Origin of the sequence: Chitinophaga horti, assembly GCF_022867795.2 — a bacterium.
GTDB lineage: Bacteria > Bacteroidota > Bacteroidia > Chitinophagales > Chitinophagaceae > Chitinophaga > Chitinophaga horti.
The window spans coordinates 6,112,371-6,227,500 of record NZ_CP107006.1; the positions used below are offsets into that span (position 1 = coordinate 6,112,371).

General features: G+C 49.9%; 99 protein-coding genes and 2 tRNA genes (2 of these 101 cut by a window edge). 55 read left to right on the forward strand and 46 right to left on the reverse strand.

The genetic code is table 11. From position 1 onward, the window contains the following. From MKQ68_RS24950 to MKQ68_RS24970, 5 genes are all read left to right on the forward strand, one after another. Positions 1-1,128: the 3' portion of a SusC/RagA family TonB-linked outer membrane protein gene (locus tag MKQ68_RS24950; protein ID WP_264281434.1), read on the forward strand. 1,818 nt of this gene lie to the left of the window's left edge; 1,128 of the gene's 2,946 nt are visible here — the last part of the coding sequence; its start codon lies beyond the left edge, outside the window; it ends in the stop codon at positions 1,126-1,128. Between the two features lie 24 nt (positions 1,129-1,152). Next, a complete protein-coding gene (locus MKQ68_RS24955) occupies positions 1,153-2,766 on the forward strand; it encodes a RagB/SusD family nutrient uptake outer membrane protein (protein ID WP_264281435.1) in 1,614 nt (537 codons plus the stop codon). A 99-nt stretch (positions 2,767-2,865) separates the two neighbouring features. Further along, on the forward strand, positions 2,866-5,166 hold the full coding sequence (locus MKQ68_RS24960; RefSeq protein WP_264281436.1) for a GH92 family glycosyl hydrolase: 2,301 nt from the start codon (positions 2,866-2,868) through the stop codon (positions 5,164-5,166). Positions 5,167-5,515: 349 nt separating this feature from the next. Further along, positions 5,516-6,865 (forward strand): hypothetical protein, encoded by a 1,350-nt coding sequence (locus tag MKQ68_RS24965; protein WP_264281437.1) that lies wholly within the window; start codon positions 5,516-5,518, stop codon positions 6,863-6,865. A 5-nt stretch (positions 6,866-6,870) separates the two neighbouring features. Then, the gene (locus tag MKQ68_RS24970; protein WP_244841196.1) at positions 6,871-7,857 is read left to right on the forward strand and encodes an SPFH domain-containing protein; all 987 of its coding nucleotides are present in this window, start codon (positions 6,871-6,873) and stop codon (positions 7,855-7,857) included. 114 nt (positions 7,858-7,971) lie between these two features. Here the strand turns inward: MKQ68_RS24970 and MKQ68_RS24975 are convergent, their stop codons facing one another. The 7 genes from MKQ68_RS24975 to MKQ68_RS25005 form a co-directional block, all read right to left on the reverse strand. Further along, the gene (locus MKQ68_RS24975) at positions 7,972-10,281 is read right to left on the reverse strand and encodes a GH92 family glycosyl hydrolase (RefSeq protein WP_264281438.1); all 2,310 of its coding nucleotides are present in this window, start codon (positions 10,279-10,281) and stop codon (positions 7,972-7,974) included. 248 nt (positions 10,282-10,529) lie between these two features. Continuing rightward, the gene (locus MKQ68_RS24980) at positions 10,530-10,691 is read right to left on the reverse strand and encodes a hypothetical protein (RefSeq protein WP_244841194.1); all 162 of its coding nucleotides are present in this window, start codon (positions 10,689-10,691) and stop codon (positions 10,530-10,532) included. 556 nt (positions 10,692-11,247) lie between these two features. Then, on the reverse strand, positions 11,248-11,667 hold the full coding sequence (locus tag MKQ68_RS24985) for a response regulator (RefSeq protein WP_264281439.1): 420 nt from the start codon (positions 11,665-11,667) through the stop codon (positions 11,248-11,250). Further along, positions 11,651-12,748 (reverse strand): sensor histidine kinase, encoded by a 1,098-nt coding sequence (locus MKQ68_RS24990; RefSeq protein ID WP_264281440.1) that lies wholly within the window; start codon positions 12,746-12,748, stop codon positions 11,651-11,653. Before MKQ68_RS24990 ends, MKQ68_RS24985 begins: the two co-directional genes overlap by 17 nt. Further along, on the reverse strand, positions 12,748-14,922 hold the full coding sequence (locus tag MKQ68_RS24995; protein WP_264281441.1) for a sensor histidine kinase: 2,175 nt from the start codon (positions 14,920-14,922) through the stop codon (positions 12,748-12,750). Before MKQ68_RS24995 ends, MKQ68_RS24990 begins: the two co-directional genes overlap by 1 nt. 106 nt (positions 14,923-15,028) lie before the next feature. After that, complete coding sequence (locus MKQ68_RS25000; protein WP_264281442.1) at positions 15,029-15,778, reverse strand: hypothetical protein; 750 nt, start codon at positions 15,776-15,778, stop codon at positions 15,029-15,031. A 33-nt stretch (positions 15,779-15,811) separates the two neighbouring features. After that, positions 15,812-16,909 (reverse strand): Rv1355c family protein, encoded by a 1,098-nt coding sequence (locus MKQ68_RS25005; protein WP_264281443.1) that lies wholly within the window; start codon positions 16,907-16,909, stop codon positions 15,812-15,814. Between the two features lie 772 nt (positions 16,910-17,681). Here MKQ68_RS25005 and MKQ68_RS25010 point away from each other — a divergent pair. Further along, positions 17,682-18,407 (forward strand): superoxide dismutase, encoded by a 726-nt coding sequence (locus MKQ68_RS25010; protein ID WP_264281444.1) that lies wholly within the window; start codon positions 17,682-17,684, stop codon positions 18,405-18,407. 60 nt (positions 18,408-18,467) lie between these two features. Here MKQ68_RS25010 and MKQ68_RS25015 read toward each other — a convergent pair whose 3' ends face one another. The 3 genes from MKQ68_RS25015 to MKQ68_RS25025 form a co-directional block, all read right to left on the reverse strand. After that, the gene (locus tag MKQ68_RS25015) at positions 18,468-20,093 is read right to left on the reverse strand and encodes an ArnT family glycosyltransferase (RefSeq protein ID WP_264281445.1); all 1,626 of its coding nucleotides are present in this window, start codon (positions 20,091-20,093) and stop codon (positions 18,468-18,470) included. A gap of 21 nt (positions 20,094-20,114) precedes the next feature. Further along, a complete protein-coding gene (locus MKQ68_RS25020; protein WP_264281446.1) occupies positions 20,115-20,714 on the reverse strand; it encodes a phosphatase PAP2 family protein in 600 nt (199 codons plus the stop codon). 166 nt (positions 20,715-20,880) lie between these two features. Continuing rightward, positions 20,881-22,323, reverse strand: a complete 1,443-nt coding sequence (locus tag MKQ68_RS25025; RefSeq protein ID WP_264281447.1) for an LptF/LptG family permease — start codon at positions 22,321-22,323, stop codon at positions 20,881-20,883. Positions 22,324-22,465: 142 nt separating this feature from the next. Between MKQ68_RS25025 and MKQ68_RS25030 the strand changes: the two genes are divergently transcribed. Beyond that, positions 22,466-22,870, forward strand: a complete 405-nt coding sequence (locus tag MKQ68_RS25030) for a hypothetical protein (protein ID WP_264281448.1) — start codon at positions 22,466-22,468, stop codon at positions 22,868-22,870. A gap of 211 nt (positions 22,871-23,081) precedes the next feature. Here the strand turns inward: MKQ68_RS25030 and MKQ68_RS25035 are convergent, their stop codons facing one another. Continuing rightward, positions 23,082-23,462 (reverse strand): START-like domain-containing protein, encoded by a 381-nt coding sequence (locus tag MKQ68_RS25035; RefSeq protein ID WP_244841176.1) that lies wholly within the window; start codon positions 23,460-23,462, stop codon positions 23,082-23,084. 426 nt (positions 23,463-23,888) lie between these two features. Here MKQ68_RS25035 and MKQ68_RS25040 point away from each other — a divergent pair, with 426 nt between their 5' ends. The 9 genes from MKQ68_RS25040 (at position 23,889) to MKQ68_RS25080 (ending at position 31,810) form a co-directional block, all read left to right on the forward strand. Then, positions 23,889-24,758 (forward strand): sigma-70 family RNA polymerase sigma factor, encoded by an 870-nt coding sequence (locus MKQ68_RS25040; RefSeq protein ID WP_248078705.1) that lies wholly within the window; start codon positions 23,889-23,891, stop codon positions 24,756-24,758. 141 nt (positions 24,759-24,899) lie between these two features. Beyond that, complete coding sequence (ffh, locus tag MKQ68_RS25045) at positions 24,900-26,231, forward strand: signal recognition particle protein (RefSeq protein ID WP_264281449.1); 1,332 nt, start codon at positions 24,900-24,902, stop codon at positions 26,229-26,231. 138 nt (positions 26,232-26,369) lie between these two features. After that, positions 26,370-26,825: a 30S ribosomal protein S16 gene (gene rpsP / locus MKQ68_RS25850; RefSeq protein ID WP_349773799.1), complete on the forward strand. Its 456-nt coding sequence runs from the start codon at positions 26,370-26,372 to the stop codon at positions 26,823-26,825. Between the two features lie 89 nt (positions 26,826-26,914). Beyond that, positions 26,915-27,433, forward strand: a complete 519-nt coding sequence (gene rimM / locus MKQ68_RS25055; protein ID WP_244841171.1) for a ribosome maturation factor RimM — start codon at positions 26,915-26,917, stop codon at positions 27,431-27,433. A gap of 5 nt (positions 27,434-27,438) precedes the next feature. After that, positions 27,439-28,119, forward strand: coding sequence for a tRNA (guanosine(37)-N1)-methyltransferase TrmD (gene trmD / locus MKQ68_RS25060; RefSeq protein ID WP_264281450.1), 681 nt, complete (start codon positions 27,439-27,441; stop codon positions 28,117-28,119). Positions 28,120-28,237: 118 nt separating this feature from the next. Further along, the gene (gene rplS, locus MKQ68_RS25065; protein WP_264281451.1) at positions 28,238-28,585 is read left to right on the forward strand and encodes a 50S ribosomal protein L19; all 348 of its coding nucleotides are present in this window, start codon (positions 28,238-28,240) and stop codon (positions 28,583-28,585) included. Between the two features lie 179 nt (positions 28,586-28,764). After that, on the forward strand, positions 28,765-28,998 hold the full coding sequence (locus MKQ68_RS25070; RefSeq protein WP_264281452.1) for a Sec-independent protein translocase subunit TatA/TatB: 234 nt from the start codon (positions 28,765-28,767) through the stop codon (positions 28,996-28,998). Between the two features lie 86 nt (positions 28,999-29,084). After that, positions 29,085-30,509, forward strand: a complete 1,425-nt coding sequence (gene gatA, locus MKQ68_RS25075) for an Asp-tRNA(Asn)/Glu-tRNA(Gln) amidotransferase subunit GatA (RefSeq protein WP_264281453.1) — start codon at positions 29,085-29,087, stop codon at positions 30,507-30,509. A gap of 35 nt (positions 30,510-30,544) precedes the next feature. Continuing rightward, entirely contained in the window at positions 30,545-31,810 is a 1,266-nt protein-coding gene (locus MKQ68_RS25080; protein WP_264281454.1) for a lytic transglycosylase domain-containing protein, read from the forward strand. Positions 31,811-32,238: 428 nt separating this feature from the next. Here MKQ68_RS25080 and MKQ68_RS25085 read toward each other — a convergent pair whose 3' ends face one another. Further along, entirely contained in the window at positions 32,239-33,660 is a 1,422-nt protein-coding gene (locus MKQ68_RS25085) for a cation:proton antiporter domain-containing protein (protein WP_264281455.1), read from the reverse strand. Between the two features lie 116 nt (positions 33,661-33,776). On the opposite strand from MKQ68_RS25085, the gene MKQ68_RS25090 reads away from it, so the two are divergent. The 4 genes from MKQ68_RS25090 to MKQ68_RS25105 all read left to right on the forward strand — a co-directional run bounded on the left by MKQ68_RS25090 (position 33,777) and on the right by MKQ68_RS25105 (position 38,553). Beyond that, entirely contained in the window at positions 33,777-34,172 is a 396-nt protein-coding gene (locus MKQ68_RS25090; protein WP_264281456.1) for an RNA-binding S4 domain-containing protein, read from the forward strand. 53 nt (positions 34,173-34,225) lie between these two features. Next, a complete protein-coding gene (gene lysA / locus MKQ68_RS25095) occupies positions 34,226-35,455 on the forward strand; it encodes a diaminopimelate decarboxylase (RefSeq protein ID WP_264281457.1) in 1,230 nt (409 codons plus the stop codon). Further along, the gene (locus MKQ68_RS25100) at positions 35,456-36,097 is read left to right on the forward strand and encodes a DUF3267 domain-containing protein (protein ID WP_264281458.1); all 642 of its coding nucleotides are present in this window, start codon (positions 35,456-35,458) and stop codon (positions 36,095-36,097) included. A gap of 125 nt (positions 36,098-36,222) precedes the next feature. Beyond that, positions 36,223-38,553, forward strand: coding sequence for a hypothetical protein (locus MKQ68_RS25105; RefSeq protein WP_264281459.1), 2,331 nt, complete (start codon positions 36,223-36,225; stop codon positions 38,551-38,553). Between the two features lie 72 nt (positions 38,554-38,625). Here the strand turns inward: MKQ68_RS25105 and MKQ68_RS25110 are convergent, their stop codons facing one another. Then, the gene (locus tag MKQ68_RS25110; RefSeq protein ID WP_264281460.1) at positions 38,626-42,279 is read right to left on the reverse strand and encodes a BamA/TamA family outer membrane protein; all 3,654 of its coding nucleotides are present in this window, start codon (positions 42,277-42,279) and stop codon (positions 38,626-38,628) included. Position 42,280: 1 nt separating this feature from the next. Continuing rightward, complete coding sequence (locus MKQ68_RS25115) at positions 42,281-43,141, reverse strand: hypothetical protein (RefSeq protein WP_264281461.1); 861 nt, start codon at positions 43,139-43,141, stop codon at positions 42,281-42,283. 82 nt (positions 43,142-43,223) lie between these two features. On the opposite strand from MKQ68_RS25115, the gene MKQ68_RS25120 reads away from it, so the two are divergent. Genes MKQ68_RS25120 through MKQ68_RS25140 form a run of 5 tightly spaced genes read left to right on the forward strand, consistent with a single transcriptional unit; the run spans position 43,224 to position 49,006 of the window. Then, positions 43,224-44,507 carry a Pycsar system effector family protein gene (locus tag MKQ68_RS25120; protein ID WP_264281462.1) on the forward strand — a complete coding sequence of 428 codons (1,284 nt, stop codon included), beginning with the start codon at positions 43,224-43,226 and terminating at the stop codon, positions 44,505-44,507. A gap of 6 nt (positions 44,508-44,513) precedes the next feature. Continuing rightward, a complete protein-coding gene (gene ppk1 / locus MKQ68_RS25125; RefSeq protein ID WP_264281463.1) occupies positions 44,514-46,604 on the forward strand; it encodes a polyphosphate kinase 1 in 2,091 nt (696 codons plus the stop codon). After that, complete coding sequence (locus MKQ68_RS25130) at positions 46,597-47,118, forward strand: thioredoxin fold domain-containing protein (protein WP_264281464.1); 522 nt, start codon at positions 46,597-46,599, stop codon at positions 47,116-47,118. The genes ppk1 and MKQ68_RS25130 overlap by 8 nt, the downstream gene beginning before the upstream one ends. After that, the gene (locus MKQ68_RS25135; protein ID WP_264281465.1) at positions 47,118-47,609 is read left to right on the forward strand and encodes a DUF4442 domain-containing protein; all 492 of its coding nucleotides are present in this window, start codon (positions 47,118-47,120) and stop codon (positions 47,607-47,609) included. The genes MKQ68_RS25130 and MKQ68_RS25135 overlap by 1 nt, the downstream gene beginning before the upstream one ends. Further along, the gene (locus tag MKQ68_RS25140; protein WP_264281466.1) at positions 47,606-49,006 is read left to right on the forward strand and encodes an MBL fold metallo-hydrolase RNA specificity domain-containing protein; all 1,401 of its coding nucleotides are present in this window, start codon (positions 47,606-47,608) and stop codon (positions 49,004-49,006) included. Before MKQ68_RS25135 ends, MKQ68_RS25140 begins: the two co-directional genes overlap by 4 nt. Before the next feature lie 61 nt (positions 49,007-49,067). Here MKQ68_RS25140 and MKQ68_RS25145 read toward each other — a convergent pair whose 3' ends face one another. Together MKQ68_RS25145 and MKQ68_RS25150 are read right to left on the reverse strand one after the other, a co-directional pair. Continuing rightward, positions 49,068-52,232: a ligand-binding sensor domain-containing protein gene (locus MKQ68_RS25145; RefSeq protein WP_264281467.1), complete on the reverse strand. Its 3,165-nt coding sequence runs from the start codon at positions 52,230-52,232 to the stop codon at positions 49,068-49,070. Between the two features lie 6 nt (positions 52,233-52,238). After that, the gene (locus MKQ68_RS25150; protein ID WP_264281468.1) at positions 52,239-53,519 is read right to left on the reverse strand and encodes a dicarboxylate/amino acid:cation symporter; all 1,281 of its coding nucleotides are present in this window, start codon (positions 53,517-53,519) and stop codon (positions 52,239-52,241) included. Between the two features lie 191 nt (positions 53,520-53,710). Between MKQ68_RS25150 and MKQ68_RS25155 the strand changes: the two genes are divergently transcribed. Then, entirely contained in the window at positions 53,711-54,622 is a 912-nt protein-coding gene (locus tag MKQ68_RS25155; protein WP_264281469.1) for an acyl-CoA desaturase, read from the forward strand. Between the two features lie 52 nt (positions 54,623-54,674). Here MKQ68_RS25155 and MKQ68_RS25160 read toward each other — a convergent pair whose 3' ends face one another. Both MKQ68_RS25160 and cobA read right to left on the reverse strand, forming a co-directional pair. Further along, complete coding sequence (locus MKQ68_RS25160) at positions 54,675-55,373, reverse strand: Crp/Fnr family transcriptional regulator (RefSeq protein WP_264281470.1); 699 nt, start codon at positions 55,371-55,373, stop codon at positions 54,675-54,677. 2 nt (positions 55,374-55,375) lie between these two features. Continuing rightward, complete coding sequence (cobA, locus tag MKQ68_RS25165; protein WP_264281471.1) at positions 55,376-56,155, reverse strand: uroporphyrinogen-III C-methyltransferase; 780 nt, start codon at positions 56,153-56,155, stop codon at positions 55,376-55,378. Between the two features lie 195 nt (positions 56,156-56,350). On the opposite strand from cobA, the gene nirB reads away from it, so the two are divergent. The 4 genes from nirB to MKQ68_RS25185 all read left to right on the forward strand — a co-directional run bounded on the left by nirB (position 56,351) and on the right by MKQ68_RS25185 (position 61,152). After that, complete coding sequence (nirB, locus tag MKQ68_RS25170; protein ID WP_264281472.1) at positions 56,351-58,891, forward strand: nitrite reductase large subunit NirB; 2,541 nt, start codon at positions 56,351-56,353, stop codon at positions 58,889-58,891. Continuing rightward, positions 58,879-59,262 (forward strand): nitrite reductase small subunit NirD, encoded by a 384-nt coding sequence (gene nirD, locus MKQ68_RS25175; protein WP_244841141.1) that lies wholly within the window; start codon positions 58,879-58,881, stop codon positions 59,260-59,262. Before nirB ends, nirD begins: the two co-directional genes overlap by 13 nt. Before the next feature lie 26 nt (positions 59,263-59,288). After that, on the forward strand, positions 59,289-60,632 hold the full coding sequence (locus tag MKQ68_RS25180) for an alginate export family protein (RefSeq protein WP_264281473.1): 1,344 nt from the start codon (positions 59,289-59,291) through the stop codon (positions 60,630-60,632). Positions 60,633-60,738: 106 nt separating this feature from the next. Next, positions 60,739-61,152, forward strand: coding sequence for a GNAT family N-acetyltransferase (locus tag MKQ68_RS25185; RefSeq protein ID WP_244841137.1), 414 nt, complete (start codon positions 60,739-60,741; stop codon positions 61,150-61,152). Here the strand turns inward: MKQ68_RS25185 and MKQ68_RS25190 are convergent, their stop codons facing one another. Then, complete coding sequence (locus tag MKQ68_RS25190; protein WP_244841136.1) at positions 61,153-61,590, reverse strand: DinB family protein; 438 nt, start codon at positions 61,588-61,590, stop codon at positions 61,153-61,155. Positions 61,591-61,817: 227 nt separating this feature from the next. Between MKQ68_RS25190 and MKQ68_RS25195 the strand changes: the two genes are divergently transcribed. Together MKQ68_RS25195 and MKQ68_RS25200 are read left to right on the forward strand one after the other, a co-directional pair. Then, complete coding sequence (locus MKQ68_RS25195) at positions 61,818-63,044, forward strand: multidrug effflux MFS transporter (protein WP_244841135.1); 1,227 nt, start codon at positions 61,818-61,820, stop codon at positions 63,042-63,044. Positions 63,045-63,643: 599 nt separating this feature from the next. Continuing rightward, a complete protein-coding gene (locus MKQ68_RS25200; protein ID WP_264281474.1) occupies positions 63,644-64,027 on the forward strand; it encodes a hypothetical protein in 384 nt (127 codons plus the stop codon). A 112-nt stretch (positions 64,028-64,139) separates the two neighbouring features. Here MKQ68_RS25200 and MKQ68_RS25205 read toward each other — a convergent pair whose 3' ends face one another. From MKQ68_RS25205 to MKQ68_RS25215, 3 genes are all read right to left on the reverse strand, one after another. Further along, entirely contained in the window at positions 64,140-64,289 is a 150-nt protein-coding gene (locus MKQ68_RS25205; protein ID WP_264281475.1) for a hypothetical protein, read from the reverse strand. A gap of 250 nt (positions 64,290-64,539) precedes the next feature. Continuing rightward, the gene (locus MKQ68_RS25210) at positions 64,540-66,039 is read right to left on the reverse strand and encodes a PepSY-associated TM helix domain-containing protein (protein ID WP_264281476.1); all 1,500 of its coding nucleotides are present in this window, start codon (positions 66,037-66,039) and stop codon (positions 64,540-64,542) included. 172 nt (positions 66,040-66,211) lie between these two features. Continuing rightward, positions 66,212-66,991, reverse strand: a complete 780-nt coding sequence (locus MKQ68_RS25215) for an Fpg/Nei family DNA glycosylase (protein ID WP_264281477.1) — start codon at positions 66,989-66,991, stop codon at positions 66,212-66,214. 222 nt (positions 66,992-67,213) lie between these two features. Here MKQ68_RS25215 and MKQ68_RS25220 point away from each other — a divergent pair, with 222 nt between their 5' ends. After that, a complete protein-coding gene (locus MKQ68_RS25220; protein ID WP_349773800.1) occupies positions 67,214-68,251 on the forward strand; it encodes a sigma-54-dependent transcriptional regulator in 1,038 nt (345 codons plus the stop codon). Then, positions 68,212-68,571 carry an AAA-type ATPase lid domain-containing protein gene (locus tag MKQ68_RS25855; protein WP_349773801.1) on the forward strand — a complete coding sequence of 120 codons (360 nt, stop codon included), beginning with the start codon at positions 68,212-68,214 and terminating at the stop codon, positions 68,569-68,571. The genes MKQ68_RS25220 and MKQ68_RS25855 overlap by 40 nt, the downstream gene beginning before the upstream one ends. A gap of 1 nt (position 68,572) precedes the next feature. On the opposite strand, the gene MKQ68_RS25225 is transcribed toward MKQ68_RS25855, so the two are convergent. Continuing rightward, complete coding sequence (locus MKQ68_RS25225) at positions 68,573-69,136, reverse strand: Crp/Fnr family transcriptional regulator (protein ID WP_244841127.1); 564 nt, start codon at positions 69,134-69,136, stop codon at positions 68,573-68,575. A gap of 101 nt (positions 69,137-69,237) precedes the next feature. Between MKQ68_RS25225 and MKQ68_RS25230 the strand changes: the two genes are divergently transcribed. The 3 genes from MKQ68_RS25230 (at position 69,238) to MKQ68_RS25240 (ending at position 74,151) form a co-directional block, all read left to right on the forward strand. After that, entirely contained in the window at positions 69,238-69,981 is a 744-nt protein-coding gene (locus MKQ68_RS25230) for a type 1 glutamine amidotransferase domain-containing protein (RefSeq protein WP_264281478.1), read from the forward strand. Between the two features lie 158 nt (positions 69,982-70,139). Continuing rightward, positions 70,140-71,354 (forward strand): 6-bladed beta-propeller, encoded by a 1,215-nt coding sequence (locus MKQ68_RS25235; RefSeq protein ID WP_264281479.1) that lies wholly within the window; start codon positions 70,140-70,142, stop codon positions 71,352-71,354. 4 nt (positions 71,355-71,358) lie between these two features. Beyond that, the gene (locus MKQ68_RS25240; RefSeq protein WP_264281480.1) at positions 71,359-74,151 is read left to right on the forward strand and encodes a porin family protein; all 2,793 of its coding nucleotides are present in this window, start codon (positions 71,359-71,361) and stop codon (positions 74,149-74,151) included. A 73-nt stretch (positions 74,152-74,224) separates the two neighbouring features. Here the strand turns inward: MKQ68_RS25240 and MKQ68_RS25245 are convergent. From MKQ68_RS25245 to MKQ68_RS25255, 3 genes are all read right to left on the reverse strand, one after another. After that, a tRNA-Glu gene (locus MKQ68_RS25245) sits at positions 74,225-74,296 on the reverse strand. A gap of 131 nt (positions 74,297-74,427) precedes the next feature. Beyond that, positions 74,428-77,097 carry a T9SS type B sorting domain-containing protein gene (locus MKQ68_RS25250; RefSeq protein WP_264281481.1) on the reverse strand — a complete coding sequence of 890 codons (2,670 nt, stop codon included), beginning with the start codon at positions 77,095-77,097 and terminating at the stop codon, positions 74,428-74,430. Positions 77,098-77,226: 129 nt separating this feature from the next. After that, positions 77,227-78,267 carry a LacI family DNA-binding transcriptional regulator gene (locus MKQ68_RS25255; RefSeq protein WP_264281482.1) on the reverse strand — a complete coding sequence of 347 codons (1,041 nt, stop codon included), beginning with the start codon at positions 78,265-78,267 and terminating at the stop codon, positions 77,227-77,229. 143 nt (positions 78,268-78,410) lie between these two features. Here MKQ68_RS25255 and MKQ68_RS25260 point away from each other — a divergent pair, with 143 nt between their 5' ends. From MKQ68_RS25260 to MKQ68_RS25275, 4 genes are read left to right on the forward strand one after another with little or no spacing between them, the layout of a single operon-like run. Further along, positions 78,411-79,427 (forward strand): LacI family DNA-binding transcriptional regulator, encoded by a 1,017-nt coding sequence (locus tag MKQ68_RS25260; RefSeq protein WP_264281483.1) that lies wholly within the window; start codon positions 78,411-78,413, stop codon positions 79,425-79,427. A 17-nt stretch (positions 79,428-79,444) separates the two neighbouring features. Next, positions 79,445-80,323, forward strand: a complete 879-nt coding sequence (locus tag MKQ68_RS25265) for an ROK family protein (protein WP_244841110.1) — start codon at positions 79,445-79,447, stop codon at positions 80,321-80,323. Between the two features lie 30 nt (positions 80,324-80,353). After that, entirely contained in the window at positions 80,354-80,776 is a 423-nt protein-coding gene (locus tag MKQ68_RS25270) for a VOC family protein (RefSeq protein WP_244841109.1), read from the forward strand. After that, positions 80,763-81,350 carry an alpha-ketoglutarate-dependent dioxygenase AlkB family protein gene (locus tag MKQ68_RS25275; RefSeq protein ID WP_244841108.1) on the forward strand — a complete coding sequence of 196 codons (588 nt, stop codon included), beginning with the start codon at positions 80,763-80,765 and terminating at the stop codon, positions 81,348-81,350. The genes MKQ68_RS25270 and MKQ68_RS25275 overlap by 14 nt, the downstream gene beginning before the upstream one ends. On the opposite strand, the gene MKQ68_RS25280 is transcribed toward MKQ68_RS25275, so the two are convergent. The 12 genes from MKQ68_RS25280 to MKQ68_RS25335 all read right to left on the reverse strand — a co-directional run bounded on the left by MKQ68_RS25280 (position 81,342) and on the right by MKQ68_RS25335 (position 93,371). Further along, positions 81,342-82,340, reverse strand: a complete 999-nt coding sequence (locus MKQ68_RS25280; RefSeq protein ID WP_264281484.1) for a 2-hydroxyacid dehydrogenase — start codon at positions 82,338-82,340, stop codon at positions 81,342-81,344. The two genes, MKQ68_RS25275 and MKQ68_RS25280, sit on opposite strands and share 9 nt — an antisense overlap. A 45-nt stretch (positions 82,341-82,385) precedes the next feature. Beyond that, entirely contained in the window at positions 82,386-83,372 is a 987-nt protein-coding gene (egtD, locus tag MKQ68_RS25285) for an L-histidine N(alpha)-methyltransferase (protein WP_264281485.1), read from the reverse strand. Positions 83,373-83,387: 15 nt separating this feature from the next. After that, positions 83,388-84,536: an ergothioneine biosynthesis protein EgtB gene (gene egtB, locus MKQ68_RS25290; RefSeq protein WP_264281486.1), complete on the reverse strand. Its 1,149-nt coding sequence runs from the start codon at positions 84,534-84,536 to the stop codon at positions 83,388-83,390. Further along, entirely contained in the window at positions 84,533-86,098 is a 1,566-nt protein-coding gene (locus MKQ68_RS25295; RefSeq protein WP_264281487.1) for an ABC transporter permease/substrate-binding protein, read from the reverse strand. Before MKQ68_RS25295 ends, egtB begins: the two co-directional genes overlap by 4 nt. A 7-nt stretch (positions 86,099-86,105) precedes the next feature. Next, positions 86,106-86,831, reverse strand: coding sequence for an ABC transporter ATP-binding protein (locus MKQ68_RS25300; protein ID WP_264281488.1), 726 nt, complete (start codon positions 86,829-86,831; stop codon positions 86,106-86,108). Further along, positions 86,828-88,231: a mercuric reductase gene (locus MKQ68_RS25305; RefSeq protein WP_264281489.1), complete on the reverse strand. Its 1,404-nt coding sequence runs from the start codon at positions 88,229-88,231 to the stop codon at positions 86,828-86,830. Before MKQ68_RS25305 ends, MKQ68_RS25300 begins: the two co-directional genes overlap by 4 nt. A 272-nt stretch (positions 88,232-88,503) precedes the next feature. Further along, positions 88,504-89,337, reverse strand: coding sequence for a reverse transcriptase family protein (locus MKQ68_RS25310; RefSeq protein ID WP_244841103.1), 834 nt, complete (start codon positions 89,335-89,337; stop codon positions 88,504-88,506). A gap of 715 nt (positions 89,338-90,052) precedes the next feature. Then, positions 90,053-90,223 (reverse strand): hypothetical protein, encoded by a 171-nt coding sequence (locus tag MKQ68_RS25315; RefSeq protein ID WP_244841102.1) that lies wholly within the window; start codon positions 90,221-90,223, stop codon positions 90,053-90,055. Between the two features lie 35 nt (positions 90,224-90,258). After that, complete coding sequence (locus MKQ68_RS25320) at positions 90,259-90,690, reverse strand: nucleoside deaminase (protein WP_264281490.1); 432 nt, start codon at positions 90,688-90,690, stop codon at positions 90,259-90,261. 18 nt (positions 90,691-90,708) lie between these two features. After that, positions 90,709-91,107 carry a hypothetical protein gene (locus MKQ68_RS25325; protein WP_244841100.1) on the reverse strand — a complete coding sequence of 133 codons (399 nt, stop codon included), beginning with the start codon at positions 91,105-91,107 and terminating at the stop codon, positions 90,709-90,711. 274 nt (positions 91,108-91,381) lie between these two features. Continuing rightward, the gene (locus MKQ68_RS25330; protein ID WP_264281491.1) at positions 91,382-92,311 is read right to left on the reverse strand and encodes a DUF6268 family outer membrane beta-barrel protein; all 930 of its coding nucleotides are present in this window, start codon (positions 92,309-92,311) and stop codon (positions 91,382-91,384) included. A gap of 82 nt (positions 92,312-92,393) precedes the next feature. Continuing rightward, positions 92,394-93,371: a helix-turn-helix transcriptional regulator gene (locus tag MKQ68_RS25335; RefSeq protein WP_264281492.1), complete on the reverse strand. Its 978-nt coding sequence runs from the start codon at positions 93,369-93,371 to the stop codon at positions 92,394-92,396. A gap of 101 nt (positions 93,372-93,472) precedes the next feature. On the opposite strand from MKQ68_RS25335, the gene MKQ68_RS25340 reads away from it, so the two are divergent. From MKQ68_RS25340 to MKQ68_RS25350, 3 genes are read left to right on the forward strand one after another with little or no spacing between them, the layout of a single operon-like run. Next, entirely contained in the window at positions 93,473-94,315 is an 843-nt protein-coding gene (locus MKQ68_RS25340; RefSeq protein WP_244841097.1) for a helix-turn-helix domain-containing protein, read from the forward strand. Between the two features lie 56 nt (positions 94,316-94,371). Then, positions 94,372-95,586, forward strand: coding sequence for an alpha/beta hydrolase-fold protein (locus MKQ68_RS25345; RefSeq protein WP_264281493.1), 1,215 nt, complete (start codon positions 94,372-94,374; stop codon positions 95,584-95,586). Positions 95,587-95,646: 60 nt separating this feature from the next. Beyond that, complete coding sequence (locus MKQ68_RS25350; protein ID WP_244841095.1) at positions 95,647-95,856, forward strand: hypothetical protein; 210 nt, start codon at positions 95,647-95,649, stop codon at positions 95,854-95,856. Between the two features lie 123 nt (positions 95,857-95,979). On the opposite strand, the gene MKQ68_RS25355 is transcribed toward MKQ68_RS25350, so the two are convergent. From MKQ68_RS25355 to MKQ68_RS25365, 3 genes are all read right to left on the reverse strand, one after another. Continuing rightward, positions 95,980-98,040, reverse strand: a complete 2,061-nt coding sequence (locus MKQ68_RS25355) for a tetratricopeptide repeat protein (protein WP_264281494.1) — start codon at positions 98,038-98,040, stop codon at positions 95,980-95,982. Between the two features lie 156 nt (positions 98,041-98,196). Beyond that, a complete protein-coding gene (locus MKQ68_RS25360) occupies positions 98,197-99,129 on the reverse strand; it encodes a hypothetical protein (protein ID WP_264281495.1) in 933 nt (310 codons plus the stop codon). A 48-nt stretch (positions 99,130-99,177) separates the two neighbouring features. After that, complete coding sequence (locus tag MKQ68_RS25365; protein WP_264281496.1) at positions 99,178-99,468, reverse strand: hypothetical protein; 291 nt, start codon at positions 99,466-99,468, stop codon at positions 99,178-99,180. 437 nt (positions 99,469-99,905) lie between these two features. Here MKQ68_RS25365 and MKQ68_RS25370 point away from each other — a divergent pair, with 437 nt between their 5' ends. Next, positions 99,906-100,532, forward strand: a complete 627-nt coding sequence (locus MKQ68_RS25370) for a hypothetical protein (RefSeq protein WP_264281497.1) — start codon at positions 99,906-99,908, stop codon at positions 100,530-100,532. A gap of 69 nt (positions 100,533-100,601) precedes the next feature. Here the strand turns inward: MKQ68_RS25370 and MKQ68_RS25375 are convergent. Next, positions 100,602-100,673 (reverse strand) — tRNA-Glu (locus MKQ68_RS25375). A 145-nt stretch (positions 100,674-100,818) separates the two neighbouring features. On the opposite strand from MKQ68_RS25375, the gene gap reads away from it, so the two are divergent. Together gap and MKQ68_RS25385 are read left to right on the forward strand one after the other, a co-directional pair. Continuing rightward, complete coding sequence (gene gap, locus MKQ68_RS25380; RefSeq protein WP_264281498.1) at positions 100,819-101,835, forward strand: type I glyceraldehyde-3-phosphate dehydrogenase; 1,017 nt, start codon at positions 100,819-100,821, stop codon at positions 101,833-101,835. Between the two features lie 99 nt (positions 101,836-101,934). Continuing rightward, complete coding sequence (locus MKQ68_RS25385) at positions 101,935-103,128, forward strand: phosphoglycerate kinase (RefSeq protein WP_264281499.1); 1,194 nt, start codon at positions 101,935-101,937, stop codon at positions 103,126-103,128. Between the two features lie 67 nt (positions 103,129-103,195). Here MKQ68_RS25385 and MKQ68_RS25390 read toward each other — a convergent pair whose 3' ends face one another. Continuing rightward, positions 103,196-104,569, reverse strand: coding sequence for a dipeptidase (locus tag MKQ68_RS25390; RefSeq protein WP_264281500.1), 1,374 nt, complete (start codon positions 104,567-104,569; stop codon positions 103,196-103,198). Positions 104,570-104,910: 341 nt separating this feature from the next. Between MKQ68_RS25390 and MKQ68_RS25395 the strand changes: the two genes are divergently transcribed. After that, a complete protein-coding gene (locus MKQ68_RS25395; protein ID WP_244841088.1) occupies positions 104,911-105,564 on the forward strand; it encodes a hypothetical protein in 654 nt (217 codons plus the stop codon). Between the two features lie 81 nt (positions 105,565-105,645). Here MKQ68_RS25395 and MKQ68_RS25400 read toward each other — a convergent pair whose 3' ends face one another. Beyond that, positions 105,646-106,110, reverse strand: a complete 465-nt coding sequence (locus MKQ68_RS25400; RefSeq protein ID WP_244841087.1) for a response regulator — start codon at positions 106,108-106,110, stop codon at positions 105,646-105,648. A 345-nt stretch (positions 106,111-106,455) separates the two neighbouring features. Here MKQ68_RS25400 and MKQ68_RS25405 point away from each other — a divergent pair, with 345 nt between their 5' ends. The 5 genes from MKQ68_RS25405 to MKQ68_RS25425 all read left to right on the forward strand — a co-directional run bounded on the left by MKQ68_RS25405 (position 106,456) and on the right by MKQ68_RS25425 (position 110,039). Continuing rightward, on the forward strand, positions 106,456-107,049 hold the full coding sequence (locus tag MKQ68_RS25405) for a LemA family protein (protein ID WP_264281501.1): 594 nt from the start codon (positions 106,456-106,458) through the stop codon (positions 107,047-107,049). A gap of 65 nt (positions 107,050-107,114) precedes the next feature. Further along, positions 107,115-107,564 (forward strand): TPM domain-containing protein, encoded by a 450-nt coding sequence (locus MKQ68_RS25410; protein ID WP_264281502.1) that lies wholly within the window; start codon positions 107,115-107,117, stop codon positions 107,562-107,564. A 15-nt stretch (positions 107,565-107,579) separates the two neighbouring features. Next, positions 107,580-108,359 carry a TPM domain-containing protein gene (locus tag MKQ68_RS25415; protein WP_244841082.1) on the forward strand — a complete coding sequence of 260 codons (780 nt, stop codon included), beginning with the start codon at positions 107,580-107,582 and terminating at the stop codon, positions 108,357-108,359. Positions 108,360-108,422: 63 nt separating this feature from the next. Then, a complete protein-coding gene (locus tag MKQ68_RS25420; protein ID WP_264281503.1) occupies positions 108,423-109,364 on the forward strand; it encodes a DUF1835 domain-containing protein in 942 nt (313 codons plus the stop codon). Between the two features lie 99 nt (positions 109,365-109,463). Next, positions 109,464-110,039, forward strand: coding sequence for a hypothetical protein (locus MKQ68_RS25425; protein ID WP_264281504.1), 576 nt, complete (start codon positions 109,464-109,466; stop codon positions 110,037-110,039). Here the strand turns inward: MKQ68_RS25425 and MKQ68_RS25430 are convergent. Together MKQ68_RS25430 and MKQ68_RS25435 are read right to left on the reverse strand one after the other, a co-directional pair. After that, positions 110,036-111,367, reverse strand: a complete 1,332-nt coding sequence (locus MKQ68_RS25430) for a gluconate:H+ symporter (RefSeq protein WP_264281505.1) — start codon at positions 111,365-111,367, stop codon at positions 110,036-110,038. The two genes, MKQ68_RS25425 and MKQ68_RS25430, sit on opposite strands and share 4 nt — an antisense overlap. 97 nt (positions 111,368-111,464) lie before the next feature. Next, the gene (locus MKQ68_RS25435; protein WP_264281506.1) at positions 111,465-114,017 is read right to left on the reverse strand and encodes a M1 family metallopeptidase; all 2,553 of its coding nucleotides are present in this window, start codon (positions 114,015-114,017) and stop codon (positions 111,465-111,467) included. Positions 114,018-114,117: 100 nt separating this feature from the next. On the opposite strand from MKQ68_RS25435, the gene MKQ68_RS25440 reads away from it, so the two are divergent. Both MKQ68_RS25440 and MKQ68_RS25445 read left to right on the forward strand, forming a co-directional pair. Further along, positions 114,118-114,642 carry an acyl-CoA carboxylase biotin carboxyl carrier protein subunit gene (locus MKQ68_RS25440; protein WP_264281507.1) on the forward strand — a complete coding sequence of 175 codons (525 nt, stop codon included), beginning with the start codon at positions 114,118-114,120 and terminating at the stop codon, positions 114,640-114,642. Between the two features lie 33 nt (positions 114,643-114,675). Then, positions 114,676-115,130 carry the 5' portion of a hypothetical protein gene (locus MKQ68_RS25445; protein ID WP_264281508.1) on the forward strand. Its footprint extends 217 nt past the window's final position, so 455 of the gene's 672 nt are visible here — the first part of the coding sequence; it begins with the start codon at positions 114,676-114,678; its stop codon lies beyond the right edge, outside the window.

Sequence of the window (115,130 nt, forward strand, 5' to 3'; positions counted from 1 at the left end):
GCCATCAACCAGTTAAAACTGCGTTTAGGTTATGGCGTTACCGGCCGTCAGGATGGTGTAGCCAACTACGGTTCGCTCGTTACGCTCAGCACTGGCGGTCAGTACCTGCAAAACGGTACCTGGTCACAAACCTACGGCCCTTCCGTAAACCCCAATCCCAACTTAAAATGGGAACAGAAAAGAGAGTGGAACTTCGGTATCGACTACGGTTTCCTCAATTACAGGATCAGCGGTTCGATCGATTTGTATCAACGTAATACCGTCGACCTGCTTGCACAATACAGAGCCCAGCAGCCGCCTTACATCCATGACCAGTTATTTACCAACGTAGGTGAAATTTCCAATAAAGGTATTGAGCTGATCGTAAGCGCAACACCGGTATCTACCAAAGACTTCACCTGGAACACAGACGTAACGTTCACGTACCAGCACAACAAACTGGAATCACTGTCCAACGACTTGTTTAAAGCTACTTACTTCGAGTACGGCTCACTGCCTTCTCCAGGCGCGCTTGGTAACGCGATCCGTGTGCAGGAAGGTCAGCCGCTCGGTAACTTCTACGGCAAACGTTTCGCCGGTTTCGATACTGACAGCACCTGGTTGTTCTACAACGCAAAAGGCGAAAGGGTAGGGGCCGACCAGATTACTGCCAACGACTATACGGTAATTGGTAATGGTATTCCTAAATTCCTGGCATCCTGGAGCAACACGCTGAAGTACAAAAATTTTGACCTCACGGTATTCTTCCGCGGTAAGTTTAAGTACGACATCCTCAACCTGCAGGATCTGTATTTCGGTAACGCGAAATGGCTGCCAAACAACGTACTGCGCAGCGCCATCACTAAAAACGCCCGCCTGAAAGATGATCCGCAGTACTCCGATTACTACCTGGAGAAAGGTGGTTTCGTAAAACTGGATAACATCACGCTGGGCTACAACTTCAAACTGAATACGAAGTACATCAGTAACCTGCGCGTATATGCATCAGGCCGTAACCTGGTTACTATGACGCAATACAGCGGCCTTGACCCCGAGCTGGAAGATAACGGTCTTACGACGAGCATCGACAACCGTGGATTTTATCCGCGTACACAGTCGTACACAATCGGGTTGAATGTTGGTTTCTAATGAGGATTTAAAACAAAGCATCGTATGAAAAAGCTTATGATATTACTGACTGCTGTAACCGGACTGGCCGCTTGTACGGACCTGGACGAAAACGTGTACAGCAGGATCAATGCAGATAATTTTTATCACAACAAAGGCGAAGTGCTGGCAGCAGTTACACGCCCTTACACCCACGCCAACGCCTGGGCTGCACCAACCGGACAAAATGGTTACTGGCGCTTAAGTGAGCTGTCGGCCGACCAGCTGGCATGGCCGCAGAAGGGCCGCCATGGCTACGATGGTGGCGACTGGATACGGTTGCACTATCACACCTGGGTGCCGCTGGAAGGTACGATCGAAAACGCCTGGAGGCTCATGTTCTCCGGTATGGGTTTTTGTAACAATACACTCAAAGACTTAGCCGCCGTGGATTTCGCGCAGATCGGCATGACGGAGCAGGAAAAAGGAGAGCTGCTCGCGGAAACGCGTGTACTGCGCGCCTGGCATTATCTCAAACTGATGGACCTGTTCGGCAAACTGCCCATCGCCACCGTTCCCGGCGAAGGCTTTAACCCCGAAACCAAGGAACGTCCGGAAGTGTTTGCATGGATCGAAAAGGAAATCCTCGACAACATGGATTCCCTGCCTGTACTCACTACCGCTTTAGCAGGCCGCGTAACCAAGGCGGCTGCGCTCAGCATGCTGGCAGAATTGTACATTAACGCTGAAGTGTGGACGGGTACACCGCGTTACGCCGATTGTATCGCTGTGTGTAACCGCATTATTGCGGGCGAAGGTGGTGCCCTTACAGGCAGCGCTCCGGTGCTGGAAAATGATATCTACAAGGCGTTTAACAATACCAATCACCTTTCCACCGAAAACCTGTTCCAGATCGCGTACGACCTTCGGCAGGGCGACTTCAACTTTGGCTGGAACGGTGACTTCTGGCATTACAGGCAGCGTGAAATTTACAACGTAGACCGCGACGGTAACAATGGTATCGTAGTAATCCCGTCTGCATACGACGCGTTCGAGGACAACGATCTGCGTAAAACAGGCTGGATGCTCATCGGTCCGCAGGTGAAAAAGACCAATGGTCAACCTGTGTTGGGCACCGAAGAATATAGCGGCAAACCGCTGGTGTTCGTAAAAGAGATCCGCCGTAACTCCGAAGGTGAAACCGGCGAGGGTGGTATGACCCGCGGTGAAGAGAACAGCGGTGCGCGTTTTGCAAAATATGTACCCGGTGAATTGACAGATGAGGTGAACTATTGGGGTAACGACTTCGTGCTGTACCGTCTCACCGAAATCTATCTGTGGAAAGCAGAGGCCATCATGCGTGGCAATGGCAAAGTGGCTAACGCAGAGGCAGTAACGCTGGTGAACGATGTGCGTAAACGTGCATTCACTGCACAGGACTGGGTAAACGAAGCCTACACCGCGGCAACGCTTACTTTGGACGAGCTATTGGCAGAACGGGGAAGAGAGTTTATCTTTGAAGGCAAACGCCGCCAGGACCTTATCCGGTTCGGTAAGTTTACCACCGCTACCTGGTGGGACCACCCGGCATCCGGTCAGGCTAAATGGAACGTGTTCCCGATCCCGCAAAATCAACGGGCGCTGAACCCGAACCTCGGCCAGAACACCGGGTACGAATAACGAAGTGAATCAATGAAGATAAAAAAACACCGTGCATTGAGGCTTTCCGCCTCGGGCACGGTGTTATCGTTTATAACCTTAAAGAGAAACTAATCAAGCATGAAAAAATTCGGATGGCTGCTCTTATCAATGGGTGTGTTCAGCGCAAAAGCGCAGATCGTTACCAAGGTAACCGACCCCGTGGAGTGGATAAACCCAATGATGGGAACAGATTCCAAAGTATCCCTCTCCAATGGTAATACTTATCCCGTAATCGCATTGCCCTGGGGCATGAACTTCTGGACGCCCCAAACCAATACTATGGGTAATGGGTGGACGTACCAATACTCCGCCGACAAGATCCGCGGCCTGAAACAAACGCATCAGCCTTCCCCATGGATGAACGACTACGGCCAGTTCTCGATCATGCCGGTTACAGGCAGCATGAAGTTCGACGAAGATAGCCGTGCCAGCTGGTTCTCGCACAAAGCAGAAACCGCAAAGCCTTACTACTACAGCGTGTATCTCGCCGATGCAGATGTGACCGCGGAGATCGCGCCTACGGAAAGGGCTGCCCGCTTCCGTTTCACGTATCCGGCTACCGATAGCGCTTTTATCGTGGTGGATGCGTTTGACAGAGGTTCTTACATTAAAGTAATTCCATCAGAAAATAAGATCATTGGCTATACCACCCGCAACAGCGGCGGCGTACCGAAGAATTTTAAAAACTTCTTCGTCATCTATGCCGACAAACCTTTTACCGTATCCAAAGCCTGGAATGGTAAAAACAAGGCGCTCGCCGGCGATACGCTGGAACTGACGACCAACCACGCCGGTGCGATCGTAGGTTTCAAAACAGCGAAAGGCGAACAGGTAAACCTGAAAGTAGCATCTTCGTTTATCAGCTTTGAGCAAGCCGAGTTAAACCTGAAACAGGAACTGGGAAAAGATGATTTCGAAACCATCAAACAGAAAGGTAAAGCCGCCTGGAACAAGGAGCTGAGCCGTCTGGACGTAGAAGGCGGTACCATCGACCAGGTGCGCACGTTCTACTCCTGCCTCTATCGCACGTTACAGTTCCCGCGCAAGTTTTACGAGTTCGATGCAAGTGGTAAGGTAATGCACTACAGTCCATACAACGGTGAAGTGCTGCCCGGCTACATGTTTACCGATACCGGCTTCTGGGACACGTTCCGCGCGCTGTTCCCGTTCCTCACACTTATGTATCCTGACCTTAACAGCCACATGATGGAAGGCCTGGCCAATGCCTACAAAGAAGGTGGCTGGCTGCCGGAATGGGGTAGCCCCGGTTTGCGTAACGTGATGATCGGCTCTAACAGCGCCGCCGTTATCGCCGACTCTTACCTCAAAGGTATTCGTGGTTATGACATTAACACCCTGTATGAGGCGATCCTCAAAAACAGCGAAAACGAAGGCCCTATGACGGCTGTAGGCCGCAAAGGTGTGAAGTATTACAACGAACTGGGTTATGTGCCGTATGACGTTAAAATCAACGAAAACGCGGCCCGTACGCTCGAATATGCGTTCGACGATTTCACCATTCACCAGCTGGCGATTGCGCTGAAACGTCCGCAGGAAGAAATTGCCCGCTTCGAAAAACGTAGCCAGAACTGGAAAAACCTGTTCGATCCGGAAACGAAACTGATGCGCGGTAAAAACCAGGACGGTACTTTCCAAACGCCTTTCAACCCGTTCAAATGGGGGGATGCGTTTACCGAAGGTAACAGCTGGCACTACACCTGGAGCGTGTTCCAGGACATTGCCGGCCTGGCCGAAAAAATGGGTGGCAGAACGGCTTTCGCGCAAATGCTGGACTCTGTATTCAAAATGCCTCCGGTATTCGACGAAAGCTATTATGGTGGCGTGATTCACGAGATCCGTGAGATGCAGATCATGAACATGGGCCAATATGCACACGGCAACCAGCCTATCCAGCACATGTTGTACCTGTACAACTATGCCGGCCAGCCCTGGAAGTCGCAGTACTGGATCCGCGAAACGATGAATAAACTGTACCACGCTACACCTGATGGCTATTGCGGCGACGAAGATAACGGTCAAACCTCCGCCTGGTACGTGTTTGGCGCGATGGGTTTTTACCCGGTAACGCCTGGCACGCAGCAATATGTGATAGGTACGCCATTGTTCAAGAAGCTGACGGTGACCCTGCAGGATGGTAAGAAGTTCATTATCAATGCTCCCAACAACAGCGACGCGAACTTTTACATTCAGTCAGCTACGTTAAACGGTAAAGCATACGATAAAAACTGGCTTACCCATACCGACATTCAGAAAGGTGGTACACTCGACCTGAAAATGGGCGCTACGCCCAATAAACAAAAAGGAACGACTGAGGCGGCTTTCCCGTATTCTTTTTCTACCTTTACGACTCGAAAGTAAAAACTAATTATAGTCCCGGCTGCTGCCGGAACGCAAACTTGTTCTTCTTGGAACATAGATCACAATAAACATTCTGAGGCCTCCTGTCTAGGAGGCCTCGTTGTTTTTAAGCGTAAATTTTTCAGGTAACCATCTTTCACTCCTCCCATCGGCCCCCGTTGTGTCACTCACTGCAACCGCATCACGCTTATCGGCTCAACGGTATTAGGCCATTCTGGCGAATTATCTTATTTTGTCATGCAAATAACCGACCCGGGTACCCGCCTGCTGAAGACTGACACTTGTGAATGCCGATAGGCATGATGTTAGCATTAACCCGGGGCAGCAACATTAAATCCCGATATACGGAATGCCAAAAGAAATCAAGGCCATCAAATGCCCACACTGCGGTAGCGTAAAACATACCGCTATTAAACCTGACCAATACCGCTGCGAAAGCTGCCACACACAGTATTTTATTGACAGCGACGATGTACATGTGTATCACACCGTCACGCATCGCACGGAAGGTGGTTACCAGTATAAAGCGCCGCAAATCCCTAAAAAGATGATCGTGTTCGGCGCTATCGTCAGCGCTGCTATGTTTTTCGTCGCCATCTTCTTTTTTATCGGCAACGACAGCAGCGCGGGAAGTACTTATTCCGTTTCCGAAGCCAGTGCCCCTAAAGAAACCTATACAACCTGGAGTGGAGGCACCGCGCCGGTATTGAGCAGTGCCGGGGAACCACTGCTCTTCTCACTGGCAGGCCGCATGTACCGGGGCACCGCCGGCAGCGATGATAAAAACGGTTTGTACGCCGCCTTCTTCGATCCAATCAAAAAGGAAGAAGTAAGCGCTAAAAAACTCGATCTTCCCAACGCGGGTACCACTGCCGACGTAAAGCTGCGCCAGTTCACCAACGGTGACATGTATGCGATCATCAACAAATCGAAAATATTCAAAATAGATCCTGCGGCGCAATCGGCTACGGATGTAAGCAGCTCGCTCTATAAAGATCAGCCGTTACTGCAATCGGGCATCGCCACGGTGGAATTTATGTACGACAGCTATGGCGACGGGCTCACCGTAATGACCAACGACGGTAAAAGCCTGTTTTACTACCCGCTGGTGAACAAGGTGTACACTAAAACTGAATTGGATAAGGCGCAGGAGGGTTTCTCCACCTTGTTGCCGGGCGCTACGGACCGAACCTACTTTACGTTTACCCGCAAGGGGCACGAGTTCCCCGATGAAAAAACGCAACTGCTGCAAATCGTGCACAAACATAATAGCGGCGGGCCACGCTGGTTAGTAACGGGGCCTAGCTGGGGTAAGGACTACCAGGTGCCTTCGGGTATTTATTCTGGCAACATCCCCTATAAAAAGGTGCTGCTCTCCAAACGGGAAATGGAACGTGGTCGCATCGTGTCTTACAAAGACATTACGCCCGACCGCCTGTACTTCTCCCCCGAAGTACTTTTCTCGGATGATAAGGACCTGGTGATCCTCTTCCGCGCCAATGCTTCGCCGGAAACACCGTTCACTTTACAGTGCCTCGATCCAAACACCGGCACCATCAAATGGACAACACCGCTGGAGGCTAAGCAGGATATTGATGAAATGATCCGTTGCAAAGAGGGCTTCCTGGGCACCAGCTACCGCGACGGACTTGTGTTTAACGCCAGCGGCAAGCTGGTAAGTCATCACGAAATAAAATAACGATCATGGGCTTAAAAGACTTCTTTAAAAAACAATTAGCCACCGTTATAGACTGGGAAAACCAGCAGCCGGGCGTACTGTTTCACAAATATCACTTCACCAGCGACGAGATCAAGAACCGTAGTAAACTGATCGTAGGGCCGGGGCAGGGTTGCATACTGGTGTATGAAGGCCAGATGACGGAAGTGATTACGGAAGAAGGCACCTTCGATCTCAGTACGGACAACCACCCGTTCATCACCACGCTGCTGAAGTTGCGCCAGTTATTCGAGAGCGAACATAAAATGCGTATCTACTTTTATCGCAGGGCAGAATGTGTGAACCAGCACTGGGGCACGTCTACACCGGTTAAATATGTAGATCCGATCTATAACTTCCCGGTGGAGCTGGGCCTGCACGGCAATTACTCGTTTAAAGTAACTGACCCCGGCGCATTCTTTCAGAATGTTGTTGGCTCCCGCGACGAGTACAAAACAGAAGAGGCCCGCGAGTTGCTGCAATCCCGCATACCACAAACGTTAGCGGCACACCTGGCTGCCGCCGGCTTAGGCTACCAGCAAATTGATGCCCAACTGGAAAATATATCTGCCCAGCTAAGCGCGAAGCTGAATGAAACCTTTACGGAGATTGGTTTTGAGCTGACCGACTTCCGCATCAACGGCACCCTGTTCGATAAAGATACCCAGGCCCGCATCCGTAAGATAGCAGATGTAACCGCCGATAATCTTGCCGCAGCGCAAGGGGGCTTAAATTACGTAGACATGGAAAAGCTGAAAGCCCTCCGCGATGCCGCCGCCAACGAAGGTGGTATGGCTGGTGCCGGCCTGCAGTTCGGTGCCGGGTTGGAATTAGGTAAAACGATGCTCGGTAATAAAGATGCAGATGTAGATCCTGTGCAACAGTTGCAGAAGCTGAAACTGTTGCTGAACGAAGGCATCATCACCCAGGAGGAGTTTGATGCGAAGAAGAAAGAGTGGTTGAGTAAGATGTAGTGACAATGAGCCTACCGGTGCTACTCGCGCTTAGTTGTATACACCAACGAATTTATATCATTAAAAAAGCCCGCATCCTCATGGATGCGGGCTTTGCATTTATTCTTTTAATGGTCAAAGGTACAGTTTCTTGTTTGGCTTAGCACCCATGTAAAACGTGAGTTTACCACCGTTCATAATGTCCGTATGCGTAATCACGCTTTTAGTGAGCGGTTTGCCATTCAGTTCCACTTTCTGCACATATACATTCTTGTCGCTTTGGTTCTTTGCTTCCATGGCAAAGGTTTTACCATTCTCCAGCTGGATAGTGGCCGCGTCAACCGCAGGGCTGCCCAGTGAATATTCTACGGAGCCGGGAGCAACCGGGTAAAAGCCCATCGTGGTGAAGATGTACCATGCGCTCATTTGTCCGCAGTCGTCGTTACCACCTAGACCGTCCGGTGTTGGGCGATACATCTTCTTCAGGATCATACGCACGCGCTCCTGTGTTTTCCAGGGCTGGTCGGTCCAGTTATAGAGGTAAGCTGTATGGTGACTGGGTTCGTTACCGTGCACATAGTTACCGATGATGCCGTCACGGGTAATGTCCTCTGTTTCGGCAAAAAATTCGTCGGGCAGGTGCATGGTGAACAGCGAGTCCAGGTGCGTGGCGAACTGTTTCTTACCACCCATCAGCGCGATCATTTCGGCCGGGTATTGTGGTACGTACAGGCTGTAGTTCCATGCGTTACCTTCGATAAAGCCCTGACCGTGTGTTTTTAGCGCATCAAACTCCTTGCGGAACGAGCCGTCGCTCATACGCGGACGCATAAAGCCTGTGCTGGCGTCGTATACATTGCGCCAGTAGGCGGAGCGTTTAATGAACTCGTCGTAAATATCCTTGCGCCCCAGCTTCTGCGCCATTTGTGCAATTGCCCAGTCGTCGTACGCATACTCCAGTGTTTTGGATACGGAGGAGCTGTTTTTATCTTCCGGCACATAACCCATGGCCATGTAGTATTCCAGTCCGTCGTACTTTTTATAACGAGCCGTGGCCACACAGGCGTCCAGTGCTTTATTCGCATCGAACGGCGCGTTGCCTTTCACTACCGCGTCTGCAATCACCGATACGCTGTGATAACCGATCATACACCAGTTTTCATTCGCATAGTGTGACCATACCGGTAACATCTTTTGCACGCTCTGATCGTAGTGCGCCATCATGGATTGTACCATGTCGGCGTTACGTTTCGGCTGCACCACGTTAAAGAATGGGTGCAGGGCGCGGTAAGTATCCCAGAGGGAGAAAGTAGTATAGTTCGTAAAGCCGTTCGCCTTATGCACGTTCATGTCCAGGCCGCGGTAGCTGCCATCGGTGTCCATGTAAGTGGTAGGGCCGAGGAAAGTATGGTACACTGCGGTGTAGAAGTTCTGTTTTTCCTCTTTGCTGTTCGTTTTAATTGCGATCTTGTTCAGTTCTTTTTCCCACAATGACTGTGCATCTGCTTTGGCCTGGTTAAAGTTCCAGTGCGGAATTTCGGCGCGCATGTTGGCGAGCGCACCTTCCTGGCTAACAGGAGAAATCGCGAATTTGATCTTGATCTGTTCTCCTTCTTCCGTATCGAAATCGAACCACGCCCTTAACTGGCGGCCCGCCATTTCAGGGAAGTTCTGTGTAACATCGAACTTACGCCAGAAGCCGCGGTACACATCGCTGGTGTAGCTGCGGTGACCATATTGTTTGATCGGCTTGGAGAACGTCATTGCAAAATACACCGTACGGGTACGCGCCCAACCGTTGGTTTGGCGATAACCGGTGATCAGCGTATCGTTTACGACACGAACGAACGTCCACACGTTTTTGTTATCGTAGTTGTAAATGCCCGACATCAGGTCGAGGATGATGTGTGCGTTTTGTGTTTTGTGAAAAGTGTACTGATGAAACCCTACGCGGTTGCTCGCGGTGAGCTCGGCTGTAATGTCGTGATCGTCCAGCTTTACCTTATAGTAGCCTGGTTCCGCCACTTCATTGGCGTGGGAAAACGCAGAGCGGTAACCGCTTTTAGGATCGTTCGCCGTACCCGGGTTGAGCTGAAGCGCGCCGGTAGTCGGCATGATCAGGAAGTCGCCGAGGTCGGAGTGGCCTGTACCGCTGAAATGCGTGTGGCTGAAGCCCGTAATCGTTTTATCGTCGTACTGGTAGCCTGCGCAGTAGCGGTATACGTCGGGATTGTACTTCCCATTCATCTCGTACGGGATCGTATCGGTGTCCGGACTAAGCTGTACAGCACCGAAGGGAACTGTGGCGCCCGGGTATACGTGTCCCATTTTTTGGGTACCGATGATCGGATTTACGTATGAAACCAGCTTTTCGCCCGTTTGTGCTAGCGCCGGGTAGGCGGCCGCCTGTGCGATCAGCAGGATGGTAAAAAGTTGTTTTCTCATGCTGGCAGTGGATTTTGAACTGAAAAAGTCTTCATTAAGTGGTTGATTTTTGTGCTCGTGGCTGCACTAAGTTAAACCGGTTTAGCATCAATAGCAACAAGGGTTTCCATTTTTTTTATTTTGGGGGATGGGGACGCGATGTAAATGCAGTGAAGTTATCTTGTAATATCCGGCTGACTGCCTGAAAAAGAAACATCCTGCCCGGCAGAAGCCCCGGCAGGATGTTACGTATAATGGGTGGTTATGACCTAGATAGAAGCGGCCGTTTGTGCCTTGGACACATCGTTCTTACTGAAACCTTTCGCCTGTTTACGCATCGTCAGCGACAAAATCAGCAATCCCAGTACGAGCAGCACGATGATGGACGGGCCATGTTGCGTTAAGTTCTGTTGAATGTTGCGAATGTTCATACGGCACAATTTGTACAGCAAATATAAGGAATTACTATTTAATCTATAATATTAGTAGGGTTTTGTTTTTTAATGGGTTTTACAGGATACGGTGTCTCAAGGGAACAATCAGCTCATTACCCGCCTTAGTTTATAAATGGACTAACTGGCTACTATCTGGCTACTAACTGGCTACTTACAGTAGGGCAACTGGGCGCTTTTCCCGCATAAACGGTCGACTGGTACCAGTCTCGGCTATATTAACAAAGGAAGGGATTTATTGCACATCCTGGCAGGATCATTAGTGGCCGGACGGCGCAGTTTCGTGGACCAAGGCGCATTTTAACTTGCGCCGGAGGAACCAGCGGATTTCACTAAGAGGGTGGCAACCGGCGAAGGGGCCGCTTCATACAATTGCAGGGGCAATCGGGGTAAGGTGATCAATAGGTGGGCACGTAACCTGTTTGAAACCAGGACGAACGATCATCAACAATATGACAAATAGCAGCACTGCCGCTGAAGTGAGTGACACAACGGCGGCTGGGGGAGAGGGAATAGCTGGTTCCCGGAAGAAAATTTAATAGTTGTCTCTGAAAATACCTTCGATCACGTCTTTCAGTTCCCTGGCCTGCAGGGGCTTTTTGAGGAGCCTGACTACGAGGGGATTGGCGTTGGTACGGCTAATATCGCCGAAATCGAGCGAAGACGATACCATGATGATAGAGCATTGTGACTTAATTTTTTGGGGGTAGGTGTCGAACGAGCGCAGGAACTCAAACCCGTCCATTTCAGGCATCTGGATGTCGAGCAGGATCACCGTGGGGGGAATATGTGGCAGGGTGATATTAGACGACAGAAATTCCAGCGCCTTGTTCGCATTGGTGAACGAGAGCACAGTCCTGCTGATTTGCTGCAACGAAATCAACTTTTCGTGCAGCAGCAAATCGATATCGTTATCATCGATGAGGATGACGCGGAGGTCAGGAATCGAATTCATTTCTGTTCGGAATGGTTATTTCAAATTGAGTACCTTCTCCATACCTGGAATCCACGGTAATGGTACCGCCAATCTTCGTAAGGGCTTCTTTTACAATATACAAACCGATACCGCTACCGGGTTTATTGTTGTTTTTGGAACGGAAGAACATCTTAAAGATGTTGTTCAGGTGTTCGCTCAAAATACCGATGCCATTGTCTTCTATACGGATAGATGCCTTGTGGGGCTCCACTTTTACAATGAGGTTGACAGTAGGGTTTTCTTCCTCCGGCTTCTGGTATTTTACAGCGTTGGATATCAGGTTATTTAAAATAACACTGATCCTGAACGTATCGCCCTTAAACTCCACCGGCTGGTCTACTTCCACATTAAAGTTGATAGCGGTGTTCTGGTGTTTAAAGGTATCCGTACAATCTTTTATCAGGTTGTTGAAGTCGATTCTTTCAAACTCGAGTTCCAGCCTGGAATTGCGGTAATATTCGATAATCTTTTGAATGAACCCGTCCAGCCTGGTCACACACATCTCGATCATGTTCATGTAGCCGTTGGGGTCGGTTACGCTGTTATCGAGGCGGGAGAGGTTGATAATGCCTAATACCGACATCAATGGCGAACGAAGGTCGTGCGACGTGGAATAGATGAACCGGTTTAACTCGTCGTTCGTTTTTTCCAGCTCCACGATCTTTTCTTTCAGCTGCTTGCGCGCGGAATAGATCTCGTAGGCATTGTTGATGGTCCGGTGCAGTTCCTGCTCATCCCAGGGCTTTTTGATGTAAGAATAAATGTGGCCTTTGTTGATGGCGTCAATTATATCCTCCACATCGGTGTAACCGGTGAGCAATATGCGGATGGGGTCGGGCAGTACGTTCTTGATCTCGTTGAAAAATTCCACACCCGTGGTGGTGGGCATCTTCTGGTCTGCGATAATAATATGAACGTCTATCCCTTTCAACACCTGTTTCCCTTCCTGCGCAGAATTAGCGATGTAGATCTCATAATTCCTGCGGAAGCTCGCCATAAAGGCGTTCAGGTTATGAACCTCATCGTCAATATACAGTATTCTGATACGGTTATTTTTCATCAAAGGGTTTGTTGAGACGAATGGTTCGAGATATTTAAAGGTAAATATATAATAAATTCTGCTCCTTTACCAGGTTGAGACTCTACTAAAATTCTTCCCTGGTGCTTCTCTATGATGCTAAATACGATGGACAGGCCCAACCCGGTGCCTTCGCCCACGTCTTTGGTGGTGAAGAAGGGGTCGAATATCTTTTCTTTTACCTTCTCGGTCATGCCTATACCGGAATCCTTTATGCTGATGCTAACCTGGTTGGAGTCCACGTGGTGCCGTGTACGGATGGTAACCGACTCTTCTCCCTGCTCAGGCTTCATTTTAATGGCGTTAAGCGCGTTATTGATGATGTTGAGGAACACCTGGTTCAATTTGCCCGCGTAACACTCGATCTTTGGCAGTTCCCCATAGTCCCGCACGACGGTAACGTGCTGGGGTATGGTGTTGCGGAGTAGTACCAGTGTGGAGTTGAGGCCTTCGTGCACGTCTACGGTCTTAAGATCGCTCTCGTCCAGGCGGCTGAAGGTGCGTAACCCACGTACGATCTCGGCGGTACGGGCGGCGCCGTCCTCAATACCGGTAATAAGGGTATCGATCTCATTATGCACATAGTCGATATCTATTTCCTGCTTGAAGCGTTGTATCTCCTGTATCTGCTTCGGGATGGTATCCGCCGGGGCCGATTCCATTTCCTCGTACTTACGTAACAGCGAGCGGAGGTCGGCGAAGTCGAGCTTCAGCGGTTTGATATTAGAAGTAACGAAGTTGATCGGGTTGTTGATCTCGTGGGCGATACCGGCCGTCAGCTGACCAAGGGATGCCATTTTTTCGGCCTCCACCAGCTGTGTTTGGGCTGATTTAAGGTTACTGAGGGCTTTGTTCAGTTCTTTATTGGAGGATTGCAGCTCCTCCGTACGTTCCTGCACCTTCGCCTCGAGGACGGCGTTTTGTTCTCTTACCAGCTGCTCGTTCTCCTGCGATACCTGCAGGGCGAGGGCGGCGGATTCTTCTTTTTCCTTCCGGTAGATGTTGATCTTGTTGGCGAGGGCGAACGACAGCAGGGTTACTTCTGCTGCGGAGCCCACCTGCAGTGCGTAATAGGTGAAGTCGTTGTACGGCAACAGGTTAAAGTTGCGCATCACAAATATCACCACGCTGGTAAGGAATATACCCCAGGCGATCAGGAAGTACCTGGCGGGTTTAAAGCCCGTGCGGTGCACCACCACGCCCGCGAAGATCGCGATCAGCGATCCGCTCATGGCCACTATCTGCACCCATACCTGTGCCACCATGTAAGCGTCAAAGAACATGGGGATAAAGCAGAGTACGTAGAAGAGTGTAACGCCGTGCAGCAATTTATGGCCGAGCGGGTAACGCTCTTTCGTATGCAGGAACGACTGTATGAACAAGGCCGCCGTTATCCCGTTCAGGATCGGGATAAATACGGTGTCGTGCCGCACCAGCCAAACGTTGTTAGGGTACAGGAACCGGAACGTATAGCCCTGCTGCGACGCCTGCGTAAGGCCTACGCAAACGATATAGGCTACGTAAATAAGGTAGCTGGAATCGCGGGTGGTTAGGTAAATAAACAGGTTATAGAGGGCCATTACCAGGATGATACCGATGTATATCCCGAAAATGAAGTTACGTTGTGTGTTCTTTTCGTTGATGGCTGTTTCGGTAGAAAGGTATATCGGCAACTGCGCCTGCTCATCGGCGCGTATGGCCAGGTAGTAGTGGCGGGTTTCACCGGTATTTACCTGCAACTTAAAGATGTAGTTCTGGTGATCGTAGGAACGTTCGCGGTAGGGCTTCATGGTGCCCAGCTCTGTTTTAATAAAGCCGCCGCCGTGTTGCTGCTCGTACAGGCATATATCATCGAGCGTAGGGTACTCCAGCTCCAGCAGCAGCACGTCGCTGCCCGATCTGTTTTCCACCGAAAAGCGCGCCCAGTGGGTGTAGGGAGTGATCATCAGGTTGGGCACGTCCTGGTCAGAGGCCCTGAACACTTTTTCCTGCACCTGCTCGATGGTGAGTTTGTTGGTTTTATCGACGTACAGCTCCAGCGACTTACCGATTTTCATCAGTTTCTTACTGTCCGTAACGACAATGGGGCCTGCTGCCTTACTGGCGTTGGCGGCGAAAAGGACTAATAGCAGTAAATAGATGAGGCGTTTTAACATCATTATAAGGATAGGAACGAATTTAAGACGCTGTAAATTATGGATTTCTGCCAGCATTGCGAACAATATTGGCAGGGTTACCGGGATATTAGTAAGCGGACCGGGTTCAGGAGTCCTTCTTTTCGATCACTTCGTTCTGCACATCAACGGCGGTTTCATCTTCGGGAGTGTAGTCTACTTCAAGCTGGTAGGCTACTTCAAATATTCCCTTAGGCCCTGTTTCCGTCCTGGTTTGATTGGGTTGCCTGCGCAGTTCGCGTATCAATGTTTTTTCTGACTCGTCGGCTGTTTGCAGTACGTGAAGGTCGTTAATGACCATGGCGGTGGCAATAAAGTCATCCTTAGGATAGTAAAAGGTGCCTTCGTTGCCAAGCGACGTATCGATTACGGCGCCTACTCTGCGTGCCATACGCGTAGTGATTGGCGCACACAGTACGTGTACCCTGTCTACCGGCAGCTGCGTCATCAATGCTACGCATACGCGGGAGAGAATAAGGCTCCCGATGCCCATGCCGGCTACCTCTTTGGAGTTCCACATGCCGCAGATCTCCGCGCTGCCTTTACGAACGTCGGTATATATTTTAGGATCGTACTTACCGATCGCTGTTTCTATAGGAAGGGGTATTACACCGTCTGCCAGCTGCACGCGGGCGCCGCCGTAAGTTTTTTCGCCGGTTTCATCTTCTACGATCACTACGATCGTGTTCCTGTGCTGCAACCAGTCTACATTGCCAGAGGTAATTTTGGCAATGCCGAAATGTATTTCCAGTAGTTTGCTGTGCCCCTCGTAAAAGCGCATACACGCTTCCGGGTCTTCTGGCGCAATAAAAGCTCTTACCTTGATCGTAATACTCATTGGTTTGCTCGTTTAGTTATTAATGCGCGAGATTTATTTAATGATCTGTTCAAAATCCACATAGTACCTGCCGGATGCAGTGAGTTGCCCGAGGAGGATGCGGCGCACGGTGTCGGCGACCATTGCCCCTCCTAAAACGACAGAAGAGGCCAGCTGGGGCCATGTCGTAATAGATTTTCCTATTTCAGCCAGGGATTGTTTCATCCTGGGAGACATATTATGCATGTCAACCATCGGGCCGAGAATGGGCACTTTTTCTTCGTTTGTCAGGTTTTTCAATGTGTTTATGTCAATATCCGGAATAAGTCCGTGCATCATCGGGTAATCGGGCTGCAAATCGTAACGTTCAATATCCAGCATGCCCCGGTCGTTCATTTCCATCACCACTGGTATTTGTAAAGCTTTGGCCTTAATACGGCTGATGATCTTGATGTCGATTCCGTCGCATTCTTCTATCAGCAGGTCTAATTTACCGTCGCCGGTTAAGAAGTCGCTGAGGTTGTCGTCAGTAGCGCCATCCGCGTAACATTTCACTTTGATAAAGGGATCCAGTTCCGCTATTTCCCTGGCTGCGATCACTACCTTCGGTACATTCAGGTTATAAATCCCCGTGCGTATGCGGTTCATGTTAGATAACTCCAGCGCATCGAAGTCGGCCAGGCGTAACTCTCCGCACAGGCGTTCCATCACCAGCGTTAGTGCGATCGATTGCCCTACAGATAAACCGATGATACCCAGCTTGCGGGTGGCGAGCTGATCGCGCTCTTCGCGGGTGATCTTCTGCATGTTACGGGCGGTGCGAAGTTCAATAAACTCCTGTTCGTCAACGATGTGTACTACACGGCGTGCCCAGGGAAAGTACACCCAAACGCCGTATTCTTCTGCCGGCGTGTTGCCAAGACGGGCGGCTGCCAGTTCGGTTATTTCTTCAGTCGTTAACTTCCTGGTAGGGTGTTGGATCTTCATCAGCTCTCTCAGCTGTATATCCAGTTCATCAAATACCTGTATATCCTCCTGCTGCTCGAGCAATTGGATCAAAGCCTGTTTCTGCACGGCATCCCCCAACCGGTAAAATGCCGGGGTATATTCAAGCTGTTCTCTTTTGTCTCTGTTGACGCGGTTCTGGATCATCTTTCTGCCTTGCGGCGCTTTTATCTATTTAATAGGTTATGCTCACGGTTTAACTAAATTGGGCGGGTTCATTGCTCCCCGGATTACTTTCAAAACTATTATTCTTTTCGATTTATCTCAGCTTCAAGGTGTACCATTTATAATAAAGATATAAATGATTGCAAAACATCATGTGTTTAGTCGGCGCTCAAAGTACTGGATTTCAGTATAATACCAGCATTATCCCGCTCTGCATGGAGGATGTTGCTGAAAACGTCGATGCCGTTAACTGCCGCGCGGTTAATGGCTATTTGTTGTTGTTTAAATTAATAAGAGCAAATCAATGTCTTGCCAATCACAAGATGAGTGAACAAACGCCAGGTTGCTGAATGGCCCGGGGAAAGTGATTATCAGGTTTCAACCCCTTAGAATGACCGATGACTCTCGTCGCCTGCTGCACAGGCAAGAAATGGTTAAAACAGTTGAAACGACTAACAGGTGTACTGCTACCAAGGGTTAGGTAGCATGCTTCACCAGGGACAAATAGCTTCATTGCTAAAATTCGATTAAATACTTAACTGCTACACAAGAATGAAAAGTAAAATAGCAATTTATTTGAAATTAAACTATAATCTTCTATTATAAATCTACTAATTGTAATTATTAAAGCAGGTTGGGAGATATTTCTTAGCGCAGCAGCTTATTAATTTATGATGGGTGGGGAAGGATTGGTGTAAAATTTGTGCAAAGTAGCACCTGATCAGTTAGATTTGTAATATCAACATGCTTTAATATGGACAAAAGAGAATTTCTCAAGATCGCCGGTATTGCAGGAGCAGCCGCCATGGTAAGCCCCAAAGGTTTATTTGCACAGTCGGCCGCTACGCCGGGTATCCTGGACCAGAAAGCGCCCTTTACCCTGCCGGAGCTTCCATACGCCTATGGCGCTTTGGAACCCAGCATCGATAAAATGACGATGGAGATCCACCACGATAAGCACCATGCAGCTTATGTGAAGAACCTGAACGATGCCTTGCCTGGTACGGCTTATGCATCGCTGAGCCTGGAGCAGATCATGGCTAAGGTGACAGAAAAAGACAAAGCGATCCGCAATAACGGTGGCGGCCACTATAACCACAGCCTGTTCTGGACGATCCTCGGCAAAGGAGGCGGAAAGCCTTCCGCAAAACTGGCTAAAGCCATCGAAAAGGCTTTTGGCTCAATGGAGCAGTTCCAGACTAAATTCAATGATGCTGCAAAGACACAGTTCGGTTCCGGCTGGGCATGGCTCATCGTGAAGAAGGATGAATCGCTGGCCGTAGCCGCTACACCTAACCAGGACAATCCCCTGATGACGCAGATCGTGAAGGAAACAGGTACACCTATCCTGGGCCTTGATGTGTGGGAACATGCGTATTACCTGAAATACCAGAACAAACGCCCCGACTACATTTCCGCTTTCTGGAATGTGATTAACTGGGCCGAAGTAGAAAAACGGTATGAGGCTGCACTGAAATAGTGGGCACCGTATCCAGATAAAAAAAGCCCCTTGTTGCATATGCAGCAGGGGGCTTCTTCATTATTTTCTTCGGAAAAAGACGAAACCGTTCTTTTCGCCTGTCAGTTCCAGGTTAGGGTGATGAATATATTTGTCTTTGTGATTGATGCGGCAGATGAAATACACGGGTTTGTCCACCGCCCCGTTTAACAGCCACTCTTTATCGTACTGGCCTACATTTGGTGCCGGTTGTTTTTGTGCGTAAAACAGGTGGGCGTAGCTATGATAATTCAACGGGTACACGTACACGTCTTTACCGGCAAACTGTTTAAAGTATTCGATAGCGGCGTTTTGTGAGTACAGTTCCACCTTCGGCACGAAGTGCGCCATGGTTACCTGTATCAAAAACATCGAACTAAAAAACAGGGTGAGCAGCCCATTGCGCACTTTGCCCCTTAGCAATAAAACGCCACCAATGATCACAGCCAGTACGTAGAACAGGCCAAAACCGGTTTCGGCAAAGTGCCAGGGAACAACGGCTTCCAGGTTAGCACGGGCGAATTTGTCGCCGATATGCGGGATTAATTCTTTGGCATATAAACCTACCAGCGGCAGGGCGGCGATCAGGATGCCCAGCAGGCAACCGATGCCGATGAGCAGCCCTACATGCCATTTGCGGAGCGAAAACTTGCCTTCTGCCAGGCGGTATACATACAGCGCTGCCAGGAAGCTAAGCGGGAAGTAACACAGCGACGAATAGTGCACGATCTTCGTTTCCACGATAGAAAACAGGATCAACACCACCCAAAACAGCACCCACATCCAGCGTTTTAGGTCCTTCAGCTCCATATTTTCGCCGGTGTAAACCGACTGTCCGCCCTTACGGCCGCGAAAGGCCGCCACCAGGAAGATGCTGGCAGGGAAACAACCTATGAGCAGCACGATCCAGTGGTAAAAGAAAGACCCTCCGTGACCGGCGTCCGGCGTGCTGAACAGGCGCACCTGGTAAACAAGGAACTCATTTACAAACCACCAGCCATGGGAAATGATCTCGTACCCGAACCACGACAGTGGTATAATGGCTGCAAAAGCGGAGATCAACAGGAGGTGTACCACTTTAATACCGATGCGGAACTTATTCCAGATCCAGTAGGCAAGTAAACACAATACGCAAATGATGACTGCAGCCGGACCTTTCGTAAGTACGGCGAGTCCCAGCATAGCGCCACTCAACATGGCCATACGCATCGGTTTGGTGCCCCAGTTAATGCGGTAGGCAAAATAGATGGAAAGGAAGATAAAGAGATTGAACGTCGGGTCAATGATGCCTGACTTAAAATAGAAGTGCGGCAACCAGGAGCCTGCGTACACGAGCGTCCACCACCAGGCGAACTTTTCGTCTACCAGCTTTTTGCCGATGGCAAAGAAGCTTACCAGTGTGGCGATACCGATAATCGCGTTAGGAAAGCGGGCGGCAAATTCATTGATGCCGAATATTTTCATGCTCAGTACCTGTAGCCATATAAACAGCGGCGGCTTTTCCCAGAAAGCGCGGAAATCGATCTGTACCTGTGTGTAATTACCGGAAACGATCATTTCGCGCGCAGCTTCGGCAAAATTGACCTCGTCCCAGTCAAATAGGTGTACGGCTCCAATAAAAGGAATGAAAAGCAAAGCGGCCGCTAAGGCAATAAACAGGTACTTCATGCAGGATGCTAGTTTTTAAAATTATGCCATGGCACCGATGCCCTGGGCAGGTATGGCGGGTTCCGTTTCGCGCAGGCGGCCGGAACGCGGCGTTCTTCCTTTCATCAGGTGGAAGGCGAATAATACCAGCATGCAGCTAAAGGTGCCGATCATACTCCCGATATACACGTCTTCGAAAAAGTGCTGCGCCAGGTAGATGCGTGACCAGCCGGCCACTAAAGCTACTACAAACAAGCAAAGCGACGCGGTTTTATTCCGCAATGTCATGGCGAGGAAGCAGCACATGGCAAATGCCGTGGCCGTATGTCCGGAAGGGAAGCTGAGTGATTTGTGCACCCTTACCCATTCTACGGTGTGAATAATGCTCGTGTCCGTGAAGTAGGCCATTGGTCTCGGTGCGCCCAGCTTGTGTTTGAGTACTTGTACAAACAGTGCTACCAGTAACAGCGTAATGCCGCCCATCAGGAACAGCCGGTACTTACGCATAGCCAGCAGAACGGCGAGCATAACACCGAATGCCCAACCATCTCCCAGCCAGGTAATCCACGAAAAAAAGTGGTCGGCAAAGGGAGCGTGCACCTGGTTGATGCCGATAAACAGTTCTTCTTTTGTAAAGAACACAAATTGTAGGGTGGCGCCTATGGCAAGCCATGCGAAAAAGGGAAGGAAGAAATATGAATTTCCCCTCACCATTGTTGACAGTGTTTTCAAGGTAAGAGCGTTTGTAAAGTTGTAGGTCTGTAGGTTTTCTTGCTCGAACTCCGCTATTTCAATTTCTAAAGTTGCTTTATTTAGTTGTAAGCTGTTGTTTTCTGTTGTTTATCAATTTCTTAATTTTTTGCCATGAACGGAAATAGAACTCTTTATTAAAGAGCTGTGAATCGTTCATCGCTTTATACACAAGGAATGCGGCGATGGGCATCAATACGATATTGGACAGCCACATACCACTCCAGGTTTGCATTACTCCACCACGCGCCATTTTCTCCCCAATCATAAAGAAAATGTTGAATATTACAAAGAATATCACCGCAAAAACGAGTGGCGTACCCAAACCGCCCTTCCGGATGATGGAGCCAAGCGGTGCACCAATCAGGAATAGTACGATACACGCGAAAGCCAGGGTGAATTTACGTTGCCATTCTACTTTAAACAATAGCACTTCGCTGTGCCTTTGTTTAAATTCGGTAGCCAGCGAGCCGATGTTCGTTTGTGCTTCGCGGATAGTTTGTTCGGTTCTCTCCAATACATAACGCCGATCTTTGTCGGGTATGATCTGCATGAAGCTGTCGACTTTCAAAGCGGGCGCTTTGGCCATCCAGCCTGTGTCTTTCCATTTATAGAATCCGTAACGGGAGCTTACATAGGCGTTCACCCGTTGCTGATAGGTTTTTTCTTCTTTCTGCAGGGAGTCGATCGCCACGTCGAGCTGCCGCACGTTCAGCATTTGCTGATTGTCTTTAAAACGGTCTTCGTCCGTTTGGTTGAGTCCGAACTGGGTAAGGTCAAACGCTTTTTTATACCGTTTAAAACCCTGGCGCACCAGCTGGTTCTTTTCCAGGTTGTTTGCCGGGCCGCGCTCTTCATACCGCCATCCATTCTCGAGGATGAAATACAGGAAACGTTTGTCTTCCGATACCTGCATTTTACCTTTTTCGGCAATGGTGAGGTTGTCGAAACCACCGGCGCCGTTGCGATCATAGATCATTACCTGGTGGATCGTTTGGTTGTCGGCATCCTTTTTCGCTACTTTGATGGTATAGTTCTGGATCTCTGTATAAAACACGCCTGGCTTAATATTGAAAGCCGGTTTCGAGTTGGTGATGCGCCAGAGCAGTGACTTCGACTTGAGGTTCGCTACCGGTATCACGTAATTCGAAAACAGGAATGCAAATATGGCGATGCCCACACACACGAGGAGCAGGGGACGAATAAAGCGAAGCAGGGAAATGCCGGCAGATTTGATGGCTACCAGTTCAAAGCTTTCACCAAGGTTGCCGAACGTCATGATAGACGACAGCAGTACGGCGAGGGGAAGGGCGAGCGGCACCAGGCTGGTGGTGGTGTACAGGAGCAGTTCGAGTATCGTTCCGGTATCCAGTCCCTTACCCACCAGGTCATCGATGTATTTCCAGAGAAATTGCATGATCAGCACGAACAGCGTTACGAAAAACGTAGCGATGAACGGGCCCAGGAAGGCTTTTATAATGAGTTTATCGAGTTTCTTCACCGGTGATTTTATGTTTAATCGCGAGCAGTACGGGCGAAACGGGCCACAAATAAGCTATTTTTGCGATGCACAAAGTTAACACGATTCCTTCAAGGAGCGTGAGGTGAAAGCTAAAATACAGTTAAATTATTTTCAGGCAGCTATGGAACAATTCGGACTAACACCGCAGGAGCGGGCGATCGTAACAGATGCATCTTGGATTTTTCACAAGTTGAACATCACGCAAAAGGTGTACGAACTGTTCGGCAGGCTGCATGAAGTGCTGGCGGCGCATCCGCTCACAGCCCGCTTTCCGCTGCCGGAAGGCTGCCTGTCACACGGCGCTAAAATATCTAAAGGCGAACGCTATCGCGACCTGCCTTATGTGATATTGGATTACCCTCGCTATTTTAAAGGCAATAATATCTTCGCCATCCGCACGCTGTTCTGGTGGGGACGTTGCTTCAGCCTTACACTGCATTTATCAGGGGATGAAAAGAGTAGGTTTGAAAAAAAATTGCTCGCAGCCAGGGAATTACTGCAGCTAATGGCTTTTACATTTGCGTAAACGAAGATCCGTGGGAGCACCATTTCGAAGAAGATAATTACCGCCCTGCTGCCGAATTTACCGAACAGGTATGGAAAAATAACATTCTCGGGCGGCCTTTTGTGAAGTTCGCTAAACGTTATGAACTGGATGTTTGGGAAAACGTAGTATCAGACGCAGAGAAGGATTATACAACACTACTGGGTCTGCTGGATGAGCATGGAAGCAGACATTAATTTCCGATACGGTGGAAAAGGTCTTTGATCTGGTAATCCCAAAGTTGGCTCTGGTCAGCCACTTCTTTCTTTTCTGCAAAATCTTTAATGATCAGGATAGTCTGGTTGGTTACATCAGATATGCGGATGCGGAACTCAAAAAATTCATCTTTAGGCGCATGCAGCCAGTGTAAACGGATGAATTCTTCTTCCTCTTGTTCCAATACCTCCGCTTCTTCTGCAGAGCCGTTCCAGGAAAAGGAAAACACGTTATCCCTGAAATCTACTTTGTCTGCAAACCATTCCTGTAATCCGGCGGGAGTAGACAAAAACTCATATAAGATACCTGGAGAGCACCGTACCGGATATTCTAACTCATATTGCACTTTCTTTGACATTGCTCGGTTTTATTAAAAAAAATCAAATCATCTATGCTGCAATTATAGAAAAATATTTAGTCTATCAAAATTATTTCTGCGTTTTTTTTAGCGGAATAAGTTGTTCATTTTCACAGCTAAAGATTCTCTTGCATATTATCGATTTTGTTTATAACTAAAGATATTCTAAAGACGATAAACGGACGATATACACTTAATCCGTAAATTGCAGGTACTGAGCAATGTTGACCATTCCCCGTTTTTCCTTTCCTGTAACGAGTTCTGCCACTACGATTATGGGAAATATCGGTTTCAATCGATTTTGATTGAAAAAGGTCTAACAGGTAATAATTTTTTTTGGGTGACGTCTAAAAAAAGTTATTTTTGTTCAGCATTCTTCTAAAGTTAACATTTCATTAACCTGTAACTGTTCCGATTGCTATGTCAATGCGCCAACTAAAAATCACCAAATCTATCACGAACCGGGAGTCTCAGTCTCTCGAGAAGTATTTGCAGGAGATCGGCAAAGTAGATCTGATTACGCCTGAAGAAGAGGTGAACCTGGCCATCCGCATTAAACAGGGCGACCAGCGCGCTTTGGAGAAACTCACCAAAGCTAACCTGCGTTTCGTGGTATCTGTTGCCAAACAGTATCAGAACCAGGGCTTGTCACTCAGTGATCTGATCAATGAAGGTAACCTCGGTCTCATCAAAGCTGCACAGCGTTTCGATGAAACCCGCGGTTTCAAATTCATTTCCTACGCTGTTTGGTGGATTCGCCAGTCAATTCTGCAGGCTTTGGCCGAACAGTCGCGCATTGTACGTTTGCCGCTGAACAAAGTTGGCTTGTCTAACAAGATCAGTAAAGCATATTCCCAGCTGGAACAGGAGTTTGAAAGGGAGCCGTCTCCTGACGAACTGGCTACCATCCTGGAAATCAATACAGAAGAAGTAGAGGCTACGCTGGGCGTTGCTGCCCGTCACGTATCGATGGATGCACCTTTTATCGACGGGGAAGATAACTCCCTGCTGGACGTGCTCGAAAATCCGAACGCATCCAGTGCGGACGAGGAGCTGGATCACCATGACTCCCTGCGCCGCGAGATCGAGCGCTCACTTTCTACCCTTACAGACAGGCAGAAAGATGTAATTATCCTGTATTTCGGTATCGCAGTTGAACATCCGATGTCACTGGAAGATATCGGCGAAAAGTTTGGTTTAACCCGTGAAAGGGTGCGCCAGATCAAGGATAAGGCGATCACGAAACTGCGTACCACCTCCCGTAGCAAACTGCTGAGAAACTATCTCGGTAGCTGATAAGCGGTCCCGTTTTGCATTTTCTTTTCGAAAAAACATATTTTTGCAGACCTTATAATGGTGAATATCCTGATATTCACCATTTTTTATTAATACTTGTAGCCACCGCCACAACGGTGGTAACCATAAAACTCACCAACAATGTTCGAATCACTATCGGAGAGGCTGGATTCAGCGTTTAAGCAGCTTAAAGGCGAGGGACGCATTTCCGAGATCAACGTAGCAACCACTGTGAAAGAGATCCGCCGCGCGCTGGTGGATGCGGATGTGAACTTTAAAATAGCCAAGGACTTTACCGACAGGGTAAAAGAAAAAGCCATGGGCGAAAAGGTAATTACTGCCATTTCTCCCGGCCAGCTGATGGTGAAAATCGTGAAAGATGAACTGGTGGAGCTGATGGGCAACACCGAAGTGGAGCTGGACCTGAAAAATAACCCTACCGTGATCCTCATCGCAGGTTTGCAGGGTTCGGGTAAAACAACCTTTTCCGGTAAACTGGCCAACTTCCTCAAAACAAAGAAAAATAAGAAACCGTTACTGGTAGCGGCCGACATTTACCGTCCGGCGGCGATCGATCAGCTGAAAGTGCTGGGCGGCCAGATCGGGGTGGAAGTATATTCCGAGCCTGAAAATAAGAACGCGGTACAGATCGCAGAAAATGCGATCAAAGAGGCGAAAGCGAAAGGCAATAACGTAGTGATCATCGATACCGCCGGCCGTTTGGCTGTAGATGAGGTGATGATGACCGAGGTGGCCAATGTAAAGGCGGCCGTTAACCCGCAGGAAATCCTGTTCGTTGTGGACTCGATGACTGGTCAGGATGCCGTGAACACCGCCAAGGCGTTCAACGAAAGACTGGACTTCTCCGGTGTGGTACTGACTAAACTCGATGGCGATACCCGCGGTGGTGCGGCGCTCACGATCAAGTATACCGTGCAGAAGCCGATCAAGTTCGTGAGCATGGGGGAAAAGCTGGATACACTGGATGTATTTTATCCGGAACGTATGGCGCAGCGTATTCTCGGCATGGGTGATATTACCACCCTCGTAGAACGTGCGCAGGCACAGTTCGACGAAGAACAGGCCAAAAAGCTGGAGAAAAAGATCCGCCAGAACAAATTTGACTTCGACGACTTCAAAGAACAGCTTTCCCAGATCAAAAAAATGGGTAGCCTGAAAGACCTGCTGGGTATGATCCCGGGTGTAGGTAAAGCGGTGAAGGACCTGGACATCAGCGACGACGCCTTCAAAGGTATTGAAGCGATGATCAACTCTATGACCCCGGCCGAACGGGCTAATCCCGACCTGATCGAAGGCAGCCGTCGTAAACGTATTGCGAAAGGCGCTGGTAAAGACATTCAGGACGTAAATCAGTTCATGAAGCAGTTCGAGCAGATGCGCCAGATGATGAAGATGATGAACAAGATGCCCGGCGGCGGAAAAGGCCTGAAAGGAATGAGAATGGGCCGCTAGTAATGGTGTGAACAGGAATGAACAGGATAATTTTGTAAAAATGGCAAATGACTTTTGGGAAATATTAATTTTCAATGTACATTTGCTGCCCGATAGAAACAATATTTAATCACTCGCAAAAAATAATTCGACTTATTTATGCCAGTAAAGATCCGTTTACAGAGACATGGCGCAAAAAAGAGACCTTTTTACTTCATCGTAGTAGCCGATGCGCGTGCGCCACGCGATGGTAAGTTCATCCAAAAGATCGGAACTTACAACCCGCTGACTGTTCCTGCTTCCATCAACATCGACACAGAGAAAGCGCTGCGTTGGTTGCAGAAAGGTGCTCAACCTACAGATACCGTTAGAAGGATCCTGTCTTTCAAAGGTGTGCTGTACCTGAAACACCTCCTGCGTGGTGTGAAACTGGGCCTGTTCGACGAGCCTACAGCTTACAAAAAATTCGAACAATGGCAGGCTGATCACGAGCAGAAAGTTTCTGCCCGTCGCGAAAGCCAGAAGAAAGCAAGAGTTGCTGCACCAGTAGTAAGGAAAGTAGAAGAAGCTCCGGCTCCTGCTGAACCAGCTGCTGAAGGCGAAGCTGAAGCTTAATTCTTACAGATTAACATATTCAGAAAGGGAGGTTTGCTCGCAAACTTTCCCTTTTTGCTTTTTGGCCCTCACCAGCCGCACGGTGGTTTATGACAAATTATTTCAGCATAGGTAAAATATCGGCCATTTTCGGCCTGGAAGGAGAGGTAGTGGTCAAGCACAGTCTTGGTAAACGTACCTCGCTTAAAGGTGTGGAAGTACTTTTCCTGGAAGAGCGGAAAGATAGTTTCATTCCCTATTTCATGGAGCGGGCAAAGCCGAAAGACCACGAGCATGTGTACGTAAAGCTGGAAGGGGTGTCGACTCCCGAACAGGCCCGTAAGCTGTTGCAGCGGGGAATTTACCTGGCCGAAACTGATTTTAAACAACAGGCCGCGTCATCTGCGCCACTGTCGTTACTGGGCTTCCAGGTGCAGGATAAGCACGAAGGTAGCCTGGGGGTAGTGGAAGAGGTGATAGAAATGCCGATGCAGGTGTTGATAAAGGTAACATTGGACGGAAAGGAGATGTTACTGCCTATCAACGATCAAACCCTGCAGAAGGTCGACAAGAAGCAACAAACCGTTCACCTCGACCTGCCAGAGGGCTTGCTGGACATTTATAAATAGGGATTATGCGAATAGATATCATCAGCGTGCTGCCCGAATTGCTGGAAAGCCCGTTTTCCCATTCCATTCTGAAAAGAGCGAAAGCAAAAGGACTGCTGGAAATCAACGTGCACCATCTGAGGCAATACTCTACCTTCAAACACCAGCAGGTGGACGACTACCAGTTTGGTGGCGGCGCCGGTATGGTCATGATGATGGAGCCGCTGGTAAATGCTATCGAAGACCTGCAGAAGCAGGTAGCCTATGATGAAGTGATTTATCTTACCCCCGACGGTAAAACGCTGGACCAGCGGATGGCAAACGGTTTATCGCTGAAAGGCAACCTGCTGATGATCTGCGGTCACTACAAAGGCATTGACGAGCGCTTCCGGGAGCATTTTGTGACCATGGAGATATCGATCGGTGATTTTGTATTGTCGGGTGGAGAATTAGCAGCGGCTGTACTGGTAGATTCTATTGGCCGCCTGTTACCGGGTGTGCTGAATGACGAAACATCGGCCCTGTTCGACTCATTCCAGGACAATTTGCTGGCTCCGCCGGTGTATACACGTCCGGAAGACTTCCGGGGCTGGAAGGTGCCTGAGATCCTGTTAAGCGGCGACCACCGTAAAATTGACGAATGGCGGCACGACGAAGCGATGAAACGCACGAAAGATCGCCGGCCGGACTTACTTAAGAAACAATAAACCAATAACTTACGCGCGGGGTTTGAATGACATGTTGTGTTTTTCAACATTTTCTCACAAAAAATCTAACACTTGTGAATATTCTTTCTTACCTTTGCCGTCCTTAAATAATTGAAAGATGAACGCAATTTCTTTTGTTCACGAGCAGCTGACTGCCAAGAAACAGTTTCCTAAATTCAAAGCAGGTGACAACGTTACCGTTAACTATAAAATCGTAGAAGGTAACAAGGAACGTATCCAGTCATTCAAAGGAGACGTAGTGAAGATCCAGGGTACAGGCTTTACAGCTTCTTTTACCGTAAGAAAGATTTCTGATGGTATCGGTGTTGAAAGAACTTTGCCTTTATATTCTCCCAACATTGATTCTATCGTACTGAACAAAGTAGGTAAAGTTAGAAGGGCTCGCCTGTTCTACCTCCGTGAGCGCGCAGGTAAAGCAGCACGTATCAAAGAGAAAAGGGTTTAGTTTATATACAGGGAAAATTTGTGATAACGGGTGCCCGTTGGGTACCCGTTCTTTTTATGCCCGGTAGTGCGGTAATGCCGCATTGAGCAATTCTTAAATTAGACTTAAAGTGCCTGCATTAACTCGGAAAACCCGATTTAATCTCTATCTTTGTTAGCTAAACGTTTAAAACTGAGAAAATGACTTCAATAATCGCAAAAACGCCGCTTTTACTGTTCCAGGACCTGGGTATGACTGAGATTCTGTTGATTGCCCTGGTAGTGTTGCTGCTGTTTGGTGGTAAGAAAATTCCTGAGCTGATGCGTGGTCTGGGTAAAGGTATCCGTGAGTTTAACGACGCTAAGAATAACGTACGCCAGGAGATCCAGGACGGTATGAAAGACCAGCCGACTTCAACTACAGAGCAGAAGTAATTAGTTTAATTACTGAGCGTAATATTCTCTCCCCGGAGTTTTTCTTTTTTGCAAATCTCCCATTGTAGATTTTAACTGGTTTAGATTTGTCTGAATACAGCAGCATATCGTCTTTTCATGAAGCGCTCTATGCCGGAAATACTACCTGTGAAAATGCCGTGCGCCAATATTTGGAGCGGATCGATCAGTTCCGTCATTTAAATGCGTTTGTAGAAGTATTCGCCGAAGAGGCACTGGAACGGGCACGGTCGTTGGACGAACGTGTACGTAGCGGTGCCCGGCTTGGCCCCCTGGGTGGCGTGGTAACAGGCATCAAAGATGTTATTTGTTATAAAGGTCACCAGGTTAGTGCTTCCTCCAATATCCTGAAAGGATTTACTTCACTTTATTCCGCTACGGCAGTCGAGAGGCTGTTGGAAGCGGATGCTGTTATTATAGGCAACCTGAACTGTGATGAGTTTGCGATGGGGTCTAGCAACGAAAACTCCGCACATGGTAAAGTGCTGAATGCACTGGATACCTCCCGGGTGCCGGGAGGTTCGTCCGGAGGTTCGGCAGTGGCCGTTCAGGCCGATCTTTGCCTGGTAAGCCTGGGAAGCGACACCGGCGGCTCCGTTCGGCAGCCGGCTGATTTTTGCGGCATTATCGGTTTAAAACCAACCTACGGACGTATCTCACGCCACGGGTTAATTGCCTATGCTTCTTCATTTGACCAAATTGGCATCTTTGGCAAGGATATTGCTGATGTAGCCGCGGTTCTACAAGTGATCGCAGGTCCGGATACTTATGATAGCACCGCCTCTCAAAAAGAGGTGCCTGATTATCAGTCGTGTTTGAAAGACAATAAATCCTACAAAATCGCGTATTTAAGGGATGCATTGCACCACGAAGGTTTGGATGCTGAGATGCGAACTGGCTATGAGCAATTCTTTGACAATCTGAAAGCAACTGGTCACACCGTGGAAGCGGTTGATTTCGAATACCTTGACTATGTAGTTGCCGCTTATTATGTGCTGACGACAGCCGAAGCGAGCTCCAACTTGTCGCGGTTCGACGGTGTAAAGTACGGTTATCGTACCCCCACCGGCGGACTTGAACTGAACGATTTTTACAAAAAAAGCCGGTCAGAAGGGTTCGGGAAAGAAGTAAAAAGGCGTATATTGCTTGGGACTTTCGTTCTAAGCGCCGGTTATTACGACGCCTACTTCACGAAAGCGCAGCAAGTGCGCCGCCTCGTGGTAGAAAAGATGAACGGGATTTTGTCGGATTATGATGCTATCCTATTGCCAACCGTTCCGACCACTGCTTTTAAGATCGGAGAAAAAATGGAAGACCCGATTGCCATGTACCTTGCCGACATTTATACGGTACTTGCCAATCTCACAGGGGTTCCTGCAATATCTATACCTCTACAAAGGCATTCAAATGGGATGCCATATGGGATTCAGATCATAGCGAAGCAATTTGACGAAGGTCACTTGTTACAGATAGCCAAGAATCTGTTGCAATAAAGCAACAAGTAACTATAGTTTAAAATATAACTCGTATGACGAAAGTCTTTTTACTCATGCTATTACCGGTGATGGGCGCCGTTGCGTCTGTCTCTGCAAAGGATGGGGTAAATGAGATCGCGCCTCAGACAACTGTCGCCGCCGCCGATACAGCTGTATTGCTTAAAAAAGGTCATTTACCCAAGGACACTGTGCGTCCGCAATTTGTTACAACTCCGTTGAAACAAGCGGCTGCATCGTTGCCATCCACCATTCGTAGCCCGAAGGTGTACGAACAGATGAACAACCATTACGTGAGTGGTTACATCAACGACTTCGCTACCCGCTACAGCAATCACTTACAAGTGATGGTTACCAAAAGTGAGCCATATTTTGTGATGATTGAGAAGATTTTTAAGGAACATGGTATTCCAGAAGAAATGAAATACCTGGCCCTTATAGAATCTGGCTTTAACACCAGCGCACGCTCCCGCGTAGGCGCCGTTGGAGCCTGGCAGTTTATGAGCAGCACCGCCCGTATTTTCGGTTTGAGTGTTGGCAAAAAGGTAGATGAGCGTAAAGATTTCTACAAATCCACCGTGGCTGCCGCCAAATTCCTGAATGAACTGAACGGTCAGTTTGACGACTGGTTACTCGTAGTAGCTGCTTACAATTGTGGTCCGGGTGGCGTAACCCGTGCGCAGAAAATGAGTGGCAGACAGGATTTCTGGGGTATCCAGTACTTCCTGCCGGCAGAATCCCGCAACCACGTGTACAAGTTCATTGCCACCGGTTACATCCTCGACAGGTTTAACGCCTTCTTCGGTGTAGGTGACGAAGGGAAACCAAAACAAGTAGCTATCGCAATGCCCGCCCTGCCAGCAAAACCGCTGACAGATGAGGAGCTCTACAATACAGTGGTGTTTACCGTTACCGGTAAATACAGGCTGGAAGCGATCGCTAAAAGGCTGCAGATCGAAAACGACGACCTGCAACGCCTGAACCCAAACTTCTATGAAGGCATGGCCGGCGCTGACAACAGCTACGAGCTGCGCATTCCGAAAGATAAAATGAAAGAGTTCCAGGCTGAAAAAGAAGAGATCCTGAAAGAATCGCTTCAGATCGCACTTGATGACAAAGCTTCTAATGTAGACCGCAGCAAGTTTCCGCCACCGGTGCCGAAAGCGGATGTAAAGGCGCCTGCCGCTACAAAAGCAACCGTGGCCAAGAAACCAGCTGCTACTAAGAAAGCGGTGGCTAAAAAGAAGCCTGTTGCTAAGAAGAAAACAGGAGCTAGCGTAAGCAATACCAAACTGAAATAACGCTTGTTGAAATATATTGAAGAGGTCACCGGAAGCGGTGGCCTCTTTTGTTTTTATGGGTAGTTATAATGTGCGTAAAAAGATGACCGTAGGAGGCATAGTGTGCAAGGGAGTGACTTTCAGGTTTGTTTGATGAGGCGAATCCACGAAGTGGATGAACAACTTTCATCGTCATCGCGACTGGAAGGAAGCGAACTTACGCTTTAGTCTTCGCGGCAGTAGGGTTGGCAGCCATGAACTACTTGTGCGAAGATCGCATATGAAGAAGGCTTCAGTTTGTGGCCACGAAAGAAAAGCGGAGCCGCTTCGCCGAAAAGCGAAACTGCCGTACAAGTGAGTGACACAACGGCGGCTGGGGAGGGAGTTGAAGGAGAAAAAAAGCTCCATGCAACGCGGGTCACATGGAGCTTTAAGAAGAAGATCAATATTTATACTGCTACTGCGGCTTTGCGGCGGGCAGCGTAATTGATAGCGTCGAGGATCGGGCCGGTCATGAAGGTGGTGGCGAGGGCCATGAGCACCATCATCGCGAAGATTTGCGGGGTGAGGATGCCGAGGTCGTACCCGATATTCAGCACGACGAGTTCCATTAATCCCCGGGTATTCATGAGGGCACCGATGGAAATGGCATCGCTCCAGGGCTGGCCCACGAGGCGGGCGGAAAGGGTGCTGCCTCCGAATTTGCCGCCTACTGCTACCAGCATAATGAAGCCGAACACCACCCACAGGTGACCTTCGTTCAACAGGCCGATTTGCGTACGTAAACCGGTGAAGGCGAAAAAAATTGGTAGGAGGATCAGGATGCTTACATCCTCCAGTTTATCCGTCAGTAATTGTTTAATATTCATTTCAGAAGGCATGATCACACCGGCGAGGAAAGCGCCAAAAAGCATATGAATGCCGATGATTTCTGCGATATACCCCGCGATAAGTAAAGTGAAGAACGCGAGCGCTACATGCCTTTGACTCATCTTTTCACCGTATTCAGGTTGTTTTACCATCCGTTTCCTGAGCCAGGGTTTGATGATATACAGCATACCAACCACGAAAATGGCGGACAGTCCGATCGTTACCAGCGCGCCCAGTATAGAACCCGCCTGCGCGATCGCTACGACGGCCGCCAGGATACACCAGGCCGTTACATCGTCGGCCGCGGCGCAGGTAATGGCTAATGTGCCGAGCGGCGTGCCGGTTAATTTACGTTCCTGCACAATGCGCGCCAGCACCGGGAAGGCGGTAATGCTCATCGCGATACCCATAAAAAGCGAGAACGCCAGGAAGCCGACATTGGCCGGAGCGTAGTGCTGGTAGATGAAATAGGCGAGTGTTACTCCTAAAAAGAAGGGCACCACGATGCTCGCATGGCTGATCATCACAGCGTCGTGGGCTTTGTTGCGGATTTTCTCTACGTCCAGCTCCATGCCTACGATGAACATAAAAAACGCGAGGCCTATCTGGCTAAGAAATTGAAGGCTACTAAGGCTGGATTTGGGAAATATCGCATTCATGCCTTCGGGCCATATCATGCCGAACAGCGATGGGCCAAGCAGGATGCCGGCCAGGATTTCGCCTACTACGGCAGGTTGTTTGATTTTGCGTGCAAGTGCGCCGAACAGGCGGGACACGCCCAGGATCAGTACGATCTGGACGAGCAGCATGCTGAGCGGCAATCGCATATGGCTGGTAAGTTCCTGCAGGATGCCGGGTTCATTGGCCGCCGGGACCATGTTCTCAGACACTTGCGTCGCCACATTTTCGGGCACGAGCTTCTCGCCCTGCGCGATTACAAACCAGATCATCAGTCCAAAAATGCCGATGATCACCGGGTAGAACAAATAATTTCTCTTCATTGTCAATAAATCCAGGTACGAAAGGTACGCAATATCCCGCCGGGATGAAAGCACAGGCGTAAATTTCACCCGATGGTAACCTTCGCTGCATGAAGGATTTGTAATAAATTCGTGGTATGAGTAACGAGAAACTGAGAGTGGATAAATACCTATGGTCTATCCGCATATTTAAAACCCGCACGATGGCTGCCGCCGCCTGCGACAGCGGCAAGGTGAAGCTGAACGGGACTGCCGTAAAAGCGGCCAAACAGGTGTCGCTGGGCGATCAGTACGAAATAAAAACGGAAGCGCGAAAATGGAAGATAGAGGTAACGGGCCTGCTGCACAACCGTGTGCAATACTCGGAGGCGGTGAAATATTATGTAGATATCACTCCGGAGGAAGACCAGCAGCAGAACCAGCGCATGGCATCCAGCTTCAATACCGGTAAGCGGCCAAGTAAGATCGGGCGGCCTACTAAGAAGGAGCGCCGCGACCTGGACGGCTTCATGGTGAACGAAGAGGAAGAATAATCCTGTGTTTCTTCGCCTTTTCTCTTAATTTCGCACATTCAATCATTAAATCGATGCCAAAAACGCAAAGCGATGTTTTGTCTGCCAGCACCCTGGTGAAAGTGGCGGAAGAATTTGGTACCCCCGTGTACATCTATCATGCTGAGAAAATTAAAACCCAGTATACCAAGCTGAAACAGGCGTTCGCGAAGTCGGACACCCGCTTCTTCTATGCCTGTAAGGCACTTACCAACATCAACATCCTGCGCTATATGAACTCGCTGGGCTGCGGTCTGGACACAGTTTCTATCCAGGAAGTGGAATTGGGCCTGCGTGCGGGTTTTGATCCGAAGAATATCATTTTTACGCCTAACTGTGTGGACCTGCAGGAGATTATTGCAGCCAAGGAGCTGGGTGTAAACATCAATATCGATAATATTTCGATCCTGGAGCAATTCGGGAACACGTTCGGTGGCAGCTATCCAATCTGCATCCGCCTGAACCCGCACATCATGGCGGGCGGGAACTTCAAGATCTCTACCGGCCACGTGGACAGCAAATTCGGTATTTCCATTCACCAGATCCGCCACATCGAGCGCATCGTGAAATCGACCAAACTGAAAGTAACCGGTTTGCATATGCACACAGGTTCCGAGATCAAGGACGTGGATGTGTTTTTGCGTGGTGTGGAGATCATGTTTGAAATGACCGAACATTTTCCGGACCTGGAAAGCATTGACCTGGGCAGCGGCTTTAAAGTAGCTTACCAGCCTGGTGATCCTGAAACAGACATCGACTTGCTGGGCGAAAAACTCACTGAGGCGTTCAATAAATTTTCTGCGAAATACAAACGTCCGCTGCAATTGTGGTTCGAACCAGGAAAGTACCTGGTAAGCCAGTGCGGTTACTTTGTAGTGAAAGCTAACGTGATCAAACAAACGACGGCAACTGTATTTGTTGGGGTGAACTCCGGTTTTAACCACCTGATACGCCCGATGTTTTACGATAGCTTCCACCTGATCCGCAACATTTCCAACCCGCAGGGTACCGAACGCATTTATACCGTAGTGGGGAATATTTGCGAAACCGACACCTTCGGCTGGGATCGTAAGATTACCGAAGTGCGCGAAGGCGATTTCCTGGTGTTCTATAACGCCGGCGCCTATGGATTTGAAATGTCATCTAACTTCAACTCCCGCCTGAAACCGGCGGAAGTGATGATCAAAGATGGCAAACCGCACCTGATCCGCAAACGCGATACGATCGACGACCTGCTGAAAAACCAGGTAGAAATCGCTTTGTAAATGGGCACACCGGAGCGGGTACACGAAGAACTGAGATCGCAGGGATATGCACTGGCAGACAGCTTTAGTTTTCGTGAGATGTTACAGCCGGTACGGGAAGGCTTTGGAGCGAACAATGCGTTCGTTCGTGCATTCAAGCTGATCACAATTTTATTCTTTTTGATAACAACTGCTTCAGTCGCCAGGTGCCTGGTACTGAAGCAGTTGTCGTTTTGGGCGGCAGTGGGTTACGTTGTCCTGGGCGTGTTACTCACTGCCGTACTTATTCCCTTACACGAATGGATACACGGGCTGGCGTTTAAGTATTATGGTGCAAAGGATGTGCGCTATGGCGTCATCTGGCGCTACCTCGTTTTTTACGCCGTTGCTCATCTACAGGTACTGGGGGCGCGGCAATATTACCGGATCGGACTGGCACCTTTCGTCGCAATTTCTTTAACCGGGTTGATGGTGATCCCCTGGTGTGCGCCTGCCTGGCAGTTGGCACTCATGGGAACTTTATGTTTTCATACTCTGTGTTGTGTAGGCGACTTCGGGTTATGTGCTTACTTCCTCAAACATGTTGATAGCGAGCCGCTTACGTTCGATGATGCCGTTGCGGGCAGGAGTTATATCTATTTGAAAAAAAGCGCGGAATCGTAATTTTGTGTACCTTTGTCCCCACACACTTCACTGTTTAACAGATCTGATTAGTTTTCCTACCGGCTGCTACTTGTAATGCTTTAGAGGGGTATTGAATAATACCTGGCATTTATTACATTTTTTATATGAAAACGTTGACTGCACATCCCACGCTTTTCAAAGATGATCTGTTAGTTGATACGCAGGTTTCTTTCGGCCCATTCCTTCGGTTTCTGAAGGATAAGGTAGTTAGTTCCTCGGGTGCGACCGCCTCTTTCTATCAACTCATTATCGATAAGTTTGAGAGTAATCCCGCCCTGTCCGGACCGATCGACATTAAAGCCGAGTCCGAGAAATACAGGGACTATTTCGACCTGGTGATATCGACAGTGTTTCCCATTACCAATAACGAAAAGAAAGACATTTACGCGATCGGTATGCCGTACCGGTTTATGCTGTTTCACTATAGCCAGATGTTTCATGACACCTTCTCCGTAAAGGGCGAAGAGCTAAGGGCCGTGCCGGCAGGCATGTCGCTGGACAAGGTGAAGAAAGACAAGCTGGTATGGCTTTACAAGCTGATACTGGAACGCCTGTACGATTTCCCTGTGAAGCAGGAAAATGAAATGGTGCATGCGATTGTAAACCCGGAAACGGGCGTGAAGCGTTACGTGAAGGTATTTATCGACTCGCGTTTTGTAGATATTAAGGTGAAAGGCGAGCTGCCTGTATTCGACTGCGGCGAGGCCTGCAAAATGGCCATCAAACAACGCAGCATCAGCCGTCTGCAGGAACTGTTACCGCTGGAATTGTTCCAGCTGGAAGGTTTTGTCGTATGGTCAGTGCAAGACATTACGGAGCAGGAAGTAATGGCCGGCATTAAAAATATGGTGCTGGACCTTCGCGCCGGTAATGAAGAAGAAAATTACCTTCAGCTGCAGGACTACCTGCAATCGCTGCTCAGCATCAAGGACGTAAACGTAAATGTGATACCGTTCCTAAAGGTGAATAACAAATGGGTGGTAGAGGAATGCTCCTGCAATTCGAGCATCCTGATGGGCAATGCGCGCAACGAGTCGGAGCGACAGAGCCTGTATCTCCAGCTGCTGGAACATCTTACCCAAAATAAAGAACCGCTGGTACTGTCGAAAGTTACCCGCGATGTGGCGCAGGTGTACGGGTTCATGAAATACTTGCCGTTGAATGGCATCAACAGTTATATACTGCTGCCTGTTCACCACGAAAACGATATGCTCGGCGTGCTGGAAATTTCTTCCGCTACACCAGAAGTATTGGATTATGACGTGATGATGCAACTAACGCCGGTGTATCCAAGCATTGCCTTGTTATTGCGCCGCTCGCGCCAGATCGCGAATGAGCGTATAGGGGAAGTGATCAAGGAGAAGTTTACAGCCCTGCAACCTGCGGTGGAATGGAAATTTACGGAGGCTGCCTGGGATTACCTGGCCAATGATGCCAAAGAGATCGGTAACATTCGTTTCGAAGGTGTACAGCCTTTATACGGCGCAATCGACATCCGTAATTCAAGCATCGAACGTGGTACGGCCATCCGCGAGGACTTGCGGGAACAACTGCAACTGATCGCACAGACGTTCGTTGACATTAACGGACAAATAAAACTGCCTTTGCTCGAGGAGTTGCAGTATAAAAATAATGTGCTGCTCAACAGCATCGGCGATACCTTGTTCGCTGAAGATGAAGTGCGCATCAACGACTTCCTGGACCAGGAGATTGCACCTACATTGCAGCACCTGTACGAGGGCTATCCGACTCTAAAAGAGGTGCTGGAGAGTTATTTTAGCAAAGTCGACAAAGAAAGCGGTCACGTTTTTCACCATCGCCGGGAGTACGAAGATAGCCTGGGACAGATCAATACTGTCGTTAATGCTTACCTCGAAAACGAGCGCGAGGCGGTACAGGAATCCTTCCCATGTTACTTCGAAAAATATCGTACGGACGGCGTGGAATACAATATTTATATCGGACAATCTATTGCGCCGGATAAAAAATTCGACTTGTTGTACCTGCGCAACCTGCGCCTGTGGCAGCTTACATCGATGGCGGCCATTGCGCGCGAAACGCATAAATTATCGCCGACGTTAAAGGTGCCGTTGCAGACGACACAGCTCATTCTCGTACACAGTAACCCGATCGAGATCAGCTTCCGAAAGGACGAGCGCCGGTTTGATGTGGAAGGTGCCTACAATATCCGTTACGAGATCATGAAGAAGCGTATTGACAAAGTACGCATTCGCGAAACGAAACAAAGGCTTACGCAGCCGGGTACTATCGCTCTAGTGTATTCCTACGCGAGAGAGGCGGATGAATATCGTAAGTACATCGAATTCCTTCAAAATAAAAACATACTGAAACCTGGTATTGAAATGCTGGAACTGGAAGAACTGCAGGGCATCAGTGGTTTGAAAGCGATGAGGGTAGAAATTAATTTTGAGTAAGTAGAGAATAAAATAAAAATCCCCTGGCGTGTAATGTGCCAGGGGATTTTTTTATGCACATACGTTGACCTGTTAAAACTTAAATCCGAGCGAGAAGTAAGGCAGCAAGCCTTCTTTGGAGTGCGCCAGTTCTGCCGTAATAATGAACATATTAATCGGTGAGAGATAGAAGCCACCGCCGTAGCCATCGTGCCAGGAGCTTGACTTTTCATCGGGCACCCATACCCGGCCTACGTCGTTGAAGCCGATGAGGCCGACCGTGGCGGGCAGCACCCGCGTGCTGAACTGGAACAACTTTAACCTGAACTCCGTATTGTTATACGCCATCGTACGACCGGCAAAACGGTTATTGCGGAAGCCCCGCAGGTTGCTGTTGCTACCCAGCGATAGCGCCTGGAAGTATTCATAACTTCCCCAGGTGTGGCCGGCACCGAATCTTGTTACGACTACGAAGTTCGCCGGTTCGCGGAAGGACAGGTACAAGCTCAGGTCCGACTTCAGCTGCGAATAATTACGGCTGAAGTCATTGAGTCCGACGTTGCCTGTAAGCGTCGTGGTCCAGTGAATGCCGCGCGATGGGATCAACGTATTGTTACGTGTGTCTATCTCCAGCCGCAACTTGCCGCCCGCGTGGTATTTATGCTGGTTAATGCTGAACGAATCAAGTTTGTTATCATCGAAGTTGTTGATGTAACGATCGTCATTGTCCTGCCTGTCGAATGAATATACATTTACGGTCGGGCCATATGCGACGTTGATTTTGTTGCCAAGTTTGGTGCTCAGCAACACATCGGCGGTGTAGTAATTAAAGCGCGTACGGTAGTATTGAATCGGCTTTTCCGTTACCTCTTTATCGAACTTTGTATCGTTACCCAGCCCGAAGAAGTTGATCGTATTATGTGGTGCGCGTGCGCGGCCATCCACCAGCAGGTCGGTGCGGCCAATTACATCGGTGAAATGCCCGTTGTAATGGAAGTTATAAGCCTGCGTAGCGATGGCATGGCTGAAAGTGAGCGTTTGCTTCGACTTGAACGGCAGTTTGCGAAATCCGTGATTTGTGTATTGCACACCAGCGCCGAGTGATATACCATCATCGAGGTTGTAGGCGGCGAAAACTAAGGGCACCACTTTATCATACAAAAATGCTTTACGGTTGTATTCAATAATTGCCGGGTCCGACGACAAGCGCAGGCGTGCGTTGCGATGCGCCATGTTGAACGAGTCGCTGCCATTATTAAGGTCGTAAATCTGTACGCGTTTACCGAAGTGGCCGTTAGTACTGTCGATATACGTATCAGCATCTTTACCACCGATCATACGGATGCGGATGGGGGAGCGGTGGTCTCCATATAATTCGAACCGGTCTTTACCACCGAGGCTGAACAGTCGTATTTCTTTGGTCACCTTGGGGTCGAAGGTGCGTTTATAAAGCGTCTGCTCCACATCACCGCTTTTGGCAATCTTCGAAACCTTCACCTTCACCTTGCCGTCATCCAGCCTTTCCACCTGGAACAGTTCATGCTTTTCGCTGCCTGTCACATCAACACCTTTCGAAATAAAGCGATAATGCTTCAGCGCCTGTTCCTCAAGGATGGCTCTGCGGGCTTTCAGCACGTCGTACGTGCGCGCGGTAGCCGGCAGGTGTTCAATACTGTCCGGAAAATAGCCGACTGCGTTTTTCAATACCTCGTCGTTCATGGTGGCCACAAACTTTTGTGTTTGTTTGTGCCAGTCGCTTTCATCTAGTTCGTTCAGGAACGAGCGATCGAAGTAACGCGGATTGAAGTTGAAGCCCTGGATGTAGGGGATTTTTTCGCGGAAGCCCTGTACGAATGGCAGCAGGAAGCGCCAGCTCAACATACGTGTGATGACGCCCTCGTTTACATAAAATGCCTGGTCGCGGTCGCGCGGTACTGGATAAAAACTATACCGCCCTTTTTTCTCTTTCGCCATTCCCCAGCGCCACTGGTCGTCGTGACGGTCCCAGTCGGCCATGAGCATATCCAGTAGCCTGGCTTGCAGCGCGGCGTGCTGGTCAACCTCGTTATCGTTGTCACCGTGCAGCTTTTCGAGCATCTTCTCGGTGTTGTAAGTCTTTTTCTCGCTGCCGGGTTCGCGCTCCTCGAACAGGTATACCTGGTCGCCGAAGTCGTTGCGGTAAATGCCAAGCGAAGTGTCTTTCGGCAGATATACCAGTTTTGGATTGGCATGTGGAATGCCCGCGGCGGTGGCCAGTGGAGCCACGACGAGCGGCGCATAAGGATTGGCGCCGGATATCTGGTCCTGCACAAGATCTACTGCAAACGTTTCGCGTAAAGGCACTGGTACGGCAACGATCGGGTTTTTACGAAGGGAGCGTAATACCCATTCATTGCCGGCACTATCTTCCAGCCGCAGCGAGCTGGTTTGTTTACCGCCGCCACGTTGTAATATTTTCAATCCGCCTTTTTCACGTTGCAGGTCCATCACCGGGAAACTCATTGGCTGCGCCCATTCCGCGCGATAGTTGTCGCCTAACAGTTTGCGATGGATAACCCCGGCCTTGTTGTATGCAGGATCTATGGCAACCACCACCGTATCACCTATCTTTTTACCAGATACCGGCGCGGTTTGCTGCAGCTTTTGGGACGTCAGTTTCATGACCGTGGTGGTAAATAGCGGCGTGGCAGATTCGTCATTATAAAAATTCACACGCAGCGTGCTATCCGCCAGCATTTCCAGCACAGTGTAACCATTTTCGCAGGTGGCAAATTCCGAACCTTTGCCTTTTCGTACACGGTTATCTTTCGCACCGGCACCGCTTACGATGTACGGGAAACGTTTGTCCCGGATAAACTGCAGCGTGTGATCATGCCCGGAAACGAATACGGTAGGCTGGTCGGCCGGTATTGCTGCCTCCACGCTTTTGATCATGCGCTGGTATTGCGGATGCGGAATATCTTCCGGCGTGCCGAATACGCCACGGGTAATAGGGTAGATGGAACCGATGACAGGTAGCGGAATGTACAGCGAGCGATTCAGGTCTGTAAAAGGGAAGATGTGTTGTTTTAAGGTGTAGTAACCGCCGTGAGGGCCGTAACTGCGGAACGGATGATGCGTAGCGAATACCACCAGTTTACCCGGATTACGAAGGATGAGGTCCGTAATGGCCGTTGTCACTTCGTCCTCATTCTTACAATCGCAGGACGAAGTGAGCCCTGGTTTTTCATATTGATGCAGCCACCATTCGCTATCCATCATAATGAGCAGGATGCTGTTGCCGATTGGCACGCCTACCGGTCCGGGGCACCCATCTTTGGGAAAGAATTGCACATTAGGGAGGTACTGCGAATCGATGTACCGTTGCTGGTTACGTACTGTTTCCCAGCCACCGGGACCTTGTTTTTTCCAGTCGTGGTTGCCCGGAATAATATACCCGTTGGCGGTAGTTCCTCTTACCAGGCCGATCTGGTAATCGATGATTGCCTTTGCGGCCGGGTAAGTTTTCGCGGCTTCGGACGGTAATCCCTTCGGATAGATGTTGTCTCCCAGGAAAAGTATGGTATTGTTTCCTTTGTTCAGGTCGATGCGTTGCCTTACCGCATCGATCACCGCATTTTTGCCCTGGTGCAGTTCGCCCGCATCGCCGATGAGGATGATGCGTTGCAATACATCCTGGGCTTTTACGGCCTGCTGCGTCATTATTGCGATGGCAACGAGTGCCGCCAATCTTCTGAAAGCTTGCATATTACCTGCTTGGTTGATAAGTGAATTTCAGGATGTTGGCCGTGCCTTCTCCTGCTTCGTTTGATATATACATGTCGCCGTTAGGTGCAAACGTAATCCCTTCCGGCTGCCTGAAGCGTTTATGCGGCAAGTCGAACACCTCTTCCACGCCACCTTTGAGGCTGGTGATGACGAGCAGGTGGTTTACCGACGAAACGATGTAAAGCCGCTTCTGTAAGGGGTGAATTGCTGCTGCAGAAGGCTGAAAGGCTTTTAGTTTGTCTTTCTTTTCCTTTACCCGCTTCGATATCTCTTCGACATTTATCTGGAAATAAGGTTCATTATCGAATGTTTTTGTGTTGATATCGAACCGGTAAGCGCTGGTGCGGCCCATCTTTTTATCGACCTCACAGCTTTTACAGATGATGATCACGCCCTTGGCCGCCTTGTCGTAGTATGCCGTTTCAAACTCGCGTTTCCCTTTTACCGGCGCCTCGTACGAAAGCGATGAAACGCTGTCAGTAAACATATTCTCGACCCAGTAAAGCATACCATTACTCTTCAGCACCAGGTAGTCCTCCCCGGTGAAGGCGAGGTCTTCGTAGTCTGTATTCTTGCCGAACTTCCAGTTCTCATAAGGCTCGTCTACGGTAACGTCCATCTTGAAGATGCGCCCTTCTTCATCGTTGATGGCCATAAACATGCCGTCCCGTTCATGATGGATAATTCCGGAAATCTCTTGCATAGATTCTCGGACATGTAGCTTTTGCGGAGTGTTAAGATCGTACCCTGCAGGAGAGGCGTATTTGCTGCCCTGGCCGTCGGTGAGGCCATTGCAGGAGAGTAATGCAAGCAGCAAAGCAAAGCATGGATACAGTTTCATACTCAATGTTTGAGTCGTAAAATTAACGCAAAAAATGCTGTAAATTGCTCTCATTCAAGTGCTGCTTTTAACTCTTAATCATATGGAAACAGGCCTTCTCATTGAAGCTGCAGAAGCATACGTTACGCAACAATTCGAACAAAACGCCAACCCCGTGCTGGTGTATCACAACCTTGGACATACGCGCCAGGTGGTGAAGGCTGTTACCCAGATCAGTGCGTTTTATCGCCTGCGCGACGATGATCTTACGATCGTCATGATTGCCGGCTGGTTCCATGACATGGGTTACGTACTCGGCGTGCGCAAAGGTCACGAAGAGCGCGGTGCCGAAGAAGCACGTATTTTCCTTCAGCAACACAATGCCCCGGAATCGATCATTGCCGGCGTTAGCGCCTGTATACTCGCTACCCGTCTGCCACAAACACCCGATACCCTGCTGGAACAAATTGTTTGTGATGCCGACCTGTTTCACCTGGGCTCCAAAGACTACCGCGACACCGACAAAAGGTTGCGCAGCGAAGTAGAACTGGTGGCCGGCGAAAAAATACCATCGGAACAATGGACGATGGGTTCCATCGCTTTTCTTGAATCGCATCACTACCACACTTCTTATTGCCAGACGTTGCTAAAATCGCAGAAGGAAGAAAACCTGGAAAGGCTTCGTACTAAACTGGAGAAGAAGCAACGGGAGGCGCTGCTCGCCGCCGATAAAGCTACTAAACAAAGCGCGGCTAAACCTACGCCGGGCGCTATCGGTGCAACAGATGCCATGAATCATACAATTAAGCTGGAAGAGCATAAGGAAAAAGATAAAGACAAGAAAGTGAGAAAACCCGACAGGGGCATTGAAACGATGTTCCGCACCACATCCACCAACCATATACACCTGAGCCAGATGGCCGATACAAAGGCGAATATTATGATCTCGGTGAACTCGATCATTATTTCCATCATGGTGTCGGTGATGTTCAGGCGGCTGGAAGATTATCCGAGCTACATTCTGCCTTCGATTATTTTTATTACTACCAGCGTTAGTACGATCATATTTGCCGTGCTGGCCACCCGCCCAAATGTGAGCAGTGGCCGGTTTACGGATGCGGATATCCGCGATAAGAAAGCCAACCTGTTGTTCTTTGGTAATTTTCATCAGATGCAGTACCTCGATTACGAGCGTGGCATGGAAACGATCATGAGCAACTCCGAATACCTGTACGGTAACATGATCCAGGATATTTATCACCTGGGTGTGGTGTTGGGACGCAAGTATAAATTGCTCCGCATTTCCTATAATGTATTTATGTTCGGTATCATCGCCTCTGTACTGGCGTTTGTGATAGCGGCTGTTTTTTTCCCTGTAGCGAGATAATTTAAGATGATACCTTCCGCAGAAAATCATACCGCCAACGCGCCGCTGTTCGACAGGGACCTTAGCTGGCTTTCGTTTAACTACCGCGTGCTGCTGATGGCGGCGGAGGAGCGGGTGCCGCTATATGAGCGCATCAACTTCCTTTCTATTTTTTCTTCTAACCTGGATGAGTTTTTTCGTGTGCGCATGCCTGCTATCCTGGCCATGAGCCAGGTGGGACCGGCCAAGCGATTGAAAGATGGCGACGCCCCGGATACGGCCATCCTGGAAAAGGTGCGCCAGAAAGTAAGGCTACAGCAGGAAACTTACGGGCAGATCCTCACGAAAAATATTCTGCCCGGCCTGCGCGAAAAAGGCATCCACTTGTACTACGGCGAACCACTACATCCTGAACATGCTGAAACGGTAACGGATTACTTTCTCACCAAAGTATTGTCGTACCTGCAGGTGCTGTGGATCAATTTTGATAAACCTGGAAAAGTTTTCCTGGAAAATAACGCGCTGTATTTTGCGGTAAGTGTAACATCAGATGGTGCCGATACACCGCGGTATGTGATCGTCAATATTCCTACCGGCGACCTGCCGCGCTTCCTGGCTTTGCCGGGGCAGTCGCCTGCATATATCGCCTGGCTCGACGATGTGATCCGCGAACACCTGCCTTACATTTTTCCCCATCATACCATAAATGGTTGCTACAGCGTAAAGATCACCCGCGACGCAGAAATGGACCTGGATGAACTGAGCAGCGACATGCTGGCCCAGGTGGAAAAGATGATCCTCCATCGGGAAATAGGTTTGCCTACCCGTTTCCTGTACGACCCGTCTATGCCGGCAGATATGCTGGAATTGCTGGCCGCCTATTTTGAAGTGTTGCCGGAGGAGCGCGTGGCTGGCGGTCGTTATCACAACCTGAAGGATTTTAATTCGCTGCCCATGCCGGTAAGCGGCCCGGGTTTAAAATATCCCTCGTTCCCACCTGCCAATGTGCCCGGGCTGGACCATGCGCCTATCCTGGACAAAGTGCTGCAGCAGGACGTGTTATTGCATCTGCCTTACCAACGCTACCATTATATTCTGCGCTTCTTCAATGAAGCGGCCATCGATCCCGATGTAAAAGAAATTTACGTTACGCTGTACCGCGTCGCCTCCGGCTCGCAAATCGTGAACGCTTTGATCAGCGCCGCCCGCAACGGTAAAAAGGTAACCGTGCTGGTGGAGCTGAAAGCCCGTTTCGATGAGGCCAATAATATTCATTGGGCCAAACGGATGAAGGATGCGGGCGTTAAGATCATCTACAGTATTCCGGGTTTAAAGGTGCATGCGAAAATAGCCCTGGTAAAGCGTAAACGTGGCTTAACCTGGGATCACGTGGGGCTGATGGCGACAGGCAACTTTAATGAAAGTACCGCCCGTTTTTATACAGACCATGTGTTGCTCACTGCCAGCCAGACCATGACGCAGGAAATGGAATTGCTGTTCCTGTACCTTCAAACACGCCAGCAACCGCAGGCTTACGGTTTTATTCCGTTCAAGGAATTACTGGTAGCCCAGTTTAACCTGGTAGACCGTTTCCGCGACATGATAGACCGCGAAATACGCCATGCGCAGGCAGGTAAGCCGGCTGCTATCACTATCAAACTGAATAATTTGCAGGAAAGGGCGATGATCGAAAAGTTGTACGAGGCCGGCAGGGCAGGTGTTCTGGTTGAGCTGATCGTTCGTGGTATTTGCTGCCTGGTACCCGGTTACGCGCCAAATATTACCCTGCGCCGCATTGTAGACCGCTACCTGGAACATGCACGCATCTTCGTTTTTCACAATGATGGGGCAGAGGAGATTTACCTTGGCTCCGCCGATTGGATGAACCGTAACCTGCATCGCCGCATAGAGGTGTGTTTTCCCATTTACGGCGATGCGCTGAAGCAGCAGGTAAAAACAATCCTGGCGTTGCAGCTCGCAGATAACACGAATGCCGTAATATTGGATAACGAAATGAACAATATGCCGGTCACGCCGGCGCCTGGCGAGCCTGAAGTGAACGCACAATCAGGTATTTATAATTATGTGAAGAACTTGCAAACCATACAATATGCTTAAAAAACTAATTCAACTTTGCCTTGTTATGCTGATGGTGCTGCCCGTCTTCGCACAGCAGCCCGTAAAACAAAAGCCAAGTCACCTCGACAGCATTTACAACCCGAACGCCAACGCCGAGGCCGAACTGGCCACCGCTATTAAAAAGGCGTCCGTGGAAAAGAAGCATGTATTGGTGCAGGTGGGCGGCAACTGGTGCATCTGGTGCAAACGCCTTTACAAGTATGTGGAAGACAGCACCGCGCTGCGCGATTATCGCGACAAGAACTACGTGGTATACCATCTGAACTATAGCAAAGAAAACCAGAACCTCGCGCTGCTCGCCAAATATGGCTACCCGCAGCGTTTTGGCTTCCCGGTGTTGCTGGTATTGGATGCCAATGGAAAATTATTACACATACAGGATACCGGTCAGCTGGAATCGGCCGACAGCTACGATAAACGCAAACTGATGTCCTTCTTCAAAAACTGGTCGCCCGCGGCGCTGAAACCCGACCAATACAAGCCTAAGTCCTGATGGATAAGGCCATAGATACATTTCTCAAGCAGATGAACGGCTTTAAATTTAAGCTCTTCATCCTCGCGAAGTTACCGATCGCGTTTATCAGCGGCGTACGTATTACCAGTCTTAACAGGCACGCCTGTACGGCCAGCGTCCCTTTCAAATGGTTGTCGCAAAATCCTTTTCGCTCTACTTACTTCGCCTGCCTGTCTATGGCGGCGGAAATGAGTACCGGCGCCCTGGCCATGATGTATGTACGGGCTGCCAGCCGGCCTGTATCGATGCTGGTAACCGGTATGGAAGCGGATTTTACGAAGAAGGCAAAAGGTATTACATGGTTCACCTGCAATGCGGGTGCTGCGATGGCAGAAGCCGTTTCTCAAACCATCGCCACGGGTGAGCCGGTCACACTGCAAGTAGTTAGCACAGGTATTGATAAAGAGGGACAAGTGATCGCCATTTTTCGCATCACCTGGTCTTTTAAAGCAAATCAGCACAGATCATGAAAATTGCATTCCACGGCGCAGCGCGCACAGTTACAGGTTCCAAGCATATTATTACGTTGAAGAACGGGAAGAAAATTCTGCTCGACTGCGGCCTGTTCCAGGGTATGGGGCCTGATACCGATGCCTTGAACCGCGATTTTGGATTCGAGCCAAAGGATATTACTTATATGATCCTTTCCCACGCCCACATCGACCACTCGGGATTGATCCCGCGCCTGTCAAAACTGGGTTACCGGGGAAAGATCTATTGTACGCACGCGACGAAAGATCTTACAGAGATACTGCTCATGGACTCCGCCGAAATTCAGGAGGATGATGTGAAGTTTACCAATAAACGCCTCGCCCGCGAAGGTCGTGGTTACCTGCAGCCGCTGTATACGATAGAAGATGCCAGGCGCTCGCTGGAGCAGTTGCGTCCGATCATGTACCGCCAATGGTTTAGCATCGATGATGATATCGAAGTGATGTTTACAGATGCCGGTCATATTATCGGCAGTGCTGCTGTGCACGTTCGCATCACTGAAAATGGTAAAACAGAACAAATCACATTCAGCGGCGATATCGGCCGCTACCGCGATGTAATCCTGAAGTCGCCGGAGGAGTTTCCGCAAGCAGATGTGATTATCATGGAGTCGACTTACGGCGATTCGCTGCATACAGATGTGGCGCCTGCGGACGAGGAGCTGCTGAAATATATTCATGAAACCTGCGTGAAGAAACGCGGCAAGCTGATCATACCGGCTTTTAGTGTTGGGCGTACGCAGGAATTGCTGTTCGCGTTGAATAATGCGCAACTGAATGGGATTTTGCCGCCGGTGGATATTTTTGTGGATAGTCCGCTTTCGATGGAGGCGACCGACGTGACCCGCAAACACCCCGAATGCTTTAATCGCACGGTGCAAAAGATGCTGGAAAAGGACGAAGATCCATTCGACTTCCCAGGTCTTCGCTATATTAAATCTGTTTCGGAATCCAAGCTGCTCAACTTCCGCAAGGACCCGTGCGTGATCATTTCTGCCTCAGGGATGGCAGAAGCGGGCAGGGTGAAGCACCATATTGCCAACGGCATCGACGAATGGAAAAATACCATTTTGTTAGTGGGGTACTGTGAGCCGCAATCGCTCGGTGGCCGGCTGATGCGCGGTGCCAAAGAAGTGTCGATCTACGGTACTAAATACGAAGTGAAGGCAGAAGTAGGTATCATTCGTTCCCTCAGCGCCCATGGCGATTATGAAGATCTCAGCCAGTGGCTGGCCTGCCAGCATCCATCTGATGTAAAGAAATTATTCCTCGTGCATGGTGAGTACGAAGTACAAACACACTTCCGTGACTGGCTGCACAAGAAAGGTTATAAAGATATAACGATACCAGAAAGGCACTATGAAGTAGGCATATAACCTTTGGAGGATATTGGAAGCCGCAATCTTAGGGTTGCGGCTTTTTTATTTCAGGCCTTTATCAATCTTCGATCAGCGGGAACCACAGGTTCACTCTTGTGCCAATCGGATTGCCTTCTGCATCTTTCAGGTCTTCAATATCAAAGGACGCATTCATGCCGAACCGGCTGTTGTAAAGGGACAGGCGGTCGCGGGTAATTTGCAGGCCTTTGGAAATATGTTTTTGACTGGCCGCCTGTTTAATCGCGGTCGCCGCATCACGGCCAACGCCATTGTCCTCCACGGTACAAAGTATACGGTCGTTCACGATCTGGAAACTGAGGATGACCAAACCTTTGCCGGTCTTGTGCAATAGTCCGTGCCAGATGGCATTCTCCAGGAAAGGCTGAATGATCATAGATGGTATTTCTGTATAATCGATATCCAGGTCCGGATCGATCACGATCTGATAATCGAATTGTGCCGCAAGGCGCAGCCGTTCCAGCTCCAGGTAGTTTTCCAGCATCTCCAGCTCTTTGGCAATGGTGATGTTGTTCAGCTGTGAGTGGTCCAGCACATTCCTGATCAACCGGGCGAAGCGGCTCAGGTAGGAGAGTGCCTGTTCCGTTTCATTCTTCAACATGAACGTTTGTATAGAGTTCAGCGAATTGAAAATAAAGTGAGGATTCATCTGCGCCCGCAGCGCCTTCATTTCCAACTGATCGATCTGCTGCTGAAATGCCGCACGTCTTTTTTCATCGCGTTTTACAAGGTAAAGCCGCGCCTGGAAGTAGCCGTACACCAGGCTTAATCCAAATAATATCAACAACAACCGGAACCACCAGGTTTGCCAAAATGCTGGTTTTACCACGATGCTGAGCGTCGTCATATTTTCTGACACGATGCCCGCGGTGTTAACGCTTTGTACCCGGAACGTATAGTTACCCGGAGCGAGGTTCGTGTAACGTGCTGTGAGTAATCCCTGGGCGTTCACCCAACGTTCGTCCACGCCATCCATCTTAAAGAAATATCGAAGCCGTTCCTGGTGGTATTGCAGACTTTTAAATTCAATACTGATAAAGTTTTGGCGGTAAGTAAGTGTTACCGGCTGGTCGTTGCTGATCAGCGAATCGATGATCATGGCATGGTCGAGCACGCGGAAGCCTGTAATCGTAACATCCGGTGGTGGCGGCGATGTAACGAGTCGCAGCGGGTCAAATGCCAGTACGTGATCTGAAGCGCCGGTGAGCAGGCGGCCGTCGTTCATCAGCGCGATGCGCCGTCGTACTTTACGGTTGTTGTCGATGATGTCGTCGTTTTGTACGAACGATACTAACGCCTGGTGACGTGGATCATACTGGTAAAACCCGTATTGTGTGGTAAGCCAGATGCCGTTGTTGGGCGTGCCTTTAAGACTCAATACCCATTCGTCGAAAAACGAATCATTTACTTTTAAAGGTTGATACTTGCCGTTGCGGGCGTTATAAATAAACAGTCCATGATCGGTGCCGGCCAGTATGGTGGAGTCGTTGAGCAGGTACAGGCAGCTGATGTTGCGGATCGTATCCAGGCCGTGTTGCCAGAACAGAACGCGTTCGGTAACACGTTGCTTTTCTTTATTATAGACAAGTATGCCGCCTGTGCTGGTGGCGAGCCATAACAGCGAGTCTCCCTGAGCTACAATGTCCATCACAGAGGTGCTGCGGTGAATATGCTGCAACACATCTTCACAAAGCGCGGCCTTACCGGTTAGCGGGTTCCACTTCGCCAGGCCACGTTTGTACAATCCTACCCATAAAGTGGAATCGTTCTCCGGCAGCATAGCCAGTACGGTTTGGTCGGCAAATACTTCGGGGTGGTGATGTGTAAGTTTTTGCTGCCTGGTGTCCAGTACGGACAGTAATCCATTCTCCTGCCCGATCGCGATGTTGCCGTTCTTTAACGCGGTGATGCTCCAAACAAGGCTATGTTCTTCCGGCAGGCTGTTCGCCGGATCTTTCTCATTGTAACGGAACAATTTTTTCAGGCGGAACTGGCTGTCCATCCAGGCAAGTCCTTCTCCCCAGTAGCCAAGAAATACATCACCCTGGGGGCTTTGGTAGATGTCTGTTACTTCAGAGCGGGGCAATCGTGTGCCGGAGGCGGATACGTTACTGCGATGGTCCAACCGCGTGAAAGACTGGCTGTGCAGGCTCAGGATGTTTACGCCCACGTCGGTGCCTATCCACAAGTGGCCATCACGATCGTTGAGGAAACAGTTCACTTCATAGTCGTAATGCAGCCCCAGTTCATCTTTATTATTTCCCGAGATGTGTTCGTTGAAGCTGTCGCTGATGCTGTCGTAGCGAAAAATCCCGCTATGCTCTGTTGCCACCCAGATGTGGCGGTTCATATCCAGCGCGATGTCGTAAGCGCGAACGCTGGCCGTCTTGTCGGGGTGAGGAAACGTGTATTCTTTCAGCTGATTATTTGCCGCGTCGTAGCGGTACAGCACGCTGTTGCGGCCCGCGATCCACAGGTGGCCGCGATGATCGGGAAATATTTTTTTTGCGCTGGCAGGTATATTCAGTGCCGCGAGGCGATCCGGATTAAATGTTTGTGAGTAAAGTGTTTTGCGGTCCTTACTAAAAATGTAAAGCGATTGTTTGCCGCTAAGCCAAAGGTTACCATGCCGGTCTTCCCCAACAGCACTGGTCATCTGTTTGCTGATGCTGTCGGGAATACCGGGTGGCCGGCGGAACAGCCGCTTTGCATCGTCATACCACAAAAGGCCCGCACGGGTCGTTACCCAAATTTGCCCCTCATGATCTTCCAGCATGTTGTAGCAGGAAATGCTCTGTTGCGGGATCTCGATACTGTCATGCACGCGCATCAACGTTTCGCGCGCCGTTACCGGGTCGTACATTCTAATATTATCCGGCGTGCCTGCCCAAATGCGACCTTTCCGATCTTCCATAAGGCAGATATCTTCATAATAGATATTACCCGGCACCCGGTTGTAATCCGCTATCGTTATGAAGTTGGTACCGTCGTACCGCTGCAGGGCGGTGCTGGCGATCCAGATAAATCCTTTGCGGTCCTGTATTATAGCGGAAACGTGATTGCTGGCCAGGCCTTCTTGTATACTGAGGTGCTTGAACGTATAGGCATTGGGCGACTGCTGCGCACGGGCGACCAGGCAGCTGCATATGATCAGGCACCATGCTAGTGCCGTAACGACTCGTAACCGTTGTAACAAAAAGGCCATTAATGATTATTCACTCCGAAAATACTGTTTTTCAGTTGGATGCGGCTGCCCGGAGATAGCGGCTTTATATTTTTCTTCGTCAAATTCTTTTTCATGTTTAGCAATTACCATCGTAGCAACACCATTTCCGATCAGGTTGGTGATGGCACGTGCTTCGGACATAAAGCGGTCTACCCCCACTAGTATTGCCAGTCCCTCCATGGGTATCACCTTCAATATAGCCAACGTAGAGGCCAGTACGATAAACCCGCTGCCCGTAATACCAGCCGCCCCCTTCGAGGTAATCATCAGGATAAAAATGATAGACGCCTGTTGCCCAATAGTAAGCGGAACATTAAATACCTGCGCCATAAAAATGACAGACATCGACAGGTAAATGCTCGTCCCATCCAGGTTGAACGAATACCCGGCAGGAATTACCAGTCCCACCACGGGTCGCGAGCAGCCGAGTTGCTCCAGTCGCTCCATGATGCCGGGCAGCGCAGATTCGGAGGAGGAAGTGCCCAGCACGATCAGCAGCTCGTTCCGGATAAATTTCAGGTATTTCCACAAGCTGATCTTATAATACGTGCAAATCAGCCCGAGTACAACAAACACAAAAAGAAACATGGTCAGGTACACGCTGACCATCAGTTTACCCAGCGGGACCAGCGCCAGCAGCCCAAACTCGCCGATTGTATAGGCCATACCGCCAAATGCACCGAGCGGCGCCAGTCTCATGACGAATTTGAGAATGTTGAAGAAGATTTGTGAGATCTTTTCGAATGTGTTGATTACCGTTTCGCCGGTGCTGCCCATCTTGGAAAGGCCCCAGCCGAACAGTACGGAAAATACCAGCACCTGCAATACATCGCCCTTCGCAAACGCGTCAACTACATTGGAGGGGATGATGTGTCGGAAAAATTCGGTCCAGTCTACTCCGGCTGCCTGTTGTTCATAGGCTGCCACCTTAGACGTATCCACGTTTTTAAATGCAATGCCCTTACCCGGCTGCATAAAGTTCGCAACCACCAGCCCGATAAAAATGGCCAATGTGGTCACGATCTCGAAGTACAGCAGCGCTTTGCCGCCCACGCGGCCCACTTTTTTCATGTCGCCCATCTTCGCAATGCCCAAAACAATGGTGAAAAAGATGATCGGGGCGATCAACATGCGGATGAGATTGATAAACATGTCGCTGATCAGCTTAGCGACGTGTGAGAATTTTGGAAAGTATAGTCCTACTAAAATACCGACGATAATAGCAATAATCACCTGGAAATAGAGATGCCCAAACAGTTTTTTCATGACGTAGCGAACGATTTAAAGCCTTAAGATAATGTTAAAAAACTTTCTGATTTGAATAACTTAATCAGCGGATAGTCATTATCTATTAGACACGTCAGGAAGTAGCCGTATATTTGTAGAATCATCCGGACTTTTCAGGTTCGCTGATCAAAATCATTATTTTGGAATCGCAGGGATTTTAATTTCGCAACATGAGTACAACACCACAAAGAGGACAAATTAACTGGCTGCACGAGCTGGACTTTATAGGCATTCACTTCGTTCCGTTACTGGCGTTCTTTACGCACGTAACAGCGTTCGACTGGATTTTATGCGCCGCGTTATACGTAGCGCGCATGTTTTTCGTAACAGGTGGTTACCACCGTTATTTTTCGCACAGGTCGTATAAAACTTCACGCTGGTTCCAGTTTATCCTGGCAGGTGGCGCGCAGAGCAGCCTGCAGAAGGGTGCGCTCTGGTGGGCGGCTAATCACCGTGTACACCACAAACACAGCGATACCGAGGAAGATCCGCATTCTGCAAAACTGTACGGTTTCTGGTATTCACACATCGGTTGGATTATGACAAAAGATCATAAGGAAACCCGTTACGACCTGATCAAAGACTGGAAAGATCACAAAGAACTGCATTGGCTGAACAAGTACCACTGGGTGCCTGCCGTAATTCTCGCTGTAGCCGTGTATTTCGTAGGTAATAAAGTGAACGGTACCGGCTGGTTCGACTGGAGCGCCGGTATTTCTACCCTGCTGATCGGCTTCTTCCTGAGCACTGTGCTGTTGTTCCATGGCACCTTTACCATCAACTCACTGATGCACAAAATTGGTAAAAAACGCTACCGTACCGGTGACGAATCACGCAACAGCCTGGTGCTGGCGCTGGTTACACTGGGCGAAGGCTGGCATAATAACCACCACTATTACCAGAGCGCAACCCGTCAGGGCTTCTTCTGGTGGGAAGTGGATATTACCTTCTACATTATTCGTGCACTGGGCGCGTTGGGTATAGTTTGGGATATCCGCGGCGTACCGGAGAAAGTGAAGGCGAGCAACCGTGTAGATGTGGTGAACTCCGAGCCGGTGAAAATCGAAGAGCCGGTACACTAACAACAAAGCATATATTATTATAAAGAAAGGCTTTCCGCAAGGGAGGCCTTTTTTATTCCTCCATGTGCTCCTGGCTTAGCTTATGTAGTTTTTCCTGGTTGATGATGCGGATGTTTTTGCCGGATACTTCTACGGCGTTATCGTTGATGAGTTCATTCATCATGCGGAAAGCGGTTTCGTACGTGGTGCCCGTGTAAGACGCAAGGTCCTGGCGGCTGAGCTGGAGGTTGATATGGCCTTCTTTGTTGGTGCCGAACTTCTCTTGAAGCATGGAAAGGGCAGTGGCGATGCGGCCTTTTACGGACATATGCGCCAGGTTGCGCATTTTTTTCTCCGACTCCTGCAGCTCGCGGGCGTAAAACATCATGAGCTCGTACAGTAGTTCGTTATTTACTTTGAGGGTCGATTTAAAGAAGGATAGCTCCACGTAACAAACAGTCGTCGGCTCCAGTGCCGTGGCTGAAACCGGGTACACTAATTCTGTACCAATGCCGCGGTGGCCTACGATGTCGCCGCTTTTGGCAAAACGTACGATCAGTTCCTTATCCTTACTCCAGTGCTTGTGCACCTTCATTTTACCGGAGTAGATGAAGTAAATGCCTGTCACCGCATCATGCTCGGAGAACAGCAGCTGCCCTTTGTTGAGAACATAGTTGGTGCGATGCGCTTCAATGGCCGGCAGCCAATCTTTCAAACAAAGCCTGCACATCAGGCAGGTATTAAGGTCGCAGCCATGCTTATCTTTCTTCATCTTCAGGTTTTACTGTTAACGGCCCGTGTGCCGGCTTCCAAATTAACATATTCTTTTATTAAAGATGGATGCAGATTTACCACTTCGCCTACCATAATGATGGCTGGATTACCCATTTCTTCGTATTGCGCACGATAAACGATGTCTTTTACCTTGCCGATCACGATTTTTTCGCGGGATGTGGTACCGTCCTGGATAATGGCTACGGGCGTTTCGGCTTTGCCGTAGGAAGCAAATATCTCCATGATCGTTTCCAGTTTACTCATGGCCATCAGCAGGATTACCGTGGCTGACGATTGGGCGGCCAGCCGTATATCCTCAGAAATGTCGCCGCTGCGGGTGGTGCCGGTCGTTACCCAAAAACTTTCGTTCACGCCGCGGCAGGTGAGGGGTATCATCTGCGAAGCTGGTACCGCCAATGCACTGGAAATGCCCGGAATCACCTGAACCGCAATGCCATGTGCCCGCGCAGCGTCTATTTCTTCGCCGGCGCGGCCAAATACGAAGGGGTCACCACCTTTTAGCCTGACCACTTGGCCGTGGGAGAAGGCGTAACTTATAATAAGATCATTTATTTCCTGCTGCGAGAGGGCATGGCAGCCGAAACGTTTGCCCACGAACTGTTTTACCGCATCCGGACGGGCATACTGCAGCAAGTCTTCATTGGCCAGTGCATCATATAATATCACATCCGCCGCGCCGATCGTACGGATAGCTTTCAGGGTAATTAATTCGGGATCTCCGGGGCCGGCGCCTACTAAACTTAAAGATGGAATTGACATATTAAAATACATTATGTTTTAAAATATCTGACTTATTTCTAGTAATTCATTATAAAAATAGTCAAATAACTCCTAATTTCATGACACAAATCATAGTAATTATATAATTATTTGGATAGTTTGGAAGGGAAAGTGATATATAGAAATAATTGTAATTAAATAAGAGGTCAAATTATTTACCCAAAAACACGCTCCATGAAAATTGTTATTGTAGGCAACGGTATGGTCGGCTATAAATGCTGCGAGAAATTGGTCGCCCGCGCCATACCCGGAATCAGCATCGTTGTATTTGGGGAGGAGCCCCGTCCGGCATACGACCGCGTTCACCTGAGCAGCTACTTTGACGGTAAGACCGAAGCAGACCTGCAAATGGCCGCCCCGGACTGGTATACCACTAATAATATCCGCCTTCACCTGGGCGATCCTGTGCAACATATTGACACGCAGGCTAAAACAGTACTCACACATACCGGGCTGGTAGAACACTACGACTATCTGATCATGGCCACCGGCTCGTCTGCCTTTGTACCCGATATTCCGGGGGTAGATAAGAACGGCGTATTTGTCTACCGCACGATCGAAGACCTGGAGATGATGCAGGCTTACGCGCCCAAAGCAAAACGCGCCGCCGTGATCGGTGGCGGCCTGCTCGGCCTGGAAGCTGCCAAAGCGCTCATCGACCTCGGCATCGCCGATACACATATTATCGAATTCTCGCCCCGGCTCATGCCCCGGCAGATCGATCAAAACGGCTCCCGCATCCTTCAACATAAACTGGAATCGCTCGGACTGAAGATTCATACGGCTAAAAACACCACCGAAATTACCGGCGACGATGTAATTACAGGTATGCAGTTCGCTGACGATACATCCATCCAGGTAGATATGCTGGTGATATCCGCAGGGATTAAACCACGCGATGAACTGGCGACGCTCGCAGGACTGGAAACCGGCCGCCGTGGCGGTATTGTGGTGAACGATCGTATGCAGACTTCTGATCCAAGTATATATGCGGTAGGCGAGTGCGCCTTGTTCGATGGCATGATATACGGCCTGGTAGCACCAGGTTACGAAATGGCAGAAGTGGCGCTGGATCACATCTTCGGAGGAGAGAAGAGATTCTCGGCCTTCGATATGAGCACCAAGCTGAAACTGATCGGCGTAGATGTGGCCAGCTTCGGCGATCCTTTCACACCCGAAGGCGAATGTCGCGCGATTGTGTTTGAAGATCACGTTAAAGGGGTATACAAGCGCATCAACGTAAGTAATGATGGTCAGTATTTGTTAGGCGGTATTTTAATTGGTGACGCCGCTGCCTATAACATGCTGCTGCAAACTGCTAAGAACAAAATCAAATTACCGGAGAATCCTGAAGATGTGCTGCTCGGCTCCCGCGGCGGCAGCAGCGACACAGGCGCAGGTGTACAAGGCTTACCCGATGAGGCGGTGATCTGCAGCTGCGAAGGCATTACGAAAGGTGCCATCTGCAAAGCGGTGGAAGATGGTAACGAAACCTTCAATGATATTAAGAAGTGCACGAAGGCGGCGACCTGCTGCGGTGGCTGCACGCCAATGGTGAAAGACCTCATCACCTACACGCTCAAATCCCAGGGTAAATACATCCGCAACGTACTTTGCGAGCACTTCCAGTACTCCCGCCAGGAGATGTTCGATCTCATCAAAATAAAAGAACTGAAATCTTTCGACGCTGTGCTGGATGCTTACGGCCATGGCGACGGCTGTGAGGTGTGTAAACCCGTTGTCGTGTCTATCATCGCCAGCTTATGGAATGAAATGGTACTCGTGAAAGGCAATGATACTGCGCAGGATTCCAACGACCGCTTCCTCGCGAACATCCAGAAGGGAGGCACATATTCAGTGGTGCCGCGCATCCCCGGAGGCGAGATCACTCCGCAAAAATTAATGGTGATCGGTCGTGTGGCAGATAAGTACGGGCTGTACACAAAAATCACAGGCGGCCAGCGAATCGATATGTTCGGCGCGCATGTAAGCGACTTGCCCAACATCTGGGAGGAGCTGATCAACGAAGGATTTGAAAGTGGCCATGCGTACGGTAAAGCGTTACGTACAGTAAAAAGCTGCGTAGGTTCTACCTGGTGCCGCTTCGGTTTGCATGATAGTGTGAGTTTCGCTATCAGGGTGGAGGAGCGTTACCGTGGCCTGCGTGCGCCGCACAAACTAAAGTCGGCCGTATCAGGTTGCATTCGGGAATGTGCCGAAGCGCAGTCGAAAGACTTTGGCATTATTGCTACTGAAAGGGGCTGGAACCTGTACGTCTGCGGCAACGGCGGCTCCAAACCGCAGCACGCATTGCTGCTCGCCACCGATGTGGACAGCGAAACCTGCATTCGCCTGATCGACCGGTTCCTGATGTTTTATATCAAAACGGCTGATCCACTCACCCGCACTGCCACCTGGCTCAACAAAATGGAAGGCGGCATCGAATACCTGAAAAATGTAGTATTGAATGATAGCCTGGGTATTGCCGATGAACTCGAAAAAGAAATGCAATACCTGGTGGATAATTACAAATGCGAGTGGCGCGAAGTGGTGGAAAACCCGGAGCTGCGTAAACGTTTTAACCACTTCGTAAACGCCCCCGGCGAAAAAGATCCGAACATCAAGTTTGATACGCTGCGCGACCAGAAGAAAGCAGCCGAATGGAATAACGAAACGTATTGTCAAACAGAAAAGATAGTATCATGTCAATCCTGAACACAGAAGTTATTACCTGGTTTTTTGCCTGTAAAGTGGAAGATGTGCCGGCTAACGGCGGTGTTTGTGTAAAATACAATGACGAGCAGATCGCGCTGTTCAACTTTGCGCGACGTGGTGAATGGTATGCGTCCCAGAACCTTTGTCCGCACCGGATGCAGATGGCGCTAAGCCGCGGTATGACCGGCACACAGCAGGGCGAGCCCAAAGTGGCCTGTCCGTTCCATAAAAAAACATTCTCGCTGGAAGATGGCCGTTGCCTGTCCGACGAGCACGAATGTTCTATCACCGTTTATCCCGTTCGTGTTGAAGACGATCGTGTGTATATCGGCATTAATAACGGGAAAGAGGAAGCAGTGGTGATGGCGTAAAATTTCGCTCACTTAAATCAACCAAAATGTTCTGCAAAAAATTGTTCCGTACCGGCGCATGCATTGTGCTGGTAACGATCGGCTGTTACGCCCCGCTCAAAGCCCAGTTGACCCTCGATGCGCAACTTCGTACCCGAACGGAGTACCGCGACGGACAGGGCGCTCCGCTTCCTAAAACAGCTAATCCCGCATTGTTCACGTCTCAGCGCACGCGAATGGCGGCGGGCTGGTCGGGGTACCGGTTAAAGTTTGGTCTCACGGTGCAGGATGTACGCGTTTGGGGGCAGGATGTATCGACGATCAACAGAACAACTACGCAGGATAATAATGGACTGATGTTACATGAAGCCTGGGGCGAAGTTTTTCTTACAGATACAATCGTGAAAAACCGCAGCCTCAGCCTGAAAATAGGTCGGCAGGAACTGAATTACGACGATGGCCGCCTGCTCGGTAACCTCGACTGGCTGCAGCAGGCGCGAAGGCACGACGGGGCTGTGTTAAAATATGAAACCGGGCCGTGGATGCTGCATGCCGGTGGCGCTTTCAATCAAAATAAAGAAAACGCAGCAGGCACATTGTATAACGGAACGCCGCCCGGAGCTTACCCTGCCAATACCAATGGCGGCGCCATGTACAAGGGAATGGAGTTTATTTACGCTGGTCGCAAACTGAAAAAAGGAAATGTATCCCTGCTCCTGTTTGCCGATCAGTTCTCGCGCTACCACAACGACTCTGTCGATAACAAACCCGTGAAAACCTGGGATGCCGGCGCTTATCACCGCTTTACCGGCGGTGTGTACTTCACCAATACATTCCACGATCTCACGGTCACGTCCTCAGCCTACTACCAGACCGGCAAAACGGCCGACGGCGTAAAGCTCGATGCAGCGCTGTTCTCCGCCGCTTTCCAATATGCATTGAGCAAAAAAGTAAGTGTAGGAATAGGTGGTGATTATACGACAGGCGGCGGTGCGGGCAAGGCCTTCGATCCGCTGTACGGCACGCCGCATAAGTTCTGGGGATACATGGATTACTTCTATGTGGCATCCGGCTTTGGTGCGCGCGGCTTGCAGGATTATTACCTGCGCCTGAAAACAAAACCGGGCGAAAGGTGGATGCTGAATGCCGATGTACACCAGTTTTACAGCGCCAGCGATATTGTTGGCCATAACCGCAACTTCGGCCAGGAGCTGGATCTGACAGCCAACTTCGCGCTTACGAAAGTGATTGGTTTTGAAGCCGGGTATAGTTTTTTTAATAGTCAGCCCAACCTTACGTCGCCGGGTGTGAAGAACGTTGCCAATGCACAAAGCGCCAATCACTGGGCGTATCTCATGATCAATATAAAACCATCTTTATTGTTTAAATAGCCGTTCGCTTTTATAAATTCCCATTTCAGCGATGAATAACTACATAGCAAATAGGGCTGTCCCCGCTACGGGGCGGCCTTGTTATTTTAATTGCTATCTTTAAATTATGGCCGACAATCAATACTATGTATCCACGGAAAAAGAGCGGCTGGATGTGGAGGTGATTACCGAGTTCCTGAGCCGCAGGTCTTACTGGGCAAGGGGTAGAAGCCGCGAAGAAGTGGAACGCTCGATCAAACATTCGCTTTGTTTTGGTGTATATACCGAAGCGGGCACGCAGGTCGCTTTTGGCCGCGTCGTTACAGATTATACCGTATTTGCCTGGGTGATGGACGTGTTTGTACTCGAACCTTATCGCGGGCAGGGCATCAGTAAACTACTCATGGAAAACATGCTGGCACACCCCGAACTGCAAACCCTGAAACGCTGGGGACTTGGTACCAGCGATGCCCACCGGCTTTACGAGCAGTTCGGCTTCCGCGGCCTGTCGCATCCCGAAAAGATGATGGAACGTTTGTAGCTACCGTTTAATATCCGTATCCACCGGAATATGGCCCCAGTGGCGGCTGATGGACAGTATCTGCCCTTTGTGATGAAATTCGTGCGTGATCACGTGCGTAAAAAGTTCCAGCGCCGTACTGTCCCCGATGCGCGCCTGCGGGTCGGGATAACGCGCGAAGAAATCTGCCAGCAGCAGGTTGATCTCCGCAAACAATTGCCGCGCATCGTCGATGTTTTGCACCTGCTCGTACGGCGTAAACGGCAACTCCTGTTGCAGTGCATCCTGGCCGATCCAGCCCTGGTAAGTGTTACAGATATGCACGAGCAGGTTACGGATACTACCACCGCGCCCAAATCCTTCGCAGGGCTGTAGGAAATGCGCATCGCTCAGCGTGGCGCAATAGTCGAGCAGCACTTGCCGCGAACCCTTTACCATATCGTATTGCAGTTGCATCATGATAATAAAGTTAACAACTTTGGTACCAGCTGAGGGGACTTTTCTCAGCCGCCGTTGTGTCACTCACTTGTACCCCGGCACTTTTTTCATCATTTCAAAAAAGTGACTACCTTTACGCCCTCAACCTGCAACAACCTCACTTAAAACAATCATCCAGCATTACTGCAAATACCTCTGCCCAGGACCACCGGTCTTCGGGAAGCTGTATTGGCGTCTAAAATAAAAACATGAACAGAAAAACATTTGTATCACTTGTATTAATCCTCGGGTCCCTCACCGCATTGGGCCCCTTCTCCATAGATATGTACCTGCCAGGCTTTCCGGCGATCGCGAAGTCGTTGAACACAACGGTGTCGCATGTATCATTGTCGCTCGCCAGTTATTTTATCGGCATCTCTGCCGGACAGTTATTGTACGGCCCTTTGCTCGATCGTTTCGGCCGTAAGCCGCCGTTGTTCATCGGGTTGGGTGTATATATACTCGCTTCCATCGGCTGCTCGTTCGCTGCGGGCATCGATCAGTTAGTAGCGCTTCGTTTCATCCAGGCGATCGGCAGCTGCGCTGCGGCTGTGGCGTCTATCGCTATGGTGCGTGACCTGTTCCCGGTGGAAGAAAATGCAAAAGTATTTGCCCTGCTGTTTCTCGTGGTAGGTGCTTCGCCGATGATCGCGCCGGCAGTAGGTAGTTATGTAACGGCCGCCTGGGGCTGGTCGTCCGTGTTTTGGGTGTTAGGAGGAATGGGATTGGTGCTGCTGCTAGTGTGCGTATACTTCCTACCCGATAGTTACAAGCCCGACACTACGCTGTCGCTCAAACCAGGCCCCATCATCTCCAGCTTTTTATCCGTGATACGGGAGCCGCAGTTTTACACCTACGCCCTCGCCGGCTCCTTCGCTTTTTCCGGCTTGTTCGCCTACGTAGCCGGCTCGCCATTACTGTTCATGAAAGTGTTCGGCCTCAGCGAAAAGATGTACGGATGGCTTTTTGCAGGCCTTTCTGTAGGATTTATCGGATCTAACCAATTGAATACACTCGTACTTCGCAAATATCGGAGTGAGCAGATAGTGCCCGTTGCGCTTGCCTGCCAGGCCATTACCAGTGTGATATTTGTGCTGGGCGTGTATAACGGCTGGTTTGGATTGGGTGCTACATTGTTCCTGCTGTTTATCTTTTTAAGTTGCCTCGGCTTCACGAATCCGAATACATCTGCTTTATCACTTGCTCCATTCACCCGTAATGCCGGTACCGCTTCTGCTTTAATGGGTGCGATGCAACTCGGCATCGGTACACTGGCTTCCGTAGGCATCAGCCTGTTCGATGAGAAAGCGGGCGCGCTGCCAATGGTCGGTATTATGGCTTTTTCGAGCATCGCCGCGCTGGTGTTGTTACTGGTAGGGCGCCGTAATATCGGGCAGCTGGCTACCGGTAGTGGGGCGGGAATGATGGCGCACTAGGTGCATGCGGTTCGGAACCGCGACGTAGCAGTAAAAAATAGCATGCGTAGGGTCTGGAACTGCGACGTAGCGGTAAAAAACATCATGCGTGGGGTCTGTGACTGCGACGTAGCGGTAAAATACCGCGTGGAGCATCGTCTGGGGCGCGCGTCACCCCAGCCGTCATCGCGAGCGCGCGAAGCGAACCTCCGCTCTAGTCTTCGCTGCAGTCAAATCGGGTACCCGTGAACCACTGGCGCGGAGACTACACACGATGATTGCTTCACTTCGTTCGCAAAGACGTTGGGTGGTGCAACGTCCTCCTTTCGCTTCCCCGCCTTTGCTTTCCTTAGCCTTGTGTTCCCTCCGCCTTTTGCTTCCCTCTGCCTTCGCTTCCTCCCTTTTCGCCTCTTTTCCCCTTCGCCACCACTTCTCCTTCTCGCTTGCTCCATCCTCCCCCAACCCCATGAACCCCTTGCACACCGCCTTATACAAATGGTAATATATTCTATGTGAGGGTTTTCAAAATTAATTGGTAATCAGTGCGTTTTTAGCTAAATTCGATGTCCCGCAGAGAAACAGAAAACTCAATTTGCATCACACTAATCTATCGTCGCGTTATGGCCCCATTAAATAATTACAACCCTCCCGTTTCGCGGGATCTCAATTACAAAACGCTCATCTGCCAACTATCCACTGCACTCAAGGTTCCTGAGGCACTTGTTACCTATGTACTGCTGGAAAAACTGTACAGCGAAAAGCCACTAGAGTGCAAACGGTTCCTGCCGCAGAGTGCACTGCATCATAGTGTTACTTTATCAAAGGGAACATACCAGCTGATCACGCTGTACGATCGGATGTTTTTGCGCTTTGCAGATGGGACAACTATTTCGGCCTGCCATGCGGATATGACATGGGCAGAGTTTTTTCGGGAGAAGTGTATCGGTCGTCCGCAACAAATATTTACCACGCTCCTGGAGGTAATGAGAAAGCGGGGACTTTAGGTTTTCAGCTTAATTGATCGATAATTTCCTGCCAGATGATCCGCGCCACCTGTTCGCGCTCTACAACTCTTAATCTGTCTGGCAAAGGGGCCAGGTCTGTAGCGGCAACTTCCTATACTTCATTATTGGCTTCTGCAATACTGTTGAACTGCTCGCCTGGGGCTAGTACCTGGTAAGTTGTTGTTCCTTCTTCGGCATTTACATCAATGTAAAAGTTGTAAGGCCTGTGATCAATGTACACCGTTATAATTGAAGCATCCATGGTGGAAGATTTTGATCTGCAATTCGTACATAAAATTCCGTACCAGAAATACCACTAACCTTCATATATCCAACAAAATAGCTACTGTGGACACGATATCGGCAATGTGCCGTGAGGCTACTGTCCCGTTGGCAGCCATACCAGTGCAGTGTGGAACAAATCCCTCAGGTGCGGTGTCGTGCGTTGGCAGCCAGCCGCAAAAAAAGGCTGACCGCAACGGCCAGCCTCAATAAAGATTCAGTAAGGATTCCTAAAAGATCTTCAAGCCGGTCGCCGTCAGCAACCAATACACGCCCACAAACACTGCCGCGAACGAAAGCGACAACGCAAAGTAACGCGTCACGGCCCGCCGGGCACGTTTAAACGGAATGGCCACCAGGAACACTGGTAGCGCCACCGCGAAGTTGATCACGACCAGTACGGTTGTGAACAGCAAAGTGAACACGGCAGGTTGTATGACGATGCCGCGTATCAACCCATATAATGCACCCATGAGCGCGCCGACTACCACAAAGCAGGCAGCGTACTGCATGCCCTTCTTGATGTTAAACACAAAGTATAACCAGCCCGAAAGACTTGCCTGTTGCAGCACCGGCACTTTTTCCTGGCGTGGCCGTTCGCCGTTTTTGCGTTGCTTTTTATAACGCGGCCACCAGATGATGAAGCCGGTAACGAACAACACCAGCGGCATTAAGCCTCCGATGATAGCGAGTATTTGTGTGGGTAGTCCCCCGAAAGAACCGTAATGGATGGGCGTTAGCCAGCTGAGGTAAGCATTTCCCACATCGGGGAAGTCGGCCCGGCTGCTTAAAAGAATTTTGCCGCTGTACTGATCGATCATGATCATTTCGCGGTTGCCTTCCACCGGCAAACGTGTGCCCAGCATATCGATGCGCCAGTTCGACACGCTATCGTGCGGCAGCGAGATGCCTGCGGCACGGCTGCCCGGCATATGTTGTTCCGCAATCCGTACGATCTCTGCCGGCGACAAAGGCTGTGCGCCCGCCACGTAAATGCTTTGTACGCTGAGCAGTTTCGCTACGCCCTGCGGGGGCTGGCCGCTCAGGATAAACAGCAGCGGCACCACCAGCATGGAAAAGGTGATGCACACACCGGTAAGGGATAATAAACTCACCACCGGTGCAGAGTAAAAGCCCAGCACGTTATGCCAGTCATAGTTCTGCCGCTTGAAGCTGGCTTTGAAATTAACGGTAAGTACAGATTTTAGCTGTTTCCATTTATCGGGTATCCATAAACGCAGGCCGCTGATCGTGAGTATCAACAGGCAGAGTGTGGCCAGGCCTACGATATATTGCCCTGCTACCGGCACGAGCAGGCTGGTATGCAGGTCGGTTACTACATGAATGAAGCTGGTTTCGTATATACGTTTGCCGGAGAGGTCGCCGGTGTATGGATTGAAAAAGAATTGCTCCTCTGTATCGAAATTATACCCATGGTACGCGTCGTTAGGTTTGTCGCCCAGGTTCTGGATATAATCGAGATGAATGGTCGGGTGTTTTTGTCCGATCACCGTAATGGCTTCACCCAGGGGGATCTTTTGCTGTTGGGCCAATACGTCGAACAGTTCGCGGTTGAGTGCGCGATCTATTTCATCATCAAAAACCAATATGCTGCCTGTAAGACCGGTAAATGCGACAATCGCACCGGCAATGATGCCAAGGTAAAGGTGCCACTTGCCGAACCAGCGTGACTGATGTTTCGCCCAACGGAGGCGTTTTTGTTGCTTCATGGAGTTGACCGTTTCGCGGAGTTGTTCGTAACTAGTTGTCGGGTACACTCCCGCTACGTACGGAAACGATAACGGGAATGTCCCTTGCTTTCACAGCTGACGCAAAAATAGCTGAGCAACACTGCCGCTGAAAGACGGATCGGGAAAATATATTACGGAAAAGGGAAAACGATTATTCAAACAGGGTCTGTTCTTCGGTATAATAAGTCTTTCGGCCACCTTTGGTTTTTTGCAGGATGGGGTAACCGCCGGGACTTTCCGCGTTTTTATGCTGATGGATTTTTAAAAAGTCGCGCACCTCGCCCGCAATGATGCCCGGCTCTTTCTGCCTGATCTGTTCCATCGCCTCCTTCAAAACGCTTTTGATCGCCTTCAGCAACTTATCGATCATTTCTGCCGGAATGGCCTTTGCGACTGAAAACGGGGAAATGCCTGCCTCCCAGAGTATCTCATCCGCATAAGCATTACCGATGCCGCGAACAACGTGCTGGTCGAGCAACAGGTTTTTTACCGCTGCACGCGACCCCTCGAACCGGCTGGACAGGTATTTGGCCGTCAGTTCCGGCGACAGTGCATCGGGTGCTGTAGCCGCTTCCGGATCGAGGGACACGTTGGCGATGCCCTGGTAATCGGTAAGTGAAAGGGTGCTGCCGTCGTGAAAGTGAAGGCCGAACAGGGTGTTCTTTTGTTCCGCGTTGGTATCAACATATATCAGTTTGCCGTGCAGCATCAGGTGCATACCTAACACATGGTCGTTATCAAAAGCAAAGCGCAGCTCTTTGCCTTCCCGGTATACCTTATGCACCTTGCTGCCTTCCAGTGCTTTACGCAGGCTGGCTGCCGTAGTGTTACTTTTTGCGCCGGTTTTGAGTTGAACTTTGCTCACGGTTTTGCCTTTCAGCATCTTTTGCAGATTGGCGCCAAATACTTGCAGGTCGGGTAATTCAGGCATACAATGGTTTAAAGAGTACGCGCACAATTCATGCCACCGGTAACATTCCGTTTACAATTACTTAATGCACAGATGTTGTTTTCCTGCGATAAATTTGACACATCATCCAATAAAAATATTCAAACTCGCGTAAACGCAGGTCTCACTGCATAGTTTGGGCCGGCCTCCTCAAGGGGCCGGCTTTTTATTGAGGGCCGGATTCGTTACCTTGCAACCGGTTTTATGAGCGAAAAAATACTGATTGTCGAGGATAACTTTATAGAGGCCAACAACCTGCAAATGTTGCTGGAGCGGGCCGGTTATACCGTTAGCGGTATAGCCCCCAGCGTGGATAACGCGCTGTCCTTAATAGAGCGGGAGAAACCTGATTTTGTACTGCTCGACATCTTCTTACGCGGCAAAGCCACCGGCATCGACCTGGCCCGGGAGCTACGTACACGTAACATCGCCTTCATTTATCTTTCCGCCAACTCCGACAAAACCACGCTCGAAGCGGCCAAGGCTACCGTTCCTTACGGTTTCCTGGTTAAACCTTTCCGGGAGAAGGATGTACTTATCAGTCTTGAAATTGCCCGTTACCTTCACCTTCACAACCTTGATGCACTCACCCGCCAGCAACCCGCTACGCCGCTGCCAACACCACCTACGCCACACGGCATCGTGGGCGACAGTCCGCAACTGCAGGAAGTGCTGAAGCATTTACGTATTGTTGCACCGGTAGAAACGGCCGTGCTGCTCACCGGCGAAAGTGGTACCGGTAAGGAAGTGATGGCCCGCTATGTACATGAAATGTCGAACCGGCGCCGTAAGCCCATGGTCATGGTGAATTGCGCGGCATTACCGGCTACACTGATCGAATCTATCTTATTCGGATATGAAAGAGGTGCCTTTACCGGCGCGCGCGATAAAAGCATTGGTAAGTTCGAACAGGCCGATGGCGGCACTATCTTCCTGGATGAAATAGCGGAGATCCCGCTGGAGCTGCAATCAAAGCTGCTGCGCGTGTTGCAGGAAAAAGAAGTGGAGCGTATCGGCAGCACCTCCACCAAAAAAATAGACGTACGCATTATTGCCGCCACCAACCGCAATCTCGAAAAAGAAGTAGCCGAAGGACGTTTCCGGATGGATTTGTATTATCGCATCAACGTATTCCCCGTACACCTGCCGCCACTGCGCGAAAGGAGGGGGACGTGCCTTTGCTGGCCGCCCACTTCCTGGAAATGTATGGCGCTAAAACCGGCAAAGGTAAGGTGCAACTGAGCCGGCAGGCATTGGATACGCTGATGGCGCACCACTGGCCGGGCAACATCCGCGAGCTGGAACATACGCTGGAACGTGCAGTGCTGCTGAGTGAAAATAATGTCATTTCCCGCATCCTGTTACCGGCTGCACCTGCCGATAAAGTGCCGGCCGGACTCAAAACCTTTGAAGAGAACGAGCGCGAACACATCATCGCCGTGCTCCGCCAATGTAACGGAAAGATTTACGGTCCGGGTGGCGCCGCTGAAATCCTCGATATGAATGTGTCTACCCTTAACTCCCGCATTAAAAAACTGGGGATCGATAAAGACAGCCTGTAAATTATACGTGAAGTCTGCTCAACGTTTCGCGCGATACGCCGATGTAGGCGGCGATCAGCGACTTCGGCACGCGCTGGAACAGCGAAGGATATTGTTCCAGTAACTGTCGGTACCTCGACTGCGCATCATTACTCAATAACGCCATCACCCGCCGCTGTAAATGCAAAAAGCCGGAAGTGACTTTCAACCGGGAAAAGTGTTCGAACTTGTGTATTTCAGCACAAAGTTTATGACGATCCCGGGCCGATAGGTAGAGCAGCTCTACATCTTCCAGGCATTGCGTAGTGGAGGTAGCCCTGCCGCCCGTCATGAAAGCCTGGTAGTCGGACACCCACCAGTTCTCCATCGAAAATTGCAGGATGTGCTCTTTACCATCATCATCCGTAGCAGATGTTTTTAGTAAACCTTTCAGGACGAAGTATTCATGCGTCACCAGCTCGCCCGGTTGTATAAGGATGGCGTGCTTCTTAAACCGCTTCAACTGAAAGTGACTGGCGATGTACTCGAACTCGGCGTCCGTCAGTTCAATCAGTTCTTCGAGGTGTTTTCTTAAGAGGGTGTGCATAAGACAAAAGTACGTGATCTATGTCACACCAAAACTGTGAGTTATGTCCTTTACCAGGGTGCGCGATGGCCGTAGCTTTGTGTAAAATTAAAACACACGATATGACATTCTTATTCGCACTCCTGGGCCTTCTTGCACCAAATGCAGACGCCCCGGTGAAAGCAAAAAAAGTACTGTTTGTAGTTACCTCTTTCGGAGAAGTAAAAGGCGCCGGTAAAACCGGTCTTTGGCTCGAAGAATTTTCAACGCCATACTACCTGCTAACGGAAAAAGGTGTGGAAATTACCATCGCTTCCCCTAAAGGTGGTCCGTCACCGATCGACCCGAAAAGCACAGGCGAAAGTTTCCTGACGCCGTCCGCTAAAAAGTTCCTGGCCGATCCGGCGGCGCAGCAACGACTGAATACAACGATCCCGCTCAGCGATATTAACCCGGCTGACTACGACGCCATATTTTATCCCGGCGGCCACGGCCCCATGTGGGACCTTACCGATCATGCGAAGTCAATCGCGTTGATCAGCGGCTTTTATGAACAGGGTAAACCCGTAGCATTGGTATGTCACGCGCCGGCGGTGTTAAAAAATGTAAAGTTGAAAAGCGGTGAATACCTGGTAAAAGGCAAAACAGTGGCTGGCTTTACGAACAGCGAGGAAAAGACAGGCGGTTCACTTGCGATGACACCTTTCTCCCTGGAAGATATGTTGAAAGAGCGTGGCGCAAAATATGAACGCGGTGCAGACTGGGGGCCTTTCGCTGTGGAAGATGGCAACCTGGTGACCGGTCAGAACCCGGCTTCGGCGGAAGTGGTAGCTGGTAAATTACTGGCAGCGCTGGGCGTGAAGTAACTTAGCTTGTTTATGAGATGCGAGCGGCTGTCCGTACGGGCGGCCGCTTTTTTGTTTATCACTTCCTTAACAATATGTTTTATACTTTAACTGCCATAAACCCATCATCGTGTAGCCCGGACCTGTGAATGTAGTTAACCAATATCAACGTGCAGTTAATGAAAATATCCACTTGCCTGTTAATAATCATTATTTGTTGTATTCAACCCGCTAGGGCGCAACAGGCGCCTGTCGAAATTCGTATCGATCCCGATCAGCCGATGGGATCGGCCGTCAGTAAGCTATTTCGATCCGTACAATACATCCCGCTGGAAACGAATAAGGATAACCTGTTCGGGCAGGTAGATAAGTTGTATGTGCTGGATTCGGTTTTTATCGTGGTCGATTATGCCACAAACGCGGTGTACGTTTTTCAGAAAGATGGGCGCTTTCGTACGAAGGTGCTGCTTCCTCCTAAAACAGATGCTTTCTGGGGCGTGCGTTACCTGAATGTAGACTACGGCAGGCAGGCCTTCTCTTTTAAAAGTCCATCCGATGAAATTAAAACCTACGACATTAACGGCCGGCTCTTAGCAACGGAAAAAGATGTAAATGCTGTAGCACACTTTCAAACGCTGGATGGTGTGCGCGTGTACCTTGAGTGCAACTATAATTACAAGCGGCCTAAAACCGATACGCTCGATCATGAATTGAAGTGGCGCTCAGATGAAACGTTACTGAAGGCAGCCTGGCCTTACCAGCCATTTAATAAGGTGATCAATAATGATGACAGGCTGGGTAATTTTGAAGGTGTGTTTTTTTCCTCCGGAGATGCGGTACACCTGCTGCGGCCATATGATCCGCTGGTGTATAAAATTTCTTCCGACACGGTCATGGCAGCCTTCCGTTTCGTGTTCCCACTGGCGTTAACATTGCCGGCCGACTTTATGACCAGCCCTGCCTACTTCGGAAAACGAATCAATTACGTCCGGTTTACGGCGCCCAAAGCCATCTATGGAACGGCTTGTTTTTACCAGGTGAAGAATTGGGTATTCTTTAAACTATTGTCCGGTGGCGGATTAGAGCATAGCTCGTTCCTATATAACCTTGCCAATGGCGGTTTTTACAGTGTAAGCCACCTCGCGCCGGATGCGTCTAATTATTGGCTGCCTATCGGCATGGTTAACGCGTTCGCTACGGGCAATTTTATTACGCATTCCTTCCTGGCGGCAGATCATCAGGCCGTATATGCTGCCATTTCTTCCAGGGAGATGTTTACGGGCAGGGAGGCGGCCAAACAAAAGAACGCTACCTACAATGCTGTGCTGGACGAATATTTCGCGCACAGCGATAAAAAAAGTAATCCTGTAATTATTCAAATGATACCTCGTTAGACGCATGCGTGGCTTTCTTTTCCTGGTGATTTTTTACGGCTGCTGGTCGCAGGCATGGGCTATGCCGGCGGATACGAGTCATACGGGCGTCGTAAAGGGACAGCTGCGCGATACGGCTAATGATATTGATTTATTGTCGGCCACCGTAGCGATCTATCATGCGCAGGATTCCACGCTCATCGGTTATCAGCTGGCAGATGGTTTTGGTGAGTTTCTCTTTCCTAAAGTGCCGGCTGGCGTACGTTTGAAGCTTGTTGCCAGCTACATGGGGTATGAGTCGTCGTCGGTTTTATTCATGGTGGACGGCGAGGTTAATTTGGGAGTGATCGCGTTACAAATACAAAGCCGCCAGTTGCAGGGCGTGTCTGTGATCACGCCGCCACCGGTGCGGGTTAATGGTGATACGCTGGAGTTTTTTGCAGATGCCTTTAGTGTGTATAAAAATGCAGTGGTGGAAGATTTGCTCGTCCGCCTGCCCGGCGTCACCGTTTGGGGCGACGGACAAATTACCGTGAACGGCCGTAAGGTAAGCCAGGTGCTGGTAAATGGAAAGCCCTTCTTCGGCGGTAATACGAATATCGCCATCAAAAATATCCCTAAAGATGCGGTGGAGAGAGTACAGGTGTATACAGATGCGGCAACATCGGGCCGGCAGGAAGATTCTACGACGAATGTGAACATCCAGTTGAAAGCTGATAAGAGCACGGGCACTTTCGGCAAAGTGTCGGCGGGTTATGGTACTGATAACCGGTACGACGCCGATGCCAGCCTGAATATGTTCAATCGCCGCTCCGAGCTGTTGCTGGTGGCGGGCGCCAACAACGTAAACAAAGTGGCGGATCACATTGATGATTTGCAGGAGAATAGTGTGTACAGCAGTAATGGGGTATCCATGAACTACCAGCCGAATTTCAGTATGCCCGGCGCTAATCGCCCGATCGCCGGTGGTGCGCTGTTCACGCATGACTTTATTTCGAATCCAGGCAAAAACAATGTGGACCGCATAAAGGGGACTTACTTCATCCGTGATAACGAACAAATAAACCTGCGCGATGTGCAGACCGTGTTGCTTTCCGGCAGCGACAGTCTGCAACAGGAACGGCGCCGGTCGGAACTGTTTACTTCCGGCACGGTGCAGGATGCGCATGTTCGATATGATAAGAAAAAGAATTTCTACCAATACTATCTCTCTGCCGGACTGCATACAGATAAAAACAGCAGCAGCGAATGGGAGCAGTTGCGACGTACGTTCAATGACAAGTTGTTAAGTACCGGCTCGCAGCACGAACGCATTCATAACGATGATCGAAGGTGGCAGCTGGAGGCTGGTTTTACAAGCAATAAACCATCACTTCGCCCGGCTGAAGTGGAGGTGCGGTACACCCTGTCGTTCGACGATCGCCACGCCATCCGTAATGTGGCGAATACTTTTTCTTTATCATCTGATACCGGGTATATCCGGGATTTGCATCGCCATTATACGACCAGGAGGAGAGAGGCGACGCACCAGTTAAATGCCAGCTTCGGTGACCTGGTGAAATGGTGGCCGGCGGAGAAGCGCCCGGTATCGGGCCTTTCGGCGAAAATCACGAATGCTTTGCAGCTGGTAAGGCGCGATGAGTCGCAGTTGACGAGGGATGAAAGTTTTATCACGGGAGAGCGGGTGGTTAATCCGCGTTTGACGAACGACATGCAGGCGGTGGTGGTGGACGAGCGGCCGGCATTATCCGTCGAAAAAACAATTTCCCGCCACCTGCCGGACAGGTATGCGAAGGATTGGGGGATCAGTTTACAATTACAGGGGCAATATTATTTTCAGCAGACTAAATCATCCCTGGCATATCAAAACATCAGTAGGAGTTATGTAAAACCAACACCCAACGTGGCTTTTACGTACAATAACTTCCAAGTGGGAGGGTATCATCGTCGCTTAAAATTTGCATTAGCCTTATCGTCGGAATATCCTACGATTGGGCAGCTCGTCGGGCTGGTAGACAGTATCGATCCGTTTTTTATCCGCCAGTCGAACGCCGGCCTGCGCGAATCGGATAAGCGGGAATTGCGGTTCAGTTTTCAACACAGCAGCCTGCACCCGCAAAAAGTATTCAGCTTTAATATTGATGCGAGTGCCGGTACGATCGACAATGCCATTTCCGACAGCATTCATATCGACGATTCCGGTCGCAGCGTTTACGGCTATGCTAATATGGACGGCCGCCTGTACGCCAATGTAACCGGCAAACTTTCCACCGCCGTAAAGTGGGATCAACACCAGTTTCATTTAACTTTTAACACCGGGTTAAACCTTTTTCGTACACCTTCTTTTGTGAATGGTGATAAGATCTGGTCAGATGGGTATGCGGCGTCGTTAGGCACCACCATTCATTATGATTTCCTGGAGCATTGGTCTGCCTATTGGGAAAATGGGGTGCGTTTCTACGCTGCCAACCAGCAAGCGAGTCAGTTCCGCAACAGCACCGGCTTTTCAAAACTCGCCCTCAGCACCGACATCACCCGTAAGTTATCACTCGGCAGTAACATCACCGTTAACCGCGCCACCACATCTGGTTTCAGCCCCAATACTTTTTCGATCTGGAACGCCAGCGTCGCCTACCGTTTCCTGGAGGGCGATAACCTCGAGATTCGCTGCAGTGCGCTCGACCTGCTGCGGCAGAACAGGAGCATTGTGAACGAGGCGTCTCTCACCATGCTCACGCGCGGGACGAGCAACGTGTTGCAGCAATACTTTATGATTTCATTGTCGTGGTTCCCGCGGAAGTTTGGGAAGGAGGAGTAGTAAGGGAAGCAGTGCACCCTGCTCCCACTTGTACATAAAAAAAAGAGACGACCAATATTGATCGTCTCTTTCGTACCGCGTACGGGATTCGAACCCGTGATTCCTCCGTGAAAGGGAGGCGTCTTAACCCCTTGACCAACGCGGCGCTTTGTTCCCTGTATTTTGGGAACGCAAAGATAGGAAACAGCTTGAAATCGCCAAATAAAAGTTTGGAAATAAATGAGCGATGCCTGCAAAGCGACAACAGTAGCGGCTTTTGGAAGTATATTTTATTTTTTAACGAATGAGTGTAACCGTTCCGCTCTGCGAAAAGTCGCCCCCCAGATAGTCTTTCGCCTTCACCATCCAAACATATACGCCCACACCTTGCGGCTTACCATTGATGGTGCCATCCCACCCTTTGCCTGCAACGTTCCCACTGTATACCATTTCACCCCAGCGGTTAAAAATGCGGAAGTATTCGATCGAGGCAATGCCTGCAGATATCGGCCGCACCCAGTCGTTCACACCATCGTTGTTCGGCGTAAAACCGGTAGGCACAAACACGGCCGGTAAGGTAGAATATACTTTCACGCGCAGGGTGGAGGAGTCCACGCATCCCGCTTCATTCAGCACATACACTTTATAGTTGATGCCATTCGACGGTGTAAAAAACGTACCCATCGGGTTAGCGATCGTGCTGGACGATAAGTTGGCTGCCGGCGTCCACTCGTATTGTACGCCGCCGCTCGCGCTGAATTGCAGGGGCTGGCCGATAACTACAGCGGTGTCATTACCGCTGAGCGCCTGTATCTCAGGCAGCATCGTCACCCGCACGGTGTCGGAGCCAGGCTTCGGGCAACCCTGCACGTCGTAGGCGTACAGGATGTAATCTGTAACCGCCGCCGTTGGTTTCGACACCGGGTCCAGTGTGCCCGCATCCGTGAGTGTGCCAGTGTTTGTCCAAACGTAGGAGCTGCCCACGATGGTGCCGTGCAACTGGGCAGTGGCATCGTAACAGATCAGCATATCGCGGCCGGCATTGGCAGCGGGGTAGGGCACGGTGCGTACCGTTACCTGGTCGGTGGCGGTACAACCGCTGATCGTGGCGGTGACGGAGTAGGTCGTTGTTGTTCGCGTAAAGGCGATCGGGCTGCGCACGCTGGCATCGTTCACCTGCTCGTCCGGTGACCATGTATAACGCAGTCCATTAGAAACGGTATTGAGCATGATGGGATCGCCTGCGCAAATAGTCGTGTCGGCCGGTGCGCGTAAGCTCACGAAAGGCACGGTGCGGATGGTTACGGAGTCGGTGTTGATACAGCCGTCGTTATCCAGCGTCACAAAGTATTTAGTCGTAGCCGTTGGTGCTACGGTGGGCGTGGCGGTGTTGCTGGCAGTCATGCCTGGCGTGGGCGTCCAGTTGAAAATACCATTGCCGGAGGCGAGCAGCTGCAGCTGGTCGGGCGGACAAATCAACGTATCCCTGTAAGCAAGGTGGATCGTGGGTTTGTCCAGCATGTCGAACGGCGCATCGAGGGTGTCCAGGCAGCCAACGGTGTTTCCTACGATCAGGCGCACTGATTTTGCCCCGATGCTGGGATAGGTGTAGCTGGCGTTTTGCGTGGTGGCCACATCGTTAAAGAAAAAGTTTTCGCCAAAATCCCAGTTCCAGGAATTAACGCTGCCATACACGGTGGTGGTACGATCGGTAAAACTCGTCGCCTTGTTAAAGCAACTGCCGTCCACCGTGAAGTCAGGCACAAAGCCCGGGTATACCCGGGCTGTGGCGGTGGTGCTGTCCGGACAAGTTTGTCCGCGATTGATCACCAGTTTTATCGTATAGGTACCGGCGTTAGGAAAGGTGTATTGCGCCACCGGATCGGTGCTGCTATAAACAGTGTTGGACAGTGCATCAGTAAACTCCCAGTTGTAAGTGCTGATGAGCGGACTGGTGGAGCGATTGTCCACCGCTATACTTTGTGTATTGCCGCACAACATATACTCCGGCAACAGCGAGGCGGCTGCGATCGTGCAGGAGGTAATGTTGATCTGTAAGTCTTTTCGCTGCGTGGCAATCGTGACGCCGTTGCGTATTTCCTGCACGCATACCGTCACTACGTAAATGCCTACATCCGGCGCTATGCCGGTTATTAAGCCTGTATTAGGATCTATTCTTACATTGGAACCTAACGGCAGCGAGCCACTGAATTCCCCGCCATAAGGCACGCCATCGTACGGAGGATCTTTAGCGGGTTGCGAGTTGTTACCGCCTCCACCGCCGCCTCCACCGCCACCACCTCCTCCGCCACCACCACCGCCGCCGGTAAGGCCGGTCGTTTGGTAAGCATCGCAAAAGGAATAGCGGAGTTGATCATTATCTGCATCAGAAGCGGCAAAACTGTAGTTGAAAGAGTTGTTCGCACACACCACTACCAGGTCGCTGCCAATGAATTTCGCACTGTTGTTTTCCGGGTTGCTGGGCGCATTTAACGTACCGGGAATTTCGGCGGTATAGGTAGCGCCTATCTGGCTGTAACCGCCGGTCAGGTTATTGATGCCCGCAATACGAAACGTCACCTGCGAAGCTAACAGGTAACCTTCCACATTACCGGGAAGTGTGATTTCAAATTCATAATAACCTACGGTGTAACAAATGAGTGGCGGATTGGTGATACACGGGTCGTTGCTGAGATAACTTAAGCCCTCGTCCCGGTTTTTGTTCACCTGCAGGTCGCGGACGCGCATGTTCGTGGCGCGGTTAAAAACGCTCACATACATCGGGTCCGGGAAGTTACGCACCGGATCACCGCAACGTTTGAATAATTTGATGGTAACACCGTAAGTATAGTTTCCATTGGCAAAGCCTCTCAGGGTATAAAACATCTCCCCGCCGGTAATATGGTCGGCGTATACAATGTTTATGCTGCTGACAAACAGGAGTACAAGGAATAAAAGTCGCTTCATGCTAATGGTTGAACTACACAGATCATCGGCTGTGTCAATTATGCTGTCCTATCCGCTCTCTCTATAAATATAAGATAGATTAACGACAAGTTAAGCGCATGGGTTGCCTCTGCGAAAACAATACGTTGCTTACAGCAATGCGAGGGCGGCAGAGGAGTCGCGCACGCAGAGTTCTGCTGGCAACACCATCGTCCGGAATTGCGTGACGGGTCGTTTGCTTTCAATCAGTTCTATCATCAGCCGTGCAGCAGCGGCACCCATTTCAAAGGCGGATTGTTTTACCGTAGTAAGCGGTGGATCAATGAGTTCCGGCGAAGCGAAATTAGAAAAGCCGGCCAGCGCCACCTGTTCCGGTATCGGGATGTGCCGCTTGCGCAGCAGGGTACAGGCGTGCATGGTAATACGGTCGGAGCCGGCAAAGATGGCATCCGGCGGGGCAGGTAAACACATCAGTTCGTCCAGGGCCTGCTCCACTTCTTCGGTATGCATGCCGCTGTGCCCGCAATATTTAACGTAAGTTTCATCTACCGGCAGGCCGTTTTGCTCCAGCGCGGCCTTGTAACCCTCCAGCCTTTCGCGGGTGACGGAAAGGCAAGGGGCGCTGGTCACGTAAGCGATGCGGCGGCGACCGTTTTGTATGAGGTGATTAACGGCTTCAAAGGCGCCGCCAAAATTATCTGTGGTGATTTTATGCGCCTGCATGTCTGCGGGCACCCGGTCGAAAAATACCATCGGCAACCCCTGTTCCTGCATCTTTTTAAAGTGAGATACGTCCTGCGTTTCGGCAGATAATGACACCAGTAGTCCGTCGATCGAGCGCCAGGTAAGGTTTTCGAGGTTTTTCAGTTCCTTACCGTAGGATTCGAAGTTCTGCGTAACGATGACCAGGTAGTCGCGCTCGTTCGCTACGGCTTCGATGCCGCTGATCACTTCCGCATAAAAACTGTTGGGGATAGCGCACAGGGCAACGCCAATACAGCGGCTGTTCTTATTTTTCAGGCTTTGCGCCATCAGGTTAGGCCGATAGTGATGCTCGGCCGCATAGTCCTTCACGAGCTGCTGCGTGGCCTCACTGATCTTGTAACTGCTCTTCAATGCCCGCGACACGGTGGACAAAGAAAGATTCAACGCCTTAGCGATATCTTTTATCGTGATGTTTGCTGTTTTCATAACGGGACCCTGGCTGGGGAATATGAATGTACGGATTTTCGCCTTTTTGTGCAAACGTTTGCCCAAATAAATACCCGCCACAGTAAACGGTTTCAGAATTTTAAGACTTAAATTAACAACACGGCCTGACCGTATGTAAACAAGTGAAGAAAAAGATCTCCATATACGATATTGCGCGTGAGATGAATGTGTCGTCCGCCACGGTGTCTTACGTGTTAAACGGTAAGGCCGCACAGAAACGCATCAGCGCATCGCTGGCGCAGCGTATCATCACGCATGCCCGCGAAGTTGGGTACCGCCCTAACATGATCGCGAAAAGCCTGCGTACGGGCAAAACGCGTACGATCGGTATGCTGGTGGAAGACATTGCTGATCCGTTCTTCGGCACCGCCGCCCGTATCATGGAAGGCATCGCCCGGCAAAGGGGGTATCACTTGTTTTATGCCAGCACGGCCAATGATGCCGAAGTGGCAAAGGGCTTGCTGGACGTGTTCCGCAGCGCGCAGGCCGACGGTTACATCATTGCACCGCCACCAGGTTTAGTGGCAGAAATACAGGCTTTACAGGAAGATGGGCTGCCCGTTGTACTGTTCGACCGGTATTGCCCCGGACTACCGAGCGCCAACGTGGTCGCCGACAATTTCGGCGGCGCGTACAAAGCCACCCGTCACCTGCTGCAAAACGGCTTCCGCCGAATTGGCCTGGTAACCTCTGATTCGTCGCAGGTGCAGATGACCGACCGGCTACGAGGTTACGCGCAAGCCATAGAAGAAGCCGACTGTCCGCCATTGATCCTACAAACCTCGGCAGCTGCCAAACAGGATATCATCGATTTTCTCGAACGACATACGGAATTGGACGCGTTGTTATTTACCACCGGCTACCTCACCATGAGCGGCCTGGAAGCCCTGGCGCACCTGCAACTCCGCGCCCCGGAAGATATTGCAGTAGTCAGCTTCGACGATCATCCGCATTTTTCGCTGTTCAGTCCGGCCGTTACAGCAGTTGCCCAGCCGGTACAAACGATCGCCGAAACGGTAATCGGCCGACTGATCGACAGTCTCGAATCCAATACACCGCTGGCATTACAAACAGATATCCTGCCCATCTCGCTTATCATTCGCGATTCGTCGGCGCGTGTAGCGGTGCAGCATCGCTAATTCCCGTATATTGGGAGATGCAAACAACCGATCAACACGTTTTAGGCATCGACATCGGCGGCTCGCATATTACTGCGGGGCTCGTCAATATCAAAGCTTTCACTTTGGATGATAACACTGTAGTGCGGCTGCGGGTAGACAGTCACGCGCCCGCTCGAGACATCATACACAACTGGTCGGAGGCCATTAATTCCGTATGGGAAAAGGCCGGCACCGGTCCTACACGTATTGGCATCGCCATGCCCGGGCCTTTTGATTACGCCAACGGCATCAGCCTGATCGATAAACAGTTTCATAAGTACGAGGCTTTGTTCAGGCTCAATGTGCGCAACATGCTGGCCGAAAGTGCCGGCATCCCGTCTTCCCATGTTTTAATGCGAAATGATGCAGAAGCCTTCCTGGAAGGCGAAGTGCTGGGCGGCGCTGCACGGGGTTTCGATCCGGCGATTGGTATTACGTTGGGTACGGGCATTGGTTCTGCGCGCAGTCACAAAGGCATCACTACGGATGCGGAATTGAGTGTAACACCTTACCTGGATGGGATGGCAGAAGATTATACCGCCATCCGTTTCTTCCTGAGAAGATACCAGGAATTAAGCGGCCAGCCGGCTAAAGATGTTCGCGCTATTGCAGAAGCCGTGCCCACCGATCCGATTGCAGCACAGGTGTTCCGGGAGTTTAGCGTACACCTGGGCGTATTCCTGCGTCATTTCATCAAACTGGATCAACCCCAAGTGCTGGTGATCGGCGGCAATATCGCAAATGCCTGGCCTATCTTCGAAGCAGACCTGCGTAAAGAAGTTGGTGAATTGTTCGACGGGGTAGAAGTGCGCATTGCTGCCCTGGGCGAAGCTGCCGCGCTTATCGGCGGTGCCTGCTGCTGGCAATACGCGTAGTGTTTAGTAACTTGTCTTAAATTATTTTTTATGGCCACTCAGCAAATCATTCCCTACATCAGCTTCAATGGTACTTGCGAAGAGGCGCTGGCATTCTATAAAGATGTTTTCGGCGGCAAAGTGGAAATCGTGACTCGTTATGACAATCCCGCTATGAATGCACCGGAAGCCTATCGTAATAAAATCTTGCACGCACGGTTTTATGCTGATGGTATTACCATTTTTGCCAGTGATGTAATGCCCGGCAAAACCGCCAAAGGCACCAGCGGTGACGTGGCGCTTTCCATCGCTTACGAAACCGCCGAAGAAGGCAAGCAAGTATTCGACGGATTGTCGGCCGGAGGCGATGTACACATCCCTTTCAAGAAACAGTTCTGGGGCGACTACCACGGCAATTTTACAGATAAATACGGCATCCGCTGGATGGTGAATACAGGTAATGACGGAAAATAACTTACTACCATTCGACGGCGAAGCTTACCTGTTCCCGCAGCTTTTTACAGCGGCGGAAAGCGATACCTTTTTCCGCCGCCTGCAGCAGGAAACCGCCTGGAAGCAGGAGCCTATCAAAATGTTCGGCAAAGAAGTAATGCAGCCTCGCCTCACCGCCTGGTACGGCGATGCGGATAAAAGTTATACTTATTCCGGCATCACGATGCAGCCTCGGGCCTGGAACGAGGTGTTAACTACCATTAAAACAAAAGTGGAAAGCGCAGCACAGCAAGTGTTTTCCAGCGCCCTGCTGAATTACTACCGGAACGGGCAGGATAGTATGGGCTGGCATCGCGATAACGAAAAGCAACTCGGCATTAACCCGGTTATCGCTTCTGTCAGTTTTGGCGCTGCCCGCACTTTTAAGCTGCGTCATTATGAAAAGAAGGCACCTGTCGTGTCGCTGGAACTCACGCATGGCAGCCTGTTATTGATGGCGGGCACTACCCAACACCATTGGGAACACGCCCTCCCCAAAACCACGAAGGTGCAGGAAGGGCGTATCAATATTACTTTCAGGAAGATTTTATACTAAGGATGCTGCCTTATTCACGGCCTCACCTGTCTCGGTTATACTTTTGATGTTACCCAGCGTCGTCTCCGCAATCTGCACCAGCGCTTCGTGGGTAAAGAAGGCCTGGTGCGCCGTTACGAGTACATTCGGAAAACTCATCAACCGCTGGATCATATCGTCCTGTATGATGTTGGCCGACAGGTCGCGGAAAAACAACTTTTCCTCCTGCTCATACACATCGATGCCCAAATAGCCGATCGTGCCGGACTTCAGTGCGTCGATCACATCCTGGGTACAAACAAGTCCGCCACGGCTGGTATTGATCAGCATCACGCCTTTCTTCACACCTTCCAGTGTTTTTTTATTGATAAGATGCCGGGTTTGATCGTTCAGCGGGCAGTGGAGAGAAATGATGTCCGACTGCGCCAGCAGCGTTTCCAACGGGGCATACTGTACGCCCGATCTTACGAGCGATTCATCTGCCACAATATCATAAGCAATCACTTTACAATTAAAGCCATGCAGCAGGCGGGCAAATGCCTTACCAATGTTGCCCGTACCCACAACACCCACCGTTTTACCATGGATGTCGAAGCCGAGTAACCCATTCAGCGAAAAGTTTTGTTCACGCACCCGGTTATACGCCTTGTGTGTTTTACGGTTCAGCGTGAGTATCATCGCCAGTGCATGTTCAGCCACAGCTTCCGGGGAGTAGGCGGGTACGCGGCAAACGCGGAGGCCATGCTTCTTAGCGGCTTCCAGGTCAACGTTATTAAAGCCGGCACAGCGAAGGGCGATGATCTTTGTGCCACCCGCTGCCAATGCGGCAATCACTGGTTCATCAACTTTGTCGTTCACGAACACGCAAACGGCTTCACTGCCTTCCGCAAGTGAAACGGTTTGCCTGTTCAGCTGTGTGTCCTGGTATTCCAGGGTGTAGCCGTAAGCGTGATTGTGTTCGTCGAAAAATGTTTTGTCGTAGGGCTGGGTGGAAAAGAAAGTGATCTTCATAGTATCAAAATAATAAATAATCGACTACTTCTACAATGACCTTCATCAGCAACTTTGCCACATCGCATCCACAAACCAGTCGCGCCTGTCAGTAAACTGCCGCACGCTCCGGAAGCCGGCTTCCCGCGCCAGGCGGTCGATGTCGGCCAGACTGTATTTCTGCGATATCTCCATATAGATCGCTTCGTCCTTCGCAAAGTGAATGCAGGCATCTTCGAGATGCACTTCCTGCTCTTGGGTGCTGATCAGGTAACTTTTACAGCTACCTGTACCGGGGTCGTAAATAGGGTAGTGCTCGAACTTCGTCGTATCGAAATTTGCTCCTAACTCACGGTTGATGCGGCGTAGCAGGTTCAGGTTGAACTCACGGGTAATACCCGCAGCATCATTGTACGCGGCCAGTATCGTAGCAGGATCTTTCTTCAGATCGAAGCCGGTGATGAGGATGTCGCCCGGGCGTAATTGCTCCCGTATCTTCTTTAAAAACACCGCTGCTTCCTGCGGCGGTACATTGCCAATGCTGGCGCCCATGAACAACACGGCGCGTTTTTTAGCGGTGAGTGAGGCACTGGCTTTCAGCATCTCGATATATTCACCGTTCAGGCCGTGCACCTTTAAGCCGGGCAGTTGCCGTGGCAATGTTTTTTCCAGGTAGCCGATCATGCTACCGGATATATCGATGGGAAAGTAAGTATAATCCAGTCCCATGTCCAGTATCTGTTTCAGCAGGATGCTCGTCTTACTCGCGTCCCCTGCACCAAGTTCCACCACGTCGAAAGTAGAGCACAGCGCACAAAGCGTGAGTGCGATGTCGCGGCTTTGTTGTTCCAGTATTTCCAACTCACAGCCCGTGAGATAATACTCGGGGCATCGCATAATGTCCTGGAACAGCTTGTCGCCGGCCGCATCGTAAAAATATTTGGAGTCGAGGTACTTGTTATCGGCGCTCAGTCCTTTAAGTACATCGGTATAAAACTGACCAGGGGTTTTGCGGATAACAGGCGGCTGTTGTAGTAAAGCAAGTGTTTTCATAATGCAACAATTTGTTTAGCGTGCCAGCCGGATGCCCGTAAGCTGCCAGCGTACATGTGCGTGAAAAAAGTTTCGGTATGTAGCGCGACTGTGACCGGGTGGGGTAAAGGCAGATGCGCCGCGCAGCACTTTCTGGTTCACCATAAATTTACCATTGTATTCTCCCACGGGGCCGGGTACACGTTGAAAACCGGGGTAAGGCAGGTAGGCGCTTTCCGTCCATTCCCAACGCTGTCCCCATTCAAATTGCCCGGAAGCTGCTTCCCATTCGAACTCCGTGGGCAGGCGGTAACCTTTCCAGGCGGCGAAGGCAGCAGCTTCGTAGTAGCTGACGTGCGCTACGGGCTCATCGAGTTCCAGCCGTTTGAGGCCGTGCAGGGTGTAATGCTGCCACTGCCCATCCACTTGCAGCCAGTAGAGCGGAGCCTTTATGTCATTGTTTTGTACCCAGTCCCAACCCTCGGAATGCCAGTGCTGGAATTGTTTGTAGCCGCCGATGTTGATGAACTCCAGGTACTCGCGGTTCGTTACCAGTTGATTGGCGATCTCGGCTTCCTGCAGATAAACGGTATGCGGGTTCAATTCATTATCATAACAAAATCCATCGCCCGTATAACCAATCTGGTACTGGCCTGCCTTGATGTGTGTGAACGATGGTGCCGGTGGCGTGGCCCAGGCGCTGGGCTGACTCTCCTCATAAGGCGGCAGCAGCGGGTTGTGGCCCAGTATATACTTGATGTCCGTCCACAATAACTCCTGGTGCTGCTCTTCGTGATTGCATCCCAGTACGATGAGCGTTTCCAGTTCCGGCGTGAGCGGCTGTTCCAGCAGCAACTGCATGGCCTCATCTACATATACGCGGTATTTATAGATCTCGTTTACGGTCGGGCGGCTCAGGTTACCACGCTGCGTGCGTACGACACGTACACCCAAACTTTCGTAGTAACTGTTAAACACGAAATTGAAGTTCGCATCGTATTCCATGTAGCCTTTTAAGTAAGGCTTCAGTATCAGTGTTTCAAAGAACCAAGTCGTATGCCCCAGGTGCCACTTGGGCGGACTCACATCCGCAACCGGCTGTACCACGTAATCCTCCGTATGCAGCGGGGCACATATCCTTTCCGTACGTTGCCGCGTGGTGGCGTATTTTTCTTTCAATGTCATGAGTTCCTTTTTTGGGTGAGGTAATTCGTGAGGTCCGATATACTGCTGATCCGCAATGTGGCCGCCGTTTCTTTCCGCATCATCAGCGCATAGGCATTGTTAAAGCCGATGGGTGGCAGCCATTGTAACTGGTACTGTGTGTTGAATTGCTGTTTCACATAAGCGTACGTGCTGTCTTTATCACGCATGAGCGCTGCCGTGGTGGTTTCCGGTGGTTGCAGGATGACGAGCAGGCCTGTTCCGGTATATTCCGGGTAAAAGTCGATCTGGTCGTTCATCAATGCATCGAAACAAATTTTGGTGCCACCGAGACCAGTTTTAGACGCCACCGACAGTTCCGTATTGCCTTCGATCAGCAGGCGGTACATTTCGCAGAGAATATATTGTTCGGTAAATATTTTAGAGCCTATGCGTATCACGCCTTTTTTGCCATGGCGGGATGCTTTTAATAATCCCTGCCCGCGCAGGAAGTCCGATGCCACCTGTTCCGGCGTGTGATGCAGGTAGTCGGCCTGGTAATTCAGGTACGTCATCACCGAATCGTTGATGCGGCCATTCAGTAAGGCCAGCGCATCCGCCAGCTCCGGGAATTGCTGTAATGTGGTGTTTCTGACTAAAGGCGCGCAGTAGTAAGGTGGAAAGATATGTTTATCATCCTCCAAAATCGTAAGATCGAATGCCCGGATGCGACCGTCTGTACTGTATCCGCTCACCACATCCAGTTTGCCTTCGTACATGGCCTGGTACATCACGGCGTCGCTGATCACCACCGTGGGAATTTGCAGGCCGTAGTATTTCTTCAGTCCCAAATCACCATCCATACGGCCCATAAACTCCGGCGTGAAACCAGCCAGCAGTTTCGTGTTCACTGCCGGCAACATCGAATAGCCTGCAAAGGTCGTCAGCAACAGCCCTGCAAACCCCAGTTTCAATTTATACTTACGCCAGTTGGCCTTTTGCACCCGCGATAAAATAAAGTCGAAGCAAAGGGCGAGCAGCGCGGCCGGTATAGCGCCTGCCAATATCATATTCGTATTATTCAGCGCGATGCCACCAAAGATAAACTCACCTAATCCGCCCGCGGCAATGTAAGCAGCCAGCGTGGCTACCCCTACGTTAATCACCGTAGCCGTGCGAATACCGGCAATCATCACCGGCATGGCAAGTGGCAGTTCTACTTTATATAATACCTGCTTTTTACTCATGCCCATCGCCCGCGCCGCCTCTTTCACCGTGGCATCTACACCGGTGATGCCGGTATACGTGTTACGGATGATCGGCAGCAACGCATACAGGAACAGTGCAGTAATGGCCGGCGCAGCACCAATGCCGAGCAGCGGGATCATGAAACCCAGTAAGGCAATACTTGGAATCGTCTGCATCACACCCGCCACCCCCAGGATCGGCCCTGCAAGTCGCTTACGCCGCGCGATCAGGATGCCCAAAGGCACGCCAATAGCGATCGCCGCCAGCACCGATACGATCGTGAGCTGGATGTGCGACACCGTCTGGCGAAGTAATTTATCCTGTTGCGATACCAGGAAATCCCAAAAGCCTTCCATGGGCATATTATACGTATTGACCTTTCACAAAAGCGCTTACAAATTCATTGGCAGGCTGCTCGCGCAGTTCCGCCGGCGTTCCCAGTTGCACGATCTGTCCCTGGTCCATCAGGCACACACGATCTGCCAGCTCAAAAGCTTCGCGTACGTCGTGCGTCACCATCAGGATCGTTTTCTTTTTAAGTTCTTCCAGCTCCGCAAAGTCCTTCCGGATCTTTTGCCGGTTAATCGGATCGAGTGCCCCAAAAGGCTCATCCATCAATAATACCGGCGGATCTGCCGCTAACGCGCGGGCCAGGCCCACCCGTTGCTGCTGTCCGCCACTCAATGCCTGCGGAAATAAATGCGCATGTTGCTCGTACGACAGGTTCAATTTTCCCAGTAATTCCTTCACCCGTTCTTTAATTCTTTTCTTGTCCCACTGCAGCAACTGCGGCACGATCGCAATATTTTCCTCCACCGTATAGTGCGGAAACAATCCGTTGTGCTGCATCACATAACCAATACCTCTTCTCAGAATATCCGGTTGCAGTGCCGTTACATCCTTTCCATTGATCGTGATCTTACCCGCATCAGGCTCCGTTAGCCGGTTGAGCATCCGCAGGGTAGTGGTTTTGCCGCAGCCACTCGTACCCAGTAATACCAGGTTTTCCCCCTCGTTTACCGTAAACGACACATCGTTCACGGCCACCGTGTTATCAAAACGTTTAACGAGATGCGAGGCTGTAATCATGATTTGTCGAGTGTCATAAAGAGGTTATTCAGCGATTCAGAAAATGTAGGATGTGCGAACATCATATTCCGGATAGATTCGTAAGGAATGCTGCCCATCATCGCCATTTGCAGTACCGATACAATTTCGCCGCCATGGGCCGCCAGTATCGATGCCCCTAATATCTGCCCGCTGTATTCATCTACCACCGCTTTCATAAAACCGCGTGTTTCCCCGCTTTCCACACCACGGGCAGAATTAGCCATTTTCAGTTTCGCCACTTTTACCTGGAAGCCCTTTTCCCGCGCCTCCTGTTCCGTCATGCCCACCCGTCCCAATTCGGGATCGGTAAACATACAGTACGGAACGATGCGGTTATGCGCGCTCAGGTTAGCTTCTTCCAATATGTTTTTGAGTACAATTAAATGATCGTTGTAAGCAACGTGCGTAAAAGCCGGGCCACCATTTACATCGCCCAGCGCATAAACGTCCTGCGCGGTAGTTTGCAGTCGTTCGTCGGTAATGATATACCCTTTTTCATTCGTTTTGACCCCCGCCTTGGCGAGGTTCAGTTCATCTGTATTGGGGACGCGTCCGGCGGCAATGAGCCAATGTGAACAAGAGATTTGCTGCTGGCCTCCATCGGTATGAATAGAGATTACAGTCTGCCCGCCCGGTATTCGCGCCACTTTTTCTACCTGCACATTCGTAATGACTCCGGCGCCCTCTTCCGCTAATATCGTGCCCACTTCGGTTGCAACGTCTTCATCCTCTTTACTTAAGATGCGCGGCCCTTTTTCCAGGATCGTTACCTTACTGCCTAAACGGCAGAATAATTGTGCAAATTCCAGTGCAATATATCCGCCGCCCACAATCACCAGGTGTTCCGGTATTTCCCGCAACTCCATGATAGACGTGGATGTAAGGCAACCCACTTCGTTGATCCCTTCAATTTCCGGTATCACCGCCCGCGCCCCGGTGTTGATAAAAACCAGGTCGGCTGACAGAAATTCCATGTTACCGCTCACATAATCCACGCGCAATTCTTTCGGTCCCGTAAAGGTAGCGGTGCCCATCATGAGGTCCAGGTTGGGAATTTCGCGCATCGATTTGTAAATACCGTTACGGGCATTTTCCACAATCCCTGTTTTGCGGTCGATGATCGTATTAATATCGACCACGCCTTCCGTCCGAAGACCGATACGTTCTGCCTGACGGGCAACGTATGCCAGCCGGGCGTCGCCGATCATGGTTTTGCTGGGCGTGCAGCCATCGTTTACACAAGTGCCGCCGAGCCAGCGTTTTTCAATAATCGCCGTCCGTTTACCGGCTTTCGCCAGCTTTTTGGCCAGCGGCACCCCGGCCTGACCGGCGCCTATGATGATCGCGTCATATTTCTTCATACCAGAGGTTTCCTGCATACTTTATGCCGTTAATGGGCTCAACGCGTAAAGTTCGCGCCCATCCAGCAAGCAGCAATGTCTGTAAAGTGGATTTTATTGTATATCTGCGGGTAACAATGGAATGAGTAAAAGGTTCAACTTACGGAGTTAAAGGTAAGGGTTAGTGCGCAAACGTGATCTCCCTGGTCAGCCGCCGTTGTGTCACTCACTTCGGCGGGGTTGCGAATATCAGCATAAACGAAAAAGGCCTGCGTATTGGCAGGCTTGTATATAAGATGTGTAGATAAAGGTTAGGTGACCGGTGTTGCTTGGTATTTCGTCATGTTTCGGAACGGTCTAAATGAATTTACATAGTGTCTCAGTGGGAAATGTGTAAAGGCTTTTGTTCGTAATGATGCGGGAGGATAAAGTCCATGTTCTGTTAGTCGGACCCCTGTTACTTCGGGGCAACTTTTTGAATAGCTGATTTTCTTTGGATGCGGTCTAAATTCAGCATCTCTGATTGTTTTCAGAATAATAGGAATCAAATCTTTGAAATCGACCTTACTTGAGAAAACTAAATCGTCCATGTATGCCGTGAAAGTCAGGTGATGCTCCAGTGCTAATTTCGCTAAAATCCTTCCGGTTCGATTAAAGACCATATTAGCTACAATAGGCGATGATGGAGGTCCTTGTGGTAGAAACCCCTTATAGGTGACTAGTCTGGTTAGTGTTCTTGCTACATCGGGCGAAAAGTTCTCGCTTATTAGCATACTATAAACTTGTCGGTTATTGATGTTTCGAAAGAAGTTCTTAAAATCTATAGTTAAAAAGTATTTATTTGAGAAGTGCTGGTACGCATTTAAAATATTATTTCTACCCTTTACTGATCCGAAACTGTAATCGGGGGATGGAATTTTCTGTAATAAGAAGTTGATCTGCTCCTGAATCCGTTTTAGCTCTGAGTGTGTTATGTCCAATTCCCGCTTCCTGATTTTGCCATTCTTGTCGCGCTGAGGAACACCGTACTTAGTTTTGTCGACGGTTTTATGACGGTATTCCGAGTCGATATCCGTCACCAATTTTTTGACTTGGCCTGAAGTAGTGCTCAAGAACTGTAAGAGTCGCTTTTCTGATTTGATCATGATGTGAGCAGCATTTTTTACATTAAGAAAAGCCAGGACTAACTACCTCTCTTTCTTACCCATGTAACGCTCAGGGTCCATCTGAATAGTAGCGTTTTGACCCCTAGCTTCGCCTTGAACAAAGTTTTCTGTCTAGTTGGACAGATCGTTTTGGTCTTAGCTAGTTTTCGAGCTAACATGGAAATACTCGTTAGCGATAGTCGATGTCCGTTCTTTGATTGATGCCTGTGGATTGAATTTCTCATACTTTACATGAGATTTTTTTAGTATCTCCGCAGGTTAGATACCACATCCATATAGACAACAGTGTGTCCTGGCTTTTTTTGTTCTCTTAACTTTACGGCGCCGCGACCCGCAGGGCGGCGCAAATGGCTCTTTCGAGCACACCCTCAGGTGTTTCAGTTGCTTGAATGTTTAAACCAAAGAACTATTATCACAACGTTTTGTATGTTTATAATGTTTGTTTAACTTATTCACTTGATGTGGATATCTATGGAGGCTGTGGGGGTGATGCAATCTTCAGGAAAGATTGATAGGGTGTCTTCGCAAAAAAAAAGAAGGCGTTTCCGCCCTCCAAAATTGTTCTCTTATCAATTCTTCAATCACTTGCGTAGAGTAATTGTCAGGATCATCGAACGCCCTCGACTTGATGTTTCAATAGGACAATTGCCCGTGACATAACGCAACACCCTGGAGGGTGTGGTAACAACTCGGCTTAAAGGCTCTTGAGCAACTTCATAAACGCATCTGCCTGCGCCTGGGTTTTAATAACCTTGGCTAAGGGCTGGTCATTACCTGAAACAAGTTTATACTTTATGTTCGCTTTGCCAGTACTTTTCGCTTGTTTGCGAAGCTCTTCAGCTTCTTTTAATAGCTTTTCGTCCATATTATGAAGTTCATAAGTTTATCAATTCCCTTTTTTTATCCATGCAACCCCTCACACTCCTCCCGCAACACACCGCTAACAACCTCCGGCGGCGCCACCCAATTACCCATACCTTCCGCCGTCAACAACGGCATCTCAGAACTAACGCCGCCCAGCGCACCGGTCTCTAACCCCATCACCACGGTGCTCACTTTGGTATGCCTGACCATATAAGAACACATGATGCAGGGCTCGTGGGTGGTATATAAGATGCTGCCGGATAAATCCTGCCTGCCCAGCTGCTGTATGGCCGCCCGTAGCGCCACGATCTCTGCGTGCCAGGTAATGTCCAGGTGGGCTTTGCTGCTCTCCACACCTTCCCCGATGATCAGGCCGTCTTTTACAACGATCGATCCTACCGGGCTTTCGCCTTGCTGTTTGGCGAGGCGCGCCAGTTCCAGGCAGCGTTGCATGTATTGTTCGTGCATACTGCAATGTACGGAATGTTAGGCGGAGCAACGTACCATACACCACATCTCATCGTCACTCACATACCATTCTACGCATTCATAAGCGGGGTCAAAACGAGGGTCGTTCATCAGCTGTCCGAATACGTCTTTGATGCTGTCTGTCTTCGACATCCAGTCTGTCACTTTTTCTGTGAGCCAGTCGCCCTTCGGAATGCTCGTGGTGCCATAGCCATATTGCGCGGCCTCCTGCAGGGTGCCTTCTGCGGCTGCTTTGTAAATAACGCGGCCATCAACGTCCATGTGTGACAGTCCGTAGTAATTACGGCCCTCAAACTTTTCATACAATTCGTCGAAGGCCTCTTTAATGCCAGCGGGGAATGACGGTACGTCTCTGTAGAAAACGGTGATGTCCTGGTCCAGATGATGAACAAACATAGTATCAGGTTTTCAACGAATTTACCTGGTTTGCCTGAGCCTTGGGCGGTACGTCTGCGACAAAGAAGGGGGCGTTTGCGGCATGCGGCCCGGGCAGTATTGCATCCGGAAACCATCTGAAACTCGTATTGCAGTCCGCCCAGCACGGTTTTACCCTGTGGGTCCAGTAATTCTTTCAGCGGCATCCAATATGTCGCCTCCGACCGTTAATCAGGATAGGACTGCAAGTTCGCCATCGGCATGCACAACAAAACGCCCCGGGATATGGCGGAAGTTATCGTTGCAAATTCACTTTCACTCCAGCATTCACAAATAAGTTGGCCCCCAGCCCATAGTACGGGTACTTCGCGAACATCTTCGACAACTTCTTCTCCCCATACCCGAATCTCCGCAACGCCGTAAACCCTGCTCCTCCAAAGAACTCCACCGGCCCACGCTTCGTATGCAGGTTCAGCCCGAATGGCAATTGCCAGAAGCTCATCAACCTATTGTCGATTGCTGCCGTTTGTTTTACGTCGTAAGTAAGGACATGCGGCTTAAAGGCAAACTCGGCCTGCCAACGTGGATTAAGCTGGTAGGCGATGCCGATCTTGTAAGCAATGCCCGGGCCCTCGTCCGGCACGCGGATGTCGAGCTTAAACTTGTTGCCGAAGCGCCAGTCGGCCGTGATGGCAGGCCATACGAGCGGTGTACCGAAGGTATTGTGCACTAATACACCCATCCCTAAACGAAATTTAGGAGAGAACTGGCGAATGAAGATGACGCCTCCACTCAGGAAAATGTCATTAAAGTCGATCTCCTTAAACCCGGTGTTCAAGCCGCCGGACAGGAACGCCGCATACGACCATCGCTGGCTGATCGTGGCATAGTATTGCAGTCCCAGGTTGGAGGCGAGCAGCGAGGTGGGGAGTATCGCTTTGTTGAAACCGGAGCTGCGAAGTACAGAATATCGCCCCCACACACTGGCGCTGAGCATACTTACCTTGCCGGTAGTAGTGTCTATCCGCTGGCGGAGGGTCATGTTCATGTTCAGGTTAAATTCATTGTGCTGCGTGCTGCCCTTTTGATCTGCACTGTCCAGCGGGGGCAGGTATTTGGAGTCTGGGTGAAAGTAATAAGACGCGGTAACATCACGCAGCTGCGCATGGGTACCGGCGGCGCAAAGTAGCAAGGCGACGGTGTACAAAAAACGGTGTAATCTCATGTTGGTCATTTAGACCACAAAAATGAGATGTCGCCGTCGGGCAAATTATCGGGAAAAGGATTATTACTTTCGAATAACGGAGTTAACGCATCTTCTTAGGCGCTACCCCATATTTTTTCTTGAATACGTCACTGAAGTGGGAGAGGGTGGCGAAGCCGCATTCATAGGCGATTTCGGTCAGGCTTTTATCGTCTTTCTTCAGTTCTTTCAATGCATGCTCCATACGGGCGTCGCGTAAGAAGGAGAATACTGTTTGCTGGAACAGCTGTTTAAAACCTGCCTTCAGTTTAAACTCATTCAGTCCGTTCAGCTTCGACAGTTCGGCCAGGGAAGGGGTGTAGGCAATATCGGTGAGCAGCATGTCGCGCACGGCATGCAGTTTTTTAATGTCGTTGGTAGAAAGGCGTAATGTCTCCGCAGGCCGCTCGTCCTGCTCAAACTGCTCACACTGCAGCGCCAGCAACTCCAGTACCCGCGATTCCATCAGTAGTGACTTGGCAGATGCCTGGTACGGCGTACTCCTGAATCCCTTCAATATCTCCAGCATCCGCAGGCTCAGGCGAAAGTTGTGTTTTTCTGAAAGGGAGAAGTTTTTACCGGATACAATGCTGTTGGCAATGGTCTCCATGAATCTGCCACCACCATTCGACATGGCGAGGAAACGTTCCGGTGTAAAACTGATGATCGACAAACGCAACGCCTGCTGTTTCTCGAACAGGGTAAGATCAGTCGCGTAGGCGCTGAACAGCAGGTTGTGCTGCATGGCGGAAATTTCCCAGGTCTGACGTGCCTTCGTAGTGATGGCACCCTTCTCCACGAAGAACAAACTCACCGTTGTGGGGGCATCAACGGTTCGCACCTGCACCGGTTCCAGGATATTTACATCATGCGTGGCGATGTGGGTGCCACCATAACGAATCTCACTCGCCTGGCTTTTCCAGTAAGGCTCGTTGGAGGTGTAGCTGATCTCATTATAGTCGGGACCGGCAAACGGCGCTATGGCCGGCATGTCGGTGCTGGATAGTACGTCGTTGTGTTTGTTGGAAATGATGACTTTCATGTTGGCGGCGGCCGTTTGCCAGGTTAAATGTACAAAAAAGACAGGCAACAGCTCCGTAGCAGGCCGGTTTTTAGTACATTACTGTGGAATATTCCACCGCAATGATATTTGAAGCCCATTATCCAATTCACCCGTTGCTCCGGAAATACATCCGCTACTATTACTTCGTACGGGTACAGCAACCAGATCATCTCAGTAACTATCTTTCCTTCCCAAATACGACTATTCCGGTTAATATCCATAAAAACGTTGACTGTCGCATAGCAGGCGACCGCGCAACGGTATCCGCCACCCCGGAAACGAAGGTTGTTACCATTTCAAACGGTTTACGCGAAACGCCATTGTACGTAACCTGGAACGGTAGTATCGATAAAGTGACGATCGCCTTCACCGCCGTGGGTATCAACCACTTCATCAGTAAAAATCTGCCGGAAGCGGTGAGTGGTCATGCCAATGTATTTACCGCCTGGGATGGCAACGACTACACCGCCTGTCTTGATAAGTTCTATGCGGTAACAGATAACCGGCAGCGCGTTAAACTGCTGGAAGACTTCCTCCTGGGGGTGTACCACCCGTTCGATAAAAGCGCACTGTTGCAGCAAGTTATCGATCGTTTATGCGACTTTTCACAAGAAATGCCTGTCCCGGAAATTGCGCGAATGGTCAATATCTCGGAGCGCAGCCTGAACCGGTTGTTTCACTTACACATTGGGTTGTCGCCGGTAGCCTACCGGAAAATTGCCCGATTCCGGCAGTCGCTGGAAGGTAAGGTCGTGCACGATAAGTTCAAGCGGCTTACAGATATTGGCTACGATAGTCATTATTACGACCAGCCTTATTTTATCAGGATGTGTAATAAGTTGTCTGGTAAGTCGCCGAAGGCGCTGTTTAAGTCGGTAGATAAGTTGGCGGATAATAATGTGATTTTCGAGTTTATTGGCTGAAAAGTACAATTTCGCGTAGCGCAAATCGCCTTCTTTTGTAGCGCAAAATATTGAAGATGACGCTCGTAAAACTACTTACCGCGATATGCCTGCTCCTATCGCTGTCGGCCACTGCGCAATTTAAACCTGCCGAAACGATCCGTATCGATTCCAAATACTTTCATGATCAACGGGACATAACTGTGCTGCTGCCTCAAGGTTACGAATCCGCGCCGGGACGCACCTACAAGGTTGTCTATTTGTTCGATGCTCAGAACAGCACATTTACTAACACCTTAATGGCGGTGGGCAACTATCTGTCAACGTTTTCATCAACCTTCATATCCCCCTATATCATCGTTGGCATCAAAACAAAAAACCGTCAGTATGAATTTCTGCCCGAAAATCATACCCAGCAACCCTATAGGGATTACTTTCCGAAAGTGAAGCTTGGCGGTGCCGATACGCTGCTGGCATTTCTCCAAAAAGAAGTGATACCCGAGGTGAACAAACGCTTCCGCACCAACCATTACAATGTGGCCATCGGCCATTCGCTCGGTGCAACATTTGCCATTTATAGCCTGATGCATGCGCCGCAACTATTTAATGCGGTAATCGCTATCAGCCCTAATTTATATTATGATGAGGAGCAGCTGCTAAAGGCGTGGAAGCACCGCTGGTCAACGCTTTCGCTTAACAGGAAAATGCTGTACGTGATGTATTCGCAGGAAGGAAAGTTGGAAAGCCGCTTCTTTCCTGCAAATGAAAAACTGCGTGCTTTTCTGGCGAAGAATAGAAAGCCGGGTTTTCATAGTAAAGTTGAATACCTCCCCGACACAGATCATGGGCTTACCCCGCTGATGGGCATCCCGCGCGGTTTAATGGAGTTAAACAGGCAACTTGTGATCGATGAAACCGTGGAAGGCTTCTATGCAAAGGATGATCCGCAGTTCCTGGAAAAGCTGAAGCAGTTTTATGCGCAACAGTCTGAAAAAACCGGACTACGCCTCCCAACTGCCGAAGATATCAACCATATCGCCTACAACCTTGCTAACTCCGGCAAGATCGCAGAAGCCATACGGGTGGCTGCCTGGGCAGTTGCTTTATATCCACAAGACGCTAATGCGTTCGATACGCAAGGGGAATTGCTGCAGCGGGATAAGCAGCCAACCGCAGCAAAAGCGGCGTATCAGCAAGGGTTGCAGCTGGTGGAACGGCAGCGGGACTTGCTGGATACGGCCACGCATAATTCCCTGAAGCGCGGCTTTGAACGTCGCCTCAGCGCGCTGTAACTGAGCAGTAAAATTAATTCCGGTTTGATGTTTGTATTCACAATAACAAATGTTACTATCATGAAAAGTCTTACACGCATCGCTATCGCATCCGCCTTCATTACCTTAGGCGCCTGTCATCAGAACTCGCAGAATACGCCCGGTGTGCCCGACTCATCAGAGATCAGTACCCGGGAAAGCGATTCCTCGCTCATCCATAACAAGCCGGATAGCAGCATGACACCAGGGCCAACGATCGAGAAGGATACGGTGCAACACGAAACAGAGTAAATAACCTGGGGATATGAGAAAAGACGATCAGCGCTGATCGTCTTTTCTCATACCGCACAAGGGGGCGGACGTCCGAAGGATCACTGCTTTACCAGCCATTCATAATACCAGTTGATCGGGTTTTTACCATTGCCTGATGATAATCCCTTTGGCGATGCCCGTGCCGGATACAGTGCCGTGGCCGCTGATAATGCTTACTGTTTTTTGTATCCCAGCTTCCAGTTCCTGGTTACCGATACCTGCTTTTACTGTAGCGGAGGATGTAGCCGTAAAATCACCTATACCGGCTTTCTTACTCATCTCCAGCTCAAACTCCTGTTTTACCGTAAGTTCGCCGCTAATCGGTTCCTCGTCAACACCAACCGAGCCTTCAACACTCGCATTCGCAGTTCCCTTCCAGTCTTTCAGCTCGTTGTTTTCATCCAGTTCATAGGTGAAGTCGCTGCCAATTGCGCCTTTAATTTCCAAAGGACCAAGTCTTCCTTTAGCACTGGTGCCCGAGTTTATTTTTACGGTGCTGCCAGTATATTTGTTGCCCAATTGTTTGAATGTAATAGCGTTGTCGTTAAATTCGATGGTGGCACTGCTGTGGCTGCAGTTAATTTTGTAGGTTACAAAGCCTAAGTCGATTTCCGCCTTGTAATTACAGGCCACATCATCAAACTCCGACAGCTTGCCCGGCTGGCCTTCTGCCTTCTCCTCACAGCTCGCGTATGCGTTTTTGTAAGTCTGCATATCCAAAGGCTGCAGCTCCTTGTTTTTTTGCAGCCAGAACAATTTAAATTGCAGCTCAATTACTCTGAAAGAGTGGATATCTAAAGTAGTATACTGCGCCCAGTACGCAAAGTCGTTTGCATAATGTTTAAAAACGGTGAGCGCCTCTTCATCATATTCTTTCTTACGCATATTCAGCTTTTTCAGCATGTCGTTAATGGCATCTCTGTGAACAGAGCAGGGTTCATACTCCGAAGGAAATTTCCGGTTTTTCCTGATCTCAGTAAGGTCGGACTGCAGTTTCATATAGCTTTCAGTCAGCTTTTTCATCTTTTCCGCATAGTGTCTTTCTAATTGCTTTACCTGCAAGCCGGCCTTCCGGGCGTACAACGGCTCTATATTCACCGGCGTGGCCTCACCAGTCTGGATGGTTTGCTGAATCGCCGCCATGGCTTTACCGGCTGTTGCAGAAATAGTTTTTGCGTACAATGCTGTTTCTTCCGCGATCTCCTTTTCCGTTTTGGAGATCGCCTTCTCCACTCCATCATTAAACTGTTCCCACATTGGCAACAATGCATTTATTTCTGCGATGCTGTTCGGGTAATCGGGGCGCCTGGTATTGCCTAACCCCAGGGGGTCAGAACTTGGTTTGAAAGGCACTCTCAGGTTGATGCTGCCGATCTTTTCTGACAACTTTGCCAGCTTTTCCTCTTTTTCCTTTGTATAAGCATGTTTGATAGACTTTTTTACAAGTTCGGCTGCCTTTTTGGTGTTGCCTTTGCTTTCCTCAATGGCTGCCTGTGTTAACGTCGCCTGCGGGTGATGTGTATATACATCGGTAACGCTGTCCAGGTAGTTTTGTGCTCTGGTTAAGTCGCCAAGGCCAAACCAGGCCTGCCCAAGGTTGTTCATCACCGTCGTGTTTCTTCGGAAGCTGGTATTAAGATACTCTAAGATCGGGATGGCTAAATGCTCTCCATTAAGCATGGTAAGAACGGCCGCGTAGTTGTTCAGCGCGTGGTATTGTGTCGGGTAATCGGCACATACTTTACCCAGCAGATAAACGGTTAGTTCCTGATGGCCGCTTGCCCAGAATGCACTGGACATTGCTGCTGCATCGTTACCATTTTTTGCTTTCGCTTTTATTTTCTGATACACTTTATCGCCCTGCGTTACGGTATTCGCGTCTAAAGTAGTACCAAGTTGTGTTTGTATCGCTTTTACATACGCCGGGATACGGGCCGCAGTTACCCCTTTTGCAATGGACGCAATCCGGGACGCATCCTTTTTAGGAGCAATACGGTTTTCATCCTCCCAGGCCTCAGCCAGCTTTTTGTCTGAAACACCTGCAAGGTTTTTGCCTGCACTTTTCATATCCGGCATTTTAATGCCCAGGCTATCCATCATCTTTTTGTCTTCAGGGTCCATATCCTTCATCATTTCATTCATCATACCCTGTGCGTCTTTCATGGCAGCTTCCAATTCTTTTTGAGTGGGTGCCTTTTCTTTAGCTGGTTTTTTTGAGCCAGTAGTAACGCAGGCAGTAATAAAATGACGACAACCAGTAGGGATTTAACTTTGCTGCAATTTTTCATGATCGTATCAGGTTAAGGTGATTTCGTCTCGTTATTTGCCATATACAAAACCGGTAAAAACACCACTGCCCGGCGATTGGGCATCGTTCATAAATAACGCTCTCCCGTTTTTCAAGGCCGAGAAATAGACGTCAAAAGTTTTGGGCCTGCCTTCGATATCGGAACACTGAATCTGCCATTCATTGATGGATTTGAAATTGCCGTTACTTTTTGCCTGAACAAAGGTGGTTTGTCCACCGCTGCTGTTGGCTGCACTTAATTCCCAGTAGTACGATTGATTTTTGCCAAACACAAAAAACTGTGCGGAAGTATAAGTGCTCGAACCAACAAGCGACCCGGTATAATAACTGTAATAGAAGGTGTTGCTGCTATACTGGTCGGACCATTTGCCGGTATTATTAATGTCGGTAGCTGCCACTGCGAAGCGGTTATAGCCTAGCATGTTTTGTACTTTGTTTGAAATGGAGACCGCCGCATAATCATTCGGCACGGCTTCCGGGTCAAAGCCAAACTCATTGATAAAGGCTTGTTTATCCGGCGACACGCATTCTATCCACCCGGCGGCTTTCCTGTACAGCACTACGAAAACAGATTTACCCGTAGCATTTTCAGTAACGGTTGCCATGCCAAACTCCGGCCTTTCAAAATCGGAAATATAGTCTGACTTATAATTCCTGATATTGCTGTAGCGTGGAGCCACCAGTATATTCCAGGCTGCTGCCACCAGCACATCCGGATCTGCCGGAAAAACGGTGCCTTCTTTGGGGTAATGCAGCAATACTTTCATGTCACCTTTAGTGACCTGTACCCAGTCGGGCTTTATGGTACTGGTCCAGCCATCATTGAAGTTGGTGACGTCGTATTTGAATGTAACCGGCGGATTGTGAGGTCCGTCTGTCGGTTCGTTTTCTTCTTTTTTGCAGGCCGTAAACATCGACAGCACTGCAAATGCAACTAAAATCATGATTTTCATTTTTGGAAGAATTTGGGATTGATATAAAGAATGTATGTGCTATTCAGGCTCTGTCCGGATCGTGCTGTCAGCTGCCAGGGGCGCTTCAGGTTCGGGAGCGGACTGGTTCCGGCGTTTCTTGTTTTTTCCTATATCCGTCGCCATCCGTTCAATTTTATGTGAAGTGCTGTCAACAACTTTGTCGGTCGTCTTGCTGATGGTTCTGTCAATCGTGTTATTTATTTTCCTTTCCACCGTCGACGTCACTTTACTTTTTAGTTTTTTGAGGAACTGCGCCTCGGCGGTACCTGTGATCAGCAACACGGTCAGTATCAGAAGGCTCGTTTTCATGGGGTGTTGTCGTTTTGTTCTGAACGAAATTACACGACAGTGTTTGTGGGGTTTCTCCCCTGAAAAGAGGATTTTTGTGAAATGTGGTTGAAACTGGTAGGGGGCAGGTGATAGCTAATAATTTAGCGGTTCCTATTGGCCGAGTAAAGGCCGAATTATAAAGGGATTGTGGCTTGTTAAAACACTTAACGGGTGTTTTATTTTATTTCGGTTTTGAATTGTTGAGTGCCAGAAAAATCTTAGATTTGACTATGAGCAATATCGTACTAAAGTCAGCAAAAAGAAAAACTACAGTGTCGCGCTCAAAAGTCAGAGCTGCGGTATCTGCGGCGTTCGCCTCAAAGCCTGCCATTAAATCTGGCTTTAAAAAGAGTGAGCAACCATCTATAGTTGTATCAAAAACTAAAACCTCCTCAACAATATAGCTGTTACATTTTATGTTAGCCCCAGCCTACAATGATAAGGTATTTATCAATTGTCCTTTTGACGATGACTACAGGCCCTTGCTGCACGCAATGATCTATTCCATTTATCGGTGTGGTTTTTTCCCGGTAGCAGCATTGAGCGAAGATGATGGTACGGATAACAGGCTTGACAAAATCATAAGGTGTATCAGGGGAAGCAGGTATGGAATTCATGATTTATCGCGTACTGAGGTGAATGGGAACAATTTGCCCAGGTTTAATATGCCGTTTGAGGCTGGCCTGTTTTACGCTGCGAAATACTTTGGTTCCAAATCAGATAAAGTCAAATTCGGACTTGTTTTTGAAAAGACAAAGTACCTATATCAGCAGTATATTTCCGATTTAAACGGAATAGATACGAAGGCCCACAAAAACGATCCTGTCGTTGTCTTGGAAAAGGTTCGTGATTGGCTAAAAACTTCGTCAAAGAGGATCACAGTTCCAGGCAATGCCAAACTTAAGAAAGACTATAACGAGTTTTTAACTAGACTTCCAATCATTCTGGAAGACCTGGAACTGGAGTTGGATAGCCTGTTATTCAATGACTATTGCCAGATAGTAGAAGAAGCCGTTAGGGAAAAGTTATCCTGGTCGGAATAATTGTCAGAAAAGAAAAAGGGTTGCTCCTTACAGAACAACCCTAGAATTTTGAGGATGTAATCCTTTTCGTACCGCGTACGGGATTCGAACCCGTGATTCCTCCGTGAAAGGGAGGCGTCTTAACCCCTTGACCAACGCGGCGTATTTCGTATTTGGGATTGCAAAGGTAATCCCTCTTTTTATATTTCCAAAATAAATTTCTTAACCCAAATTTATATTGATTTATACCCGCACACCTTGTAAATTTGCTTCTCAATTTTTTTCATCTTCAAATCTTTAGTGTAAAATGGGAACTACTCTCAAAATCGGTATAAATGGATTCGGTCGCATCGGTCGCCTCGTATACCGTCAGATTTACAACATGCCTGGTATCGACGTGGTAGCTATCAACGACCTTACCAGCCCGAAGGTATTGGCGCATCTCCTGAAATACGACTCAGCTCAGGGTAGATTTGAAACAGAAGTTACTAGCACCGACAACTCTATCTCCGTTAACGGCGAAGAAGTAAAAATATACGCACAGAAAGATCCTGCCCAGATTCCCTGGAAAGAGCACAATATCGATGTAGTAATCGAGTGCACAGGCTTCTTTACTGACAAAGACAAAGCAGAAGCTCACATCACTGCTGGCGCTAAACGTGTGGTAATCTCCGCTCCGGCTACCGGCGACCTGAAAACGGTTGTTTTCAACGTTAACCACGACATCCTCGACGGTTCTGAAACAGTTATCTCCTGCGCATCCTGCACCACTAACTGTCTCGCTCCAATGGCGAAAGTACTGGAAGACAAATACGGTATCGTTACCGGTCTGATGACTACCATCCACGCTTACACCAACGACCAGAACACCCTGGATGCTCCGCACCCTAAAGGTGACCTGCGCCGTGCACGTGCTGCTGCCGCTAACATCGTACCTAACAGCACCGGCGCTGCTAAAGCGATCGGCCTGGTACTGCCTAGCCTGAAAGGTAAACTGGACGGTAACGCGCAGCGTGTTCCGACGATCACCGGCTCCCTCACAGAACTGACTACCATCCTCAGCAAAAAAGTAACTGCAGAAGAAATCAACGAAGCCATGAAAGCTGCTTCTAACGAATCTTTCGGTTACACTACAGACGAAATCGTAAGCACCGACATCATCGGTACCCGCTTCGGTTCCCTGTTCGATGCTACCCAAACGAAAGTAATCACCCAGGGTGATGTACAAATGGTGAAAACTGTTTCCTGGTACGATAACGAAATGAGCTATGTTTCTCAGCTCGTTCGCACCGTGAAACATTTCGCTGGCCTCATCAGCAAATAATTTTATTGTCATAGAAGGGAGAAGAGGTAAAGGTGTTTTCACGCCTTTATCTTTTTCTCCCTTCTCCTTTTTACTAACCTTTCTTAAAACCCAGGCAATATGAGCAAGTTTTCCAGCTTCAATTTCAGCGGTAAAAAAGCCCTCATCCGCGTTGACTTCAACGTTCCCCTCAACGATAAATTCGAGATCACCGACGATACCCGCATGAAAGCGGCGGTGCCCACGATTAAAAAGATACTGGCCGACGGCGGATCGGTGATCCTCATGTCGCACCTCGGCAGGCCAAAAGATGGTCCTACCGATAAATACTCCCTCAAACACCTGGTAAACCACCTGGTAAAACTGCTGGAAGGCGCTACCGTTAAGTTCGCCGAAGATTGTGTAGGCGAAGTAGCGGAGAAAGCTGCTGCTAACGTGCAAGCCGGCGAAGTGCTGCTGCTCGAAAACCTGCGCTTCCACAAACAGGAAGAAAAAGGCGATAAAGCATTTGCAGAACAACTCGCTAAACTGGGCGACGTATACGTAAACGACGCCTTCGGTACCGCACACCGCGCACACGCTTCTACAGCGGTTATCGCGGAGTTCTTCCCTGCCGACAAACGTTTCTTCGGCCTGCTCATGGAAGCTGAAGTAAACAACGCTGAAAAAGTACTGCACGGTGCAGAATCTCCGTTCACGGCCATCCTGGGTGGCGCAAAGGTGAGTGATAAGATCCTCATCATCGAAAACCTGATGGAGAAAGCCAACAATATCATCATCGGTGGCGGTATGGCTTACACTTTCCTGAAAGCTCAGGGTAAAGAAATTGGTAATTCCCTCGTGGAAAATGATAAGCTGGACCTGGCACTCGAACTGCTGGCCAAGGCAAAAGCGAAAGGCGTACAACTGCTGCTGCCTACGGATTCCGTAGCGGCCGATAAGTTCGCTGCCGACGCTAACACACAAACAGTTTCCAACGACAACATCCCTTCCGGCTGGATGGGCCTCGACGTAGGACCTGAATCGGTAAAACTGTTCAGCGAAACGATCGCTAACTCTAAAACCATTCTCTGGAACGGCCCGATGGGCGTATTCGAAATGGAGAAATTCCAGGGCGGTACTAAAGCCGTAGCTGATGCGATCGTGAAGGCAACTGCCGGCGGCGCGTTCTCCCTCGTAGGCGGTGGTGACTCTGTGGCAGCCGTAAACCAATTCGGCCTGGCAGAAAAAGTAAGCTACGTATCCACCGGTGGTGGTGCTATGCTCGAATACTTCGAAGGCAAAACATTGCCTGGTATCGCAGCGGTGAAGTAAGTCTTCGCACTAAATAAAAAAAGCGGTACTCCCCAAAGAGTACCGCTTTTCTATTTCGCAGAAGTCACTACTTCTTACTCATCTCCGTAAAATACTGGTGGAAGTAAGGGATCGTTTCAATACCCTTATAAAAGTTCGCCAGGTCAAACTTCTCGTTGGGAGAGTGCAGGTTGTCACTATCCAGCCCGAAGCCCATCAGCACCGTTTTCAAGCCCAGTTCTTTTTCGAACAGCGCTACGATAGGAATACTACCACCGCCACGTACAGGAATCGGCTCTTTACCGAAAGTAGCCGCGTAAGCTTTGTTCGCCGCTTTGAACGCTACGTGGTCGGTAGGCGTCACGTACGGGTTACCGCCATGGTGAGGCGTCACTTTCACCTTCACATTGTTCGGCGCAATCTTTTCGAAATGCGCTTTGAACAGGTCGGAAATCTTATGGTTATCCTGGTTAGGTACCAGGCGCATAGAAATCTTTGCGTAAGCCTTAGAAGGTAACACCGTCTTAGCACCTTCGCCGGTGTAACCACCCCAGATGCCGTTTACTTCCAGCGTCGGACGAGTGCCGGTGCGCTCGAATACACTGTAGCCTTTTTCACCCCAAACATCCGCAATCTCCAGGTCGGTGATGTATTCTTTAAGATCGAAAGGAGCGGAGTTCAGCGCTTTGCGTTCCGCATCGCTCAGGTCTACCACATCGTCATAGAAGCCGGGGATGGTAATGTGATTGTCTTTGTCGTGCAGGCTGGCGATCATCTGGCAGAGGATCGTAGCCGGGTTAGCTACGGCACCGCCGTAAACGCCGCTGTGCAAGTCGCGGTTAGGACCGGTAACTTCTACCTCCATGTACGACAGGCCACGCAGCCCCGTATCGATGGATGGGTTTTCGAGGCTGATCATCGCCGTGTCTGAAATGAGGACTACGTCGGCTTTCAGGCGCTCTTTATTTTCTTTGATGAAGATGCCGAGGTTAGCAGAGCCCACTTCTTCCTCACCTTCTATCATGAATTTAACGTTGCAGGGCAGCGTGTTGGTAGCGATCATTGTTTCTACCGCCTTCACGTGCATATAAAATTGGCCTTTATCGTCAGCCGAGCCGCGCGCATAAATTTTACCGTCTTTAATTACCGGCTCAAACGGGCCACTGTGCCACAGCTCCAGCGGATCGGGCGGTTGCACGTCGTAGTGACCGTACACCAGTACCGTAGGCAGGTTAGCGTCTATGATTTTTTCGCCATATACAATAGGATGGCCGGCCGTAGGGCACACTTCCACTTTCTCTGCACCCGCTTCGATCAGGCGCTCTTTCACCGCCTCGGCGCAACGTTTGGTGTCTTCGTTATGCCTGGAGTCCGCGCTCACAGAAGGTATGCGCAGCAGCGACAGCAGCTCTTCCAGGAACCTGTCTTTGTTTTTAGCCTGGTAATCTTTCCAAACTTGCATGTGTATGATGGTTATTGACGTTTACAATGGCTGCAATTTAAAGGAATTTGCAGAAAGCAACCACAAAAGGGGGCACTTAACCCCCGTAATCCTCCCCAGCCCCCGTTGTGTCACTCACTTGTACGGCATTTTCTCTACTCAGCTCCCCCGGGTGTACGTCATTAACGATGCCGGCGCCTTGCTGACACGCCTCGTCATCAGACGCTACGGTGCCTATACCCAACCGTCACCCAACCATCACTGAACCATCAGATCTATACTTTGCCATAATTTGACTCTTTTTTGCCACTAATTGATACGGTAACCAGCACGCATCCCCCCCGATCTTTGTAAAAAAGCAAATGATACAAAAGGGATTTAACGCCATCTCCTCCGGGGCCACCGGCAAATTCGGCAACCAGGTGGTAAAGTACTTCCGGTACGGAAAGGAAATCATTGCCAAAGCCCCGTGTAAACGACCGGGTATGGGCACGCCGGGCCAGGAGCGCACAAAGGGCGATTTCAAAAAGGCGGCGTTGTGGTCCGCTCATGTGCGGGCCAATGCACCACTGAGAGCCCGCTACCAGGCCGCCCGTACGGGAGGAAAAAACGTACACAACATGGCCATCGCAGATTACCTGGTCGCCCCGGTCATTCATGAATTGTCGGTAAAGAAGGGCAAAGTGACCGTCTTCGCCACAGATAATTGTTTCGTGGCCGAGGTGCTGGTCGAGGTGTACAGCCCAGACGGCGTACTGCTCGAAGCCGGCCAGGCCGCTGATGCCGGGCATGATCGTTTTACTTACATACCCCGCGCATTGCCTGTAGGCGGCAGCATCGTTGTTATCGTGAAAGACTTCCCGGGTAATGAGTGCAGGAGCGAAGTGCTGTTGAGCAGTGAGGAGTTAACAGTCGTACCCACCTGCATACGTATCCGCCACTGCGAACGCGACGGCACGCCGCAGCGCGACCTGGTAACGGATAATGAACACATGCCGCTCCGCCGTAGCGGATAAATTTTCGCCACTGCCAATAACGAAACAGCCGCCGAAGTGAGTGACACAACGGCGGCTGAAGAAGGTGCTTATGCTGGTAAACTAGGAAATTAACTTCTGGCGCAGGAGGAACTCCAGCTTCTCGTTTACGTCGAGCAGCTTTTCGGTGAGTTCGCGGTTCTCTTTACGGAGGGCGTACACTTCGTATGCCTTATCAATGTTATGTTTCAGCTCGTCCTCGTTCCAGGGTTTGGAGAAGTATTTGTACACCTGGCCTTTGTTGATCGCGTCAATTACGGCATTAATGTCCGCATAGCCGGTCAGCAATACCCTGATGGGTTCAGCATGCTTCTCAAGAATGGATTCGAAAAATTCGATGCCCGTCATTTTAGGCATACGCTGGTCGGAGATAATGATGTGGAAGTCGTTTTCTTCCAATAACTTATACGCTTCTTCTGCCGATTCCGCAGTCTGGATGGCGTATAATCTTCTGAAGCTTGCTTTAAAGGCGTTCAGGTTATGTACCTCATCATCTATATAGAGGATGCGTATTTGTTGTTGACTCATCTAACGCTGTAAACTTAATGTAAGTTAATAAAAATAAGCGGGTTGCAAACAGCGGCAGACTGTTTTTTACGCTCACATGATTGGCTGCCAATTACAATTCGACAGTTAGCATTCCCGGTTAAAGCTGAACAGATCACCTATACGAATCCGAAATACCACACTCAAACATAGATATTTTGTCGTGGATTTTAATAATTAAGTATAAGTTTTTTTTAAGAAGTATTAAGAAATCATATGTACGCGGGTGGTTACATATTGCTGAAACATCCCGTAGTTTTGCGTTTTGCATAAATTCGTGTAGGTTTGATAAACCCCTACATGGGAAAGAACTAAAAATCTGTCATTATGAAGAAGTCATCGCTTGTTTTAATTGTTGTTCTTGTTGTTGTAGCATTGATCGGTTTTGCCGGTTGCGGGAAATACAATACCCTGCAAAAGCTGGATGAAAACGTAAATGGCGCCTGGGGTGCTGTACAAACCCAATACCAGCGCCGCGCCGACCTGATCGATAACCTCGTAGCCACTGTGAAAGGGGCTGCCAATTTCGAAAAAAGCACCCTCACCGAAGTGATCAACGCCCGCGCAAAGGCCACTTCCGTAACTATACAAAACACCGGCGACCTTAACCAGTCTAAAATCGACGAGTTCCAGGCCGCACAAGGTCAGCTCAACAGTTCACTCAGCCGCCTGCTGGTAACGGTAGAACAATATCCCGACCTGAAAGCGACCGCCCAGTTCGGCGAACTGCGCGCACAGATCGAAGGCACAGAGAACCGCATCGCGAACGCCCGTAACGATTTCAATAACACTGTAAGGGACTTTAACGCTACCATCCGTACGTTCCCGAACAATATCGTAGCTGGCTTTGCGGGTCTGCAACAACGTGGTTACTTTAAAGCCGACGCTGGTGCGGAGAAAGCGCCTAAAGTAGAATTCTAATCTGATTATCATCTATAAGAAAGCGGAGGCGGTAATACCGCTTCCGCTGTTTTAAATAAGCATCCATGCGCCTCTTCCCGAAAAAAGAACTGTTTAACGAAGACGAAAAAGCCAAAGTGGTAGCGGCCGTTCGCCAGGCAGAACGCCTTACCAGCGGCGAAGTGCGGGTTTACATCGAAAGCCGCTGTGCTTATGTAGATGCATTTGACCGCGCAAAGGAAATATTTGCGGGGCTGGGCATGGAAAAAACGAAGCAACGTAACGGGGTACTGTTATACGTAGCCCTGCTGGACCACCAGTTCGCCATCCTGGGCGACCAGGGCATCCACGAAAAGGTGGGAGGCGAGTTCTGGCAAAAGGAAGCACTGCTGTTGCGCGACTACTTCAAGCGCAACCTGATCGTGGAAGGATTGGAAGTATGTGTGAAAGAAATCGGCGAATCGCTGCGTCATCATTTCCCCTACGCCGCAGAAGACAAAAATGAATTACCCGACGACATCGTGTTTGGAAGATAAATTATAGCAAGAGCAATGAAGATACTCCGCTGGTTATTAGTGTTTACCGGAATACTGACAGGCTTTATGGCCGGGGCGCAGGACATCCCGAAGCCCATGAATCCGCCCCGTTTGCTGAATGATTTTGCAGGTGTGCTGTTGCGTGAAGACGCCGCAAAACTGGAACAAAAGTTGGAGGCTTACGAGGATAGTACATCTAACGAGGTGGCCATCGTGATCGTGAAAACGCTCGACGGCTACGAACCGGAAGAGGTAAGCACGAAAATCCTGAGAGAATGGGGTATCGGCAAAAAAGATAAGAACAATGGCCTGCTCATCCTCGTGGCGGTAGACGACCGCAAAGTGAGGATAGAAACAGGTTATGGAATGGAGAATGTGGTGCCCGACGTAATCGCGTACCGGATTATCAACAACCAGATCAAACCGGCTTTTCGCCAGGGCGATTATTACCACGGCCTGGACGCAGCCGTTAACAGCGTTATCAAAGCCGCAGCAGGTGAGTTTCATGCCGTACCTAAAGACGGCGGCGAAGGCGGAGGTCTCGGTATCGGCGGCATTGCGATGATCATCATTATTATCGTAGTGCTGGTGATCGTGAGCAGAGGCGGCGGCGGTGGCGGCGGTACGTTTAGCAGGCGCGGTTATAACGGTTGGGGCGGTGGCGTTGGCGGCGGATTTCTCGGCGGCGGCTTCGGCGGCGGTGGAGGAGGCTGGTCCGGCGGCGGTGGTGGTGGCGGTTTCGGCGGCTTCGGCGGCGGCGGCGGTATCGGCGGCGGTGCCAGTGGCAACTGGTAACATCCTCTCAGAAAACCTTATTATCCCCATTCATACCGCGTAAAATATGAAATGCCCCTTGGTATGAATTATCTGCATGTGCTTAATGGAGATGCAACACTGGAAGTATTCCGTAAATCCGGCATACCGGGCGACTTCATCGTGTGCCGCGAAATGATCAGCGAAGGCCGGGTAGCGCCAGCGCCGGATGCAGATACGTTTCTGACAGAACGGGCGGCGCACCTCCGCGAGCACTATGGCATCGATACTTCCAACTATAACGAAAGCATTGTAAAAGAACTGGGCAAACTGAAGCAGGCCGGCAACTACGACGAACTGGTGCTTTGGTTTGAGTTTGATGTGTTTTGCCAGCTGAACCTGTTGTTCGTTCTCTGGTACCTGCGTCAGCTCAATATCCAACTACCTCCTGTAAGCCTGGTCTCCATCAATCACCACCCCGAGGTAGTGAACTTCAAAGGCTTCGGCGTACTGTTACCACATCATTATCCACCACTTTTTGAACAAAGAGCGCAACTGCGCGAGGAAGACTGGCAACTGGCGCTCGACACCTGGAATGCCTATACGGGCGACGATCCTTCCAAAGTAAATGAGATGCGGCACCGCGCCCCGGGCAACCTGCCTTTCCTGGCAGAAGCTTTACAGGCGCAATTGCAGCGGCTCCCTTATGTAGAAGATGGCCTCAATGTCATTCAACGTTTCTTCCTGCAAAACCTTCAACTCGGCTGCGCGCCCTGGTATAACCTGTACAATCGCTTCTGGAATGAACTGAAGATCTATGGCTTCGGCGACTTCCAGCTCGACATCATCACCCAACGCATGCGTAACGCCGGCGTGATCGAAGGGAATGAACAAATGTGTATCACGTCTTTAGGCCAGGAAGTGCTGGCGGGGGAGGAGAACTACACCGGTTATGCTGCGCTCGACCACTGGATCGGCGGCACGCCTTTGCATGAAACGCCCTGGCGCTGGAGTGCGGCGGAAGACAAGCCGGTGAAGGTATCGTAGTGTACCCGTTACCGGTTGTCAGGCCAAATCACCCATCTTCTTGCCCGCGTTTGCGTATCTCGGAACAAACGCCTATTTTTCGCGTAATCGTTTATCTCTATGCGACAATATTGCCTGTTCCTGTTCCTCCTGTTAGCCTTTACTGCGCCTGCCACCGCACAGGATGATGTGCCCTCTTTTTCCCACGGTTTAGGTGTGGGCTTTTATTTTGGCAGGCCTACCACGGCCATCGGCCTCACGTATTCGCCGCGGCTTAACCTTTTACAGCTGGGCAAAGAAGCTACCTTTTCGGTAGGTACGCATGCCGCCCTGCTGGGCAGTACATTGTCCGCCTCCAGCGACGATGTATCGGAGGAAACAAGCAGCGCCGACTTCTCTTCTTACTGTGTAGATATCCCTTTATTGCTTGAATTCAACTTTGGTGCAGCCGCATTGCCCGATGGCAGCGATCACCGGTTCGGGTTCTTCCTGGGTGCTGGTTATGGCTTCCATAACAGCGGCGCTAAAGATGGCCGCGATATGCATACCAACGGCCCGGTGGTGAGTGGCGGACTACGTTTCTCTGCCGGCTCCGGCGAAGCAGCCTTTGAGTTGCGCGGCAAGTATATGTTCGACAAACTATCGTTCTTCGGCAATGAGGGCATTGCTGGCCTGGGCGTGTCTTATCTTTTCTAATTTCCCATTATTGCCAGTACCTGCTGTAATACCAGCACGCCTCCCAGTCCGGCGAGGCTTACAATAGTTTCCATCAGCGACCAGGTGGAAAAGGTTTGTTTCAGGGTGAGGTTAAAGTACTCCTTGAACAGCCAGAAGCCGCTGTCGTTCACATGGGAGAACATGAGGCTGCCCGCACCGATCGAAAGCACCATCAGCTCCGGCTGCGTGTGCGGCGCATGCAGCAAGGGTAACAGGATGCCACCCGCGGTGAGTCCGGCCACGGTAGCAGATCCCACGCATACACGAATGATGGCGGCGATCGTCCAGCCCAGCACCAGCGGCGACAATGGCAGGTTTTTCAGCGACTCACCAATGTAGGTGTTCATGCCCCCGTCTTTCATCACCTGCATGAATATGCCGGAGCCGGCAATGATCAGCAGCATAGGCGCCAGGCCTTTCACCGCATCTTCCAGCTGCCGCATAAGTGGTTTCATTTTACCTCCGCGACGAATGCCGAGCAGGTACACCGCCACCAATACCGATAACATCATGGCCAGGTTGGCATCGCCGATAAAGGCGATGAACTTGCCGGGCAGGCTGTTCGCATCAATAAAAGGGTTACTGATGGTCGTGATGGTCAGCAGGAACAGTGGGAGTAATGCGCAGAACAGGGAGATGCCGAGTCCGGGCAGCTGATCTTCCGGCAGGTGTTGCACATGCACGAGGTCTGGATTAGGTGTTACCTGGTGTTTCTTCAGCGTACGCGCGAAGATCGGCCCTGCCAGTGCGATAATGGGAATGCCTGCAATAAGGCCGTACAATAAGGTTTTACCCAGGTCCGCCCCGAGCTGAGCAGAGATGGCCGTAGGGGAGGGGTGTGGTGGCAAAAAGCCGTGCGATACCGATAACGCCGCGATCATCGGGATGCCAATGTACATTAGTGGCAGGCGGGTAGTCATGCCCGTTGCAAAGATCAAAGGCACGACGATCACGAACGCCGCCGTATAAAACATCGGGAAGCCGATCAGCAATCCGCCCAGGGCCATGGCCCACTGGATGTTGTTCACGCCGCATAACCGCACGAGCGATGTCGTGATCTGCTGCGCCGCCCCACTGTCTGCCACGATCTTTCCCAGCATGGCTCCAAATACAAGTATCATCAGCAAAGAGCCAAGGGTGCCGCCGATGCCATTTTTGATGGACGAGCCGATGCCGGCAATGTCCATCCCGCAGGCCAGTCCCAGGCAAATGCTCACGATGATAAAGGAAATGAAGGTATCCAGTTTGAGGCCTACAATGAGGGCAATTAAAAGCAGGATAGCTGCGAAGGAAAGTAATAACGGCATAACGTGTGGATAAGAGGTCTTATCCAAAGATAACAGAAAAAAGAAAAGGCCCGGAGGTATATACACCGCCGGGCCTCGTATCGAACTAAGTTAAAATCTACTCTTCGGTTTTAGCTGCACGCAGTTCGGCTATTACCTTTTCGGTATAGGCCGCCTGTTGTTTCAGCTCTTCCGCTTTAGCACCGGTAGCAGATGATGCCTGCTCCTGTTTCGTTTTCACGATCGGCTGCATCAGGTTAATGAAGTAGTTGTTCACCATACCGTTGTTCATCTGGTCGGCAAAACCCTTCACTGCATCGATGCCTTTGGTAAAGGCAGCGTTGTCCTGCACTTTGCTCAGCATGGCCAGGTATTGCAGCGCCGCGTTAAACTTGGCGTTCTGTCCACCTGCAGTGGCAAACTGTTTATCGAAGAAGGCGATATCAGCGGGATCTGCTTTTTTCGTGTACACGGCGGAGATGGCGTTCATCAGGGCGCCTTTAGCCGCCGGCTCCAGTGATTTGGCCGTTGCATAGGCATTCTCCGGGTTCAGGGTGTTGAGGGCATTGAGGGCAGCGCCGGCTACGGCGTAAGACTTATCTTTCAAAGCTGCTTCGAACAACGGTGCGTACTGGCCGTCTTTCAGTTTCGCCAGCTGGCCGATGGCGGTTGCTCTTACAACGGACGCCGGATCTGCTTTAGCCAGGGATACAACGGTTTCCAGGGCGGCCGTTTTTACATCACTGTTATCCAGCTTCACACCACCTACGGCCATGGCGCGCAGGCCTTCGTACTTATCTTTCATGGCGGCTACTACTACGGCACGGGCGGCAGCATTGCTGGTCTGCTGTTTCAGCGTGGCGCTGATCGCTTCGCGGCGGTCCTGGTAGTTAAGCGCATTTTTATACTGGAAGATGTAGGTGTTGATGTCGCGGTGATCGGTCGTTTTAGCCAGCAGGATCTTGTCGCCGTCTACGTTTACGAAATCCGGCTTGCTGCTGTAGGGCAGGAAGAACGAATCCACACGTTCGTCGAGGATTACGTTGTGGCGGGTCTTCTTACCACCTTCGTATACGTCGATCGCGAAAGGCATGGTGAAGATTTTATCGCCCTTCTGTTGTTGCTTCACAGTTACTTTCACCTTTTTGGTGGCGTCGTTGTAATCGTAGCTGAAGTCCAGCTCAGGGTAGCCCTGTCCGAAGTACCATTGATTCCAGAACCAGTTCAGGTCTTTGCCGGTAACTTCTTCAAAAGCCAGGCGCAGGTGGTGCGACTCGGTAGCTTTAAAGGCATTATTTTTCAGGTACAGGTTCAGTGATTTAAAGAATGCGTCGTCGCCCACGTAGTTACGCAGCATGTGCAGGATGCGGCCGCCTTTCTGGTAGCTCACTGCATCAAACATATCTTCTTTATCGCGATAGTGGAAGCGAACCAGGTCGCGGTCGCCGGCATAGCCGATGAAGTTGAAATAGTTCTGCAGCGATTCCAGGTGGTGCGCATCTGCCGCGTCTTTGCCGTATTTATGTTCCAGCCACAGGTATTCGCTGTAGTCAGCGAACGATTCGTTCAGGGTAAGGTTGCTCCATGATTCGCAGGTAGCGTAGTCGCCAAACCATTGGTGAAACAACTCATGCGCGATCACAGATTCTGCCAGGTGGTTATCGTCCAGCAGTTCGCGGTCGGTTTTCTGCACCATTTCGCCGTGCAGCGTAGCCGTGGTATTCTCCATAGCGCCGGATACATAGTCGCGCACTACTACCTGGGAGTACTTCACCCAAGGGTAATCAACACCCAGCAGGTTAGAATAGAACGTCATCATTTCAGGCGTATGACCGAATATCGCTTTTGCGTAAGGGGCATAGGCTTTCTCCTGGTAATAGCTTACTTCTTTACCTTTCCATGGCGCATCTTTCGTAATCACGAAATCGCCCACGGCCATCATGAACAGGTATGGTGCATGCGGCTGGTCCATTTTCCAGGTGTCGGTACGGGTACCGTCCGTGTTCGGCTTCTGGCTAACCAGTTTACCGTTGGAGAGGGTTACGTACTTTTTAGGCACCGTCATGGCTATTTCTGAAGTCGTTTTCTGGTTGTTTTTGTCGATAGTAGGGAACCATACAGAAGAAGCCTCTGTTTCACCCTGTGTCCAGATCTGCACTGGTTTGTCAGGGTCTTTACCATCAGGATTAATGAAATACAGGCCTTTCGCGTCGGTGATGGCGCTGCTGCCTTTTACCGTCAGTTCATCCGGCTTGGCGGTATACTCGATATAAATCACGTACGACTCGGTAGACTTATACAGCTTATCCAGGTTGATGTTCAGTTGCCAGCCATCATAGTCGTATTTCAGCGGCGTATTTTTACCTGCTTTGGAAATTGCTACGGTTTTAATGTCCATTCCTTTTGCGTCCAGCAGCAGGCTGTCGGTAGCATAAAAGTGAGGGCGAAGGGTGATCCACGCTTTACCATTCAGGTAACGTTTAGCATAGTCGAAGCGCACGTCCAGTTTGGTGTGCACCAGGTTGTTGATTTTGGTAGGGGTGGCCCGGTAAATTTTGAGCGCCGGGTTTTCATTCTCATTAGCGGCTGATTGTGCGCGGGCGCCCTGGAATACTCCGGAGGCAGTGATACCGGCCATCAGCAGGCAAAGCAGTTTACTCGTTCGATGCATGTAAAGCGTTTTAAACAAAAATAAGCCCTCCGTCGGGAGGGGAGGCCCCAAATTTAAACAAATGGGCCAAATACAACGCAAGCGGTTAAAATTGTTACTTTTGTCATACAGCACCAGCTATATTATGATCAAAACCAGCGTAAACGCCAAAGCAACGTTCGAGATTACCGCCAGCAATACCGGTACAGGCATTAACGGACAGTCCGTAAACTGGAGCGCAGTGCAGCTTCCTACGGGAGATTACCACCTTATCATGGATGGCAAAAGTTACCTGGCCCAGGTACTGAAAATAGACCGGGACGCCAAAACAGTCACCATCGAAATCGAGCACCAGGAGTACGAAGTAGCCCTGGAAGAGCCGATGGACCGACTGCTGGCTTCCATGGGTATCAAAGATGCCGGTAAGAAGAAGGTAAACGACATCAAAGCGCCTATGCCCGGCATGGTGCTCAAAATACTGGTTACCCCCGGTCAGCAGATCGCTAAAGGCGACCCGGTGCTGATACTGGAAGCCATGAAGATGGAAAACGTATTTAAGTCTGCTACCGACGCCGTGGTGAAGGAAATTAAGGTGAAAGAGCGCACTGCAGTGGAAAAAGGCGAAGTGCTGGTAGTACTGGAATAATATTTGCTTTATAAGGAGCTACGTCCGAAAATTATGCATCAACTTAAGAAAACAATCATATGTGTTTTGTGCTGCCTGTTCATAGGCGGAAGCCTTGCCGCGCAGGACAAAGCCAACTACTTTGTATATATCCAGAACGAAAAGAGCGCCCCTTTCTACCTGAAATATAAGGGTAAAGTGCTCAGCTCTTCTCCCAAAGGTTATATCATTCTCCCGAAAATGGAACAGGGCGATGCGGTACCGGTAACGGTGGGCTTCCCTAAAAACGAATACCCCGAACAAACGTTCCTGTTAAAGGTGAGCCGCCGCGACCAGGGCCTGTTGCTCAAGAATACGGGTGAAGAAGGTTTTGCCTTGTACGACCTGCAAACGTTTGGTGTAACCCGCCCTGGTGAAGGACTGGTAGCAAAAGAAAAGAAGCAGGATGATGTGGTGGCGACAGAGGTAGCGGCTACAAACGCCGAGGCTTTTAAAGAAGGCAGTGAATC

Bases quoted from the DNA above. Each gene is read 5' to 3' on its own strand.
- MKQ68_RS25295 (WP_264281487.1), bottom strand. From the start codon at position 86,098: ATGGAAGGCTTTTGGGATTTCCTGGTATCGCAACAGGATAAATTACTT.
- MKQ68_RS24965 (WP_264281437.1), top strand. From the start codon at position 5,516: ATGCCAAAAGAAATCAAGGCCATCAAATGCCCACACTGCGGTAGCGTA.
- MKQ68_RS24955 (WP_264281435.1), top strand. From the start codon at position 1,153: ATGAAAAAGCTTATGATATTACTGACTGCTGTAACCGGACTGGCCGCT.
- MKQ68_RS24980 (WP_244841194.1), bottom strand. From the start codon at position 10,691: ATGAACATTCGCAACATTCAACAGAACTTAACGCAACATGGCCCGTCC.
- MKQ68_RS25230 (WP_264281478.1), top strand. From the start codon at position 69,238: ATGACATTCTTATTCGCACTCCTGGGCCTTCTTGCACCAAATGCAGAC.
- MKQ68_RS24985 (WP_264281439.1), bottom strand. From the start codon at position 11,667: ATGAATTCGATTCCTGACCTCCGCGTCATCCTCATCGATGATAACGAT.
- MKQ68_RS25300 (WP_264281488.1), bottom strand. From the start codon at position 86,831: ATGATTACAGCCTCGCATCTCGTTAAACGTTTTGATAACACGGTGGCC.
- MKQ68_RS25185 (WP_244841137.1), top strand. From the start codon at position 60,739: ATGGCCGACAATCAATACTATGTATCCACGGAAAAAGAGCGGCTGGAT.
- trmD (WP_264281450.1), top strand. From the start codon at position 27,439: ATGCGAATAGATATCATCAGCGTGCTGCCCGAATTGCTGGAAAGCCCG.
- MKQ68_RS25395 (WP_244841088.1), top strand. From the start codon at position 104,911: ATGATACAAAAGGGATTTAACGCCATCTCCTCCGGGGCCACCGGCAAA.
- gap (WP_264281498.1), top strand. From the start codon at position 100,819: ATGGGAACTACTCTCAAAATCGGTATAAATGGATTCGGTCGCATCGGT.
- MKQ68_RS25155 (WP_264281469.1), top strand. From the start codon at position 53,711: ATGAGTACAACACCACAAAGAGGACAAATTAACTGGCTGCACGAGCTG.
- MKQ68_RS25015 (WP_264281445.1), bottom strand. From the start codon at position 20,093: ATGAAGTACCTGTTTATTGCCTTAGCGGCCGCTTTGCTTTTCATTCCT.
- MKQ68_RS25420 (WP_264281503.1), top strand. From the start codon at position 108,423: ATGAATTATCTGCATGTGCTTAATGGAGATGCAACACTGGAAGTATTC.
- MKQ68_RS25040 (WP_248078705.1), top strand. From the start codon at position 23,889: ATGCGCCAACTAAAAATCACCAAATCTATCACGAACCGGGAGTCTCAG.
- MKQ68_RS25085 (WP_264281455.1), bottom strand. From the start codon at position 33,660: ATGAAGAGAAATTATTTGTTCTACCCGGTGATCATCGGCATTTTTGGA.
- MKQ68_RS25220 (WP_349773800.1), top strand. From the start codon at position 67,214: ATGAGCGAAAAAATACTGATTGTCGAGGATAACTTTATAGAGGCCAAC.
- rplS (WP_264281451.1), top strand. From the start codon at position 28,238: ATGAACGCAATTTCTTTTGTTCACGAGCAGCTGACTGCCAAGAAACAG.
- MKQ68_RS25415 (WP_244841082.1), top strand. From the start codon at position 107,580: ATGAAGATACTCCGCTGGTTATTAGTGTTTACCGGAATACTGACAGGC.
- lysA (WP_264281457.1), top strand. From the start codon at position 34,226: ATGCCAAAAACGCAAAGCGATGTTTTGTCTGCCAGCACCCTGGTGAAA.
- MKQ68_RS25035 (WP_244841176.1), bottom strand. From the start codon at position 23,462: ATGTCAAAGAAAGTGCAATATGAGTTAGAATATCCGGTACGGTGCTCT.
- MKQ68_RS25855 (WP_349773801.1), top strand. From the start codon at position 68,212: ATGTATGGCGCTAAAACCGGCAAAGGTAAGGTGCAACTGAGCCGGCAG.
- MKQ68_RS25005 (WP_264281443.1), bottom strand. From the start codon at position 16,909: ATGATCCAGAACCGCGTCAACAGAGACAAAAGAGAACAGCTTGAATAT.
- MKQ68_RS25115 (WP_264281461.1), bottom strand. From the start codon at position 43,141: ATGAAACTGTATCCATGCTTTGCTTTGCTGCTTGCATTACTCTCCTGC.
- MKQ68_RS25430 (WP_264281505.1), bottom strand. From the start codon at position 111,367: ATGCCGTTATTACTTTCCTTCGCAGCTATCCTGCTTTTAATTGCCCTC.
- MKQ68_RS25160 (WP_264281470.1), bottom strand. From the start codon at position 55,373: ATGAAGAAAGATAAGCATGGCTGCGACCTTAATACCTGCCTGATGTGC.
- MKQ68_RS25200 (WP_264281474.1), top strand. From the start codon at position 63,644: ATGGCCCCATTAAATAATTACAACCCTCCCGTTTCGCGGGATCTCAAT.
- cobA (WP_264281471.1), bottom strand. From the start codon at position 56,155: ATGTCAATTCCATCTTTAAGTTTAGTAGGCGCCGGCCCCGGAGATCCC.
- MKQ68_RS25000 (WP_264281442.1), bottom strand. From the start codon at position 15,778: ATGAGTATTACGATCAAGGTAAGAGCTTTTATTGCGCCAGAAGACCCG.
- MKQ68_RS25280 (WP_264281484.1), bottom strand. From the start codon at position 82,340: ATGAAGATCACTTTCTTTTCCACCCAGCCCTACGACAAAACATTTTTC.
- MKQ68_RS25400 (WP_244841087.1), bottom strand. From the start codon at position 106,110: ATGAGTCAACAACAAATACGCATCCTCTATATAGATGATGAGGTACAT.
- MKQ68_RS25080 (WP_264281454.1), top strand. From the start codon at position 30,545: ATGACGAAAGTCTTTTTACTCATGCTATTACCGGTGATGGGCGCCGTT.
- MKQ68_RS25330 (WP_264281491.1), bottom strand. From the start codon at position 92,311: ATGAGATTACACCGTTTTTTGTACACCGTCGCCTTGCTACTTTGCGCC.
- MKQ68_RS25315 (WP_244841102.1), bottom strand. From the start codon at position 90,223: ATGGACGAAAAGCTATTAAAAGAAGCTGAAGAGCTTCGCAAACAAGCG.
- MKQ68_RS25130 (WP_264281464.1), top strand. From the start codon at position 46,597: ATGCTTAAAAAACTAATTCAACTTTGCCTTGTTATGCTGATGGTGCTG.
- MKQ68_RS25310 (WP_244841103.1), bottom strand. From the start codon at position 89,337: ATGATCAAATCAGAAAAGCGACTCTTACAGTTCTTGAGCACTACTTCA.
- ffh (WP_264281449.1), top strand. From the start codon at position 24,900: ATGTTCGAATCACTATCGGAGAGGCTGGATTCAGCGTTTAAGCAGCTT.
- rimM (WP_244841171.1), top strand. From the start codon at position 26,915: ATGACAAATTATTTCAGCATAGGTAAAATATCGGCCATTTTCGGCCTG.
- ppk1 (WP_264281463.1), top strand. From the start codon at position 44,514: ATGATACCTTCCGCAGAAAATCATACCGCCAACGCGCCGCTGTTCGAC.
- MKQ68_RS25180 (WP_264281473.1), top strand. From the start codon at position 59,289: ATGTTCTGCAAAAAATTGTTCCGTACCGGCGCATGCATTGTGCTGGTA.
- MKQ68_RS25205 (WP_264281475.1), bottom strand. From the start codon at position 64,289: ATGGATGCTTCAATTATAACGGTGTACATTGATCACAGGCCTTACAAC.
- MKQ68_RS25240 (WP_264281480.1), top strand. From the start codon at position 71,359: ATGCGTGGCTTTCTTTTCCTGGTGATTTTTTACGGCTGCTGGTCGCAG.
- MKQ68_RS25325 (WP_244841100.1), bottom strand. From the start codon at position 91,107: ATGTTTGTTCATCATCTGGACCAGGACATCACCGTTTTCTACAGAGAC.
- MKQ68_RS24995 (WP_264281441.1), bottom strand. From the start codon at position 14,922: ATGTTAAAACGCCTCATCTATTTACTGCTATTAGTCCTTTTCGCCGCC.
- MKQ68_RS25405 (WP_264281501.1), top strand. From the start codon at position 106,456: ATGAAGAAGTCATCGCTTGTTTTAATTGTTGTTCTTGTTGTTGTAGCA.
- MKQ68_RS25320 (WP_264281490.1), bottom strand. From the start codon at position 90,690: ATGCACGAACAATACATGCAACGCTGCCTGGAACTGGCGCGCCTCGCC.
- MKQ68_RS24970 (WP_244841196.1), top strand. From the start codon at position 6,871: ATGGGCTTAAAAGACTTCTTTAAAAAACAATTAGCCACCGTTATAGAC.
- MKQ68_RS25135 (WP_264281465.1), top strand. From the start codon at position 47,118: ATGGATAAGGCCATAGATACATTTCTCAAGCAGATGAACGGCTTTAAA.
- MKQ68_RS25335 (WP_264281492.1), bottom strand. From the start codon at position 93,371: ATGAAAGTCATCATTTCCAACAAACACAACGACGTACTATCCAGCACC.
- MKQ68_RS25390 (WP_264281500.1), bottom strand. From the start codon at position 104,569: ATGCAAGTTTGGAAAGATTACCAGGCTAAAAACAAAGACAGGTTCCTG.
- MKQ68_RS25190 (WP_244841136.1), bottom strand. From the start codon at position 61,590: ATGATGCAACTGCAATACGATATGGTAAAGGGTTCGCGGCAAGTGCTG.
- MKQ68_RS25270 (WP_244841109.1), top strand. From the start codon at position 80,354: ATGGCCACTCAGCAAATCATTCCCTACATCAGCTTCAATGGTACTTGC.
- MKQ68_RS25255 (WP_264281482.1), bottom strand. From the start codon at position 78,267: ATGAAAACAGCAAACATCACGATAAAAGATATCGCTAAGGCGTTGAAT.
- MKQ68_RS25370 (WP_264281497.1), top strand. From the start codon at position 99,906: ATGTTAGCCCCAGCCTACAATGATAAGGTATTTATCAATTGTCCTTTT.
- MKQ68_RS24960 (WP_264281436.1), top strand. From the start codon at position 2,866: ATGAAAAAATTCGGATGGCTGCTCTTATCAATGGGTGTGTTCAGCGCA.
- MKQ68_RS25250 (WP_264281481.1), bottom strand. From the start codon at position 77,097: ATGAAGCGACTTTTATTCCTTGTACTCCTGTTTGTCAGCAGCATAAAC.
- MKQ68_RS25275 (WP_244841108.1), top strand. From the start codon at position 80,763: ATGACGGAAAATAACTTACTACCATTCGACGGCGAAGCTTACCTGTTC.
- MKQ68_RS25195 (WP_244841135.1), top strand. From the start codon at position 61,818: ATGAACAGAAAAACATTTGTATCACTTGTATTAATCCTCGGGTCCCTC.
- MKQ68_RS25120 (WP_264281462.1), top strand. From the start codon at position 43,224: ATGGAAACAGGCCTTCTCATTGAAGCTGCAGAAGCATACGTTACGCAA.
- MKQ68_RS25350 (WP_244841095.1), top strand. From the start codon at position 95,647: ATGAAAAGTCTTACACGCATCGCTATCGCATCCGCCTTCATTACCTTA.
- MKQ68_RS25140 (WP_264281466.1), top strand. From the start codon at position 47,606: ATGAAAATTGCATTCCACGGCGCAGCGCGCACAGTTACAGGTTCCAAG.
- MKQ68_RS25410 (WP_264281502.1), top strand. From the start codon at position 107,115: ATGCGCCTCTTCCCGAAAAAAGAACTGTTTAACGAAGACGAAAAAGCC.
- MKQ68_RS25225 (WP_244841127.1), bottom strand. From the start codon at position 69,136: ATGCACACCCTCTTAAGAAAACACCTCGAAGAACTGATTGAACTGACG.
- MKQ68_RS25070 (WP_264281452.1), top strand. From the start codon at position 28,765: ATGACTTCAATAATCGCAAAAACGCCGCTTTTACTGTTCCAGGACCTG.
- MKQ68_RS25365 (WP_264281496.1), bottom strand. From the start codon at position 99,468: ATGAAAACGAGCCTTCTGATACTGACCGTGTTGCTGATCACAGGTACC.
- MKQ68_RS25210 (WP_264281476.1), bottom strand. From the start codon at position 66,039: ATGAAGCAACAAAAACGCCTCCGTTGGGCGAAACATCAGTCACGCTGG.
- MKQ68_RS25100 (WP_264281458.1), top strand. From the start codon at position 35,456: ATGGGCACACCGGAGCGGGTACACGAAGAACTGAGATCGCAGGGATAT.
- egtB (WP_264281486.1), bottom strand. From the start codon at position 84,536: ATGACATTGAAAGAAAAATACGCCACCACGCGGCAACGTACGGAAAGG.
- MKQ68_RS25010 (WP_264281444.1), top strand. From the start codon at position 17,682: ATGGACAAAAGAGAATTTCTCAAGATCGCCGGTATTGCAGGAGCAGCC.
- MKQ68_RS25215 (WP_264281477.1), bottom strand. From the start codon at position 66,991: ATGCCTGAATTACCCGACCTGCAAGTATTTGGCGCCAATCTGCAAAAG.
- MKQ68_RS25435 (WP_264281506.1), bottom strand. From the start codon at position 114,017: ATGCATCGAACGAGTAAACTGCTTTGCCTGCTGATGGCCGGTATCACT.
- nirB (WP_264281472.1), top strand. From the start codon at position 56,351: ATGAAAATTGTTATTGTAGGCAACGGTATGGTCGGCTATAAATGCTGC.
- MKQ68_RS25235 (WP_264281479.1), top strand. From the start codon at position 70,140: ATGAAAATATCCACTTGCCTGTTAATAATCATTATTTGTTGTATTCAA.
- egtD (WP_264281485.1), bottom strand. From the start codon at position 83,372: ATGAAAACACTTGCTTTACTACAACAGCCGCCTGTTATCCGCAAAACC.
- MKQ68_RS25425 (WP_264281504.1), top strand. From the start codon at position 109,464: ATGCGACAATATTGCCTGTTCCTGTTCCTCCTGTTAGCCTTTACTGCG.
- rpsP (WP_349773799.1), top strand. From the start codon at position 26,370: ATGCCAGTAAAGATCCGTTTACAGAGACATGGCGCAAAAAAGAGACCT.
- MKQ68_RS25150 (WP_264281468.1), bottom strand. From the start codon at position 53,519: ATGAAAAAACTGTTTGGGCATCTCTATTTCCAGGTGATTATTGCTATT.
- MKQ68_RS25305 (WP_264281489.1), bottom strand. From the start codon at position 88,231: ATGCAGGAAACCTCTGGTATGAAGAAATATGACGCGATCATCATAGGC.
- MKQ68_RS25145 (WP_264281467.1), bottom strand. From the start codon at position 52,232: ATGGCCTTTTTGTTACAACGGTTACGAGTCGTTACGGCACTAGCATGG.
- MKQ68_RS25355 (WP_264281494.1), bottom strand. From the start codon at position 98,040: ATGAAAGACGCACAGGGTATGATGAATGAAATGATGAAGGATATGGAC.
- MKQ68_RS25340 (WP_244841097.1), top strand. From the start codon at position 93,473: ATGATATTTGAAGCCCATTATCCAATTCACCCGTTGCTCCGGAAATAC.
- MKQ68_RS25345 (WP_264281493.1), top strand. From the start codon at position 94,372: ATGACGCTCGTAAAACTACTTACCGCGATATGCCTGCTCCTATCGCTG.
- MKQ68_RS25360 (WP_264281495.1), bottom strand. From the start codon at position 99,129: ATGATTTTAGTTGCATTTGCAGTGCTGTCGATGTTTACGGCCTGCAAA.
- MKQ68_RS24990 (WP_264281440.1), bottom strand. From the start codon at position 12,748: ATGAAAAATAACCGTATCAGAATACTGTATATTGACGATGAGGTTCAT.
- MKQ68_RS25030 (WP_264281448.1), top strand. From the start codon at position 22,466: ATGGAACAATTCGGACTAACACCGCAGGAGCGGGCGATCGTAACAGAT.
- MKQ68_RS25385 (WP_264281499.1), top strand. From the start codon at position 101,935: ATGAGCAAGTTTTCCAGCTTCAATTTCAGCGGTAAAAAAGCCCTCATC.
- MKQ68_RS25105 (WP_264281459.1), top strand. From the start codon at position 36,223: ATGAAAACGTTGACTGCACATCCCACGCTTTTCAAAGATGATCTGTTA.
- MKQ68_RS25110 (WP_264281460.1), bottom strand. From the start codon at position 42,279: ATGCAAGCTTTCAGAAGATTGGCGGCACTCGTTGCCATCGCAATAATG.
- nirD (WP_244841141.1), top strand. From the start codon at position 58,879: ATGTCAATCCTGAACACAGAAGTTATTACCTGGTTTTTTGCCTGTAAA.
- MKQ68_RS24975 (WP_264281438.1), bottom strand. From the start codon at position 10,281: ATGAGAAAACAACTTTTTACCATCCTGCTGATCGCACAGGCGGCCGCC.
- MKQ68_RS25090 (WP_264281456.1), top strand. From the start codon at position 33,777: ATGAGTAACGAGAAACTGAGAGTGGATAAATACCTATGGTCTATCCGC.
- MKQ68_RS25265 (WP_244841110.1), top strand. From the start codon at position 79,445: ATGCAAACAACCGATCAACACGTTTTAGGCATCGACATCGGCGGCTCG.